Genomic DNA, 115,343 nt, shown 5'->3' with positions numbered 1-115,343 from the left:
CTCTCTGTAGACATGTCACAGATCGTTTTGCTCATTGTGTTATTGCTTTTAATGGGCATTGGCCGGTTCTAAACTTTAACCTGAGAACTCAACTAAACATCTTCTTATGCGCAGACTGCCGGTATACTTTTTAATAGACGTATCAGAATCCATGGTGGGCGATCAGATGCCCTATGTGGAAGAAGGCATTGCCTCCATCATCAAAGACCTCCGGTCCGATCCCTATGCGCTGGAAACAGCCTGGATATCCATCATCGTCTTTGCCGGGAAAACCAAACGCATTGTGCCGCTGACAGAGCTCACTTCTTTCTATCCGCCGCGCATGCCTGTTGGCGGCGGCACCTCCCTCGGGGAAGCGCTGGAGTTTCTCATGCACGATATCGATACCAATGTGGTCAGGAGCACCGCCGACACCAAGGGCGACTGGAAGCCGATCATCTTCCTCTTTACGGATGGTGCACCTACCGACAATCCCGAAGCGGCCATTACCAAATGGATCAATCAGTACAAAAAGAAAGCTTCCATCGTAGCCATTGCGCTCGGCGATAATACGGATACCAATCTATTGGGCAGGCTCACCAATGATGTGCTGCTCGTAAAGAACCTCGCGCCGGAGTCCTACAAATCATTCTTTAAATGGGTCACGGCCTCCATCAAGACCACCAGTATGAGCATCGCGGAAAATAACCTCGATGGCCCCCAACTGGCTAAGCTGGATGAGGCAGTCCTTACCAAAGTAGAACCCGCTGCCTCTTCAGTACCCCAGGTCATTGACAACAACTTTGCTGTCTTCCTGTCCAAATGCCAGGCTACCAAAAAACCTTACTTAATAAAATACAAACGCAATATCAAGCCCTCCAACATTGAAGGCCTTGCATTGGATACACAATTCTTCAAGCTGCAGGGCAGCTTCCCGGTAGACGAGACCTATTTCCAGTTGACCGACAATCAACCTACCAACCAAAAGATCAGTTCAGCAGAGCTGGTGGGCTTTCCGCACTGTCCCTGCTGCGGCAATCAATACGGCTTCAGCACTTGCGCCTGCGGTGGCATCATGTGTACCGGCGATGAAGAAGTAAGTACCTGTCCCTGGTGCAATACACAAGCTAAATTCGGCTTTGCATCAGGACACCAGGACATCAACCGTTCAAGAGGATAACATCAATACAACCAACCCAATAATTCTGTGGATAAAATCGTATTTCCCAATGCCAAAGAAAAAGAAGCCTACAGCTATGCTGTTGAATGGGAAAAATTTGCATTGTCTGGCATTGGCGAGCATCATTTCGAAGGGCTGGAAGCCATTGGCCTTAGCTACAACCCGGAAGAGCGCATCGTACAGGGCATTCCTTCAAAACCCGGCGACGCGGATATAACCCTGCACTATAAATACAGTGACAGTAATGGAGAACAATTACTCAGTAAACCGGTACACCTCTTTGTAAACTTTGATCCCAGGAGCTTGTGGACGGAGGAGGAACCACCTCCTGAGGCGCCTTATCAAAAGCCTCATACAGAAACGAAAAGACTGGCCGATGGTGGCAGGACCATCATTGCAGCGAGTAAGCGCGGACGCTCCCATGCCCGGGAAGCCAAATTCAGGGAGGATGATGTTGACGCCATCTACCGGGCCGATACAGGCTGGTATGTAGTAACCGTGGCTGATGGGGCGGGCTCTGCCAAATTCTCGCGCGAAGGGTCGCGTATAGCTACTGATACGGTAACAGAGCATTTGTCTTTGTCGGCCACCAGTAGCAAGCTGGATGAACTGGAAGCCCTGATTGCACAATGGGAGATCAACCCGGATGATGCTAACCGCAAAGCCATTGGTGATACACTCTATAATACATTGGGCAATGCCGTTTTCCTGGCCTACAAGAACATTGCCAAAGAGGCAGAGAGCAAACAGAATGCGGTAAAAGACTATGCCACTACCTTATTGGCCACCGTTTGCCGGCAATATGGCAACAAATGGTTCATCGGCGCTTTTTGGGTAGGGGATGGGGGAGTAGGCATCTACAAAAAAGGGGAAGCACCGAAAATACTGGGCGAAACCGATAGCGGTGAATACTCCGGGCAAACGAGGTTCCTCACCATGCAGGAGATCTTTGAAGCATCGGCCTTCTATAAACGCATACGCTTTGAACTGGTAGACGATTTCGATGCAATGGTATTAATGACCGATGGCATTACCGATGCCTGGTTCCATACCGATGCCAATCTCTTCAAAGCGGAGAAATGGGATCAGCTATTTGCTGAAATACAAAAAGAAGTAACCTTAACCAGGGACAATGAAAATGCCCATAACCAGTTATTACAATGGCTGGATTTCTGGGTAAAAGGAGAATATGACGACCGTACAATAGCAATACTCTTTTAACTATGGCAAACACCATCAAAATAAAAGCAGCCGACGGCACCGACGTGGAATTTGTCAATGACATGATCGGCCAGGGAGGCATGAAGGACGTCTACTTCAGTCCTGATAAAACCTATGTGGTAGCCTTCTTCCGGGATAAACAGGATGCGGTGGCCAGGGATCGCCTGCTCACCATTACCGGCACCTTTTATGACCGCATCTTTAAGCAGGCCGGCGGCGATTACTGGAAAGACCTCTATTGCTGGCCCACCAAAGTGGTGGAATGGAATGGCAGGCTGGGAATTGTGGCGCCTACCTACCAGAAACATTTCTTCTTCCAGACAGGTTCCCGCAACAATGACTTCCTGCAGATCAAAGGAAAGGAAAAAGAGGGGAAATGGTTCGCCAGCGCTTTTCACCAGAACAAAAACCTCGATCCTTCTGAAAAAGGGGATTGGTACAAATACTTTCTCATCTGCATCACCATCAGCCGCGGCGTAAAGCGTATGCATGCCGCCGGCCTGGCCCATTCCGATCTGTCCTATAAAAACGTTTTAATAGATCCGGTTAGCGGCCGGGCAGCCATCATTGACATTGATGGGCTGGTAGTGCCCGGTAAATTTCCACCGGATGTATTGGGCACGCCCGACTTCATTGCGCCCGAAGTACTGGCCACCAGGCACCTGCCCAAAGAAGATAAAAGCAGGAAATTCCCGGGCATTCCTACCGACAGGCATGCACTGGCCGTCATGATCTACATGTACCTGCTGCGGCGCCATCCGTTGCGTGGCGGAAAAGTACATGATGCCGATGCACAGAAAGATGAAGAACTGTCCATGGGCTCAAAAGCGCTGTTTATTGAGCATCCCACCGATACTTCCAACAGGCCCAAACTAAGCCAGGTAAAACCAAGCTACCTGCCCTGGGCCGATACGGACAAACTACCCTATACCATCACCGGACCTTACCTGAAACAACTATTTGACAGGGCCTTCATAGATGGCCTGCACAACCCCGCTATGCGGCCTACCGCCGATGAATGGGAGAATGCACTGGTGAAAACGGTTGACCTCATGCAGCCCTGCCAGAACAAGTCATGCGAAATGAAGTGGTACGTATTTGACAATACCACGGCCCCCAAATGCCCCTTTTGTGGTACGCCGTACCGTGGACAGCTACCCGTACTCAATCTATATTCCAAAAACCCCAAAGGGATGTTTAGTTTTGAGAATCACCGGCTCATGGTTTATAGCAATCAGTATATTTACCAGTGGCATATCAACAAGAACATATCGCCCAATGAGCGGCTGACAGCCGATCAGAAAAAAACGGTGGGTTACTTTGTATTTCACCAGAGCAAATGGGTGCTGGTAAACCAGGACATTCCCGGTTTAAAAGACGTGGATGCCGACCAGGAAATTCCCATTGGGCAGATGATGGAAATAAAAGATGCGCAAAAGATCCTCCTTTCCAAAGAAGAGGGCGGGAGGCTTATCATAGTTCAAATGGTCAATAATTAAAATCAGAATATATCATGAATGAAATGATCCAGGACATTCTCAACAACCCCCTTGCTGCGTTGGCGGTGGTTGGGAATCTTATTGTAATTGAGAGCTTGCTGTCGGTGGATAATGCTGCAGTACTGGCCACCATGGTCATGGACCTGCCCAAAGAGCAGAGAAGCAGGGCCCTGCGGTATGGTATCATTGGCGCCTATGTGTTCCGGGGTATCTGTTTGCTCCTGGCTGCTTACATCATCAAAATATGGTGGCTCAAACCACTGGGGGGGCTCTACCTGCTTTATCTCGTATGGGATTGGTGGAAAGGAAAGCAAACGCCGGAAAAGGAAGATGATACGCTCGATAAAAAGAGCAACTGGTTATACCGCAGTACCGTGGGCGCCCTGGGCAACTTCTGGGCTACCGTAGCGCTCGTGGAGATCATGGACCTCGCTTTCTCTATTGATAACGTATTTGCGGCGGTGGCCTTCTCCGATAACATCATCCTCATCTGGCTGGGTGTATTCATCGGTATCCTGGCCATGCGGTTCGTGGCGCAGGGCTTTGTAAAGCTCATGGAAAAATACGCTTTCCTCGAAACGGCTGCCTTTGTGGTCATTGCTATCCTGGGTATCAAGCTCATGCTTTCTTTATATGAGCACTTTCAGCCACAAACGGCAGTCAGCAAATTCCTCGGAAGCCATGCTGCCGATTGGGGCGTATCCATCCTCACCATCAGCATATTTATACTGCCCATTCTTTACACCCTGCTCTTCGGCAGCAAAAAACAGGAAGCAGACATCTAATAAAGTAATAAAAAAAGTGGAGCATCTACGGCAGATGCTCCACTTTCTTAACACATAAACTTATTGACTGATTACTTGATCTTGCTTACTACAGTTTCTTCCACATAGCTGCGGTTCCTGTTGATCTTGTACACTTCAGCCTGGCTGTTCTTCTTAGCCTTTACTTCCACGCTCAGTACATTGTCACCGATCTCTTCAATGTTCAGCATAAACTTCTTGGAAATGTTGCTGCCTTTTACCTTACCGGAATACAGTACATTACCATAATCATCACGGAAAGTAATGGTAAACTCATCGGCTTCCTTGTTGTTCAGGTTCAGTTGGAAAACCGGCTGGTTTTCGTAGTGACCGATGAATTTCAGTTCTATAGCAGAAGCAACTTTTTCTTTTTCGTTGTTGGCCAGTGTTGTGGTAGAGAAGGCCAGGGTGAATGCTACCAGGGCGATTGCCATAATTCCATAATTCCTCATAATCGTTTTCATAACGTATAATTTAAAGTTTTTAAACAGTGTTGAAAGCTTCGTATGGATGGGCAACCGGGCAGGCAATGTTGAAGAAAGAAGGAAGGAGTCGTATCTCCTGCATCGTAACACCAGGATGGTGTTTTCTTTATTTCATGATGCAAACATACAGCGGGATAATCCAGGGCAGAAATCAAATAAAAGCTCATTTCAGGATGCTAAACAGGTGTTTTGAAAAGTGAAACGCCCTGCCGGTGCGGGTTCCGGAGAAAAAGGGCCATGATGCCCAACTTGTTTTTTGGGCGAAAAAATAAAGGAAAAACGATGTTTTTTTCTATTTCCTTAACAATTCCGTCACATAAGTAAGGCTTTTTGAGGGCTGATAAGGGCTATTAACAAGTATGATTATTTTTTTTACTGCCTGGTTTTCCACCTTCAAAACAAGCCGCCCTGTCGAAAAGCAACAGAAGAGGGAAGAGGAATGTCTTAATATTGTGTAGGTGGAATTATTGTATTTACTAAGGGAAATTGTTGATCATTGTCAACAACTTGCAGACTATAAACAGGTTATCATGCGTAATTCCACGTAATATCAAATTAAATTTACCAAAAAATACAATTTTCTCTATGCTATGCTAGTTTTATGTTTATATATAGGGGAAATATGTATGTAATTGGGGGTATTTCCTTTATCCAAAAAGCCGATTAATTTTGCAAAGCGCATTTTACATATAAAAACCAATATCAATCCAAAAACCGTAATAGTTTATTTTAAAACCAATACTATGATACTAACCCCTACACTATCCAGGCAACTGCAGCCTCCTTTTTACCGGGTGTTATTAGACTGTCCTCCGATAAGCTCCTGTCAACACAGGGACTGCGCCTTGCTATATGGCGCCGGCTTATCCTTTACAGGGCAGTAACTGCAAGGCACCTTACTCTGTAATCAATAACCTAATCATTACTTGCCGGTAACACGGTAACGGTATCGTGGTTATCCCGCTTGCGGGATAGCCTGGTAATGGATTTCGATTATTGACTAAACTCTAAATCGTATGTCTGCTTCTTCAGTATCAGGTCTTAGCCCTTCATCTTTATCAAGGGGACCAAAACGTAAGAGACTTTTGTCTGTGTTGCTATGGATGCTGTTATGCATACCCGGCTTTAACACGGGCGCATTGGCATTTGCACCAGGCGCCGGTCGTCCGCCAGGCGTACCGGATATGAACCATCCTGATACGAAGCTCATTGTCACAAAAACCAACTCTATTGCCAATAGTGGTGAAGAGAACATTGTAACGGCGCACGTCGTGGATGAATTTGGTGTTCCTGTGCCGGGTGTCATTGTCTCTTTTGCCAATTCGATCTTTGGTCAAAATAAAGTAACAGATGCCAGCGGCAATGCCTCCTTCTCCTTTGCAGGTTTTGCAATTGGTCAGGCCAACGTTACGGCATCCGTAAATGGAGTGCCTTTTAAATTTGGCAATCCTGCAGTCACTTACTTTGTAGCAGGTCCTCCTGCCACCAACGTTCCCACTACTAATCTTTCTGTCATTGATGACAATGCCGTTGCCAATGGCACGGAGAAAAATATTGTTAGGGCGCGTATAACCGACGCCTACGGTAACCCCGTGGTGAATCAGCCCGTCTTATTTACCATTGCCGCCGGTACCGCCAACTTTGCCGATCCTAACCCTGTTCAAACAGATGCCAATGGTTATGCAGACATATCATTGGTGAGTTTAACGGCAGGTCAGGTAAGCATTACTGCTTCTGTTAATGGTGTCAATATTATCAATGGCAGCCCTGCTGTGGCGACCTTTGTGGCCGATGTGCCGCAAACGTCCAACCCGGCTACTGCATTAATTGTGGTAGTGCCCAGTGCAACGGCCAATGGTACAGCCACCACCAGTGTAAAAGCCCATGTGGTAGATGCCAATGGCAACCCGGTTCCCGGCGCCAGTGTGGTATTTACCATTGCCAGTGGTACAGCTTCCTTTGCCAGCTCCGCTACTGTCACTACCGATGCCAACGGCGATGCCATTGTTACGCTGAAAAGCACCGTGGCTGGTCAGGTAAGCATCACAGCTACGGTAAATGGTAATCCCATTGTGAATGGCAGCCCGGCCAAAGTGACCTTTACTGCCGGTTCCCCTTCTGTAGGCATATCGAGTACCGGATTACTCGTAGTAAATGATAATGCACTTGCTAATAATACCGCCACCAACCGTGTAAGGGCCCGCATCAGGGATGCCTACAACAACCCGGTACCGGGTGCTACTATCGTCTTCACCATCGTAAGTGGTACAGGTACCTTCATAGGCACCGGCACCGCTACGACCAATTCAAATGGCAATGCCTACATTGATATCGTAAGTACCGTAGCCGGCCAGGTAAGCATCACTGCTACGGTAAATGGTGTAGCCATCATAAATGGCAGTCCGGCCGTGGTCACCTTCGTGGCCGATGCACCCAACACAGGCAACCCTGCTACTGCATTGAGCGTGGTAACTGATAATGCAGTAGCTAACAATACGGCGCTTAACAGCGTCAAAGCACATGTGGTGGATGCCAACGGAAATCCTGTTCCCAACGCTACCATCGTATTCACCATCACCAGCGGTACGGCTACCTTCCAAAGTGCAGCTACCATCACAACAGATGCCAATGGCGATGCCATTGTTACCTTGAAAAGTACCGTGGCTGGACAGGTCAGCATCACCGCTACAGTGAATGGTACGCCCATTGTAAACGGCAGTCCGGCTGTGGTGACCTTCGTAGCCGATGCGCCCAATACAGGCAATCCTGCCACGGCGTTGATCATCGTCAGCGACTTTGCTACGGCCAATGGTACAGCTACCAATAGCGTAAAGGCCCATGTGGTAGACGCTAATGGCAATCCTGTTGAAAATGCCGTCATCATATTCACGGTAAACGGCACTGCCGACTTTGCCAGCGTTCCTGCCGGTATGACCGATGCCAATGGCGATTTCATCGTATTGCTCACCAGCACAGTGGCTGGTACTGTTGAAGTAACCGCCACCGTAAATGGTATATCTATCGTGAACGGCAGCCCGGCTGTTGTGACCTTTGTAGCCGACGCACCGCAAACAGGTAATCCTGCTACCACATTGAGTGTGGTAACTGATAACGCAGTAGCTAATAATACGGCGCTTAACAGCGTCAAAGCACATATTGTGGATGCCAACGGAAATCCCGTTCCCAATGCCACCATTGTATTCACCATCACCAGCGGTACAGCTACCTTTGCCAGCTCCGCTACCATAACCACCAATGCGAATGGCGATGCCATTGTTACACTGAAAAGCACGGTGGTTGGTCAGGTAAGCATTACAGCTACAGTAAATGGCATACCCATTGTTAACGGTAGCCCTGCTATCGTAACCTTTGTGGTAGATGTGCCTTCTACAGGAAATCCGGCCACAGCGCTCAGTGTGGTGGATGACAATGCCACAGCCGATGATGTTGATCTTAACAGCGTCAAAGCACACATTGTGGATGCCAACGGAAATCCTGTTCCCAATGCTACCGTTGTATTTACCATTGCCAGTGGAACAGCTACATTCGCTACTGCTGCTACCGTAACCACCGATGCCAACGGCGATGCCATTATTACACTGCACAGCCCCGTGGCTGGTCAGGTAAGTATAACTGCTACAGTAAATGGTAACCCCATTGTAAACGGTAGCCCGGCTGTGGTGACCTTCGTGGCCGGTGCGCCCAATACAGGTAATCCTGCTACGGCACTCATAGTAGTCATCCCCAGCGCTCCTGCCAATGGAACGGCTGTTACCAGTGTGAAAGCCCATATCGTGGATGCCAATGGAAACCCTGTTCCCAATGCAAACATCATATTTACCATAGCCAGCGGTACGGCCAATTTCGCCAGCTCCGCTACTGTTACTACCAATGCCAATGGCGATGCCATTGTTACACTGAATAGTACAGTAATAGGCAGTGTAGATATTACCGCTACAGTAAACGGTGTGGCCATTGTAAACGGAAGCCCTGCCACTGTACAATTCGTGGTAGATGTGCCGTCTGTAACCAATCCTGCCACTGCCCTCAGTGTAGTGACCGATAATGCCGTTGCCGATGGAGCAGCTACCAACAGCGTGAAAGCGCATATTGTAGATGCTTCCGGGCACCCGGTTCCCAATGCTACTATTGTATTTACCATTTCAAAAGGCACTGCCGGCTTTGTAGGCAGCGCCACAATAACCACCGATGCGAACGGTGATGCCATCATCACGCTGAACAGCACCGTAGCCGGTAAAGTAGAAATTACAGCCACCGTAAATGGAACGGCTATCATAAACGGCAGCCCGGCCATCGTAACCTTTGTGGCAGGTGTGTCGAATCCTGGTAATCCTGCTACCGCATTATCAGTAGTTGTCGACAATGCGTCGGCCAATGGTACAGCCACCAACAGTGTAAAAGCACACGTGGTAGATGCCAATGGTAATCCTGTTCCCAATGCTACCATTGAATTTACCATCGCCAGCGGTACCGCCACCTTTGTGGGTAGTACCACGGTAACCACCGATGCGAATGGTGATGCCATCATCACGCTCACCAGCACAGTGGGAGGTACAGTAGGCATTACCGCTACTGTAAATGGGGCGCCGATCGTTAATGGAAGTCCCACTACCGTTACATTCACTACCGACCCGGATGTGTCTGTACCCGATACAAGGCTCATTGTAATAACCAATGATGCCCTGGCCGATGGGGTGGAAACCAATAGCGTCAAAGCACATGTGGTGGACGCCAGTGGTACACCGCTCGCCATGAAAGAAGTGTTCTTCAGAATAGAGTCTGGTAGTGCTACTGTATTAACAGTACAGCCGGTATTGACCGATGCCAATGGCGATGCTACCATCCTCCTGGCCAGTAAAGCAGCAGGGACTGTAACAGTGACCGCCAAAGTGAGTGATAAGCCAATTGTGAATGGCAGTCCGGCCAAACTGCGCTTTGTGCCTATTGACATTTATGTGCCAAGGGTCTTTACGCCCAACAATGATGGTACCAATGACGTGGTTAAACCCATCGTAGTAGGTATCACCACCTTCCATTACTTCAACATCTACAACCGTTGGGGCAACCTGGTATTTACTACCAAAGACCCGAATGTTGGATGGGACGGACGCTTCAAGGGTATATTGCAACCGGTAGAAACATACCTGTGGATAGCGGAAGGACTTGATAAAGACAAAAAGAAGATCACCCGCAGGGGTATGGTTTCACTGGTGAGATAAAACAAAAATGGATCGAATGTTCAATAAGGTATCATCCGATATACAATTTAAAACCACGACCAAATGAAATCAATTTGGTTCTTACTAAGCGGTGTTTTATTGGCGGGCATAGCCCGGGCACAGGAAATTAACTTTTCCCGTGTACAGGACATGGCAGTCTGGTACAACCAGTCGCTCAAAACCGATAAACTCAATAGTGTAAAACTAAACTACCGCAACGTACAATACGGAGGCGTCATTGCCTACAACAGCATCAGCGCCATGGCCGATATGCCGTTGATTGCAAAATCTAAAAAAGAAGCAGCGAACACCGGCTACTTCAGCGCCAGCGCAGGAGCAGCTTCAGATAAATCAAATCAGGGTATCCTCAACAATACCCTGGGACTGTTGGGTATATCCTATGCCCTGCCCATCGGGAAAAATGAAACCTACCTGGCGGCCGGCTTCCAGGGCGTTTACTACCAGAGCAACCTCAACGTCAACGGCGGAGCGCTCTTTGGCGATCAATATGACAAATACGGACCGGTGGAGGGGATGGCCAGCAACGACCGCTATGCTTCCGGCTGGTCGTACGGCTATTTTAATCTCAATGCCGGTATCTCTGTTTTCAACAATTCAGCGTTTAATAAATGGTACCTGGGTGCATCGGTCATGCACGTGAACAAACCCTATACCGATAAGAACAAAACAAAGGAATACCGGCTTTCACAGGCCTGGGGTGTACAAGGGGGATACAGGTTTGTAACCGGACTTGATGATGATGAATGCGCCTTCTATGCGTCCATGAACTGGCAGGGGAAAGCCTACAAGCATTTCTTCAATGGCACCTGGTCCACACCCGTCAAACAATTGCCGGGTACGGCCGTAGGCCTGGGATTGGGTTACCGCTATGAAGACGCGTTGGTACCCAGCATTGAATTAAGGTATGTGAAGCTGATAGTGGGAATATCCTATGATATGAATATTTCCGATATCAGCGCATCAGGAATAAAACGTAATGGATTGGAATTAGCCCTAAGACTCGATTTTTAAAATCTTACCACCCTATGTCATAACCTCAGAAAAATCAATAACCAATGAAAAAGGTACTAATCTGTTTGGCGGGTTGCCTCCTGCTGGCCGCACAAGCTATCCTGGCACAGGAAGTTGAACGGGAATGGGACAACAGATGGTTTATATCGCCCCTCTGTAAATTCCAGGTGCAGGAATTTGGCATGCTGGAAAAAAACAGGCACGGATTTCTGAGCGATGCCAATCAACTGCCGATCATGGACAAGATCAATGCGTCCTTTGCAGCATCTGCTTATAAAAACATTGTCGGCCGTTTGTCCTTCAGCGTAGATATCGGTCTTAGTTATGGGCATGTTACCAGTAAAGACAGGTTGATCAGCACTACAGAGGCCCAAACCTACAACCTGCTCAATGCCACCCTTTACTACCATTTATTAAGTCACCGTTACCGCCTCCAGCCTTTCATCTCGGCAGGCATCACTAACCTGATCAACGACTCTTCCTATACCAGCGCGCCCATGGGCGTTGGATTAAAGTTCAATTCCAAAAAGATCATGATCATGGCGCAGGCGGCATATGGCTATTCAATCAGCAAAACTACCGCCAACTCCCTGAACTACTCTTTGGGCCTGTACCTGGGTATCAATAACAAAAAGAAGAAGAAAGCGGATAAGGACAAAGCTGCTGCCGCCGACTCTGCGAAGAAAGCGCAGGAAGACCTGGCTAAAAAGAGCGATACCACCAATAAGAACAATGGCCAGGTAGTGAACAACATTGTCATCAATGTAAACGTGGATTCCCTCCTTACTGCGAGGGCCGGTAACAATAATGGCGCCAATGGCAACCAGAATGGATGGCCCAATAACGGCAATCCCAATGGTAATCCCAATGAATGGCAGGGCCGTGAAAATGGTAAGGCAGATTATGGGGATTCCCTGGCAGGCGGACGTACAGCGCAGGCATTTGACCTCATAGACTACCAGGTAGATACCATCAATGGCAAGCCGGCGCTTAAATTCACCGTCTACTTCTACTACAAAGACTATTCACTCACCTCCAGGGCGTTTGCTACCGTGGATAAAGTGATTGCACAATTAAAACGTAACCCCGGTAAAATAGTGGAAATAAAAGGTTATACCGACAACGTAGGATCTACAGAGTACAACAACTACCTGTCTATGCGAAGAGCCCAGATGGCCTTTGATTACATGAACAGCAGGGGCGTACCGGCAGAGCGGATGATCGTAAGCTATTACGGAAAAGAATACCCGGTAGCTGAAAATACACCTGCCAATGCCTGGCTCAACCGCCGCGTAGAGCTCGTCGTACGCGATAAAGATTAAAGTTTTTAGTCGTGGATTTTCATAATAAAAGTCAAAGAGGGATCGTAACTGATCTCTCTTTTGCTTTAATTCCCACTTGCCACTCGCTATTTACCACTCGCCAAAGAACGCCACAAATAAAACACCAGGTAGCTTTCCCAGCCTTTAAACCTGAGGAACAGCTTCTCTATGCCGGCGCTGTCCTTTTTATCCTTGATCAGTCCGTGATTCAGTAATGCGTTCAGGAGGCCAACGTCTCCATAAGGAATGGCCTGTAATTGCTTCAGCGTTTTCATCAGTGCGTAATTGGCCGTCCACACGCCAATGCCCCTGATGGCGGTGAGCAGGGCTACCTGCTCTTCATATGAAGCGCATTGCTGCACCTGTTGCTTGCTGAGGGCGCCTGTTGCAAACAGTTGGGATACCAGCAGCAGGTATTCTGCCTTGCGCTCAGAGAATTGGAGAGGCCGCAGATCGGCTACCCTGGCATGTTGCAGTACGCCGGGTTGTGGAAATACATACAAGGCTTGTCCGTTCACCATCAGGCGTTCGCCGTATTGCTCTACCAGCCTGCGTTTCAGGGTATAAGCAAAATTCAGGTTGATCTGCTGCCCGATAATGCTCCAGCAGAGGGCTTCATAAAGATCATGGATGCCAATCAGGCGGAAGCCATCGAAGTCTTTTGCCATATAACCCAGTGTACGGTTTTTACGCAGCAGTGTGTAAAAAGGCGCAATATCCCGTTCCAGGTCAAACCACTCAATAATATATTGTATCAGTTCCTGCTGCAAGGCGGGGTCATGGCCTCCGTGTGTAAGGTGTAGTAACAGGTGTGCTGAATCGGCCTGCAGGGTAAAGGCAATATTCTCTCCTTTGATATTGATAGCTTTAGACAAACTGCCCGGCGCTATATGATGCAAACAGTCGTCATAATTCCGGTTCAGGAACCACAAACACTCATCAAAACTGAACAGGGCCGGCTTCGGGATCAGCAACGTCTTCATGGCTCAAATGTAAGCAACCACCAAAAACCAGCCCACCCGTTTCTTGCTTCGGCCACCGAAGCCCCGGCGAAGGTGGCGCTTAATCGGAAGCCCTGGCGCAGGCGGTCTGCTTAACTAACGATCATTCATATAAACTACATTTAACAAATAGTCTACACCACCTATAGGATTTATCCAATAATTCCCTTTATATTTGTAACTGTAAAATCGTTCTCACCAAAATGACATTTCATAACCCATACAAAAATTGTTGTTGCTGTTGTTGTCAACATGCCAGGGTTATTGGGGTGGGTGATAGCCATTGGTAACAACTGAATAGTTAATATTCAACATATTACAAGCTCCACCAACGTGTGGGGCTTTTTTATTTCCATACCGTTCGATCCAGGTTGAACAACTAACAATAATACAGAACCGATGCCATTCCTAACGTCAGAACATATTGATGAAAGATTGCTGGACAGTGTCCGACAGCTCAGCAGCAAAATAGGACACACCCCTTTATACCGGATCACCAAACTATTTGCAAAGCCCCATGTTACTATTTATGCCAAGCAGGAATGGAAACAACTTTCCGGCAGTGTAAAAGCCCGCGCCGGTTACAACATCTTTAAGGCCGCTATTGAAAAAGGACAGCTTACCCGCGCAAAGACCTTGCTGGATGCCACCAGTGGTAACACAGGTATTGCTTATGCGGCCGTAGGCAATAACCTCAACGTGCCTGTAACACTCTGCCTTCCTGAGAATGCTTCCAAAGAACGCAAGGAAATATTGCAATCACTGGGCGCCCGGATCATCTATACCTCCAAATTTGAAGGTACAGATGGTGCGCAGGCTGTCGCCAAAGAGCTGGCCCTGGCCCATCCGGATAAATACTTCTATGCCGATCAGTATAAGAATGACAACAACTGGAAAGCCCATTACTATACCACCGCACTGGAGATCATCAATGACCTGCCTGGCATTACCCACTTTGTGGCCGGACTGGGTACCAGCGGCACCTTTGTAGGTACCGGCAGGCGTTTGAGGGAACTCAATCCAGCTATTCACCTTACTTCTCTGCAACCGGATAATCCCATGCACGGTATGGAAGGCTGGAAGCACATGGAAACAGCCGTGGTGCCCACCATCTATGATACCACTGTAGCCGATGAAAACAATGAAGTAAGTACCGAAGAAGCCTATGAGATCATCAAGGCTGCCTGGAAACATGAGAACCTGCTGCTGAGCCCTTCTGCCGCAGCCAACCTCGCAGGCGCTATCAGGGTAGCAGAAAAGCTGGAAGCCGGTAACATAGTGACCGTATTTCCTGATAATGCCGATAAATACAGTGAAGTAATTAAAAAACTTGGTATTCAATGATAACTATACAACCAGTAGCAAAGGAATTAATGTTCAAAGACGCGGTACAGGCTTTTCCCGATGAATGTTGCGGGTTCCTGTTTGGAGAAGAAGACCGGGAAGGTAACCGGATTATCAGTGAAATACAGGTAGTGAACAATGCTAAGGAAGGCGATAAGCGCCGGCGGTTCCTGATAGCGCCGCTCGACTACATCAGGGCCGAGCAATATGCGGAAGACAACAAGCTGCTTCTGCTGGGAGTATATCACTCACATCCCAATCATCCGGCCATTCCTTCCGAGCATGACCGGGTAGCGGCGCAGCCTTATTTCTCTTACATCATCATCTCTGTGCTGGAAGGAAAAATTGGTCCTGTGCGTTCCTGGCGCTTAAATGATGAAGTACAGTTTGAAGAAGAGACCGTAGCAACTTTTGAAGTATCACCATTATAATATAAACAACAAATAACATCAACGATCATGGCAACAGTAATCATTCCTACACCATTACGAAAATTCACCAACAATACGGCCAGGCTGGATATCCAGGCCGATACCATTGAAAAGACCGTTAGCGAATTAACACTTAACTTTCCGGAACTGAAAAAGCACTTGCTGGATGATAAAGGACAGATCCGCACCTTTGTCAACATCTTTGTAGGCAATGATGATATCCGCGACCTGCAACAGGAGAAAACCGCTGTGAAAGCTGATACCGTTATCAGCATCGTACCTGCCATCGCCGGCGGAATAGAATAAGTAACTTTACCCTGTGACTGCCATCATGAATTATTAATCATTCAATCATGAAACAATGAGCAATCATACAAACATAACCTTCTCCAAAGAAGAACTGGCCCGTTACAACAGGCATATCATCATTCCTGAATTTGGTTTGGAAGCCCAGCAAAAACTTAAAGCCGCCAAAGTGTTGATCGTGGGTTCGGGCGGTTTGGGCAGCCCGGCATTACTATACCTCGCTGCTGCCGGTGTAGGCACTATTGGCATTGTAGACTTTGACATAGTGGATGACAGCAACCTGCAACGCCAGGTATTATTTGGCGTGGAATCGGTTGGCAAACCCAAAGTAGAAGCTGCCAAAGCCCGGTTGCAGGCGCTTAATCCGCACATCAACCTCGTGTTGTACAATACGCAGCTTACCTCGCAGAATGCACTGGATATTCTTAAAGACTACGACCTGGTAGCTGATGGAACAGATAACTTCCCCACGCGCTACCTCGTCAATGATGCGGCTGTATTATTGGGTAAGCCCAACATCTATGCCTCTATCTTCCAGTTTGAAGGACAGGTATCTGTTTTCAACTACCGTAACAAAGAAGGGGTATTAGGTCCCAATTACCGCGACCTGTATCCCACACCGCCGCCGCCGGGCCTGGTGCCCAGTTGCGCCGAAGGTGGTGTATTGGGTGTGCTGCCCGGCATCATCGGAAGCCTGCAGGCGCTGGAAGTGATCAAAGTCATCACCGGTGTAGGAGATCCGCTGGCCGGCCGTTTTTACATCTTCGATGCGCTCAACTTTGAAAGCCGCACCTTCAACATCTCCCGCCGGGACGATAACCCGCTCAATGGTAAAAATCCTACCATTACTGCCCTGATAGATTATGAGCAATTCTGCGGCATGAAAGCAGTGGAGAAACCGATCAAGGAGATCACCGCTACAGAACTGTACGACTGGCAGGTAAAGGGCGAACCATTCCAGCTCATTGATGTTCGTGAAAAGCATGAGTATGACCTGGTAAACATTGGCGCCGAACTAATACCGCTGGCTACGGTGGCGGATAACGCTGATAAATTCCGCCGCGACACAAAAGTAGTCGTGCATTGTAAAATGGGTGGCCGCAGCGCCAAAGCCATCCGGGAACTGGAAGAGAAGTTCGGGTTTACGAACCTGTACAACCTCAAGGGAGGTATACTTGGGTACATTGACGAAGTACAACCGGAGCTTACAAAGTATTAATAATCAATAGAAAATAAGGCAATAAGAGCATTTGCCGATACTTTTAAAGGCTGATTGTAATAAGACTAATGGTTGGTAAGTCTATTATAATCAGCCTTTTGTATTGGTATTGGGGGAAAGAAAATAGGTGTAAACAGGCACTGGCTAATTAGGAGTGCCTGGAGAATCCAGGGCTATCCTATTGATAATGCACACATTATTGCGGCCATATAGCATTCGCATTTTAACAGACTTGCACTGGCCAGAGCACTCCAGTGCAAGTTTACTACCATTCCAGTGCAAGTATATATGCGGAAAGCCACGTCCAGACCACCATTCGGAGGCCTTTCTACTGCAATTTTGGAAGCTTTAGCATTCAGACGCCTTATGCTTCACGGCATTGAGGAATTTCTGCCGGATCACGTTTTGCACCGGCGTATTGTTGATCTTGCTTTCCAGCCAGGAAATAATATCGAGGTACATAAAGGCCCGCGTTTCGAAGCGGTTGCGTTCATGTTGTTTCAGCTTATTCAGCAGTTTTTCAAACTCTCCCTTTAATTGCTTGGGGGAAACATGGAAGGAGCGCCTTAAAAAGCGGAAGATCTCTTCTTCCACCACGCTCAGGTTTTCCATCTTGGCCATAAAGCGGTACACGGATTTGAACAGGTATTCCAGCAGGTCGAAATTACCCAGCTCATAATGTGCTATCAGGTGCAACAGCCGTGAATAACACTGCAGGTCGGTACGCAGGTCTACCTTCCAGTTAATGATCTTATTCAGGTAATCAATGGCCTGTTCATAATGACCGCTGCCAAAATACAGGGAGGCGATCTTGTAATAGAATACCAGCACCCGGTGCCTGTCGAGGAACAGATAATATTCCTTCAGCTTCTCTTCTGTTTGTGGCACCAGGGAAAGCCCTTCACTGAATGTGCCTTCCATAAAGTGCTTATTGATCCGCGAGATCTGCAGGTACACGAACGTCTGGATGCGGTTATTGTCGTTCGAATTGGCAATATCCGACTGGGCGAATGCTTCAAACTTTGCCAATGCCTCATTGAACTTCTGGTAATTCTGCAGGTCAAAATGCGCGCTCAGCAGGTTGTGCATACCCTTAATATAGTGGGCTGTTTCCACCTCCATCATAAAAGGTTCCTTGTCAAACAGCTCTACCCATTTCTGCGTATAACGATAATACTGCAACAGGTCCTGCCGTATAAAAGCATACCAGCAGTAACTTTGGTACAGGTACAGCTTCTCATAAAAACCTTTCGGTTCTTCTGCGCCGGCAGGAAAATGTTGTTCAAAGAAATTGCGCAGGTCGGTTTCATCCTTTTCATTCCGGGCATGGCCATGCTTAATATACCAACTGTACAGCAGGAGGGAGAGGTTGGAAAGCTTACCGGTATTCACCAGTTTGGTATTCACTTCATCTACCTCATTCGTTAGCTTTTCTGCACGGTCCTGCATACTGCGGGTAATATGCAGCGCCTCTATCTTCTTCTCAAAAAACAAAGCCTGCAGTAAATAAGTGACCTGGTTATGCGTCCGCGCTGTTTCCTTCATCTTGTCCAGCACCTTCAGGCTTTGCAGGTACAAGCCTTTATTGTATAAGATCCGCGCATAGTCCATCTGCTCATGCAACTGGATATCTATATTACTTTCATCCTTGATCAGGCGAAGGCTGGATAAGATCTGTCTGTACAAATGGGCTTTAATATTGGAGAGCTGCTGCTTCTTAATACCTTCATTCTTCCTCAGCAGCAGGGCCTCGTCATATTCATCCATCTTATCCAATGCATCAAAAAGCTGTACCACCTTCAACTCTTCGCTGGAAGAATTGCGTTGTACATACAGCTTGAAATTCCTTTTTTCCGACTTTTCCAGGGAATGGATAAGCTGAAAAAGTGCATCAGTTGAGCGATTGGGCATCGTATTTAATAATCGTTAAACCTGTTGATATTCAAATAATTACGTATTGATCTTTAGGGGTTAAGCAGTGTAAATTACTTACAATTTTGATTTCACTTACTCAATTAACAGAGATAATTTCGGTACAGCAGGTTGTTTAACCGGTTTCTCAGCAAGCAACACAAAATAAACAGCCTGCTCCTTTATCTTATTACCCTTCTTAAAATTTATTATGCCAGGACAAAAGGTCTATATTTTTGATACTACTTTGCGCGATGGGGAACAAGTTCCCGGATGTAAGTTAAATACAGCGGAAAAAATTGAAATAGCTCTGGCCCTCGAAGCATTGGGTGTTGACATCATTGAGGCTGGTTTTCCCATCTCTTCACCTGGCGATTTTCAAAGTGTACATGAGATCGGTAAAGTCATCAAAAATGCAGTCATCTGCGGTCTTAGCCGTGCTGTTCAAAAGGACATTGAAGTAGCTGCAGAAGCCCTCCAAAGCGCCAAAAGAAGGCGTATCCACACGGGTATTGGTACTTCTGACTATCATATTAAGTCTAAATTTAATTCTACCCGGGAAGACATCCTGCAAAGAGCAGCCCAATGTGTGAAATGGGCGCGCAACTTCACCGATGATGTGGAATTCTATGCAGAAGATGCCGGCCGTACAGAAAATGAATACCTGGCCAGGGTAGTGGAGGCGGTCATCGCTGCCGGCGCTACTACTGTAAATATCCCGGATACTACCGGTTATTGCCTGCCACACCAGTATGGCGAAAAGATCGCCTATCTGGTCAACAATGTACCAAATATTGATAAGGCAGTTATTTCCTGCCATTGCCACAATGACCTGGGCCTGGCTACCGCCAACTCCATTGCCGGCGTGATCAGCGGAGCCCGCCAGATCGAATGTACCATCAATGGGCTGGGCGAAAGGGCCGGCAACACTTCCCTCGAAGAAGTAGTGATGGTCATCAAACAACACAGTACACTGGGTTACTACACCAATATCAACGCCAAACAACTGAACCCGCTGAGCCGCCTGGTTTCCGATACCATGCGTATGCCGGTTCAACCCAATAAAGCGATTGTAGGCGCCAATGCTTTCTCCCACTCCTCCGGTATTCACCAGGATGGGTTCCTGAAAGATGCGCAGACCTACGAGATCATCAATCCGGAAGAAGTAGGCGCAGATGGCAGTAAGATCGTGCTGACAGCCCGCAGCGGCCGCAGCGCCCTGGCCCATCGTTTCCAGAAACTGGGATTCATGTATACCCGGAATGATATAGATGTATTGTATGATCAGTTCCTCAAAGTAGCCGATAGGAAAAAAGAGGTGGAAGATGAGGACTTAAAAGGTCTTGCCAGTCAATACCAGGCAAAGGCCGCCGTAGCATAGTGAGCAGTATTTTCTCATAATCATGTAGTTTTTGTTTACGGCGTGGCGCTTCTGCGCCACGCTTTCATTCACGAGGAAAAGAGCACAAAAAGAAAATGGGAAAGACATTATTTGATAAGATCTGGGAAAAGCACGTCGTCAGGCAAATTGAAGGCGGCCCTGCTGTGTTGTACATTGATAAACATTTTATTCATGAGGTAACCAGTCCCCAGGCTTTTAAGGGATTGGAGAAAAGAGGCCTGAAAGTATTCCGTCCCCAGCAAGTAGTAGCTACTGCCGATCACAATGTACCTACCCTCAATCAGCACCTGCCTATCAAAGATGATCTCTCCCGCAACCAGGTGCAGCAACTCATCGAGAACTGTAAAAGACACGATATCGAATTATATGGCCTTGGACACCCGTTCCAGGGCATTGTGCATGTAATAGGGCCTGAACTGGGAGTTACCCAACCGGGTATGACCATTGTGTGTGGCGATAGCCATACCTCCACGCACGGCGCTTTCGGGACCATTGCTTTTGGTATTGGTACCAGCGAAGTGGAAATGGTCATGGCTACCCAGTGTTTAATGCAGAGCAAGCCAAAGCTCATGCGCATCAATGTAGAAGGGGAATTAAACAAAGGAGTGGTGTCGAAAGACATCATTTTGTTTATAATAGCACAGATATCGGCCAGCGGCGCCACCGGTTACTTTGTGGAATTTGCAGGTTCTGCTATCCGCAGCCTTAGCATGGAAGCCCGCATGACCATCTGCAACATGAGCATTGAAATGGGCGCCCGTGGTGGTATGATCGCTCCGGATGACATCACTTTCGATTACATCAAAGGCCGCTTATTCGCCCCAGGTAGTAGCCAGTGGGAAAGAAAGCTCAATGCCTGGAAAGAATTGTATTCCGATGCAGAGGCAGTATTCGATAAAGAGATCCACATCAACGCGGCTGATATTGAACCCATGATCACCTATGGCACCAATCCTGGTATGGGCATGGGTGTTACAGGACATATACCTGCCGAAAATGAGATTGATGAGAAAGAGAAGCTCTCTTTCCTGAAATCACTCAACTACATGGGCCTTCAGCCGGGCAGCGGCATCAAAGGTAAAAAAGTAGACTATGTTTTCATTGGTAGCTGCACCAACAGCCGCATTGAAGACCTTCGACTGGTAGCTTCTTTTGTGAAGGGCAGGAAAAAAGCCGATGATGTACAGGTATGGATTGTACCAGGATCCCGCCAGGTGGAAAAGCAGGCGATTGCCGAAGGCATTGATAAAGTATTTGAAGAGGCCGGCTTCCAGTTGCGCCAGCCCGGTTGTTCTGCCTGCCTGGCCATGAATGAAGACAAGATACCGGCCGGTAAATATTGTATCTCTACTTCCAACAGGAACTTTGAAGGAAGGCAGGGACCCAATGCCCGGACCTTTTTAGCCAGCCCTTTGACCGCTGCGGTAGCAGCCATCACAGGAGAAGTAGCAGACGTAAGAGAGTATTTATAATTAATGATTCAATGAGCAAGGCAATCAATATAATAAAGAGTACGGTTGTTCCGGTCAATATCGAAAACATCGATACCGATCAGATCATTCCTGCCCGTTTCCTCAAGGCTACCAGCCGGGATGGATTTGGTAAGAACCTGTTTCGTGACTGGCGTTTTAATAATGATGATGAAAATCAGCCCAAAGCTGATTTTGTAATGAATAACCCTGTTTACAAAGGGAAGATCCTGGTGGCTGCCCGCAACTTCGGATGCGGTTCTTCCAGGGAGCATGCTGCCTGGGCCATTAAGGATGCCGGATTTGATGTAGTGGTAAGCAGTTTCTTTGCCGATATCTTCCGCAATAACTCGTTAAATAACTTCTTACTACCGGTACAGGTAAGCGAAGCGTTCCTGCAGGAAATATTCAAGGCGGTAGAGAATGACCCTGCTACTGAAATAGAAGTGAGCCTGGAACAACAGACTATCACCATCAAGGCTACCGGTGCACAATCAACATTTGAAATCAACAGTTACAAAAAGACTTGTCTGCTCAACGGGTATGATGATATTGATTACCTGCTGAGCATGCGCAACGAAATAGAGGCCTTTGAAACGGCCCGTCCGTAAACGTTTATCCCAACCCGAAAACAAAAAACTACATGGAAAAAAATATTGTTGTAATTGAAGGCGATGGCATCGGCCCGGAAGTAACCCGGCAGTCGGTCAAGGTGCTGAATGCCATTGCTGACCAGTTCGGTCATACCTTTCATTACCGGCATTGTCTGATGGGTGCCGATGCCATTGATAAAACCGGCAACCCATTACCCGATGAAACCATTGAAGCCTGCCTCAACAGCGATGCGATCCTGTTTGGCGCTATTGGTCATCCTAAATACGACAATGATCCTTCTGCCAAAGTACGCCCCGAGCAAGGGTTACTCAAGCTGCGCAAGTCATTACAATTGTTTGCCAACATACGACCCGTAACCACGTATCCGTCTTTGCATCATCTTTCCCCCTTGAAAACAAAGAACATTGAAGGGGTCGATTTTGTGATCTTCCGTGAACTCACGGGGGGTATTTACTTCGGTAAAAAAGAGATTAATGAGGAGAGCACCCGGGCCTCTGACGATTGTGTGTACACCCGCGAAGAAATTGAGCGGGTGTCACACCTTGCCTTCCGTTATGCGCAACAGCGCAGGAAGAAGCTCACGTTGGTAGACAAGGCCAATGTGCTCGAAACCTCCCGGTTATGGCGTAAAGTAGTGCAGGAGATCGCTGGTCAGTATAAGGATGTAACTGTCGACTTTTTGTTTGTAGACAATGCGGCCATGCAGATCATCCAGAACCCCAAACAGTTTGATGTAGTGTTGACAGAGAACATGTTTGGTGATATCATCAGTGATGAGGCCAGTGTTATCAGCGGATCGCTGGGCTTATTGCCTTCTGCTTCCATGGGTAAAGGTGCCGCCCTGTTTGAACCCATCCATGGTTCTTATCCGCAGGCGGCCGGTAAAGACATTGCCAACCCATTGGGCTCTATCCTTTCTGCTGCTATGTTGCTGGACCACATTGGTTTGCCGAAAGAAGCAGCCCTGGTACGGGAAGCCGTGGAGTGGACTTTGCAGAATGGTTTTGTTACAAAAGATATTGACTCGATCAATTTCTATTTCACTTCCACCATTGGTGAACTGATCTGTGATTATGTAGCCAATCGCATACCGGATGGAGTGAACAAGGCTAATATAGAGTTGAGGAAGTCAACGATTATATAGAAGTCTGAGGTCGGAAGTCTGAAATACAGGTTCTTCTGACCTCAGACTTCCGACTTCGGTCTTCCAAAATAAAGTTGCTTGCTGTAGTTCTTTTTTTGAAACAGGGGGTGTATATTCGCAGTGCATCATTCCTTCTATGTTGAAAAGCGGAACAAATAATGTCCTTTCTGTGATTACTGCAATAATTATTGTGGTGGTGGTCATTATTATTCCTGCATCAAACGGAGGTGGTGTTTAACGTATAATTAAAACAGTTAAAAATACAAAGCGACCCGCCTCCAAAGAGGCGGGTTTCTTTTTTGTTTCACCCGCTGTAAAGCTTTAAAAACTTGCGAATTATGGCATCGTATTACAACGAGAACACCATTGTTTACCACAATGGAAAATATGTGAAAGCCACGGAGGCTAAGGTAGACCTGTATGGTCAGACAATGCATTATGGTCTGGGCGTATTTGAAGGCATTCGTTCCTATAAAACAGTGGATGGCCATACCAGGATCTTTAAAGCGGTGGAGCATTATGATCGCTTAAAGAATTCTGCCGAAGCAATGAATATGCCTTACGACTGGCATGCGGTAGACCTGATTGATGCTACCTATGAAGTGTTACGTCAAAATAACCTGCAGGATGCGTATATCCGTCCGCTGGTATATGGACCTGCCAATATGAGCTTCAACCTCAATACCGAATCCAACATTGTGATTGAGGTGTGGGAGATGGGGAAATTCTTAGGCGATAAGCTGTTGCGGGTATTGAGCTCTCCGTTTCAGCGTCCCAATCCTGCCGGTTTTAAAATAGAAGCCAAGGCCTGCGGTCATTATGTGAACTCTATCCTGGCCAGCCAGGATGCCAAGGCCAAAGGATATGATGAAGCCTTGCTGACCGATATGAATGGCTTTATCGCAGAAGGTCCGGGCGCCAACATGTTCTTCGAAAAAGATGGTGTGCTCTATACGCCCTCCTTGGGCAATATATTACCGGGCATCACCAGGGCTACGGTCATTGAATTGTGTGCTGAATTGAATATAAATGTGGCAGAAGGGCAATTCACCATTGAGCAGTTGAAGCAGGCTGATGCTGCTTTCTTCTGTGGCACGGCTGCTGAGGTGATTGGCTGGGAATCATTGGATGAAACAAAATTCCCGCTCGATTGGAATAAGAGCCTGGGTAGGGTACTGCAACAGGCTTATAAAGACCGGGTAACTGAACAACCGCTGGCGCCGGAAAGACTCAATGGAGCCAATAAAGGGTTGAAGAGTAAAGAAGCCATAGCAGAAAGATCATAAGCATAAACAATAACTATAGTTCATCAAGGATCAGTATGAAAGAATTAAACAAATATTCAAAGACGATTACGCAGGATGTAACGCAGCCTGCTGCCCAGGCCATGCTGTATGGTATTGGTTTAACAGAGGATGACCTGAAAAAAGCACAGGTAGGTGTCGTGAGCATGGGGTATGATGGCAACACCTGCAACATGCACCTGAATGACCTGGCCAAAGTAGTAAAGCAGGGTGTATGGGACAATGAGCTGGTAGGACTGATCTTTAATACCATTGGTGTAAGTGATGGTATCAGCAACGGGACCGAAGGTATGCGTTACTCCCTGGTGAGCCGCGATATCATCGCCGATTCTATTGAAGCCGTATGCGGCGCACAATATTACGATGGCGTCATTGCATTGCCTGGTTGTGATAAGAACATGCCCGGCTCTGTTATTGCCATGGGACGTTTAAACCGCCCGGCCATCATGGTATACGGTGGTACTATTGCTCCCGGTCACTACAAAGGCCAGGACCTGAATATTGTTTCTTCTTTTGAAGCGCTGGGCCAAAAAATTGCCGGCACTTTGTCTGAGGAAGACTTCAAAGGCATTGTACGTAATTCCTGTCCCGGTGCAGGCGCCTGCGGCGGTATGTACACGGCCAATACCATGGCTTCTGCTATTGAAGCATTGGGTATGAGCCTGCCGTACTCTTCTTCCAATCCTGCTCTGAGCGAGGACAAACAAAAAGAATGTCTGGAAGCAGGCAAGGCCATCCGCCTGCTGCTGGAAAAAGATATCAAGCCCCGCGACATCATGACGCGCAAGGCTTTTGAGAATGCCATCACAGTGATCATGATCCTGGGTGGAAGCACCAATGCTGTACTGCACCTCATCGCCATGGCCAAGAGCGTGGATGTTCCTCTTACGCAAGATGATTTCCAGGCCATCAGCAATAAGATACCGGTACTGGCCGATTTCAAACCCAGCGGTAAATACCTCATGCAGGACCTGCACCAATATGGCGGCGTGCCTGCTGTGATGAAATACTTATTGAAGAAAGGATTGCTGCATGGTGATTGTCTTACCGTAACCGGTAAAACACTGGCTGAGAACTTAGCCGATGCACCCGATCTGGATTTCAATCAACAGAAGATCATCCTTCCCCTCGAAACGCCTATCAAAGCAACAGGGCATTTACAAATACTCTATGGTAACCTGGCCGAGAAAGGTAGTGTAGCCAAGATCAGCGGTAAGGAAGGAGAAAGATTTGAAGGCCCGGCCCGTGTATTTGATGGTGAGTTTGAGCTCATCAATGGTATCAATACCGGTAAGATCAAGGCCGGTGATGTCGTAGTTATCCGTAACGTAGGGCCGAAAGGTGCTCCCGGTATGCCTGAGATGCTGAAACCTACCTCTGCCATCATAGGCGCTGGTTTGGGTAAAAGCATTGCACTCATCACCGATGGCCGTTTCAGCGGTGGTACCCACGGCTTCGTGGTAGGTCATATTACCCCTGAGGCGTATGAAGGTGGATTGATCGCCCTGGTACAGGACAATGATATCATTGAGCTGGATGCCACCAAAAATACCATTGTGCTGAAAGTAGCTGATCAGGTGATTGCCGAACGCAGGGCTAAGTGGAAACAACCTGCCCTGAAAGCCACCAAGGGCCTCCTGTACAAATACGCCCGGAGCGTAAAGGATGCCTCTGAGGGTTGTGTAACTGACGAGAATTAATTAATGAATATTGAGCATTGAACATTCATAAGAACCGAACCTTAAAAGAAATTATATGAGCAGTACAATCGAAATGGCGCCCAAAAAGAACCAGCCACAAAGCAAGACTACCAATATCAGTGGGTCTGTTGCTGTGTTGGAAGCCTTTATTGCGGAAGGTGTGGACACCATCTTTGGTTATCCCGGCGGCGCTATCATGCCTATCTATGATGCCTTGTATGATTACCAGCAAAAACTGAAACATATACTGGTCCGTCATGAGCAGGGTGGTATCCATGCTGCACAGGGATATGCCCGTACCTCCGGCCGTACAGGGGTAGTCTTTGCTACCAGCGGCCCTGGTGCTACTAACCTGGTGACAGGACTGGCAGACGCCATGATTGATAGTACGCCACTGGTTTGTATCACCGGTCAGGTATTTGCACACCTGCTGGGTACCGATGCCTTCCAGGAAACCGATGTGATCAACATTACCACACCGGTTACCAAATGGAATTACCAGGTAACAGATGCTACTGAAATTCCCGCCGTACTGGCCAAAGCCTTTTACATTGCCAACAGCGGCAGGCCCGGCCCGGTATTGATTGATATTACCAAGAATGCACAGTTGCAAAAGTTTGACTATGCAGGCTATGAAAAGTGCAACCATATCCGCAGCTATCGTCCCAAGCCCATCGTACGTAAAGAGTATGTAGAGCAGGCTGCCAAACTCATCAATGAAGCCGAGAAGCCATTCGTGATCTTTGGACAGGGCGTAATCCTGGGTAAAGCAGAAACGGAATTCAAAAAGTTCCTGGAGAAATCCGGTATTCCTGCTGCCTGGACCATCATGGGTGAGAGCGCTATCCCTACTGACCATCCGCTGGCGGTAGGTATGCTGGGCATGCATGGTAATTATGGTCCCAACGTATTGACCAACGAATGCGATGTACTTATTGCCATCGGTATGCGTTTCGATGACCGTGTTACCGGCAGGCTGGATAAATATGCCAAGCAGGCCAAAGTCATTCACCTGGATATTGACCCCTCGGAGATTGATAAAAACGTTAAATCTACTGTACCGGTATGGGGCGATTGTAAAGAAACATTGCCCTTGCTCACGGAACTGATAGCGCCCAAAGTATATCCCCAGTGGCTGCAGAAATTCCGTGAATTCCAGCAACAGGAAGAAGAAACCTGTATCAATCCTGAACTGAACCCTACGTCGGAACAACTGACCATGGGAGAGGTGATCAAAATACTGAATGAATTAACTGGTGGAGATGCGGTGATCGTTACAGACGTAGGTCAGCACCAGATGGTGGCCTGCCGTTATGCTAAGTTCAACCAGTCCAAGAGCAATGTTACTTCTGGTGGTCTGGGTACCATGGGCTTTGCTTTACCCGCTGCTATCGGCGCCAAGTTTGGAGCACCCGACAGAACGGTAGTTGCGATCATCGGTGATGGCGGATTCCAGATGACCCTGCAGGAGTTGGGCACCATCATGCAAAGTGAAGTAAATGTAAAAATACTCATCCTCAACAACCAGTTCCTGGGTATGGTGCGCCAGTGGCAGCAACTCTTCCACGACAAGCGTTACTCCTTTGTGGATATTGCCAGCCCCGATTTTGTACAGGTAGCTAAAGGTTATCGTATTGAAGGCAACAGTATTTCCCAAAGGGATAAACTGAAAGCCGGCTTACAGCAAATGCTGGAGCACAAAGGAGCCTACCTGCTGGAAGTAATGGTAGGAAAGGAAAACAACGTATTCCCCATGGTGCCGCAGGGATGCAGTGTAGCAGAGATCAGGTTGAAATAACAATAACATTATCCGTATAAAAATAGCGATATGTCAAAGCAGGAGTTTACAGTAACGGTATACACAGAGAACCAGATCGGTTTACTGAACCGTATTGCCATCATGTTCTCACGCCGTAAGATCAACATTGAAAGCCTCAATACCTCACCCAGTGAAGTGGAAGGTATTCACCGCTTTACCATTGTGATCAATGAAACAGAGGATGTGGTGAGAAAGCTGGCCCGCCAGATCGAAAAGCAGGTAGAGGTACTGAAAGCCTACTACAATACCAATGAAGAGATCGTTTGGCAAGAGTTGGCCATGTACAAAGTGCCTACCGATGAGATCGCCGAAAAGGTAAAAGTGGAAAGGTTATTGCGTGAGTATGGCGCCCGGGCGGTAGTGATCCGTAAAGACTATACCGTCTTTGAAACCACTGGTCAGCGTGAAGAAACCGATAAACTGATTGCCGTACTGGAGCCTTACGGACTGATAGAGTTCGTACGTAGCGCCCGTGTGGCCATCATTAAAGCCAGCAGCGGTTTCCATGAAAAGCTGAAGGAGTTTGAACAAACAGAGCCAAGCGAAGAGGTGATAGAAAATGAATTCCTGGATAAGCAGGATGAAGTGTTCACCATGTAATTCGGAAACAATCATCATTATAAAGTCGTTTGTTGGGTCGCCCAACCAGAAACAAAAAACTAAAAACCATAAACATTAAAAGATGGCAAAGTTAAATTTCGGCGGTGTGGAAGAAAACGTAGTAACCCGTGAAGAGTTCCCACTGGCCAAAGCGCAAGCTGTATTGAAAAATGAAGTAGTGGCAGTAATTGGCTACGGTGTACAAGGTCCCGGCCAGGCGCTGAACCAAAAAGATAATGGCATCAACGTAATCGTTGGGCAACGTAAGAATTCCAAGACATGGGATAAAGCGGTGCGTGATGGATTTGTGCCCGGCGAAACATTGTTTGAAATAGAAGAGGCTTTGCAACGTGGCACCATCATCTGCTACCTGCTGAGTGATGCTGCCCAGATCCAACTGTGGCCTACTGTACAAAAGCACCTTACACCCGGCAAAGCCCTGTACTTCTCTCATGGCTTTGGTATCACCTTCAATGAGCAGACAGGCATCGTTCCTCCCAAGGATGTAGACGTATTCCTGGTAGCTCCCAAAGGTTCCGGTACTTCTCTGCGTCGCATGTTCCTGCAGGGCCGTGGCCTCAACAGTAGCTATGCTATCTTCCAGGATGCTACCGGTAAAGCCAAAGAAAGGGTTGTTGCCCTGGGTATTGCTGTAGGTAGCGGTTACCTGTTTGAAACTGATTTCAAGAAAGAAGTATACTCCGACCTTACCGGTGAAAGGGGTACCCTCATGGGGGCAATCCAGGGTATCTTCGCTGCTCAATACGAAGTACTGCGTAAGAAAGGCCATACGCCTTCTGAAGCATTCAACGAAACAGTGGAAGAGTTGACACAATCCCTCATGCCGCTGGTAGCAGAAAATGGTATGGACTGGATGTATGCCAACTGTTCTACTACTGCACAGCGTGGTGCGCTGGATTGGTGGAAGAAGTTCCGCGACGCTACTTTGCCTGTATTCACTGAACTGTATGAAAGTGTGGCTGCCGGTAAAGAAAGCCAGCGTTCTATTGATTCCAACAGTCAGCCCGACTACCGTGAAAAGCTGGAAGTGGAACTGAAAGAACTGCGCGACAGTGAAATGTGGCAAGCTGGTAAAACAGTAAGAAGCCTGCGTCCTGAAAACCAGGCTGCACAACCTGCCAAGAAAGCTGCCGGAGTAGCTTAATTAATCATACTGCAAGACATCAAAGGCGCAAAGTTCATCTGTTTCTCTTTGCGCCTTTGTGTCTCTGCATACTACAAAACAATATGAGCTTACCTGCGTCCCATACTACAGAACTTGAATTTCATAAAGCGGCCCTACGGTTAAAGAAAGTGGTGACCAAAACACCCCTGATACTTAACCAGTCCCTTTCCCGTAAATACGGCTGTAATGTGTACCTGAAGCGGGAGGACCTGCAGGTAGTACGCTCCTATAAGCTGCGCGGCGCTTACAACATGATGAGCAGCCTGCCGGCAGAACAACTCCAGAAGGGAGTGGTATGCGCCAGTGCAGGCAATCATGCACAGGGCTTTGCTTTCTCCTGTAAAAAATTAGGGGTGAAGGGGGTGGTATTCATGCCCATCATTACACCCAACCAGAAGGTGAAGCAAACCCGGATGTTTGGCGAAGATTACATTGAAGTAGTATTGGTAGGCGATACTTTTGATGATTGTGCCATTGCTGCCAAAGCGTACACGGAAAAGCAGGGCATGACCTTTATTCCTCCTTTTGATGATCTCCGCATCATTGAAGGGCAGGGTACGGTAGCTGTAGAGATACTGGAAGAACTGTCTGACATTGATTATGTATTTGTTCCTGTAGGTGGCGGCGGACTCAGTGCCGGTGTCGGTTCCTATTTTAAAACCTATTCACCCCGCACCAAGATCATAGGACTGGAGCCGGAAGGCGCTCCTTCTATGAAAAGAGCATTGGAAGCAGGACAGCCGGTAACATTGGAAAACATAGAACGGTTTGTGGATGGCGCCGCCGTGAAGCGGGTAGGGGACCTCACATTCGCTATCTGTAAAGAAGTGCTGGACGATATGCACCTCGTGCCGGAAGGCAAGATCTGTTCCACCATCCTGAAACTATACAATGAAGACGCCATTGTGGTAGAGCCTGCCGGCGCCTTATCTATTGCCGCCCTGGATGATTATGCCGGTGCCATCAAAGGAAAGAACATCGTATGCATTGTAAGTGGCAGCAACAATGACATTGACCGTATGCAGGAGATCAAAGAGCGCAGTCTGCAATACGAAGGATTGAAACATTACTTCCTGGTGCGTTTTGCACAACGCCCCGGAGCGCTCAAAGAGTTTGTGAACCATGTACTGGGACCAAACGATGATATTACCCGCTTTGAATACATGCAAAAGCACAACAAAGAAACCGGTCCTGCGCTGGTAGGCGTAGAATTACAATCCCGGGAAGATTATGAAGTGCTGCTCCGCAATATGAATAAGTACCATATCAACTACACGGAGCTGAATAAGAATGATAACCTGTTTGGGTACCTGGTATAGTACAAAAGTTAGTGGTGAAAGGCTAGTAGCTAGTAGGAAATGCCAATAGCCAGCAAGCTACACCCAAGGCCCACTCGCCACTTCCCATTTACCACTCGCCTTTTATTGCTGTTGTTGCTGCTGCATCATCTCCATATGCTGGCGCCAGGAGTTCTTAGGTTCCCCATTGGTGGGCGCCACAGGTTGTGGTGTAAGTACAGTAGCCGCATCATTTTGTGTAACACCATCCTCATAAGCCACAGAGACGCCTACATCCAGGCGGTGATTGGCTGTTCCTTTATAAGTCCCTTTTACAGGTGAGCAATCCATAAAGCTTCTGCCTACTGCCAGTCGTACGTGCAGCTCATTGGCGATACAGTTATTGGTAGGATCAAAGCCCAGCCATCCATAAAAAGGAATATAGGCCTCCACCCAGGCATGGGTAGCACCTTCACCCCGCATGCCATTGCGGTTGGGACACACATAGCCACTTACATAACGCGCGGGGATATCAATCATGCGCAGCATAGCCAGCAGGATGTGTGCGAAGTCCTGGCAAACGCCCGCCTTCAATTGCCATATTTCATCGAGGGTGGTTTCTACCGTCGTCACACCTTTTATGTATTGGAAATTGGTATACACATAATCATTCAGCAAATTGGCTGCTTTCAATACCGTCACCTGCCTGCTTTCAGCAGCATTGGCAATAGCCTGCACTGCTGATAAGGCATTGAACTTTTCCTGCTTCAGGAAATCAATATAGGGAATATCATAAGCCAGGGAAAGCAGGTTATTCCATTGGTCTTCTTTGGCGGCCGTTTCTACAGGAAGTGTTCTTTTATGGGTCACCACTTCCATCCGCGCATCGATGACCAGCTCCTTATGGGAAGCTGTATACATAAAGGAGCCTACCTTATTGCCATAATAATCATGGTACAGGTCTAGGACCGGTTCACCGGTAATCATCAGATCGTGTTTCAGTACATCCTGGTACACATCTTCAAGCGGGAATAACATAATCTGGTTAGCACTATCCACAACAGGCACCTCATAGCTATACCTGGTAACGTGGTGAATTTTAAATCTTGGCATGAATTACAATCCGTTTTCTGGTTGTTCTAAGGTCAAAAGTAACTTTATTCTTCTTTTCTGTCATCAGGTATAAGCAAAGTAATGTTGGCTAAGTGCTTTACCTATAGCATATAGTTCATTCTTGACGCCGGTCAGGAATTCATGCAGTCCCTGCTGCATAATGCTTTCCGGCGTGGAATAACGTACCCGGCTTTTCACTTTACCGATCATAAAATCAATACTATTATAGGCGGTAGTGGTCTGTTCGCTTTTCAGGCGTTCAAAGTACCGGCTTACCTGGTCTATAGAATACATCACAGAACGGGGGAAATGGTCATTTAGTACAATCTGCTCCACTACCCGGCGCGCTTCAAAACCACCAGAATAATTCCGCAGGTACAGTTCATAGCCGGAAATGGACAACAACAAATACCGCCAGTAGGTAGTATCGGTAATATTGGAGAAATCAAACTTGCTGTCACTGAACTTTACATCCAGGATATCAGCGCTTTGTATAGCCCGTTCCAGGAAGCGGCCAATATTCATAAAGGAGTACCCTTCACCGCGGGCCATAGTAATATCGGAGGTGCCATAAAACAGCAATCCCTGCTTGATCAGGATATCCAATGCTGTAATAGGGTCTTCCTTGTACAGCCATTCCAGTAACTGTTCATCGCGCACGGTATGGTAAAAATCATTGAGGCATTGCCACAGTTCTTTGGTAATATGGTCCTGTACACTGCGGGCATTTTCCCTGGCCTGCGTAACAATATTCAATACTGAATTGGGATTCTCTTTATCGGAAACCATGTATTGCAACACCGTTCTGCCCTGGCAGGCAATAATGGCTGCTTCCTCTTCCGGTAAATAGGTAAAGATCTTCAGTACCGGTTGCCAGGAGAAATATTGCAGGTCGTCCTGCGATAAGGCATAGTTCGTTTTCAACATCCGCAAAATGCCGTCTGTGCGTTCCATATACCGGTTCATCCAGAATAAGCTATCGGCTACTCTACTAAGCATGTATAATAATTAGCTGTTAGGTTTTAGGTATTAGCAATACTCACTCTTACACTGTCAGCACCCAGGTGTCTTTACTGCCGCCGCCCTGTGAAGAGTTTACGACCAGCGAGCCCTCGCGCAAGGCCACCCTTGTTAATCCGCCGGGTACAATGCGGATGCCATTGGGGCCGCATAATGCATAGGGCCGCAGGTCTACCCGCCGGGGCTGTAGCTTTCCGTTCATATAACAGGGTGCGGAAGATAAACTGATCGTAGGTTGTGCAATGAACTGCCGGGGATCTTTCAGGATAGCTGCCTGGTAATCGCTGATCTCCTTATCCGATGCGGTGTGCCCCATCAGCATACCATAACCACCGCTCTCATTCGTTTTCTTGATCACCATCGTGTTCATATTCTTAAACACGTATTCGCGCTCTTCCACATTGCCCAACTGGTAGGTGGGCACATTTTTAAGAATGGGCTCTTCATTCAGGTAATAACGGATCATGGCGGGTACATAGGAGTAAATGGCTTTATCATCGGCCACACCATTGCCCACTGCATTTACAATGGCTACATTGCCTTTACGGTAAGCGCTCATAATACCGGATACGCCAAGCGCGCTGGAGGCATTAAACACCAGCGGATCAAGGAAGTCATCATCCACACGGCGATAGATCACATCTACCTGCTGCAGGCCTCCGGTGGTTTTCATATATACCCGGTGGTTGTCTACTACCAGGTCCCTGCCTTCTACCAGTTCTATGCCCATCATACGGGCCAGCGTGGTATGTTCAAAATAAGCAGAATTATAAATACCCGGCGAGAGCAATACGACAGTAGGATTATTATTTTGCCGCGGAGCCATTGATACCAGGTTCTTGTGCAGGATATTGGGATATTCCATCACGCTGCGTACATTCATCAGTGGCAACAGATCGGGGAAGATACGCTTGGTGATCTCCCTGTTCTCCAGCATATAGCTTACGCCGCTGGGCGTGCGCAGGTTATCTTCCAGTACATAGAAAGTACCATCATTATCCCGGATGAGGTCAATACCTGCAATATGTACATAGATATCATAAGGCACCGGGAAGCGCACCATTTCCCGGAGGAAGTGAGGGCAACTGTAAATGATGGATAAGGGCACCAGTCCGTCTTTGATGATGAACTGCTCATGGTATACATCTTTCAGGAAGAGGTTAAGGGCCTTGAGCCGTTGCTGAATACCTTTCTCAATATAGTTCCATTCTGTAGCTGTAATAATGCGGGGGATAATATCGAAAGGGAAGATCTTTTCAATGCCTTCCCCACTATTATATACCGTGAAGGTGATGCCCTGGGTCATGAACAGCCTTTTAGCCTGTTCTTCTTTTTTCCCTAACTCTTCTACGCTGAGGTGCTGCAGGAAGTCCACCACGCCGCTGTATTGATGGCGTACAGCGCCGGTATCATACATTTCGTCCCAGGTATTCTTGTCGGGGCAATAGCCATTCAACAGCTCGTTTGTTAGCATAGCAGGGGGCTTTGGTTAAGAATGGCAAGAAGATCGTAGTTATAACGTTGACTTAATTCAAATATAAGGAAAACCAGTTACACACCACATGATCATGTGATTTCAGGGTTTTGTGGCATTTTTTTAACAACGTTCCTCCTTACTTCGGTGTCATAAAGCCACAATAAAAAGTATAGCCATGAAAGTAACAGCAACAACCTTTATCCCGGCCGGGTACCGGTCAATCGTGTATAGGCGCTTATTGAAGCGTGCTTCCTTATTACCCCTGCTCATTATAGGCAGCGCTATCACTGTAATGATTTCCTGCAAAAAAGACAAACATGATCCGGCGCCTCCGCCGGCAGAAAAAGTATTGCAGGTAAATTTCGGTGCGTCATCCATTGCCTGGGACCTGGTAGATTCCGGATTCGTAGTGTTTAAAAGGGAAGGGGCAACGAGCCAGGTCTTCAAGCGGTTTGAAAAAAAGACCCATGCCTTGAGTTTTTCCATGGATGATCTTTCAGCAGGTAACTGGACTGCTGAAATGTACATCTTTACCCGGTATAATCAATCTGCCGGACGTCGTTACCGGCAGGATAAAGCTTTCATTGTGCCAACAGGTGGGGCCAAACAAGGGATAACCCTCCCTGCTCCTACAGGCGCTGTTACTGATAGCTGGAAGCCCTATGCGTTTTTCCGGCATGAGGGAACAGGTGTATCCATAGCGGTAGCATTGGACAATAAAGATCCGCATTTTGATATACAGGTACGGGATGCCCAATGGGACCTGTTCTACATAGAGCGGTATGCTAATCAACGTTTACAGGGCGGGGCCAATGCGAAGGTGGCCGAGCAGATATGGATGTGTGACAATGGAGATGATTGCTATACCTCCGATAGATTCATTAACGACAATACTTCTTTTCTCCCCTTTACGCAGGAAGTTGGCAACAAGGAATGGAATAACGGGCTTATCATCATCGTATTAAATGATGGTCAGGGTGGGGCTATACAGTTCTCCCACGTCTATAATAAATAACAATCCGGCTGCCCGGTATGCTCCCGATCCTGCAGGTGGGAGCATTTTTATTGACTAATTGTGGAAAAAGCAGGCAAAAAGGCTAAAAAAGGGCTTGTCTGGCGGTCCGGAGGAGAGATTTTATGGCTAAGTACATAAAATAGAAAAATAATTATATATTATGTGAAATGGCGATTTGGTCAACGTTGTTGATGAGAGTGGCAAAATAATTCACATTAGAATTGGCATCATTTAAATAGGGGCGGGCATTTTTGTCCCAAAACACAAATATTTAAGATTTGGATAACATTTTCTTAATAGGCTGACGCCTGTTAGTGTGGAAAATAATTGTATGTATCTACGGTTTTTACTCCTTTTTATTGTATTTTTAAAGCGTTGCTTGCTGCCATATTGAAAATTCCTATGGAAATCGTGGGTTTTATTGAAAATTTTCAAAACAAAGCTTCTTTTCATGGCAAGCAATCAGGGTAATCAGGGTCTTTATCATCCCTCTTTTGAACGCGATGCATGTGGGATAGGTTTCGTGGCAAACATCAAAGGGCACAAATCACATCAACACATCTCCGACGCGCTTACTGTATTGGAAAACATGGAACACCGTGGCGCCTGTGGTTGCGAAAGCAATACAGGTGACGGCGCTGGCATTATGATCCAGACGCCACACGAATTCTTCTTTGATGAGTGTATTAAGCTGGGTGTGCCGCTGCCTCCCTTCGGGCGTTATGGCGTAGGCGTTATCTTCTTCCCCCGTGAAATACGTTTACGTGAAGAATGCCGTGATATCTTCAACCGCACGGCTGAAAAGCTGGGCCTGGAGATCCTGGTATACCGTAAGGTGCCGGTAAATCCCGATGGTATCGGTGCTACTGCTTTAAGTGTGGAGCCTGAAATGGAACAGGTATTCATTGCCTGCCCCGACCATATTACCAATCCCGATGACTTTGAACGTAAATTATTTGTGCTGCGCAACTACGCCAGCCACACGATCAATAATACGGTGAAAAAGGACGCGATAGGTTTTTACATCGCTTCCATGTCGTATAAAACAGTCGTATATAAGGGACAGCTCACCAGTATGCAGGTGCGTCCTTATTTCCCCGATCTTAGCAACAAGCGCGTGGTGAGCGCTTTTGGCCTGGTGCATTCCCGCTTTGCCACCAACACTTTCCCTTCCTGGAAACTGGCGCAGCCTTTCCGCTTTATCGCGCATAATGGTGAGATCAATACCCTGCAGGGTAACCTGAACTGGCTCAAGACCAGTGAACCGGGTTTTGCTTCTCCTTATTTTACCAAGGAAGAGATGGAGATGTTGCTGCCCATTGTTACAGAAGGTCAGTCAGACTCCGCCTGCCTTGACAATGTAATAGAACTGCTGGCGCTTACCGGCCGGTCATTGCCGCATGTAATGATGATGCTCATACCCGAAGCCTGGGATGGCAATGAAGATATGGACCCTGTGAAGAAGGCCTTCTATGAATTCCACGCCTCCATGATGGAGCCCTGGGATGGTCCGGCCTCTATTTCCTTCACAGATGGAAAGATCATTGGCGCTACATTGGACAGGAATGGCTTACGTCCTTCCCGTTACTGTGTTACGACCGACGACCGGGTAATTATGGCTTCAGAAACCGGCGTATTACCGATACATCCCACTTTAATTAAAGAGAAAGGACGCCTGCAGCCGGGTAAGATGTTTGTAGTGGATATGGAACAGGGACGCATCATCAGCGATGGCGAACTGAAACGTACAATCTGCTCACAAAAGCCCTACGCAGAGTGGCTGAATAAATATAAGATCAGGCTGAATGAATTGCCTGAACCAAGGGTTATGTTTACCCACCTGGAACATGAGCAGGTGTTTAAATACCAAAAAGCATTCGGTTATTCCACCGAAGACCTCGATACCCTGATCGCGCCCATGGCCCTCGATGGCAAAGAGCCTATCGGTTCTATGGGTACCGATACGCCGCTGGCTGTGTTGAGCGATCAGCCGCAACACCTCAGCAGTTACTTCAAGCAACTGTTTGCACAGGTAACCAATCCGCCCATTGATCCCATCCGTGAGCGTATGGTGATGTCGCTGGCCACCTTCGTAGGTAACAATGGTAGCTTGCTGGAAGAAGATCCGCTGAGCTGTCATACCGTGGCGCTGAAGCACCCGGTATTGACCAATCATGAGCTGGAAAGCATCCGCAGTATTGATACCGGTATCTTCCAGGCCAAAACCCTGCAGTGTTATTTCAGGGCCGATGGTAAGCCAGGTTCCATGAAAGCTGCGCTGGACCGTATCTGCCGTTATGCGGTGGATGCAGCCAATGATGGTTTTGAAGTGTTGATCCTGCAGGACAGGGCGATTGATTCCGAACACGCTCCTATTCCTTCGCTGCTGGCTACTGCTGCTGTACACCACCACCTGATCCGTAAAGGATTGCGTGGCCAGGTAGGCATTGTGGTAGAAGCGGGCGACGTGTGGGAAGTGCATCATTTTGCCTGTCTGCTGGCCTTCGGTGCTACAGCCATCAACCCTTACCTCGCTTTATCATCCATCCGTGATATGAAGCTGACCGGTAAGCTGGAAACCTCACTGGATGTAGATTACCTGAAGAAGAACTATATCAAGGCGGTGAATGAAGGCCTGCTGAAAGTATTCTCCAAAATGGGTATCTCTACCCTGCAATCTTACCAGGGTGCGCAGATCCTGGAGATCATTGGTCTTAATAAAGATGTAGTAGATAAATATTTCACCGGCGCTACTTCCCGTATTGAGGGCATGGGCCTGGATGAAATTGCCAAAGAAACACTGGCCAAGCACCGGTTTGCCTTTGCGCGTAAAGATGTGCCGGTAAACCGCCTGCCTGTAGGCGGTGTTTATCAATGGAAACGGAAAGGAGAATTCCACCTGTTCAATCCGCAAACCATCCACCTGTTGCAATACTCAACACGGATGGGCGATTACAATACTTTTAAGAAGTACACCAAGCTGGTAAATGACCAGGGTGAAAAAGCCTGCACGCTCAGAAGCTTGTTCCGCTTCAAACGCAACAGGCCCGCTATCTCTATTGATGAAGTAGAATCTGCAGAAAATATCTATAAAAGATTTGCTACCGGCGCTATGTCCTTCGGATCTATCTCCTGGGAAGCGCATACTACACTGGCCATTGCGATGAACCGCCTCGGTGGTAAGAGCAATACCGGTGAAGGTGGGGAAGATGAAAGAAGGTATGAGTTGATGGAGAACGGCGATTCCATGCGCAGTGCTATCAAACAGGTAGCTTCTGCCCGCTTCGGGGTTACCAGCCATTACCTCACAGAGGCAGATGAGCTGCAGATCAAAATGGCGCAGGGCGCCAAGCCGGGTGAAGGCGGACAATTACCAGGGCATAAAGTAGATGACTGGATTGGTAAAACAAGGCACTCTACGCCTGGTGTAGGTTTGATCTCTCCGCCGCCACACCACGATATTTATTCTATTGAAGACCTTGCCCAGTTAATATTCGACCTGAAAAATGCTAACCGTGCTGCACGTATCAACGTAAAGCTGGTATCAAAAGCAGGGGTGGGTACTATCGCTGCCGGTGTGGCTAAAGCCAAAGCCGATGTGGTGTTGATTTCCGGATTTGATGGCGGTACAGGCGCCTCCCCGATCAGCTCTATTAAACATGCCGGTTTGCCCTGGGAGTTAGGATTGGCCGAAGCGCATCAGACACTGGTGAAGAATAAACTGCGCAGCCGTATCGTCCTGCAGGCCGATGGCCAGATGAAGACGGGAAAAGATATTGCCATTGCAACACTGCTGGGTGCAGAAGAGTGGGGCGTAGCTACAGCGGCGCTGGTAGTGGAAGGTTGTATCATGATGCGTAAGTGTCACCTCAATACCTGCCCGGTAGGGGTGGCTACACAGGATCCTGATCTGCGCAAACGCTTCTCCGGTAATGCAGACCATGTAGTGAATTTCTTCAAGTACATTACCCAGGAGCTGCGTGAGATCATGGCCGAGCTGGGCTTCCGTTCTGTGAACGAAATGATCGGTCAGGTAGATACGCTCGAAATGCGCGATGATATCACCCACTGGAAGTATAGCAAACTGGACCTTTCCCCCATATTGTATAAAGAGCCTTCTTCCCTGTACACCGGACTGTACAAACAGGAAGAACAAGATCATGGACTGGCTACTGTACTTGACTGGCAACTGCTGGAAGCGGCCAGGCCTGCACTGGAAAAACAGGAGCGTGTAGCTGCTTCATTTGCAGTGAAGAATACAGACCGGACGTTGGGAACCATCCTTTCCAACGAGATCACCAAGAAATACAAGGCAGCCGGTTTACCGGATGATACGATCCACTTTAACCTGACGGGGACTGCCGGACAAAGTTTTGGTGCTTTCAATACCCGCGGCGTAACGCTGGAACTGGAAGGTGATGCCAATGACTATTTTGGTAAAGGATTAAGCGGCGCCAAACTGGTAATATATCCGCCCAAACAGGCTTCTTATGTTCCTGAGGAAAATATCATTATCGGTAATACAGCGTTCTATGGCGCTACCTCCGGTGAGGCCTATATCCGTGGTAAGGCCGGCGAGCGTTTCTGCGTACGGAATTCCGGCGCTACAGTAGTAGTAGAAGGCACCGGTGATCACGGTTGTGAATACATGACAGGTGGTGTAGCTATAATACTCGGAGAAACAGGCCGCAACTTTGCAGCCGGCATGAGTGGCGGTATTGCCTATGTGTATGATGTGAAAGCACAGTTTGCCGACCGTTGCAATAAGGAGATGGTAGACCTTGATCCTGTAGATGCAGAAGATGCCAAACTGCTGCAGGATATGATCATGAAGCATTACGCTTATACCGGCAGCTCCGTAGCCAAGTTTGTACTGGATGATTTTGAGAACCAGTTGAAGAACTTTGTGAAAGTATTCCCGGCCGATTATAAGAAAGTGTTGCAGGCAAAGAAAGTACCTGTACAGGTGAGCAAATAATAACTAAGACTAACAACTATAAACGATAAAATACAATGGGTAAGCCATCGGGTTTTTTAGAGTTTACGAGAGAGTTGCCCGGTAAGTTGCCGGTGCAGGACAGGGTTAAAAACTACAATGAGTTTGTAGAGCGTTTCAGTGAAGAAAAGCTGAATCAGCAGAGCGCCCGCTGTATGAACTGTGGTGTTCCCTTTTGCCACAGCGGTTGTCCGTTAGGCAACGTCATTCCTGAGTTCAATGATGCGATATACCGCAAGAGCTGGGAGGAAGCCTATGACATCCTTACTTCTACCAATAACTTCCCGGAATTTACCGGACGTATTTGCCCCGCGCCTTGCGAAAGCGCCTGTGTGCTGGGTATCAATCAGCCCCCGGTAGCTATTGAGGAAATAGAAAAACATATTATAGAGATCGCTTTCGATAAGGGATTTGTAAAACCCCGCAAACCGAATATGCGTAGTGGCAAGAAGGTAGCGGTAGTAGGATCCGGTCCTGCCGGGCTGGCTGCGGCTGCCCAGCTTAACTATGCCGGTCACACCGTAACCGTGTTTGAAAGGGATGATGCGCCGGGCGGTTTGTTGCGTTATGGCATTCCTGATTTCAAGCTGGAGAAATGGGTGATTGACCGTCGCATTGCGCTGATGGAAGAAGAAGGCGTAACCTTTAAGTGCAATGCCAATGTAGGGGTGAATGTAAGTATCAATGACCTGTTGAGAGAGTTCCATGCCATCGTATTATCTGGTGGTTCTACGGTACCCCGGGACCTGCCGGTGCCGGGCAGGGAATTGAAGGGTGTTCATTTTGCCATGACCTTCCTGAAGCAGCAGAACAAGCGCAATGCAGGTAAAGACCCGCTGGCCAATGCTGCCATAGAAAGCAATATTTATTCCGAAGATATTTTCGCTACCGGTAAGAATGTAGTAGTAATCGGTGGTGGCGATACCGGTAGTGACTGTGTAGGTACTTCCAACCGTCATGGCGCTTTATCGGTAACACAATTTGAATTGCTGCCCAAGCCACCGGAAGGCAGAACAACTTTTATGCCCTGGCCTACCTATCCCATGACCCTGAAGGTGTCTTCTTCTCATGAAGAAGGGGCGCAACGTCACTGGGCTATTGCTACCAAAGCGTTTGTGGGCGATGAAAAGGGGAATCTGAAAGCACTGAAAGTAGTAGACCTGGAATGGAAGATCACGGAAGATGGCCGTCCGGCGCAGTTTGTGGAAGTAGCTGGCAGTGAGCGGGAACTTCCCTGCGAACTGGCTTTGCTGGCCATGGGATTTGTGCATCCGCAACATGCGGGCATGATCAATGAGCTGGGCGTGGAGCTGGATGAGCGTGGTAATGTACGGGCCACTGATAAGGCCTATCAGACTAATATTCAGAAGGTTTTCGCTGCGGGCGATGTACGCCGCGGACAGAGCCTGGTAGTATGGGCTATCAGCGAAGGTCGTGAATGCGCCCGGAAAGTGGATGAATTCCTGAGTGGCGGCGTTTCACTGCTGGAGAGCAGGGACCAGAATATCATTATGGCCGTTTAACAAAACATCATAGAGTGCTGAAAAAAAGCCATTCACCGGGAGGTGGGTGGCTTTTGTGTTATATATACACGTTAGAGTGCACAAACACGCATGCGGGGAATTTTTCATTGATAAAAGCATCATTTAGGCTATGATTATGCAGGAAAAATGATTTTAGCTACCATGTTGAAAAAATTATTTTTTAGAAGCTATCGAAAAAGGATAGCTTTTTCTATTTCGATATTTGAAATTCTCTATAATACAGGTAGGATAATTGTTTCAACGTATAGAAACTTATTAAAAACATAACATTATAATTATTATCATATGTGTTGTGTGATCAATAACAGGCAAAAAAATGCTAATTTACATTCAGAATAACACATTCAACTCATTCTTAATTTAACAACTAAAATCAACTGGTATGAAAAAAATCACCTTTAAGGAGGTGGCGCCATTCCTCGTATTGGCGGCCGTAGCAGTCATCGCGATCTTCATCCCTGCTCTTCCCGATTATGTAGACACTAAAGGAACTTACAACAGCGCCGACATCACCTGGGTGTTGGTAGCATCTGCCCTGGTGTTTTTAATGACCCCCGGACTTGCCTTCTTCTATGGTGGTATGGTACACCGCAAAAACGTTATCTCCACCATGATCAAGAGTGTGGCCGCAGCCGGCGTGGTGAGTGTACTGTGGATAGTGGTAGGCTTCAGCCTTGCTTTTGGAACATCTGAGGGAGGATGGATTGGAAATCCTTCTACACACCTGTTCTTCAAGGGAGTAGCCTCCGGCGAACCCTGGGGAACCATTCCACGATCTTTGTTTGCTGTATTTCAGTTAATGTTTGCCATCATTACCCCCGGTCTGGTAGTGGGCGCCGTTGCTGAACGCATCCGCTTTACTTCTTATATACTGTTCATTGCGCTGTTCAGCCTGCTGGTATATTGCCCGCTGGCACACTGGACCTGGCATGCTGATGGCTTCCTGTTCAAAATGGGAGTACTTGACTTTGCCGGCGGTACAGTGGTACACATTTCTGCCGGTTGCGCCGCCCTCGCTGGTGTACTGGTATTGAAACGCCGTAAAGTGCACATGGAGCATAAAGAAATTCCCCCTGCCAACATCCCTTATGTATTGATTGGTACTGGTTTGCTGTGGTTTGGCTGGTTTGGCTTCAACGCAGGTTCTGCCCTGGGTGCTAATAGCCTGGCCGTTTCTGCCTTCTTTACCACCAATACAGCCGCCGCTGCTGCTGGTCTGGCCTGGATGTTCTTCGATGTATTAAGGGGCAAAAAACCATCTGTACTGGGCTTCTGTATCGGTGCTGTGGTAGGTCTGGTGGCCATTACACCAGGCGCCGGTTTTGTAGCTATTCCTCAAAGTATCACCATTGGTGTGATCGCTGCCCTGGTATCCAACATCGTTGTGTACTACAAGCAGAAATCAAAGCTGGACGATACCCTCGACGTATTCCCCTGCCATGGTGTAGGTGGTATGGTAGGTATGCTGCTGACAGGCGTATTTGCTACCAAAGCGGTGAATGGTCTGGGTGCTGATGGCTTATGGTTGGGTAATGCAGGCTTCCTGTGGATTCAATTCAAAGGCATGATCATCTCTGTAGTATTCAGCTTTACCATGTCTTTCATCATCTTCAAATTCATCAACTTCATATTACCGCTGCGCGTAACTTCTGAAGAAGAAGAACTGGGTCTTGACGCTACACAACACAACGAAAAATACCTGCAAGGCACATTACTGGTGCATGATAATGGTAAAATGGAAGATAAACTTGTGGAGAGCGGACATTAAGAAAAAGGTACAGCCTCTAAATAAGCTTCTGACACAAGCTCATTCCGCCGTACCCTTTCCTTTTAACACTTAAAATCTTTAACAATGTTAAGAAAAATCTCTGTATTGGCCATAAGCGTGGCCTGCTCTACGTGTGCTTTCTCGCAAGACTCAACAAAAAAATCCAATTTCGTAATCTCCGGTTCCGCTGATGTATACTACAGGTATAATTTCGCCAATCCAACCATAAAGGACGAAACGGATCCCAGTTTTAATTATTTTAATAATCCGACCAGTTTCACCAAAACACACAACACGTTTGCCCTGGGTATGGCTTCCATTAAAGTGGAACATTCCATCGGAAAAGTAGGTATGGTAGCTGATCTCGGTTTTGGCAAAAGGGCAGAAGAGTTCTCTTACAATGATCAAAATACTCAACTGGCTGTAAAGCAATTGTATGTAACCTATGCGCCTACCGATAAGATCAAGTTTACCCTCGGTAGCTTTGGTACCCACGTGGGATATGAGCTGGTAGATGCCTACCTGAACAGGAACTATAGCATGAGCTATATGTTCTCTTACGGCCCCTTCTTCCACACCGGTTTAAAAGCCGATATCAACCTGGGCGGTTCCACTGCTTTGATGGTGGGCGTTACCAACCCTACTGACTTCAAAAGCGCCAGTGCTGAGCCGAAAATGTTCATCGGCCAGTTGTCTACTGCTTCCAAAGACGGATCTGTGAAAGGATTCCTGAACTTCCAGGGCGGTAAGTTTACCGATGTAGACCGCTTAACTCAGTTGGACGTAGTAGGTACATTTGGTATTTCCTCTCAATTCAATATTGGTGTGAATGGTACCTGGCAGTCCCGCAGCTCCAAAGGCCTGGACGACAAATGGGGTGATTCAGAAAGCTGGTACGGCGCAGCCCTGTACCTGAACTATGATCCTATTACCTGGCTCGGTTTGACACTACGTGGCGAATACCTGAATGATGATAAGGAAGTACTGGGTTTAAATACCACTATTTTCGCGCCCACTTTATCAGCCAATTTTAAGATTGATAACCTGACCATTATCCCTGAGTTCAGGTTTGATAATGCCAGCGATAATATGTTCCTGAAGCATGACCTGACGCCTACCAAATCAACCGGTAGCTTCATCCTGGCAGCAACGTATCATTTCTAAGGCCTCTTTTACAGTCACATAGGAGTTTAGTGTTGTTTTGTTAAGAATGAGAGGCACCGGGCGACCGGTGTCTCGTTTTTAAAAACACACTTACTTAATACAAAAAGGCGCAATGGATTTCCACTGCGCCTTTTGCTTATTAGACCTGACAGGTTTCGTTTGCGTCGCAGACGAAACCTGTCAGGTCTTTGTATGTGAATTATGCTGAATTGCGGCCTGCATTGATAATGCCGAATGAACAACGGATCACCAGCTTCTCGAAGATCTCCTTATGCGCTGCAGGCGCCTGTTGCTCTTCCAACTGGCGGATGCGCGTCATGGCATATTGCTGGATCGTGGTGAGCGGCAATACGATCCTTTCCCGCATTTGAATAGATAATTGCTCTACCGGGTAGTCGAACATCAACTCATTTTTCCCGGAAAGCTGGAAGATGTACTTCTTGGTGAGCTCGTACTCCTGGAAGATCATATTCCAGATCTCTCCATAGCGGGCATCATTTGACAGGTATTCCGTAAGCGGGAAAAAGCATTTCTTCATCGCCATCTCACAATTGTCAATGAGGGTTTTGAAGAACTGGGAGTTTTTATAAAGCTGTTTAACGGCGGAAAGCTTTCCTTTCTTGTCCAATGCCTGCAGGGCCGTACCCACGCCATAATAACCTGTTACATTCTGTTTTAACTGGCTCCAGGCCCCTACAAAGGGAATGGCGCGCAGGTCTTTCAGGGATAATTTGGATGAGCTGCCGCGTTTGGCAGGGCGGCTGCCGATATTGGTTTCGCTGTAAAACTTGAGTGGACTGATATGGGCCAGGTAATTCAGGAAATCCGGATGGTTTTTAAGCGTGGTATAAGCGGTCAGGCTTTCATCGGCCAGTTCTTTCAACAATTGTTCATCCTGCTCCTGCAAGGTCTTTTCCCGGGCCGAGAAAACATAGTTGGAAATACCCGCATTCAACAACTGTTCAATATTGAATTGGGCCGAATCCACCGTGCCAAAATTGGAACTGACGGTTTGCCCCTGTATGGTGAGTTGTATTTCCTTATTGGAAATGTTATTACCCATAGAGGCGTAGAACTTGTGTGTTTTACCACCGCCACGGGCAGGGGGACCGCCACGGCCATCAAAGAATACGACATCAATGCCATAATTCCTGGATATGCTGGTGAGCTCTTCTTTGGCTTTATAAATGCTCCAGTTGGCCATCATGTAGCCGCCATCCTTGGTGCCATCCGAAAAACCCAGCATAATAGTCTGGCGTTTATTGCGACGTTGCAGGTGCTGGCGGTAGGTTTCATTCTTATACAATGATTCCATAATGCCTGCTGCACCCTTCAGGTCGTCAATGGTCTCAAACAGGGGAACAATATCAATATCCAGGGCATCTTTTGTCCAGCCGTTCAATAAGAACAGGCCAAATACCTCCATAATATTCAGGGCGCTGTTGCACTGACTGATGATATAGCGGTTCGATCCTTCCGGACCATTGTATTCCTGAATGTTTTTGATGGTTGTAATGCTTTGCAGGGTGTCTTTAATAACACCTTCTTCATACAGATCAGCCCTGGCAGTGCCGCTGACGCTGGTCAGTACTTTGATTTTTTCCTGCTCAGACAGGGAACTATAATTTTCAGGCAGTAACTTTTCTTTGGCGGCCACTGCTTCCAGCACAGTATTGTGTACGGAGCTGTCCTGCCGTACATCCAGCGAGGCGAAGTGCAGACCAAATACCTGTATCTTATTGATCAGGTTCTCTACCAGGTGCTGGAACAGGCCATTGTGTTGGTAGGTGAGTATTTCCCGGATCTTGTACAGCTCGTCAAGGATACCTTGTTTGGTAAGGGCCGTACGCTGACCGGGAATGAAGATGTTATTGTAAAGCTGTTTCTCCAGTTCAGCCAATATCGTGTCTATTCCTTTGAATGTCAGGCGGCGTTTCAGGCGGCGTACATCCAGGTAATAGCATTTGATAATGCTACCGCGCAGCAGATCGGCCACTTTAAGGGTGGTATCGGACGTAACGAAGGGGTTGCCGTCCCTGTCGCCTCCGGGCCAGAAACCCATGGTGATGACGGGGTTGTTATCCGGTACTACCTGGGGAAACTGGTTTTTCAGGAAGCTGACAATACGGCCGGCCGCAGGGTAAAATACATTTTCCAGGTACCATACCAGGCTGATGGCCTCGTCATAAGGCGTTGGCTTCTGCTTCTTGAAAAAAGGCGTTTTGCCCAATTGCTGCAGGAAGGTATTGATCTGGCTGGCATTGTTATCGGCCAGGGCCCTGGCAAGGTCGTTAATGATGCCCAGCACAGAGCCGGGATAGAACTGGGTAGGGTGGGCGGTGAGCACCATCCGTATGGAGAAATCCTTTAACTTTTCGGCCAGTTTATCCTGTGCGCTCTCCTGGATGACTTCTGATTCAAGGTATTTTAAAGTACCAATGCCATTCATGTCCTGTACTTCCCGGAAGGAAGCATCTTCCAGTGCATCGAACAATACCACCTGCCTTTCCACATATTGTATAAACCGGAACAGGAGGTCGCACCTGTCCTGGTCTTTCTGGTAGGCGGTATGTTTTTCAAAAAACTCCTCAATGATCTGGCTGGGGCTTAGCTTGTGCTTATACCCCTCTTCACAATTATTTAATAATAATGATAACAGGATACCTGTTTTCTCAATGCGGTGAAAAGGGAGCGATGTAAAGAGACTATTATATAGCTGGAACTTGATACCAACGAAATTCTTGAATTGCTGCAGTCCTCTTGTAGACTGGTGATCCATAGACAAATGTATTTAAGCAATAATCAATGATGTATATATAACAAGCAGCAACACAAATTGGGGGATGAAAGTACGATGAAAAATTAAGAAGACAAAAACAGCCTCCTTACTCTATATGATCAATAGACAATTTTTTAGAAACTAACACTTGTTATCAATTCCCTGATGTATATTTGGTCATCTTTTAATAGTGGCACAGCAGCAACAACATATCATTTCTTACACTTCTACGGTAGCTACCACAGCTACAACAACGTCCACTATTATCACAACCCGCTAAGGGTTGTACATTTCCATATTACCATTTGGGCTTTTAGCTGATCATACCTGGAAAAGGTATATCTTTTTACATCAAATCTTCATCAACTAATCATACACGATATGCAGGTCTTAAAGTTCGGCGGTACCTCTGTAGCAAATGCCGAGAATATCAATAAAGTAGTAGCTATTGTACAACAGGTCATACAACGTGGTAAAACGGTAGTGGTAGTATCGGCCTTTGGTGGCGTTACAGACAGTTTATTAAAGGCCGGCACACTCGCTGCTACTGCCGATGAATCCTATAAAGAAGTACTGGCTACCATAGAACTCCGGCATATTGAAGCGGTAAAGGTATTGGTGCCTGTAGCCAAACAAAGCAGCATATTAAGCTGGGTAAAACAGCGTTGCAATGAAATAGAAGATATCTGCAATGGTGTTTTCCTGCTGGGTGAGTTATCCGACCGTACCCGCGACCGTATTGTAAGCTTCGGAGAGCTGATCTCTTCGCAGATCGTAGCGGCCCGTTTAAAAGCTGCCGGTACTGATGCGGTATGGAAAGATTCGAGGGAGCTGATCATTACCGATTCCAATCATGGTTATGCGGCTGTTGATTTTGGTGTAACGGATGGTAATATACGTAGCTACTTCAGTACTGCGGCCGAGAACCTTTTTGTGCTGCCTGGCTTTGTGGCTTCCAATGCGGCAGGGCTTACTACTACCTTGGGACGGGGTGGTTCGGATTATACCGCTGCTATCCTGGCCGGCGCCCTGGATGCTAAAGTACTGGAGATCTGGACTGATGTGAGTGGTATGATGACAGCCGATCCCCGGTTGGTGCCCAATGCCAAAGTATTGCCGCATATCTCTTACCAGGAGGCTATGGAGCTGTCGCATTTCGGTGCCAAGGTGATCTATCCCCCTACCATTCAGCCCGTAATGAACAAGAGTATACCGGTATGGATCAAAAATACCTTTGAGCCGCAGGCGCATGGCACTGTTATTGAAAATGAAGTATCTAAAAGGAATGGTAATAATATCCGGGGCATTACCAGCATTAATAAAATAGCTTTACTGAGTCTTGAGGGACCTGGCATGGTAGGTATACCCGGCTTTTCCAAAAGACTGTTTGAGGCATTGGCCGGTGAACAGATCAATGTAATCCTGATCACCCAGGGCTCTTCTGAACATTCCATTTGTGTGGGCATTGATGAAGCGATGGCGGTTGATGCCAAAGCAGTGGTAGATAAAGCCTTTGCCTGGGAAATAGAGACTGGCAAGGTAGATCCCCTGGTAGTGGAAGGCGGATTGTCAATCGTAGCACTCGTAGGTGATAACATGAAAAGCCATCCGGGCGTAAGCGGTAAAATGTTTGGGGCTATTGGTCGGAACGGGGTCAACATACGGGCCATTGCGCAGGGTTCTTCTGAGAGGAATATCTCGGCTGTGATCGCTGCTGTTGACGTGAAGAAGGCGATTAACGTATTGCATGAAGAATTCTTTGAAACTACCTATAAGCAGGTAAACCTCTTTATTGCCGGAGCCGGTAATGTGGGTAGTAAACTGTTGTCCCAATTACAGCAACAGCAATCCTGGTTGCAGGAGCAACTGCGGTTGCAGGTACGGGTAATTGGTATTGGCAATAGCCGGAAGATGGTATTTAATGATGAGGGTATTAACCTCAAAAACTGGAAGCAGGAACTGGAGGGGGGAGAGGCCATGAACCTGGATCGCTTTATAGCGATCACCCGTTCCAAGAATTTGCGTAACTCTGTATTTGCCGATGTGACTGCCAATGACCAGGTAGCAACAACTTATGAACGGTTACTGGAAAAGAGTATATCCGTGGTGGCCTGTAATAAAGTGGCCTGCTCTTCGGCCTACGCATATTATAAAAGGCTGAAAGACCTGGCCCGGGAGTACAATGCTTACTTCCTGTTTGAGACCAATGTAGGGGCCGGCCTGCCGGTAATTGGTACCCTGAACGACCTGTTGCGCAGCGGCGATACCGTAAACCGCATTGAAGCGGTATTAAGCGGTACCCTCAACTTTGTATTCAATAATTATAATGGAGAGAAAAGCTTTGCGGAGGTGGTGAAGCAGGCGCAGGATGAAGGGTATACAGAACCTGATCCGCGGCTGGACCTGAGCGGTACCGATGTGATGCGTAAGATCATGATCCTGGCCCGGGAAAGCGGTGAAAGACTGGAGATGGAAGATATTACCAACAGCAGCTTTATGCCGGCTTCCTGCATGACAGGTAGTGTGGCCGACTTTTATGCCGAGATGGGTAAACAGGAAGCACATTTTGCAGCTATTTATGCAGAAGCAAAGAAAGCAGGTAAGAAGCTGAAGTTTGTAGCGAAATATGAGCATGGTAAAGCGGCAGTTGGTTTGCAGCATATTGATCCGCAGCATGATTTTTATCACCTGTACGGTAAGGATAATGTGGTATTGTTCTATACCAACCGGTATGTGGAACAACCGCTGGTAGTAAAGGGAGCAGGGGCAGGAGCGGAGGTGACAGCATCAGGCGTGTTTGCTGATATTATTAGAGCAGCACACTAAGACAAGCATATAAAATACAGAATTCAGAATAATGAAAGAAGAAGCAGAAAAAAAAATAGCCTCCCCTTTAGGGGCCGGGAGCAGGGGCGTAAAAGTTTTTGCTCCGGCTACTGTGGCCAACCTCGTATGCGGATTTGATGTATTGGGCATGGCTCTGCACCGTCCGCAGGACCTCATGTCGGTAAGCCTGCGGGATGAGCCGGGTATTGTTATACAGCATAGTGATGGTTATCAATTGCCGGTAGAACCGGAAAAGAATGTGGCAGGCGCCGCCCTGCTGGCCATGCTGGAGGAAGTGAACAACCCGCCGGGTTTTGATATAACGATTGATAAACGCATTAAGCCGGGCAGCGGACTGGGTTCCAGCGCCGCCAGCTCGGCCGGTGTGGTAGTGGCCGCCAATCACTTACTGGGGAATATTTTTTCCAATGAAGACCTGGTGCGCTTTGCCATGAATGGGGAGAAGGTAGCCAGTGGGGTGAAGCATGCCGATAATATTGCCCCGGCCATTTATGGAGGTATTACGCTTATCCGTTCCATCTTTCCGCTGGATATCGTACAGCTCACTGCCCCGCCTTTATATGTTACCGTGGTGCATCCGCAAATTGAAGTAAGAACAGCCGATGCGCGGCAGATATTGCGTAAGGAAGTGCAACTGAAGAATGCCATCAAGCAATGGGGCAATATAGCCGGACTGGTAGCAGGGTTTATGAAGAATGATTATGGACTTATTGGCCGTTCACTGGAAGATGTGATCATTGAACCCGTGCGCAGTATCCTGATACCCGGTTTTGATGAGGTGAAGAAATACAGTAAGGAAGCAGGTGCATTGGGTGGCGGCATTTCCGGTTCAGGGCCTTCTATCTTCATGCTGAGCCGTGAAGAAAGTACTGCTCAACAGGTAGAGTATGTGATGACGGAAGTGTATGTGAAGCTGGGCATCGAGTTCAAAACTTATGTTACCACCATCAGTTACGATGGCGTGAAGGTTGTAGCGGATGAGGAGTAGCAATAATCAATAATTAATAATCAGTAATTATCAGTGGTTGTATGCGGTATTATAGTTTAAACAAACAATCTCCGGATGTTGATTTTAAAGAAGCTACCATCAGGGGGCAGGCGCCCGATAAAGGATTGTATTTCCCGGAGACGATTCCGGTAATGGAGAAGGCTTTTTATGATCATATAGAGCAGTATTCCAATGAAGAGATCGCCTTCCGGATGATCAGGCCCTATGTAGCAGGAACAATGCCCGATAGTGAACTGGAAAGGATCGTAGCAGAAACAATCAACTTCCCGATACCGCTGGTGCAGGTCCAGGATGATATCTATTCACTGGAATTGTTTCATGGCCCCACGCTGGCTTTTAAAGATGTAGGGGCACGGTTCATGAGCCGTTGCCTCGGTTATTTTGCACAGGAGCGTAAAGAAAAAGTGATCGTACTGGTAGCTACTTCAGGCGATACGGGCGGCGCCGTGGCCCACGGCTTTTATGAGGTGCCGGGCGTGGAGGTGGTCATCCTGTATCCTTCCGGTAAAGTAAGTTCGGTGCAGGAGAAGCAGCTCACTACGCTGGGAAAGAATATCCATGCGCTGGAAGTGAAGGGTAGTTTTGATGATTGCCAGCAACTGGTAAAGCAGGCGTTTATGGACCCTTCGCTCACCAGTAAGCTATTCCTTACTTCTGCCAACTCTATCAATGTGGCCCGGTGGCTGCCGCAACAATTCTATTATGCGCTGGCTTATAAACAATGGAGCGATAAAAGTAATCCGCCTGTGATCTGTGTACCCAGCGGTAACTTTGGTAATATCTGCGCAGGTCTGCTGGCACATCGTGCAGGATTGCCGGTACAACATTTTATTGCCGCCTGCAATGCCAATGATGTGGTGACGCATTACCTGGAGGCCGGGGAGTACCAGCCTAAAAAAGCGGTGCCTACTTTATCCAATGCGATGGACGTAGGTAATCCCAGCAATTTTGTGCGGGTATTGGAACTATTTCACCAGGAGTTTGGCGCACTGAAAAATGTATTGAGCAGTTACAGCATTACCGACGAAGAAACAAAAGCCACTATTAAGACGGTATTTGATAAATACCACTACCTGCCCGACCCACATGGTGCGGTAGGCTACCTGGCCCTGCAAAGGTACCTGGCACAGCATCCCGGTGAAAAAGGTATGTTCCTTGAAACAGCCCACCCGGTTAAATTCTATGATGTGGTAGAGCCGGTGACAGGGGAGGCTATACCCTTGCCACAGGCGGTACAGGCCATGATGGTGCTGAACAAGCAAAGCCACCTGATGGAACCGGAATATGAAGCACTGCAGCAGTTCCTGAAAAATACGTTTTGATTGTCTAAGGGTGGGTCGCCTTTCAAAGGCGGCTCACCCTTAAGTTATAACAACAAGGCCCTCCACTTTGCGGGAGGGCCTTTGCTTTTCATGCAAATACAACAACAAAAAACAGACGAACAAAATCTTTATATTATTCCAGCCAGTTCAAGGCTCTTTTTCTTCAGTTTGCGGATCTCCACATCTTCTATAATAGCTTCTGGAGAAAGGATGAGGGAAGTATTATTTTCTTTCCACCAGCTATTATCGCGCAGCTCCTTAAATGGCAATACACCTACCAGGTACTTACGGTCTGTTTCTGCATGCCACTCTTCAATCCATTCAAACCGCTCTTTGGGAATATACTTCCAGTCGTCGAAGCTCACATATACACGTACATAGAAATCAGTAGTCAGCTCCTGGGGAACGTGGTGATATAATTTTTTATACTCGTATTTGTACTGATAGCGCAATGCAGAGAGATCGCTCAATACAGCGGAGGCAGTGGGGAAGCTGCCGGCGCCTTTGCCATAGAAGAACTGTTTATCAGCAAAGCCACTTTCGATCACTACGCCATTGTATTCATTTTTCACAAAGGCCAGGTGGTCATCATGCTTGATGAACTGGGGCAGTACAAAAGCGGCTACCTTGCCATTCTGCAGCTTCTTGGCCTGGGCTACCAGTTTAATATCAAAATGTTTTTCTGCTGCTACAGTAGCATCGCTGCCCTGTATATTCTGGATGCCATTGAATACAATATTATCGGTGGTTTCCACAATGCCATAGGCATGGGTAAGCAGGAAGGTCCATTTGTTGGCGGCATCATAACCTTCCACATCGAGGGAAGGGTCTGTTTCAGCAAAGCCCAGTTGCTGTGCCAGCAATACAGCTTGCTGATAGCCCAGCTTATCCTCAAACATCTTGGTGAGGATGAAGTTGGTAGACCCGTTTACGATGGCCTTGATGGAATGCAGCAGGTCGTTGTCATAATACTCTTCGAGGTTACGTATGACGGGGATGGAAGCGCAGGCGGCAGCTTCATACAGGACAGAGCGACCTGTTTTTTGCTGCAGGCCCAGTATTTCCGGCAAATGCTCAGCGATCATCTTTTTACTGGCGCTTACCACATCTTTACCGTTCTTCAGGGCTGTAGATACGATCTCAAAGGCAGGCTCCGATTCATTGATCACTTCTACGATCACATTGATCTCGGGGTCATTGAGCAGTACATCCTTGTCAGTGGTAAATAATTCTGCCGGAGCTTCTCTTTTCTTGCCGGGGTTCTTGATACACACTTTTTTAATCGTGGCTTTCAGGGAAGGGGTCTGCTGCAACACTTTATACAAGCCTTCTCCCACTACTCCAAATCCGAATAAGCCAATTGTTAACTGTTTGTGAGCTTCCATGTTCTATTTGCGATTTTTTTGTTCCTGAACTGTTAATTGTTGTTGTCGTTGTTGTTATTGCACCGGCAATCGCCTGTTGTTCTCTTTACATGCTTACTGACCATTCATCTTCAATGATCTGCCAGTCGTTGAACTTCTCCTGGCCACCCCTTGACTTCCAGTCTGAATCAATCGTGAGCTTGGAACTGATGCCGCCACGCGGGTTGCAGATCATTACCAGCCTCAGCCTTTCGGGATCGTATACCTTTAACAGATCATCATAAATAATGTTTATCAGGCGCTCGTAGGATACGACGATATTCCGCAACTGGAAAACGTAATGTTTGAATGATTTCAGTTCTATGATCTTGCTTTTGGGGTAAAAAGTGAGGTAAATAACGGCAAAGTCAGGCTGCTCCCTTACTCCCAGGAAGGTAAACTCAGGTATTTTGATCTTGATCTCATACGCCTGGTTGGTGGGGTTGGGGATAGCGATTAAAAGACTGCTGTCTATGTCTTTATACGTCTTTACCAGTTCTTTTATGGTATCCGTGGCCATGTTGATGTTAATAATTATTGAGTGGTTAATGAATTATGCCAATACTGTTTCCAATGCCTGTGGGCTGTGTTGGTGTAATGCATCCAGGGCTGTTTGCAGGTCCTGGATCAGGTCTTCTGCTTCTTCCAGGCCAATGCTCAGGCGGATAAGGCTGTCTGATACACCTGCCGCCTGGCGCTTTTCGGCCGGAATGGATTTATGCGTCATAGTGGCGGGATGGCTGACGAGGCTTTTGATGCCGCCCAGGCTTTCTGCCAGTTTGAACAGTTGGGTAGAAGTAGCAAAAGCGCCGGCTGCTTCGATCGTATCTTTCTTCAGGCTGAAGGAAACAATACCGCCAAAGCCTTTGGATTGCTTTTTGGCTATCTCATGGTTGGGATGCGTTTTTAAACCGGGATAGTATACTTTATCTACTGCGGGATGTTTTTCCAGGAATTCCGCCACTTCCTGTGCAGTGGCGCAGTGCTGACGGAGGCGCAGGTGCAGGGTTTCAATACCGCGTATCACCAGCCAGCTATCAAAAGGAGCAAGGATAGCGCCACAGGCATTCTGGATAAATTTGATCTTTTCACCCAGTGCTTTGTCTTTGGTTACTACTGCTCCGGCTATCAGGTCACTATGGCCGCCCAGGTACTTGGTGGCAGAATGCACTACAATATCAGCTCCCAGCAAAAGAGGCTTTTGTAAGGCGGGTGAAGCAAAAGTATTATCCACGCAAAGTAAACAGTTATTGGCTTTTGCTATTTTGGCAATGGCTTCAATATCGGAGATCTTCAGGGTAGGGTTGGTGGGTGTTTCCAGCCAGATGAGCTTTGTTTTGGGCGTGATGGCATGGAATACTTTTTCGGGATCGGAAGTGTCTACGAAATTGATCTTAATGCCGAATTGCTGGTATACCTGGGTGAATAACCGGTAGGCGCCACCATAAATATCATCTACGGCTACTATTTCATCGCCGGCCTGGAGGAGTTTGGCAATGGCGTCAATGGCGGCCAGTCCGCTACTGAAAGCAAGACCCACTTCACCGCCTTCCAGTTTGGCCAGGATGCTTTCGAGGGTGGCGCGGGTAGGGTTGCCGCTGCGGGCATAATCATACCCTTTGTTTACACCGGGCGCTTCCTGCACAAAAGTGGAGGTTTGATAAATAGGTACGGATACGGCGCCGGTTAACGGATCTACAGGAATGCTGTGAATGAGTTGTGTTGTCGCTTGCATGATAAACAGTTTTTTTGTTCTGTTCCGCTTTCAGCGGAATCCGGAACGATGTTAAATGTTGTGATTATACAGTGTTCTGCGACAGCACTTATCAAGAGTAGTTATTCTTCGGAAGAGTTCGTTGCTTTTATTGCCCTGCCCTTATTGCCTCTCCCTTTAGGGAGAGGGGCAAAAAACAAAAAAGCTCTTCCGATGAGTCAGAAGAGCTTTTCAAATATGTTGTTACAGTATTATAGAAGCTATTGATCTGACTTATCTGTCCCACTTGCGTGGGCTGGACGTGGCACCTTATCGCGCTGGTTAGCGTGACAGGTTGTCAAGGCTTCATCGGGCCATTTCCCTCAGCCTTTCTTGATAAGAGATGTATAAAGAACTGGTGCAAAGATATCACCGGAAAGTAAATTTCCAAATTTTCTTACAAAAAAAGAAGGCTGCCCCTGAGGGACAGCCTTTTATAGATCTGATTGTTGCTGTAAAAGTGCTTAGAAACGGTAGCCTACAGATACGCCAAAACCGGTGTTCTTGGTTTTGAAATCATCTTTGTCCGCTCCTACCACTTCGGGGCTGATATTGGTGAGGCCCAGTTGGGCATTGAGTTGAAAAGACAGTTTGTTGTTGAACTCATAACCTGCCAGGAGATTAGCGCCAAAATCGAAACGCCTAACAGTATAAAAATACATTCCTACTTGGTTTGCTGGTAATTCGCTCTCAAATTCAAGGTCAACATCTCCATCATCTGATTTAACCTTGCCGCCTATTGCATATCCGGCATAGGGACCAAATCCCAATAACAACTTACCGGTTCCCAGTACAGGTTTATACAGGAAATTTACGGGCAATTCGAGATAGGAGATATTTGTTTTTGTATCATCGTCATCATCCCAATTGGCTCCTTTGGTAGAGAACAATAAACCTGGCTGAATATAAAATTCATCCGCGATAGGGATTTCCGCGTTTACACCAATATGAAAGCCTGTCTTTAATTTAAAATCCAGATCATTCCCTAAAAACTCGCCATTCAGGTTTTGAAAGTTAATACCCGCACGCACGCCAAAGGTAGTACCACCAACAGTGGTTTTTGTACTTTGTGCCTGTAAAATAAAGGTTCCTAATAAACATGCAGCGGTAAAGGCAAATACTTTCGTTTTCATTTGCTATTGATTTTGATTTATGGTGAACTTTTCTTTGAAGTGGTTTAGGTGTGTCGGGGTGGTTAATTTTGTGCTTCTTTCTGTGCGTCCTGTTTCATCTTTTCGTTCGCTGTGATCAAAAAGTTCACACGACGGTTTTGTGCACGGCCATCATCGGTGTCATTGGTGGCTACAGGTGCTGATTCGCCATATCCTTTGGTGGTGATACGGGAAGAGCTGACGCCGCGGTTACGCAAATAGGTGGCTACTGCGCTGGCCCTTCTTTGAGAAAGCCCCTGGTTATAGGAGTCAGAACCCTTGCTGTCTGTGTGGCCCTGTACTTCAATATTGGTATCAGGATACTCTTTTAATACAGATACCAGTTTGTCCAGGTTACCTTCAGCAGAAGACGACAGGTCGGACCGGTCATAGCCAAATAAAATCTTTTCGCTGAATTCTACTACAATACCTTCCCCTACACGTTCTACTTTGGCACCGGGAACTCTATTCTCAATTTCCTTGGCCTGTTTGTCCATTTTCTTCCCTATAAGTGCGCCGCCAACGCCACCAACGGTAGCGCCTATAATGGCTCCCAGGGCTGTATTACCGGCTGCCTTACCGATTACGCCGCCAACTACTGCTCCGCCGGCAGTACCAATAACAGCGCCTTTCTGGGTTTTGTTCATGCTTTTGCAACCGCCTAACAAGATAGAGGCTGCCACGATTGCTGTGAGGGTGTTTTGAAGTGGTTTCATAAATAGTTTTTTGTTGAATAAATCCAAGTCACCCCTTTCAAACTTTATACCACATTGCCAAAATCTGACATATCTGCCTGAAAATGAGAAAGAAAATCCTCATTCCGGTGCCCAACCTTTCAGTCTGGCATTTGTTCTTATCTTTGACCCTTCCCAAAAAATCATATGGCGAAAGTTAAAAAGGCAGTGCCGGCAGAGAACGGACAAACCGGCAGTAACGCATCGCACGATGCGATAGAAGTGTTTGGAGCGCGGGTACATAATCTCAAGAACATTGATATTAGTATTCCAAAAAATAAACTGGTGGTCATTACGGGTATTAGTGGCAGTGGTAAATCATCACTGGCCTTTGATACCATCTATGCCGAAGGTCAGCGCAGGTATATGGAAAGCTTCGGCGCTTATGCCCGGCAGTTTATTGGCGATATGGAACGGCCTGAAGTGGATAAGATCACCGGCCTGTCGCCCGTTATCTCTATCGAGCAGAAGACCACCAATAAAAACCCCCGTTCCACGGTAGGCACCATTACAGAGGTGTACGACTTTATGCGGTTATTGTATGCCCGCATTGGCGAGGCATATAGTTATAATACCGGTAAAAAGATGGTGAAGTTCAGCGAAGAGGAGATCGTGGACAATGTATACAAGAAGTTTAAAGGTAAAAAGATCACCGTACTGGCGCCGTTGATACGCGGACGTAAAGGGCATTACCGGGAGCTGTTTGAAGACATACGCAAGAAAGGTTACCTCAAGGCACGTATCGACGGCGAGATTAAAGACCTGGCGCCCAAGATGCAGGTAGACAGGTATAAGATCCATGATATTGAAGTGGTGATTGACCGCCTGCCGGTTACCGATGATATGCGGGTACGTTTAAGTCAAAGCGTGCAAAAGGCATTGCAGGTAGGTAAGGACCTCATGTTTTTGTCGGTGGAAGGGGTAAGCGGAAAAGAGGCAGCTCTGGTACAGTATTCCAAACTGCTGATGTGCGAAGACAGCGGCATCAGCTACGAAGAGCCCTCACCCAATACTTTTTCTTTTAACAGTCCTTATGGCGCCTGCCCCGTGTGCAAAGGTTTGGGCAATGTGTACCAGATCAGCATGGAAGCTATTATGCCTGATAAGAACCTCACTATTAATGAAGGGGCTATTGCTCCCTTGGGTGCTGAACGGGATGCCCATGTGTTTAAACAGGTGCAGCAACTGGCTAAAAAGAATAAGTTCAGCCTGGATATGCCAGTGAAGGACCTGCCCAAAAAGGCGTTGAACCTGGTATTGTATGGCGCTGAAACTGCGCCGGAGGAAGAAGAGCAGTTTGATTTTGATGAAACTACTACAGGAGGTCCTTTATACCAGACGGAATATGAGGGCGTGATCCCACAATTGAAACGCTGGTTTGCCGGTGGTAATACAGATGCCCTGCGCGACTGGGTAGAACAGTTCATGGAACTGCGGGTATGTAATTCCTGTAATGGCGCCCGCTTAAAGAAGGAAAGCCTTTGGTTTAAGGTAGATGAAAAGAATATTGCAGAACTGAGTGAGCTGAACCTCGATAAGCTGATGGCCTGGTTTACTGGTATTGAGAACCGGCTGAGCAATAAACAAAATGCCATTGCCAAAGATGTGTTGAAAGAGATCAGGGAGCGTCTGCAGTTTTTACTGGATGTTGGGCTGAATTACCTCACTATGAACCGTACTTCCCGCACCCTGAGTGGGGGAGAGTCGCAGCGTATCAGGCTGGCTACACAGATCGGTTCGCAATTGCAGGGTATTACCTATATATTGGACGAACCGAGTATCGGATTGCACCAACGCGATAATATGCGGCTGATAGAAGCGCTGAAAAACCTGCGCAATATTGGCAATAGCGTACTCGTGGTAGAGCATGATAAAGACATTATGCTGGCAGCCGATCACCTCGTGGACATAGGCCCCAAAGCTGGCTATCATGGCGGCAGGATAGTAGCCCAGGGCGATCCGGCAGCATTGTTGAAACTGGATACTCTTACTTCCTCTTATATCAATGGTCACCGGGCTATTGCTGTTCCCAAAGAACGGCGTAAGGGCAATGGTAAATTCCTGGAGATAAAAGGCGCCAAAGGTAATAACCTGAAGAATGTAGATACTAAGTTCCCGCTGGGTAAGTTCATCGTGGTAACTGGTGTCAGTGGCAGTGGAAAGTCAACCCTTATCAATGAAACCCTTTATCCTATCCTGAGCAAGCATGCCTATAACTCCAAAATGAACCCGCTGGAGTATAAGAGCATCAAGGGATTGGAGCATGTAGATAAAGTGATAGAGATAGACCAGAGCCCTATTGGCCGTACGCCGCGCAGTAACCCCGCTACCTATTGCGGCTTCTTTACTGATATACGCACCCTGTTTGCTTCTGTACCCGAAGCAAAGATCAGGGGATACAATGCAGGCCGTTTTTCTTTCAATGTGAAAAGTGGCCGTTGTGATGTTTGTGAAGGCGGTGGTATGCGCGTGATAGAAATGAACTTCCTGCCCGATGTATATGTGCATTGTGAAAAATGCCAGGGCAGGCGGTACAACCGGGAAACTCTGGAGATACGTTATAAAGGAAAGTCTATCAGTGATGTACTGGATATGACGGTAGAGGATGCTGTGGAGTTTTTTCAGAATGTTCCTTACATCTACCGTAAGATTAAAGTGCTGGAAGAAGTAGGACTGGGATACATTACGCTGGGCCAGTCGGCTGTAACACTCAGTGGCGGTGAAGCGCAGCGTGTGAAACTGGCTACCGAGTTGGGTAAGAAGGATACCGGTAAAACCTTTTATATTCTTGATGAGCCTACTACCGGTTTACACTTTGAAGATATCCAGCACCTGCTGGATGTATTGTACAAGCTGGTAGACAGGGGTAATACGGTATTGGTGATTGAGCACAATATGGATGTTATCAAGGTGGCCGATCATGTGATAGACCTGGGGCCTGAAGGAGGCGATGGCGGCGGCAGGATACTGTTTGAAGGAACGCCGGAAGACCTGTTGAAGGTGAAAGAAAGTCACACCGCAAAATTTCTAAAAGAAGAACTTAAATAATTTGAAGATTTGATGATGGAGCAGACTACCAAAAAGAGAGTAATTATTGACATGGATGAAGTGATTGCTGATCCGATGGGGGATATGATCACGTGGTATGAGCAGCAATACGGAAGAAAAGTGGATTATAGCAAGATGATAGGTTCATGGGTGAAAGGCTTCCCGGAGGAACACCATACCCTGATACGGGACCGTCTCAGATCGCCCGGCTTCTTCCGGCACCTGCCGGTGATGAAGGACAGTGTGGAAGTATTGCGTGAAATGAATGAGCGGTATGAGATCTTCATTGTGTCGGCTGCTATGGAATTCCCCAATTCCCTGAAAGATAAATACGAGTGGCTGCAGGACCATTTCCCTTTCTTTAGCTGGCGGCAGATCACCCTCTGCGGCGATAAGCGGCTTGTTTACGGCGATTATATGATAGATGACCATGCGTTCAACCTGGTGCATTTTCCAGGCAAAAAATACCTCTATTCCACGCCTCATAACCTCCGCGAAACGGAGTATGAAAGGTTAGGTAGTTGGGAAGAAGCAGGAAAGATTTTTCTTGGATAAAAACAGATAGCCGGCCATTATTCATAGCCGGCTACCGGAGGATACTGGGATAAACCAGAGTTCGTTTAAGCTGCTCCCAATAAGCGGGCGCAGGGAGTGATCAATAAAATCTTTTTTATCAGGGTACTTAGAACGATAGGGAACGGATCAGGTTTTTGACTCAACCGGATATTTGGATTTTACTAATTTCCCTGCTGCTTATTGGTTATAAATTAAGGGTAGCAAGAGAATAGTGATTATTTACCGCACAATTACCTGGCCGTTTTCCAGCCGCTCATCATCACTGAATACTTCATACAGGTAATTGCCTTTTCCCATATTATTAAGTACAGTTGTTTCTTTATTGCGAATATTCGCCTGTTTTACCAGCTTGCCTTCCAGGTTGAATAAGAACAGTTGATATACCCTGCCTTCTTCTCCGCTGGCGTTGAAGAATAGCACCTGGTGGTTGGCATTGGGATATAACCTGATCTTATGTTTCTTGGTGTTCACCTGCTTTTGCACCAGGATGGTGTCGGCAGGTTGCCCGGAAGACGAAACCGGAAGCCCCGGCATGGCAAAGGAAGAGGTTGACCATGTAAGCATGCCAATGACCAGCAGGGGCATGGCATGTCCATGTAGTTTTCTCCAGGGTATAGTTGTTTGCATAGAGTGACCTTTCGTTAAAAAGGCTTTGTTTTGAAAAGGGTACGGATTAAACAAATACGATCTGACGGGGCTTGGTTAGAACCTGATCGGGCAACGGGTTGAGTTACCCCAACGGTCGTTGCTGGTTATACGCCAACCCAGTTTGAGATTAACAGTATAATATGCGTCATTATTCGTTGCTGTACCGCGCTTATCGCCCGTGCCGAAACGGGTAGATGTATTGAGACCGCTCTTATTAGCCATCATAGAAGCCAACGCTGCCTGTGCTGGTGGCATATTGTTGTTATAAAAAGCATTCTCATCAATATAAGTAGTACTTACATCATCAATATAATCGGTAAAGGTTTTGCGGTGGATTACTTCAAGAGCTACATGGAAGGTCTCGGTCAGGAAGTATTTTACACCCACACCCATGGGAATATTCAGTTGGGTTAATTTATAAGGCTTCCTGTCAGGATATTGGGAGAAACCCTGACCTTCTGTATGCAGGGGTTGGAGGTCTACCCATTGGCCATTATCAGGACGGGTACCCTGAGGTTTGAATTTGAAAACACCTACACCAACTATGCCATAAGGGCGCAGTTTTAACCAGGTATCTTCAGGATCATTTTCCAGGAGTACAGTAGGATATACTTCTGCCAGCACCAGGAATTCAGTTAATTTAGAACGGAAGTTGGAGTTGCGGATCTTACGCGCTTCTTCCAGGCCTCCCTTGCCTTTAATGTCGGCATCATCGGCTTGCAGTTTACCAAAATTGAGCGCTAAGCGGAATGATAAATAGGGTTTTACAGCGTATGCGCCCCAAAGGCCGAACGACAGCGTCGTTGTATTGAAGGTATTGTCTTTGAGGAAGGTAGTACCCCTGCCCGGATTACCTCCAATGTCACCCAGGAAGTTACTGGGACCTAATGTGATGCCCGCTTCCCAATAAGTGCTTTTGTCGCCATACTGGCTAAATGAGGTTAAATGAGCAGTCAGGATAATGAGTGTTAAGGCTAAACACTTCTGCACGGCAGCGTGTAGATGCTGTTTCATGGAATATCAGATTTAGTTTTTCAGATGGTCTGTAGATCCGGCGACTAAAGTAATAGCCACTGAATTTTCCTACAAGAAAACGCAGAAATATTTCTTTTTGTGTGTACTGTGGAAAAAATAAAACAACACTAGGGGTTTTACTATAGCATTATCTGGGAAATTCTGTTAGTAACATTTCGATATGTTCAATACCGTCTTCTAAATATATTTCGCTGGACTGTTGAAAACCAAAGGATTCATAGAATTTTTTGAGGTACAACTGGGCGCCGATGCGAATAGGAGTATTACCAAAAATAGTATAGGTGGTTTCAATAGATTTTTTCATCAACAGCCGGCCTGCTCCTGATTTTCTCATTTTGGGAGAAGTGACTACCCGCCCAATGGATACTTCTTCAAACGAAATGCCGGCGGGCACCAGCCGGGTATAAGCTGCGAGCAGGCCATCATGCCAGCCCATCAGGTGCCGGGAAGCCTGGTCTTTATTATCTATATCCTGGAAAACACAATTTTGTTCTACAACAAATACTTCACTACGCAATTGCAGTATGGCATAGAGTTCACGGGGGGTAAGCTCATCAAAGGACTTGCAGGTCCAGTTGATAGTGGTAGTAGTAGTTCTCATGATAATGATCCCAAAGGTAATACAGTCTGCCCTGACAGCAAGCGGGGATGAGCCAATGGGCCGTTTGGATGTATAGATCCCGTCTTTATTGAGTTTTTCTTTAATACCCGTATTTCTCTCCCCACAAGCCTTTTAAAAACCGGCGTAGTTCTTCTTCCCGTGCATTCCTGCCCGGATCATAAAATTTGCTGCCGGCAAGTTCAGCAGGAAGGTATTCCTGTGCGGAGAAGTTCTTTTCGTAGCTGTGCGCATATTGATAATCCTTGCCGTAACCCATGTTCTTCATGAGTTTGGTAGGCGCATTGCGTATATGCAGTGGCACCGGCAGGTCGCCATGCTGGCGCACGGCCGCCAATGCTGCGTCAATGGCCATATAAGAAGCATTGCTCTTGGCAGAAGCTGCGAGGTATACGGCACACTGTGATAAAATAATCCTTGATTCCGGATAACCGATTTTATTCACGGCATCGAAAGTGGCATTGGCCATAACGAGGGCAGTAGGATTGGCATTGCCGATGTCTTCACTGGCCAGTATCACCAGTCGGCGTGCAATAAACTTTACATCTTCCCCGCCTTCTATCATACGCGCCAGCCAATACACTGCAGCATTGGGATCACTGCCCCGTACCGATTTAATAAAAGCGGAAATAATATCATAATGCTGTTCACCTTTTTTATCGTACAGGGCTATACGTTGTTGGGCGATGCTCATCACCTGCTCGTCAGTAATAAGGATAGCTTCTCCCCCTCCACCGGAGAGCTTGTCCCGACTCGTCGGGAGGGCCGGGGGGAGGCTATCCACCACGAGCTCAAATAAATTCAGCAACTTCCGCGCATCTCCGCCGGAAATATTGATCAGGGCTTCTGTTTCCTGCAGCTCAATCTTCTTTTGGGAAAGTACTTCATCTCTTTCCATAGCCAGCCGCAGCAGCCTGATGAGATCTTTTTCTTCCAGCGACTTTAGTACGTATACCTGGCAACGGCTGAGTAAGGCACTGTTCACTTCAAAAGAAGGGTTCTCTGTAGTAGCGCCTATCAGCGTAACAATGCCTTTTTCCACAGCGCCCAGCAGGGCATCCTGTTGCCCTTTGTTGAAGCGATGTATCTCGTCAATAAAAAGAATCCCCTTTTGTATCTGCCTGGCGGTATCAATGGCCTCGCGTACATCCTTTACGCCGGAACTAATGGCGCTGAGGGTGAAGAAAGGAGCCTGTAAAGTATGGGCTATAATATTGGCAATAGTGGTTTTACCAGTGCCGGGCGGTCCCCACAGGATCATGGAGGGAACCTTTCCCTGCTCAATAGCGGTGCGTAAAATACTTCCTTTGCCGGCAAGATGATCTTGTCCCACCAGGTCGTCCAATGTTTCCGGACGCATTCTCTCAGCCAATGGCGGCAATGTGTTTTTCATGCCGACAAGGTAAGGAAAAACAAAAACCGGGCAATAGCCTTACGGCACGTGCTGCCGGATGAATTTTTCTATTTTGTTGAAAGAGTCGTCCAGATTGGGGCCTTCCCAGCTATGACCTTCGTTGGCGTAATAAATGTATTCGTTATACACGCCTGCCTCCTTCAGTTTGTCGATGAGCCGGGTAGCCTGGGCAGGTGGCACCAGGTCATCTTTACCGCCCTGCAGTAAGAGGGTGTGGGCCGATTGGGGTGTTACAAAATGAATAGGACTGCATGACTCGTATAAGGCGGCATTTTGGGCAGGCGTGGCGCCTACAATAGTAGCCAGTAAAGCCGGCACGCCCTGTTGACCGGGATGATCATACAGGTAGGTAAGGTCTGTAGGACCAAAAAAGGAAACAATGGCTTTGGGAGTAGCTTCATTGGCATATTTATATCCTTGCAATAAGGCCAGGTGCCCACCGGCGCTGGCCCCCAGCAGTACAAATGTTTTTGAGAATTTATATGCTGCAGATTTATTCAGGAGAAAGCTTACTGCGGCCTTTACATCCTGCTCCTGTGCGGGAAATTTATTTTGTCCGTTGAAGGTAAAAAGCCGGTAATTGATATTGGCAAAGACATACCCCGGCAGGCGGCGTTGCAATTCATTGATGTAAATGTCAAAATCAGCTTTGTCTCCATCGGCCCAGGCGCCTCCATGGATCAGCACCATCAGTTTGGTAGTACTGGCATTGGCGTTGGAAGGGAGGTAAAGGTCCATCACTTGTTTAGCGTCGGTACCATAAGCTACGTTGACTTTTTTCTCGTAGGTGGCAGTATTGTCCTTTTCCTTTTGGCACGCAAAGAGGACTACGGTAAGGGTTACCAGTAATAGGGGTTTTCGCATACTCAAAAATACGTTGTGCCGGCCATTGGCCCTGCAACTATTTAGTAAATGAAAGATTAAATTCCCTGTGCAGGGTCACTATCCAGGAATCTGTTTAACGAGGCTTCATGATTACGGCGGATGGCCCTGCGCAAAGACACCTGGATCACAATAATATAGAGACCGGTGAGGCCAATGACAGTGAAGGCTGAGAGGGTTAAGTATATCATTAAACCATCCCGGAAAGTATAATTTTCCCTGGGCAAAGTTTCACTGAATCCGGCTATCGTTAATAATACAACAGCTATAACTACCACCAATGAAAGAATAAACAGGAGCATAGAAAAGCGATGTAGCTTTTTCCCGAAAAGTTTGTCAGGGTAAAATTTTTCCAACAGATAAATATTGACACTGCTGTTGGCCAGGAGAATAGATGGACAAAGAATTAATATTAATACGCCTAAAATATCTTCAGTGGAATTGAACTTGATCCTTGCGGTAAAAATTGTGTACAGCGCCAATACTCCAATAGCCAACGTACAGGTCATGTGAAGATAACTGACTATCCTGAATATTTTCCATTTAAGAGGCAGCATAAGCAGGGTGTTAATAAGGGTTATTGAGGGTCTTGCTGATCAAATTAACCGTATGACATTCAGCACAGGGAAAGTCCATTCATACGACAATATAGAAAAAACCGGGAAATTATGCACCGTGAAGTGCCTGCATATAGGTAAAGTTGCAATATTTTTTACGGGTTACCTTTTTTTGTTATAACAACTGTAAATAACGGTGTTAGGCACACAGCCTTCTATTCTTTTATAATAGCAGCAATCATATCTTGTTATCATTTGTCAACATTCGTAAGCAGGTACTTTCATTAATGGACATTATTTTATATTCTTGTCCTTGATTCCGTACAAAATTCAAACCCTATGCATCCTAACTGTACCTATGATCTTAAAACTATGAACGCCTATTTTGCTGCCTGGCTCAGGCATTGCATTCCTTTATGCTCCCTGATATTTGCGGGAATACTGTTTTCCCAATCTGCTATATCACAGTGTACACCACCTTCCATGACATTTAAGAACCCTACGCTGATCAGTGGCACTGGCGGTAGTGTTGGCGCTGTATACCGGTTTACTGATGTAATTCCCGGTGTCGACGCTACCATACAGGTAATGGCCCTGGTTGGAGGCGCCGGTCTTAACCAGATGGACAATACTTCACAAGGATATTATGATGCCTGGCAGCCTTATGTAACGGCAGGCGGCAATGCCACCTCCTACCTCGACTGGAAGATCACTTTCAAGAGAGGCGGCACCATGATAGACTCCCTATTACCTTGTCTGGCTATTACGGCCGTAGATATTGATGGTGATAACAGCCGTTTGCGGGAATTCATTGTAGCCTCCACACCGGGGGCTTATGCCGTAGATCCCTTTACCTATCTCACTGTTGGTTTTGATGGTGTGAATTCAACTGCTACCGGACAGGTATATACTGTTCCCAGCATTGATACTGCTGAAACACAGTATATGTTCCAGATGAACTTTAATAATGTAAGTACGATCTATTACCGGAATGGTTCTATTTCTACCAAACCTACTATTGACGTACGTCATACCTGTATTTACTTCAAGTCCTTTTTTGATACAGAGGTCCTCCTGCCGTTGCGGATTGTTTCATTCACGGCAAAGAATGCCCATACAGGCATCACCCTGGATTGGACAGTGGCCGATGAGAAGGATGTATTACATTATACTGTGCAAAAAAGCAAGGATGGAACCAGTTGGGGAGACATCGGAAAAGTGAATGCGCAACAGGGTGTACTTAAGTACAGTTTTGTTGATCCAACCGAAAGCACTGGTAAAATATACTACAGGTTGAAGCAAACCGCTACCTACGGAGATGAATCTTTATCGCGCATGATTGGCATTAACAATGCGGGCGGCTCACTGAAGGTGACGATCCCCACCGTGGTTGCCAACAATAATATGGCGATAGAGCTGGAAGCTTCTCAAAAAGAAGTATATCACTTTGCTGTGTATAATAGCCAGGGCAGTGTTGTAAGGCAGCGTTCTTATTCAGTGCAGGCGGGTATCAATAACCTGCAGTTGGACGTGCCGGCCCAAAGCCCTTCCGGTATTTACATGGTAGCTGTGCGTAATACACAGGGTGTGGTTGTTAGCCGTACACGTATATTGGTACAATAAACGCTGCTGCCGGCAATCGATTGGTAATCAGTTTGCCGGCAAATTGGCTAAATATTTTTCTGTAGCGGCAATACTATAAAGCCATTGCTGAAACGGGTTTTAATTTTTTGACAGGTGTAATAGACGTAAACTTGTGTTACGATCCGTCAAAAAATTCAACCCTATGGACTCCAACTGTACCCCTGCCGGCAACATAGTCCGTTATAGTTGCCGTTGCTTTCCGGCCTACCGTTATATGCCATTGCTTGTGGCCATGCTATTGTCTCTTGCCGCACTGCCTCAATGTGTTTCTCCTTCCATGATCTTTAAGACACCATCGCTGATCAGTGGTACCGGTGGTACTGTGGGCGCTATCTACAAATTTAGCAATGTAGCTACCGGTATTGATGCTACTATTGAGATTGTGAACCTGATGAATGGCGCGGGACTTAACCAGATGGACAATACCTCACAGGGTTATTATAATGCCTGGCAGCCTTATGTAACCGCCGGTGCCAATGATACCTCCTACCTCGACTGGAAGATCACTTTTAAGAAAGCCGGTACACTGGCAGATACTATATTACCCTGCCTGTCTATTACAGCCGTGGACATTGATGGCGATGGCAACAGGTTGAAAGAGTTTATTAAAGCCTCCACGCCTGGCGCCTATGCCGTAGATCCGAATACTTCGCTGAATGTGAGCTTTGATGGCACCAATTCTGTGGCTATTGGTGGCGTAGCTACGGTACCCAGTATTGATACTTCTGAAAAGAAGTACATGTTCCAGATGGATTTCAAGAACGTAAGCACCATTTTATACCGCAACGGCTCTATATCCACCAAGTCTACCACGGATGTGCGGCATACCTGTATTTATTTCCAATCTTTTTTTAAGAACGGACTGGTCATTTTACAGGAGCAGGAAAGGAGTAATACTATTCCCCGCAATGATGAGCAACTGGCAGTGAACTGTCCGGGCATATCTGGCAGGCATATACCAGTGGCGCTAACGTCGCCTGCTGCCGGTATCTACCGTTTTTCCGTATATCATTTACAGGGGCAGGAGTTGTGCCGGCGTTCTTATGCAGCCCATGCAGGCGCCAACCGGTTGCAACTGGAACTGCCGGGCAACAGTGCTGCAGGCATCTACATATTGGCAGTAAGTAACCAGCAGGGCGCAATGGTATACCGGAAGCGGCTATTGGTGCGATAATAGAAGCTGTTTAACCCTGCCTGTTTTTTTTACCTTCGAATTCGAGGGATTTAAAATGAGGATTATGAAGTTGCTCCCAAATTCCCAGGAATTCTTAAAAAATTATTTATACTTGTGTGCTATTTGGTCAGCAGCAAGCCGGAGGAAAATAAAAAGCTATAGAGCTCTTATAGAGGAGTTATAGAGCTCCTATAGAGCACATATAGAAAGGGTAATCCGGAGACAATCCCGGGTATATCCGGGAAATATCCACAGCATATATACTGCAGACCCCAGGCCAACCAGTGCATCGGGTTAAGAGATACAGCGCATAGCCAGACAATAATACACCCATACTACCACAAGCAGGTGTCTATAGGCAGCCTAAAAACTAAAAAGACGACACCCTTCGGCATCGCCTTTTCACGCAAAAAAATTTCATCTCAGGAAGCTCGTTAACCTGGGTGGCTTTTCCCGGATGAGCTGGATTTTAAATGGTTCTCTTTCAAAGGAATGGATCTTGATGTGGTTTCAGGACGTATTGGATCTTGGTTTTTTACGGCTATCTCAAAAAATGAGATTGGTTTTCAAAGGATGGATCGCCTTTATTGGGTTAGGTATGGGTTACTACTTTAATCAGACTCCAAAGGAAAAGAAAGTTGACTGACATTGGATTTTAGCTGGTTTCATAGAATATTAGAATTCTTTCTGGACGGTTATTTTAAGGACATTGGACGGTCTGAGGTTGCTAATCCTCGTCAATCAACTTCTATAACAAAAGTAATTGTGGATAACTATGTGGACAAGAGCATATTTGCTTCATTTTAACATTTCAGTTTTTACTAACCGCATCGTAACCATCCCATGAGATATTAGGAAAAGACCCTGTATTTCATCGTATTTGTCCGAATTAAAAATAGTTTCGACTATATTATTAATTAGTATAATTTCGTACTTGTCCTATAGTATTTCTCGTGAAAAATTCGCATTTTGTTCGCTGAATTGAGCCGTACTCCTTATATTTAAAATACATCCCGAATGAAAAACATCGATAAGGTAATCAAAGTAGCGATTGCAGACGACCATGCCCTGTTCCGGGCAGGGGTCAAAACCTCCCTTTCTTCCAAAAGGGACGTGGAATTGATTGCCGAGGCTGATAATGGTATGCAACTCCTGAATCTCCTCAAACACATCGAACCCGATGTTATTTTACTCGATATCCAGATGCCCATTATGGATGGTATCCAAACCCTTCCTGAGATCAGGAAAGTGCGTCCCGAAGCCAAGGTCATCATCCTTTCCATGCACAATGACCACTCCATGATCAGCAAGCTCATGGAAATTGGCGCTAATTCCTACCTCACCAAGAATTCCGATTCCGAAACTATTTACCAGGCCATCAAAACCTGTTATGAACAGGAATTCTTCTTTAATGAGCTCACCAATAAAGCCCTGCTGACCGGCCTGCGTACCAAACGCACCGACCTGGCCAATCCGCAGGAAGTCAACCTGTCTGATAAAGAAACCCGTGTGCTGAAGCTCATGTGCGAGGAAAAGACCACCAAAGAAATTGCCGACATCGTAGAGATCAGTCCCCGTACGGTGGAAGCTATCCGGGACAAGCTCAAGACCAAGACCGGCGCCAAGTCTATGGCCGGACTGGTCATGTATGCGGTGAAGAATGGTATCATAGATCAACCCCAATAATCAATGATTATTAATTAATAATTATTGATTATTAGGGACGTAGCTGGCCAGTCAGCCACTAAGGGTTAATAGCTTCTCCCTTCATGAGTAATTTCATTCATTTTAATGGCAAAATAATTCCAGCGGAAAATCCACTTGTTTCCGCTGGGAGCCGCGGACTGCGCTATGGTGATGGCCTTTTTGAGACCATGCGCGTAATCAATGGCCGCATTGCCTTGCATTACCTGCATTTTGAACGGTTGTTCAATGGGCTGGCTGTATTACAGTTCCAGTGTCCGGCCTCCTTTACACCGGCTTACCTGGCGGAAGCCGTGCTGGCCCTTTGTCGCAAAACGAACATCGAAAAGGGAGCCCGGGTACGGTTGAATGTAGTACGGGGCAACGGCGGCCTGTTCGACCCCGACAATCATATTCCCAACGTTATTATAGAAGCCACGCCGCTGGAAGCGCCGGCTGGCATACAGGAGCAGGGCCTTGTTATTGATATCTACAACACTGTACGCAAGCATTATGATGTACTGGCCAATATCAAGTCCAACAACTACCTGCCCTATGTCCTGGCTGCCCTTCATGCCAATAATAACCGGCTCCATGAATGCCTCCTGTTGAATACAGCAGGACGGATTTGTGATGCCACCATTGCCAATGTCTTCTGGGTAAAGGATGGGCGTATCTATACCCCGCCGTTGTCGGAAGGAGGGATAGGAGGGGTGATGCGCCGCTACCTGATAGAAAATGTGGCGAAGCAGCATGCTATCCGGGAAGAACCACTCACTCCCGAAATGCTGGAGCAGGCAGATGAAGTCTTTCTAACCAACGCCATCATGGGCATCAAATGGGTAGGCCGGTACAGGGATAAAGAATACAGCAACCAAATGGCCACGCTGCTCTATAATGAGTATGTAAAAAAGTTGTGGGAATAGATAAGTGAGTAGTGAGTTGTCAGTGGTGAATGCCTGAGCGTTTATCCTTCCAGGAATATTGCCTGTTTAGATAATGAAGTTGAATGTACTCGGCTATAAATATCGAGGAACTGTTGTACGGCCGCTTTGCCATCAGCGCCCAGATCGATGGAGTAATTGTTTACATACAGGTCAATATGCTGGCGCATTACACCTTCGCTCATTTCCTGTGAGTGTTGCTTTACATAATCTGTTATCAGCGGATAATTAGAGAAAGCATATTCCACACTGGCGCGGATCAGTGTATTCACCTGCTGTTGTAAGGCTGCATCGTATGTTCGTTTCATCACAATGCCACCCAGCGGGATGGGACTGCCCGTTTGTGTTTCCCAGTATTCGCCCAGGTCCATCAGTTTTACAAGGCCTTTATCCTGGTAGGTAAAACGGTTTTCGTGGATGATCACACCGGCATCTACCGTTTCATGGATCACCGCATCTTCTATCTGGGAAAATAAAGTAAACTTTTTATGGCCGGCTTCCGGGAATGCCAGCGAGAACAGCATGTGGGCCGTAGTATGTTCGCCCGGTATGGCAATCGTACTGTCTTTCACCTTATCGGCCGAAATACCGCCTGCATGGGTAATGAGCAAAGGGCCTACGCCTTTGCCCAGTGCGCCGCCGGCCGGCAATACAATATACTTGTTCAGCACCAGGGGCAATACGCCATAGCTGATCTTCGTAATGTCCAGCTTACCCTGCAGCGCCCATTCATTCAGCGTTTGTACATCTTCCAGCACCACTTCCACTGCTATATCGCCGGTATCAATCTTCTTATTCACCAGTGCGTCAAAAATGAAAGTATCATTCGGACAGGGTGAAAAACCCAGTGTAAGTTTCATAACGTCTTAAAAATATTTATCAGTTGTTCATTCAGGGCAGTGATGGCTTCTTTTATCTTCCACTTTGTTTTATCCCTTTCGCCCACATAATTTGAAATGGCCCTCACCTGCAGGAAAGGAATATGTTCCTGTAATGCCACATAATGAAAAGCGGCGCCTTCCATTGATTCAACAGCTACCGCATACTTTTGTTGTAACTGGGCAATCCTTTCTGCCTTTGTGGTGATCTCATTGATCGTACTTCCCGGTACAAAGGGCAATCCGGTTGCTTTCCATCTGTGCGTGTCCGGGTTGTTCAGCCATTTGCTGGTATAGGGCGGTTGATCGGCTCCCAGGAAACCCATATCCACCATATCTTTAAACACATGACCTTCTTCCACGCCCAGGTCGCCGGTAATTTCCCGTTCCACCAAAACAACCTTACCGGGAGCAAGAGAAGGGGAGAAGCTGCCGCCGATGCCTGCCTGCAGCATCAAAGCCGGGCGTCTTTGTTGCAGGTGGCTGGTGAGCCGGTAGGTGGTATGCATCATACCCACACCTGTTATCAGCACTTCTGTTGTATGCCCCTGAACAACATTCCCATGTTGTTGTAAAAAATCTATAACCGGCTGTATTTCAAAGGTTGTAGCTGCAGTTAACAGGATATGCATGCTGCAAATATCCTGAAATCCACATCATATATTACCTTTGCGCCTGATTTTGTGAAAAGCCCGGGTGCCACTGGCCCCGGGATTATTATTCCCGTGCATCCTGAATTGTTAATGACCTATGGTGTACCTCACCCGTGTTGAACATTTTAATGCAGCCCATAAGCTGTATAACCCTGCGTGGAGCAAAGAGCAGAATGAGACCGTTTTTGGCAAATGCGCCAATGAGCATTGGCATGGTCATAACTATGAGCTGTTGGTGACCATTAAGGGAAAGCCCAATCCCGATACTGGCTTTTTATTTGATGTGAAGCAACTGAGCAAGCTCATTGAGAAGTATATACTCGATAAACTGGACCATAAGAACCTGAACCTGGATGTGGATTTTATGCAGGGGCAAATGTGTTCTACCGAGAACCTTGCCGTGGCCATCTGGCAGCAGTTGCAACCCCACTTGCCGGCTGAGGTACAGTTGCATTGTATCAAGCTCTATGAAACGCCCAGGATCTTTGTGGAGTATTATGGAGAATAAGCGTGAACAAATCCGGGTACAGCCTGTTGTACCCCTTTTAGTAGTTACTTTAGTATTTTGAAATATGAATAAGCGAGTAGCGGTTTTCCGGAAAGAGCATTTTAATGCAGCTCATCGTCTTTTCAATCCTGCCTGGGATATGGCTAAGAATGATGAGGTGTTTGGCAAATGCAACAACCCCAACTTTCATGGGCATAACTATGACGTGGTGGTTAAACTGGTGGGTGAGCCCGATCCCATTACCGGTTATGTGATGGACCTCAAGATACTCAGCGATCTGATTAAGGAGGAAGTACTGGAAAAGCTGGACCATAAGAACCTGAACCTGGATACACCCTTCTTTAAGACCATTAATCCTACTGCCGAAAACATCTGCATCGTGATCTATGAAATATTGAGGCCTAAGATTGATGCGAAATTTGATCTGCAGGTACGCCTGTATGAAACAGAAAGGAATTTTGTGGAATACCCGGCTTAATTACGGGATTTCGAAATATAATAGCTATGGCATATAGAAAATCGGAAGAATACGATGAACAGGTAACTTCAGGCCTGATTGACAGCTATCGTAGTGCCTTATCCTTACTGGGTGAAGATCCTCAGCGCGAAGGGTTGATTAAAACACCGGAACGTATGGCCAAGGCCATGCAGTTCATGACGCAGGGGTATGGCATTGATGCGCATGCGATCCTCAACTCGGCCAAGTTCCATGAGAGTGTGAGCGAAATGATCCTTGTCAAGGACATTGAACTGTACAGTATGTGTGAGCATCACATGCTGCCCTTTTATGGTAAAGCGCATGTGGCTTATATTCCCAATGGATATATTACCGGCTTAAGTAAACTGGCCCGTGTGGTAGATGTATATGCCCGCCGCCTGCAGGTGCAGGAGCGGTTGACCACCCAGATACGGGATGCCATTAGAGAAACACTGCAGCCGCTGGGGGTGGCGGTGGTCATTGAAGCATCTCACCTCTGTATGATGATGCGTGGTGTACAAAAACAAAACTCTGTTACTACCACCTCAGCCTTCTGGGGCGAATTTGAAAAGAATGAAACCCGCAGTGAGTTTATGAAACTCATTTCTTCAGACCTGCATTAGTATAGTAGCATTGTTAAAACCTGGCTTGAATATTAACTCAAATATTCAGGATCAGGAACAATAAAGCTGGTTTTGGTTAGTTAAAGTCTTTGTGTCATTTTTGTTCGTCTAAACCTCTTTAGCTATTATGATGCATGCTTACGTATTTCCTGGCCAGGGTTCACAGTTTCCGGGAATGGGAAAAGACCTTTACCGCCTTAGTGTATTTGCAAAAAAGTTATTTGAGCAGGCCAATGAAATCTTAGGATTCCGTATCTCGGATGTCATGTTTGAGGGTACGGAAGAGCAACTCAAACAAACCAAAGTTACGCAGCCGGCCGTTTTTCTTCATTCAGTGATTGCTTTTAAAGGGATTGATGCCGGCCGTCCGGATATGATGGCAGGCCATTCATTGGGCGAGTTCTCGGCATTGGTAGCCAGTGGCGCCTTAAGCTTTGAAGATGGCTTAAAACTGGTAAGCATCCGGGCCCAGGCTATGCAAAAAGCATGCGAGCTGACGCCTTCCACCATGGCAGCCGTATTGGCGCTGGACGATGCGAAAGTAGAAGAAGTATGCGCCGCCATACAGGCAGAAACCGGCGAAGTGGTAGTACCGGCGAATTATAACTGCCCCGGGCAACTGGTGATCAGCGGATCAGTGAAAGGAATTGAGGTAGCTGTTGAACGTATGAAAGCCGCCGGCGCTAAAAGGGCGCTCGTATTACCGGTAAGCGGTGCGTTCCATTCCCCGCTGATGGAGCCTGCAAAAGAAGAACTCAGAGCAGCGATAGACAATACGACTTTTTACAGCCCCACCTGCCCTATTTACCAGAATGTAGCAGCCAAAGCGGTCATTAATAAGGAAGAGATCAAAAAGAACCTGATAGAGCAGTTGACCGGCGCTGTACGGTGGACCCAAAGCGTTCAGGCCATGATTGCCGACGGCGCTTACCGTTTTTCTGAAGTAGGGCCCGGCAAGGTGCTCCAGGGGCTTATTAATAAGATAGATAAGAAAGTGGAAACCGAAGGGGTTGATTAACAAACCTTAATCGGGGTAAAAGCGGTTTTTCGTGAAAACCCGGGTGCTTTTCCTGCAACGAAATGGGCCGATAATTGGTCAATAAGGAAAATCCCGGATCATGAAACCGCTTTTACTATTTACATTACTGGCCCTTGTTATTGCCTGTAAAAAAGACGGGAAAGAGGTGAATTATTTTGCTGATACTAACTCTTCCCGCGGGATATGGGTGGAAAAAAGCCTGCGGCTGGATACCCTCGACTTTGATTCCGGGCCTAAATTAGAGGCCAGTTATGCCAACAGCTCTTCTGTGGTGTTTAAGTCAAAAGCATACATTGATATAGCAGTAAATCCTGATTACCTCATTAACCACAGCGCTATATACAGTTATTATTTTGCGGATAACAGCATCAATGCCATTTACATGAGGTCTATGCTGAGTTCTTCTTCCGTTTATACCAAATATAGTTTCGTCGTAAATGCCGACCGCAAGAGCTTTACCATTCAGCGTTTCTACGGGCGTAATGCATTGCCCGACCTTATTGAGTTTGAGCGGATACAATAATCCCTGTTATAAATTGATGGTGCAATTCAACCATTCGTCATCAATCACCGCATTATACTTCTTATAGAAATTAATAGCCGGTTCATTCCAGTCGAGCACCTGCCATACCATGCCACTGTAATTATTGTCTTTTGCTTCCTGCAGCACCCGCTCAAATAATAGCTTACCCATGCCTTTTCCGCGCATAGCCTCGCTCACCAGCAGGTCTTCCAGGTAAATACGCTGTCCTTTCCAGGTGGAATAACGGATATAGTATAAAGCAAAGCCCTGGACCTGGCCGTCTTCTTCTGCCACAAAGGCCCACCATACCGGGTTGGGGCCAAAACCGCTTTCTACGAAATGCTCCATCGTCACGGTTACCTGGTCCGGCGCTTTTTCAAACACGGCCAGTTCCTCTACCAGTTCCATCAAACGTGGGCAATCTTCTTTGACTGCTTTCCTTATACTGATGCTCATACAATAATAAATAATTAACTGAAGGTCGTTTCTGGCTAGTAGTAAGTGGCTAGTGGCAAGTGTTCGCTGCCAGTGTTTTCCCACTAGCCACTCGCTACTTCCCACTTGCTTTTCACTTCAATGCCTGATCCATATCCGCAATAATATCCTGGATATTTTCCATGCCAACACTAATCCGTATCAGCCCGTCAGTAATGCCATATTGTTCCCGTTGCGCTTTGGGTACACTGTAATGTGTCATCGAAGCAGGATGGCACATCAGCGTATCGCAGGTGCCCAATGATACCGTGCGGGTACACATTTTCAGGCTGTTCATCATATCAATGCCTGCCTGGATACCTCCCTTCAGCTCAATGCTCAGCATAGCGCCGGGATGACGCATCTGTTTGGAAGAAATATAATAATCAGGATGGCTGGGCAGGCCGGTATAATTTACTTTGGCTACAGCCGCATGACCTTCGAGGAAGCCGGCTACTTCCATAGCATTGTGGCAATGGCGCTCCATACGTACTTCCAGTGTTTTCATGCCATTGATAAGCAGGAAGGCATCGAAAGGATTGCTGTTGCCGCCCAGCAGCTTGTGTACTTTATAGGCCCAGGCATTCATAAACTCCACATCACGTCCCAGTACGATGCCACCAATGGAAGTGCCATGGCCATTCAGGAACTTGGTGGTAGAATGGATCACAAAGTCAACGCCAAACCGGAAAGGTTGCTGCAGGTAAGGCGTGGCAAACGTATTATCGCAGGCAACGATCTTACCATATTGTTTGCCCAGCTTTGTCAGCGCTTCAATATCCACGCATTGCAGGGTAGGATTGGCCGGCGTTTCCAGGTACACCATCTTAATGGCAGGGTCTGCTTTCAGGGCTGCTGCTGCTTTATCCAGATCGCGCAGGTCGGCAATCACCACGCTGATGCCAAATTCAGGCAACAGCTTATCCATAAACTCCTGCGATCCTCCATACAGGGAATAGTGGGAAAGGATCTTATCACCTGTCTTCAGGGTGCTCATGAACAGGGTATTGACAGCAGCCATGCCGGATGCCTGCAGATAACCCTTTACAGTGATGGGACGGCCGCCGGCATCTGTAATGCCAAAGCTTTCCATGGCAGCGATCTTATCGGCTGCTTCTTCCATCGTAGGATTGCCCCAGCGGGAATAAATATATCCGTCTTCCTTTCCGCTGAAGCGACGCATGCCTTGTTCTGCAGAATCGTATACAAAAGTAGAAGTAGCGTAAATGGGGGTAAGGTGCGCATATCGCGGGTCCTGCTCATGACCACCATGAATGGCCAGCGAGCTGAAACCGGTCAGCGGAAAGTTTTGATCTGCCATAATAAAATAATGTAAAGAAAATTAATAAGCCCATTTTACGAGCGTAGCGCCCCAGGTGAAGCCGCCTCCGAAAGCTGCCAATACCAGGTTATCGCCTTTCTTCAATTGCTTTTCCCAATCCCATAAACAGAGGGGGATGGTAGCAGCGGTCGTATTGCCATAACGTTGTATGTTCAGCATTACCTTATCATGGGAAAGGCCCATACGGTCGGCTGTAGCATCAATAATACGTTTATTGGCCTGGTGCGGCACCAGCCAGGCAATATCATTACCGGTAAGTTGATTACGCTCCAGCAGCTCAGCGCTTACGTCGGCCATGCCCTTTACGGCAAACTTGAATACCGCCTGACCTTCCTGGTAAGCATAGTGCTCATTATTGGCTACTGTTTCCTGGGAGGCCGGGCGTAAGGAGCCGCCGCCTTTCATGTGCAGGTAATTACCGCCCGAGCCATCACTCCGCAGGATGCTATCCTGCACGCCATAGCCGTCTGTGCCGGGTTCCAGTAATACGGCGCCTGCGCCATCACCAAAAATGATACAGGTAGCGCGGTCATTATAATTAATAATAGCGCTCATCTTATCGGCGCCTACTACCACTACCTTCTTATAGCGTCCGCTTTCCACCAGGGAGGCCCCGGTAGTGAGGGAATAGAGGAAGCCGGAGCAGGCAGCTAGCAAGTCAAATCCCCAGGCGTTTTTAGCGCCTAGTTTATGGCAGGCCAGGTTGGCGGTGGAGGGAAACATCATATCGGGCGTTACTGTGCCTACGATCAGCGCATCAATCTCGGAAGGGTCAATGCCTCTCTTTTCACATAATTGCCTAACCGCCGGTACTACCATATCGGAAGTGGCCAGGCCTTCTCCTTTCAGTATCCTTCTTTCGCTAATGCCGGTACGTGTACGGATCCATTCATCATTGGTATCTACCATCTTTTCCAGGTCGAAATTCGTCAGCCTGTCTTCGGGAACATAGCCACCCACTGCGGTGATGGCAGCCGTTATTTTTTGACTCATGCTACTATAAATCGCTTTAGATATTGAAAAAGAACATTAAAGAGTGGGCAAAATTAGGGAAAAGTCGGAAGTCCGGGGCAGAACTCTGACTACCTGTACCCAACGTTAAGTCAAATAAACGATTGTGTTATGTAAAAATTACTTTTAACAAGCGCGTAACTAAAAACAGTAAACCAAGGGCGGGAAACTATAATTTCCCTTATTTTCGCAACCATGATCGCGTTTATACGGGGCAATTTCGTGTATAAAACACCGGCTGTAGTACATGTGGAAGCCAATGGCGTAGGATATGAGTTACACATTAGTTTGAACACCTATTCCGCCATACAGGAACTCGAAAAGGGTTTATTATACACTTTCCTCCATATCCGCGAAGATGCGCACATATTATATGGCTTTTCGGAGGTAGCAGAAAAAGAGCTGTTCCTCATGCTCATCAGCGTATCCGGTGTGGGTGCAGCAACCGCCCGTATGATGTTGTCTTCGTTGAAGCCCGATGAAATTGTGCGTGCCATTGCCAATGGTAATACCAGGCAACTGGAAAGTATCAAAGGCATTGGAAAAAAATCTGCCGAACGTATTGTGCTGGAATTGAGGGATAAAATAAGCAAAACCACCCTGGATGCAAATATTTCCCCCTTGAAAAACAATACGTTGGAACAAGATGCGTTAAATGCTCTGATGGCGCTGGGGATACCCCGGGCCGCTGGTGAACAAGCTGTTCAAAAAGTACTAAAAGCTCAGCCGGACCTCGCCGTAGTAGAAGATATTATCAAGAAAGCTTTAAAAACACTCTAAGCCTATCGCAAACGGAATTCTACCTTACTAATTCTTGGAGAAAAAAGATTGGTCCGCACATTCAACCACATTACACTTACAGCCTTTCTTAGCGCTGCAATGATGATTGTATGCTGTTTAACAGCTACAGCGCAGCAAGCGCCTGCTCAGGCACCTGCACCACGTATCGGTATCGATACGCTCAAATTTCCTATTCATGACCGTCGTGGCGACCGTTACTCAAGTCCCCGGAGGTCTTCCCTTGACCTGAGAGATCCTGTAAACATAACAGACTCAGTTGTATACGATCCTAAAACAAAGCAATACTACATCATAGAGAAAGTAGGCGGTTTCTATTACCGTAAGCCTACCTACCTCACCTTCGATGAATTCATGGCACTGCAGGCCCGCAAAATGGAGGTGGACTACTTTAAACAACGGTCCAATATCCTCAGCAGCCTGAACAAAAAACTGTTACAGCCTAAAATGTCCGTTACGGACAACCTGTTCAACCGCATCTTCGGCAACGGCAAAGTAGAGATCAGACCACAGGGTGAAGTGAACATCATTGCCGGCTATCAGGGGCAGAACATCAAGAACCCCGCATTGCCGGAAAGAGCGCGTCGTAACGGGGGCCTTGACTTTGACATGAATGCCAACCTGAGCGTTATCGGTAACATTGGCGATAAGCTGAAATTACCGATCAACTATAATACCCTCGCCAATTTTGACTTTGATAATCAACTCAAACTGGACTATACCGGTACAGATGATGAGATCATTAAACGCATTGAAGCAGGTAACATCGCTTTCTCTTCAAAAGGCTCCCTCATACCCGGCGCCCAGCAGTTATTTGGTATCAAAACCCAGTTACAGTTCGGGAAACTCTTTGTAACAGGGGTATTGGCCAACCAGCGCTCCCAAAGGCAGTCCATGGGATTGAAGGGTGGGTCCTCCAGTATGTCTTTTGAATTCAAAGCCAATGATTATGAAGAGAACCGGCACTTCCTCATGGCCCACTACTTCAAGGACAACTTTAACAAGGCCATGTCCAACCTGCCGGTGGTGAATTCTCAGGTACAGATCCTGCGGGTCGAAGTATGGGTTACCAACCGCAACGGTTCTACCACTGAAACAAGGGATATTGTGGGGCTAATGGACCTGGGCGAGCCCAATCCTTTTAACCAGACATTGGGCCCGGGTACCGTTTTCCCGCCCAATGGTATGCCGGACAATAGAGTGAATGGACTGTACAGCCGGCTGGCCAATGATCCCGTTAGCCGGGGCCCTTCTGCAGTAACCGGTAAACTGACCTCTATGGGTTTGCGGGCGGTGCAGGATTTTGAGAAAACATTTGCCCGGAAACTCAGTCCTGCTGATTTCTATTTCAACCCGCAGGTAGGGTTTTTGTCGTTAAGCCAGCCCCTGCAGCCCGATGAAGTGTTGGGTGTTGCCTTTCAATACAGCTACAATGGAAAGATCTACCAGGTGGGTGAATTCTCCCAGGATGTGCCGCCCGATACTACGGCCGCTGTATCCGGTACCCAGAAAGTGCTCTTCCTTAAATTGCTGAAAGCTACTTCCCAGCGTACCAACCTGCCTTTGTGGGAACTGATGATGAAAAACGTCTATTCTCTGAAAGCGCCCGATGGCAGCTACCTGTCCAGCATCCAGCCCGGCGATTTCAAACTCAACGTACTATATGAAGAGCCCAGCCTCGGTAAAAAACGTTTCCTGCCCGAAGGCGATAAACCCGGTGTACCACTGATCACTGTCCTGAACCTTGACCGGCTCAATGCCCGGAATGACCCATTACCCGACGGGGTGTTTGACTATATTGAAGGATTTACTGTGATCTCCCAGCAGGCCAGGATCATCTTCCCCTTCCTGGAGCCTTTTGGCCGAGACCTGGCCGACCAGGCTTTTGCTTCCAGTCCGCAGAACTTACGGGACAAATATGTGTACTACCCGCTATACGATACCATCAAGGAAATTGCCAAAACCTACGCCAACCTCGACCGGTACATCATCAGTGGTTCGGCCAAAGGCAATTCCAGTTCGGAGATCGAGTTGGGCGCCTTCAATGTGCCGCAGGGCTCGGTCAGCGTAACAGCAGGCGGACAGGTATTGCGGGAGAATATAGATTATGAAGTGGATTATAACCTGGGCAGGGTGAAGATCATTAACCAGGCCATCCTCAACTCGGGCCTGCCGGTAAATGTACAGTTTGAGAACAATGCCGGGTTTGGTATACAGCAGCGAAGTTTCATGGGGCTACGGCTCGACTATATGGCCAAAAATACCGCCCGGGAATCTCTGCAGATCGGGGCCACCATGGTGCGGCTGGCAGAGCGGCCTTTCTATACAAAAACAGGCTATAGCGAAGACCCAATCAAGAATACGATGTACGGAGTAGATTTCAATTACCGTACTGAAGCGCCACGCCTCACCCGCTGGCTGGATAAACTGCCTTTCTATAATACCACGGAGATGAGTACCATCACCGCCTATGGCGAGGCCGCTTACCTGAAACCCGGTCACCCCAAACAGATCGGTAAAGGAAGCAGCGGGCTTATCTTTATAGACGACTTTGAAGGCGCCCGCAATGCTATTGACCTCCGTTTCCCGTTGACCAACTGGGGTATCTCTTCCACGCCATCCAGCGATGGTACCGGCCTGTTTCCGGAAGCCGAGTACCGCGACTCATTACCTTATGGGTATAACCGTGCTAAAATTGCCTGGTACAATATAGAACCGGTATTGCAGGACAGAAGAGCGGCCAACAATCCTGTTAAGTCGTATGAAGACTTCACTGATCCGCGTATCCGTTCGGTGAACGTAACGCAGATCTTTCGCAACCGTACACCCGAATTTGGCCAGGCGCAATTGATTACTTTCGATATGGCCTATTATCCACAGGACAGAGGTCCTTATAACTTTGACGCTGTGAATGTGGATGCAGACGGTAAGCTGCTCAACCCCGAAAAGAGGTGGGGTGGTATTATGCGGGGTATTGACCAGGTGGATTTTGAAACCGGCAACGTAGAATTTATTGAGTTCTGGTTGCAGGACCCCTACCTGAAAAACCCTTCCAGCAGTGGTGGTCAATTGTATTTTAACCTGGGTAATATATCTGAAGATGTACTGAAAGATGGCAAGCGCTTCTTTGAAAACGGTATCAGCGGTGCAGTGACCAAAGCATTGGAAGACTCCGCCACCAGGTGGGGTAAAGTGCCCGCCAATCCCATCCAGGTAACACAGGCGTTCAGTAATGATCCTGCAGACAGGCCTTTGCAGGATGCCGGTTTTGATGGGCTGGATGATATAGCAGAGCGCAGAAAATTCCAGGCTTACCTTAACCAGCTCGCAGCTAACTTTGGCAGTACCTCTCCCATTTACACCCAGGCTTTTCAGGACCCGGCCAGTGATAATTTCACCAACTACCGCGATGGCGTTTATGATGCTTCCAGGGCAGGTATCCTGGGTCGTTATAAACAGATCAACAGCCCGCAGGGCAACTCTCCGGTGGCCAGCTCGGGCTCAGAATTTGTGAGCGCCTTTACCTTATATCCCGACCAGGAAGAATTCAACCGGGATAATACCCTCAATGAACTCGAAGAATATTTTGAGTATAAAGTAGAATTGAAAAAAAGCGAATTCCAGGTGGGCCGTAATTTCATTACTGATAGTGTTGGTGTTCCTGCTTCCGGTGGTAACATGCCCGAAACCTGGTACCTCTTCCGCATTCCTATTGCAGAGTACCAGGCCAAGATTGGTAATATCCCCGACTTCAAATCGGTCCGTTTTATCCGGATGTACCTGACCGGCTTTACTGATTCAGTGGTATTGCGTTTTGCCAAACTGGAACTGGTGCGCAACCAATGGAGGCGTTTCAATTATGAATTGGATACCACCGGTCAGTATGTTACCATCCCTGCCAATTCACCCACTTCTTTCAATCAACTGGCTGTTAATATTGAGGAGAACTACTCACGCGAACCTGTACCGTACAGAACACCGCCCGGGGTAGTTCGTCAGCAACAGCTCAGCAACAACAACGTAAACCTCCTGCTGAATGAACAATCATTGAGCCTGCAGGTATGCGGACTGCCCATCAAGGAAACCCGTGGTGTGTTCAAAACCATGAACCTCGACCTGCGTCAATATGGCCGCTTACAAATGTATATGCATGCGGAGTCGGTCAACTTCAGCAATGATATCAAGGATAATGAACTATATGGTGTGATCAGGCTGGGTAATGATCTTATCAACAACTTTTATGAGATCCGTATACCCTTAAAGATCACGCCATGGAATACCAGTTCGGAAGACCTGATATGGCCGGCGCAGAATGAACTGAACCTGGCATTGGACAGGCTTACTAAACTAAAGGTCACCCGCAACAACAGCGGTAACAATGCCACCTATTTCAGAGAAACGGATGCCGATGGTAAAGAATATGCCATCCTTGGTAATCCCAACCTGGGCGAAGTGCGTGTATTCTTTACAGGTGTGGAGAATCGCCACCGTGAGCAGGCCTGTACCGAAGTGTGGATCAATGAGCTTCGCCTCAGTGAGCTGAATGAAAAAGGCGCCTGGGCTGCATTGGGCCGTATTGACTTTAAACTGGCCGACCTGGGTACCCTGTACATTTCAGGCAACTACCACAGTACCGGCTTTGGCACCATAGAACAACGGGTGAATGAACGCTCCCGGGAAGATTTTACACAGTTTGATGTAGCTACCCAACTGGAGCTGGGCAAACTGTTGCCCCAGAAAGCCGGCATCTCCATTCCTTTCTATGCCAGCTATTCCAAAAGCGTGAGCACGCCGGAATATGATCCTTATGACCTCGATATTAAATTAAAGGATAAAATAAAAGCCGCTCCCGGCAACCAGAAAGACTCTATCCGTGAGGATGCAGTAGATGTGAAGACCATCAAGTCGGTCAACTTCACCAATGTGAAGAAGAACAACATCAGTGGTAAAAAGCAGCATATCTGGAGTATTGAGAACATTGATGTCAGTTACTCTTACTATAAGGAAGAACAACACAATCCCCTGATAGAAAAAAATGAGCTTACCCGTCACCGGGCCGGCCTGGGGTATAACTATTCCTCTTCTCCCAAATACTGGGAGCCAGCTAAAAGGCTTATCAAGTCAAAGTCTCCCTGGCTCGCATTTATCAAGGATTTTAACCTTAACCCGTTGCCGTCATTGCTGGGCTTCAGGGCCGATGTCAACCGCCAGTTCGGCGCTTACCGTCCGCGCAATGTGGGTGAGCCAAAGGGTTCCCTGCCCGAGACCTATGATAAGTATTTCACCTTCGACCGTATTTATAATCTTCGTTGGGACCTTACCAGGTCATTCAACGTGGATTTCCAGGCTACCAATAAGGCATGGATTGATGAAGACAGTGGCCGCCTGGACAAGGCGGAACGCAAGCGTATGTGGGATAACCTGTGGAAGGGTGGCCGTACCATTTCTTATACGCAAACGGCAAACTTCTCTTATACATTACCCACCAGCAAAATCCCCTTGCTGGACTGGACGACCATCAGGGCCAATTATGTGGCTTCGTTTGATTGGATAGGCGCCTCCCTCATTGCCCGTAACCTGGGTAATACCATTTCCAATACCCAGCAAAAGGGCCTGAATGCAGAGTTCGACTTTACACGTTTATACAGTAAGTCGAGGTTGTTGCGGGCATTTGATGAGGAAGGGGCTCCGGCTGCGCCGCAACAGCCGCCTGTGCCCAATGCCAATAAACAAGATACCACGGGCAAAAAGAAGCGCGTGAAAAGAGACCGCAGTCAACCCCTGCAATTAAGCAGCGGCGTAAAGTTTGCCGGCCGCTTCCTCACTATGCTGAAGCGTATGAACGTTCAGTATTCGGAGAATGCCAGCGCTACTATTTATGGATATACCGACAGTACCCGCGCATTGGGTATGAACTTCAAATCCATGGCGCCGGGCCTGGGCTTTATCTTCGGTAAGCAGCCCGATACAAACTTCATCAATACCATGGCGAAGAAAGGATGGCTTACCGCCGATTCTTTATTCAACTTCCAGAACAGGCAGGATTACACGCAGAAGATAACGATCAATGCCCAACTCATGCCTATCCGTGACCTGACCATTGATCTCAACCTCGATAAAACATTCGGTAAAACATACCAGGAACTGTATAAAGACACTACCGGGCTGGGCACCAACTTTGCCCGCCTGGCGCCTTATACGGCCGGTAGTTTCAGTGTGAGCTATATCTCATTCCAGACCCTGTTCACACCGGTGAAGCCCAATGAAGTGTCTGAAACATTTAAGAAATTCGAGAGCTACCGCATTATCCTCTCTAAACGGCTGGCAGAGAAAAACCCCAACTGGCAGAACCGGCCGGACAACGAAAAATTCCAGCCGGATGGTTTCTATACGGGTTATAACCGCTATGCACAGGATGTATTATTACCGGCCTTCATTGCAGCCTATACCGGGAAAGATCCCAATAGTGTACCGCTGATCAAGCAAAGCAACCCGAATATCCGTTCCAATCCTTTCTCCGGTATCTTGCCCAAGCCCAACTGGGGGATTACCTATACAGGGTTAACCCGCATAAAGGGCATGGAAAAAATATTTACCAGCTTCACTGTTTCACACCGGTACAACAGCCAGTTAAGCATGAACAGCTTTAACTCAGCACTGCTGTACCAGGAGGAGGTTGGAGTAGCCGGTTACCCCAAGTTTATTGATTCTACTTCGGGTAACTATGTCCCCTATTTCCTTGTTCCTAACATCACGATCGGTGAGCGCTTTGAGCCGCTTATTGACTTTGATATGCAGTTCACCAACCAGTTAACTGCCCGGTTTGGATACAAAAAATCAAGACAATTAAGTTTAAGCCTGATAGATTTCCAGCTTAGTGAAAACCGCTCTACAGAATTTGAAATAGGGGCCGGTTACCGTAAGCGTGGTTTATTCTCCTTCATTAAATGGAAGGGCAAGCCACTGGATAATGATGCCAGCTTCCGGCTGGACTTCAGCATCCGTGATGATATCACTTCCAACAGCCGGTTAGATCAGGATCAGGCTTTGCCAACAGCCGGTCAGAAAGTGATCTTCATTAATCCTACTGTTGATTATGTGATCAGTAACCGGGTTAACATTAAACTGTATTTTGAACAAAGACGTGTAACACCTAAAATATCAACTTCACCACCTATTACCAACACCCGTGCAGGGGTGCAGATCCGCATATCCCTCGCACAGTAGAATGCTGGTTGCTGGTTATTAGTTACTGGTTGCTTACTCCCGGCCAATTGCTGGCATTTAAGCTTACTCAGTGACTTGAACCTGAATTACCAGCACCAAGTGACCAGCAACCAGGTACCCCAAGCATGAGATTTGCATAGGGATTTTTTGTCCTGCAGAAGGACTAATCATGATAAATAAATACCTATTCATCAAAAAACTCATGTATGAAAAAATTAATCGTTGCTGGTTTATTACTGATTGGTGCCACTGGTTTTGCTCAGACCTTCCAGTTGGGAATAAAGGCCGGTGTTAACATCAGTAACTTTACCGGGGGGGAATTTGAGAACCTTGATAAAAAAGCATTGGTAGGTTTTCATGGAGGTGGTTTTGTGAGCTTCTTTTTTGGCGAACACCTCGCTTTACAACCGGAAGTATTATTCTCTTCTCAGGGTGCTAAAATAAAAGAAGCAGGCGATGAGAAAAACTGGAAGATATCTTACATCAACGTGCCGGTATTATTGAAATATCGTTTTACGGGTGGCTTTTTCCTCGAAGCAGGACCGCAGATAGGCTTTAAGGTAAGTGAAGACATAGAGGACATGCCGATAGAAGACTTTGCTAAAAGCACCGACCTGTCTATTGCCGGCGGACTTGGCTGGCATAGCTCCTCAGGATTAGGTATCGGAGCCCGTTATACAGCCGGGATTTCCAAGGTAGGTGATTTTGATGCGGGAGATATTGACCCTGATTTTAAGAACGGCGTTATACAGATCAGCCTGTTCTATACCTTGTTCAACAATAAGAAATAAGATGAAATTTAAAAGGGTGGGTCGCCTTCCAAAGGCGGCTCACCCTTTCTTTAATAAACGAGTAGATATATTCAATAAGCTTCGGTTTGTATGGATAATACTTATTTGGTGCTTTTACTCTGTTGCTGATCGCCGGGACCGGTTTTCTTCAGCAGCATTACATAGCCGCATAGTTTCTTCTTCTTCTTATTTACCTGCACCGGTTTGATCATGTGGTACTCGGTGAACTGGGGAACATAGTTGTAGCTGATGATATTGCCATCAACATCTCCCCACAGGTTCCTTTTATAGATCACCTGCTTTTCATTCCAGTCGTACATACGTACTTCATACAGTTTGGAAGTGGGATCACCGATAAAAATAAACTGGTATCCTGTACCTTGATTCATGGGCATCACAATAGGCATCTCATACTCACTCTCCATGATCATAGAGGCTTCCCGCAATAAGGTAAACCCCTGGGCGGAATACACCTGCTTCAGGCTGTCTACCGTTTGCTGATAAGGATTACCATCACAGCTTTGCTGCTTAATAACATCTTGCGCCAATAAAGAATTGGTGAAAAAAAGGAGTAAGACGGGCAATGTGGTCTTGCACAGGAACTTAACCATAACGGACGGTTTTTTTAGGGATGTGGATTATGATACCATTCAAAAATAATCAAATCATCCAGAAATCACAATGCTCCCTGTATTATTTCCCGTGCAGCTATAGGTTTCTCCTTAATCCCTTCAATTACTGTTCCTTATATAGATAAAAAGAACTAGCCTGCGCTGTACAGGTCATCTCCAGGTCATTGATACAAACATGTGGCGGCAGGGTAGCGGTATAATACACCACCTCGGCTACATCCCCGGCAGCCAGCGGCTCATACCCTTCATATACTTTCCGCGCCTGTTCCTCATCGCCTTTGAAGCGTACTGTGGAAAATTCCGTATCTGCAGCACCCGGATGTATGGCCGTCACCTTGATCCGGTGGCGCAGCAGATCAATACGCATAGCCTGAGAAACAGCATCCACCGCATGTTTTGTAGCGCAATAAGTGTTCCCTTTTTCATAAACCTCTTTACCCGCCGTAGAGCCAATATTGATAATATGTCCTTTTCTGCGTTCTATCATGCTGGGAATCACAGCCTTGGTTACATACAGCAATCCTTTTACATTCGTATCTATCATGGTATCCCAGTCATCCAGGGAGGCATCATCAAAATAATCCCTCCCCAATGCCAGCCCGGCATTATTGATCAATACATCGATGGCTTTCCAGGAAGCCGGCAACTGTTCAATGGCCTCAAAAGTGGCTTTGCGGCTGCGCACATCAAAGCAGAGTGTTGTTACTTCAATACCGTAAGTGCTTGTTAATGTGTTTTTTAATTCCTGTAAACGGTCGGCCCGGCGGCCGGTGATAATGAGGTTATAATGATTGGCGGCAAATTTAATGGCCAGTGCCTTGCCGAAACCCGACGTAGCGCCGGTGATCAGTGCTATAGTAGACATACATGTTTCTTTAGGGCTGCAAGATAAGCCCGGACTACCTTAAAAGTACCGCCGTACCTTTCTTCACCACTGTTTTGCCGGTATAATCCTTACCCCGCACTTCCCATACATACATACCGGAATCCTGGGGCTTGCCACCCAGCTTGCCATCCCATCCCTTGCCATGTTGGGTGGTTTGGAATACCAACTGTCCCCAGCGGTTGAAGACCCTGAAATACTCCATCTGGGTAATGCCCACCGGTATGGGGCGCAGTACATTATTCTGGTGCCCATCGGGCCTGAAGGCATTGGGAACAAAGATCTCCGGATTGGTGCGGAAGACCTTAATATTGATCGTATCCAGGTCAAAGCACCCCTCTTGTGTATACACCCGCAGCTCATAGGAAAAGCTATTGCTCAAATGGGCAATCGGGTTCTTAATATTATTCCGGTTAAGATAAGTGGCGGGCAGCCATTCATAAAAATCAGCGCCTGAGCCATTCAGTTGCAGGGGCTGTCCAAGAACTACCGCCGTATCATTGCCGGCAAAAGCAAACAGCCGTGGCCTTACCGTAACTTCTATGGTATCACGTTTCGGCTTGGGACAGCCGAGATCGTCCCATACACTGAATACATACTCGGTAGTCCTGCGCGGGAAGGCCAGTGGATTCAGGATATTAGGATTGCTGAGCGTGCTGGCCGGTGTCCATTCAAACCGTGCGCCGACCATAGAAGCGTTCAGGCTGGCTGTATCTTCAAAACAGATAGTTGTATCAGCGCCAGCATTGGCAGTAGGATAAGGTACCGTTTTAATCGTAACATCATCAATTGATGAACATTTACCAATCTCAGCCAATACCGAATAAGTGGTAAACGCATCGGTAGGAGAAACATACGGTTCCTTCACCTTCGTATCACTAATGGGGCTGGGCGATGGATTGGTAGTCCAGGTAAACTTCAGCCCGTCGGTCACAGGTTGTAGTTGTATAGTATCCGTAAGACAAATCGTAATAGGGTTTCCCAATTCAAGCGTAACAACCGGTACCACCCGCACCCGCACGCTATCTTCACTTACGCACCCATTTTCATCCAACTGTACATGGTAGGTAGTGGTGGTTTTGGGAAATACCAATGGATCGGGTGTATTGGTACGTAGTATTTCCACCAGCGGCGACCAACTGAATACACCATTGCCCGAAGCATGTAATTGCAGTGTATCCTGTACCAGCGCATTGCTACAGATAAGCGTGTCTTTAAAGGCCAGGGTAATAGGCGGTTTATCACGCACATCGGCATCCTTCGTAATGGTATCTATACATCCTTTATTGCTCTCTACGATCAACTGTACCGGTTTAAGCCCTATAGTACTGTATTGCCAGGAAGCCGGATTGGCATGAGAAGTATCTGCCAGCGTCGTTTCATCACCAAAATTCCAGCGCCATTTATTGGCAAAGCCATAGCGGGAAGTGGTACGGTCAATAAACGTTATGGGTTTTAACAAGCAGGTGCCTATTACATCGAAATTGGGGAAGAAACCTGGATATACCTTCGCCAGAGTAGTGGTGGAGTCCACACATTGACCGGCCAGTATCACCTTCAGTTTAATCGTATAAGTGCCTGTATCGGCAAACAGGTGTTGTACCCTTCCTTCCAGGTCAGTCGTGGTATCGGGCTTCGTATTATCTCCATACTGCCAGATATAGACCGAATTGGCCGGGTTTGCCTGCTCATTCTTGAACGTCACCAGGAAATCGTCACAATAAGAATAATCAGGTTTCAGCAATGCTTTCAGGGGTATGCAATCCGATACGCGGATATGGATGTCCTTCCGGTGTACATTGATCAGTACGCCATCGCGGTATTCATAGGCGCAGGCCGTTACCACATACTGACCTTCCACACTGGGCGCTACACCCGATAATAACCCGGTAGCGGAATTGATCGTTACATTGAAGCCTAAAGGCGATGTACCATTGTACGGCGACCTGTAGGGGATGGAACTGTAAGGCGGGGGAGCAGCCGGGTTAGGCCGGGCGCAGGTAGCGCAATTTTCTGACTGCATATTGGGGCCACCACCGTTATAGGCATTGCACAATTGGTAAACGACAGAATCTTTATCATCATCAGTAGCTGAAAAATCAAACGTAAAAGGCGATCCATAGCAAATGGCTACTGCGTCATTAGGATTAAAAGTAGGGCTTGAGTTCTTATAGGAAGGACGGGTTACACCGCTTATGGTGCCCGGGACTTCACACATATAAGTAGCGCCGTAATTATTCGTCGGGTCCGGCATATTCCGGATATCTGCTATCCGGCAGCACCGTTGATAAGCGATCACATAACCGGCGGCATTAACAGGCAGGTCAATCGTTTTTACAAAGTAACGGAGGCGGTAGCATACGTCAGTAGGCGGATTGGTAATACAGGGATTGGAATTAGGGTCATAACGTATCCATTCTTCACGGGTAAGATCGACCGTGATGTTCATGATCTGCGCGTTATTCGACTTGTCGAATACGGTAAAAGGAGCTACATTCTCCAATTGACCCTGCCCGGCATTACAATCTATATAAAGCTTTAAAGTAACAATGTACCGGGACATGGTAGCGGTGGAATTGGCGCTGTCATAGCGATAATACATCTCACCACCCCTTACGTGTGCCGCAAACGATCGCTGGATAAGGCAGGATAAAAAAATAGATATGAAAAAGGCTTTCTTCATGTAATCACCTGCTTCTCATAGTGGTTTAGTTAAACAATGCATACTTCTGCCAGGAAATCCGCCAGGAACTTGTTGCTCAGCTCCTGTTCCTCCAGCATTCCCATGTGTGCGGAATGTTTCAGCAGGTGGATATATGACAGCGAAGGCAGGTAACTCTGTTGCATCAGTTGTTCCGGTGGTATACCCATATCGTGTTCACCTGCAATCAACAGCACTGGCCAGATAGATTTTTTTAATATGTCGGTCCGGTCCGGACGCACCATCATAGCCCTGTAGTATTGTACGAGCGATTCATTGGAAAAGTTGGAATACCGCTCAAGAATTTCCCTTACCACCTCCGGGTGTGCCTGCTTAAAGGAAGGGGAAAACTGGTTGGGGGTAGTTTGCTGCATAAACAGCTCTGCCCCATGCTGCAGCATGAATTCAATGCCTTTCTGCCGCAGGGCTTTTCTTTCCTCATTATCGGCCCGCGCGGTGGAATGGAACAGGCCGATGGCCTTCAGCCTTTCAGGGTACTTTTCTGCAAAGGCCAGGGTTATATACCCACCCATACTATGGCCGATCATAACAACCCGCTCATTACCCGGCAGCTCCTCTTCTATTACCTGTTTTACCGAAGCTGCCAGCCCTTCCATGCTCATATCTTCACTCATTCCCGAGCGGCCACTACCCGGCAGATCGGGTACAATAAGCCGGTATGATGCCCGCAGGGCGGCTACCTGGTGCTGCCATATCGTACCATCTTCAGCAAAGCCATGCAGCAGCACCACGGGTTTACCGGTTCCCATAACACGGTAAAAAAGCGGACGGCCGTCAATATCTATAAACTTCTCTGTTGCTGCCATAGGTATACCTGGTTTGTTGATGTGCAGAAGTGGCACCTTTGCCTGCGTCGAAAACGAAAGGTATTACTTCTTTTTACTATGCGCATAAGCCCGGACAAAGATCAGACCAAGGATAGGGGCGATGGCTGGATTTAATGCCTGGGGCAACACGAACCAGCAGGCGCCTGATAGTACAGTCAATATACAAACTACCCTGAAATAAGTTTTAACCCATTTCTTTTGCCGGGCCATTACAAATACGACAGGCAGATGTGTAGGCAATGCCCACAACAGGTTTAAATTATTACGGCACACCGTATCTATCCTGATCAGCCAAAGGGTAATCAGCAACACACCCAATAAACCCAGCAGCAAAAAAAAGGAAATATCAAATACCCGTAAAAAGGTTACCGACCAATTGGCCTTCTGAAATGATAAGATCGTAATAAAGATAAACAGGCCCATAAACAGTACAAAAGGGGTAAACCAGGCGCTGGTTGCTGCAGGCTGGGCAGGAACAGTAAGGATCGTTTGTGTGGTTCCAACCAGGGATTTATGACCTGTGCTTGCACTGTCGAATCCTTTCATCAGGTAATCGGGCAGGAACATCGCTTCCAGGTTACTTACTTTCTTATCCAGGTTGCCGCCCAGCAAAATATCAATGCCAAATTTACTCCAGGGTTGATGGCCCTTATCCAGGTAACTATGGATCAGGTCGCGGAAGCTGGGCACTTCGGCCGGTAAAATGTTTTTGAATACAACAGGGCTGTCGGTATGCTTCATCACCATATCCCGCGCGCGGGTGGTGCAGTTGTCCTGGTGAAAATAATAGTAATAGTGCCGGTTCTGTTCCTGCGCATTCTCCCGAAGGGCATTGAATATCCTGTTTTTTTCAGCACAGGATAACTGTAATACCTGTTCAATAACTCCCCGCTGCTCGCTTTGGTATTCATACACAAAATCACTGAATGGATAAGCAGACAGCGAATACAGCATTAAGCCTTGTGTAAAGTCTTTATAAAACTGTATGGGATCAGCCATATCAAACGTACCATAATTAAATACGATATCCATGCCGGTAGCTGCATCCGTAACCCGCAGGGCGGTATGACCAAAAGTGGAATACAATTCTTCGCCTGGACTGCAGGTGAGCAGGCTGATGCGCAGGTTACAGGAATCTGACTGGGAAAATGCGTTGCGCGGGATCAAAAAAGGGAGAAGGAGTAACAGTACTATCCGGGCTCGTTGCATGGGCCGTAATTTCTCCGAAAGATAGGAAAACAAGTGGCAAGGTACAAGTTACTAAAAAGAGAAGCTATGAGCTGTGAGCAACGAGCTACGAGTGCTGCCGCGAACCGGGCTCGCAGCCCGCAACTCATAGCTCGCTGCTTTTTTATCTGCTATAATTCGGTGCTTCCCGCGTAATTTCAATATCGTGTGCATGGCTCTCTTTCATACCTGCATTGGTAATGCGTACAAACTGGGCCTGCTGTAATGCTTTGATGTCTTTGGCGCCGCAATACCCCATACCGGAGCGGAGGCCACCTACATATTGGTAAACGATCTCACTTAAATGTCCTTTAAAAGCCACCCGGCCTTCAATACCTTCCGGAACAAACTTCTTCACATCATCTTCCACATCCTGGAAGTAGCGGTCGCCGCTGCCCTGGCTCATCGCACCAATGGAGCCCATACCACGGTATTGCTTAAACTTCCTGCCTTCATAAATGATTGTTTCGCCGGGGCTTTCTTCTGTACCGGCAAATACGCTGCCCATCATCACCAGGTTGGCGCCGGCAGCTAAGGCCTTCACCATATCGCCGGTATAACGGATACCTCCATCTGCAATGAGGGGGATGCCTTTCTTATGCAGTACAGACGCCGCTTCCATGATCGCAGTGATCTGGGGAACGCCGGCGCCGGCTACGATGCGGGTAGTACAGATCGAGCCAGGCCCGATACCTACTTTTACAGCATCTGCACCTGCTTCGGCCAATGCTTTGGCGCCTGCGGCGGTGCCTATATTTCCGGCTATTACTTGTAACTTTTTGAAATTCTTTTTCACCGCTTTCAGCGCTTCCATTACTCCTTTGCTATGACCATGTGCACTATCGAGACATACAATATCCACACCTATCTGTTGTAATGCAGAGGCCCTGTCAAGCAGGTCGCGGGTAATGCCCAGGGCGGCGCCGGTGAGCAGGCGGCCATAAGCGTCTTTTACCGCATTGGGAAAACTTTGCAACTGGAGGATATCGCGGTAGGTGATCAGGCCAATCAGGGTGCCGTCTTTCCTGATCACTGGTAACTTCTCGATCTTATACTGGCGCAATATGTGTCCTGCCTTCTTCATATCTGTGCCTTCAGGGGCTGTGATCAGCTCTTTCGTCATCACTTCACTCACCTTGCGGGCATGGGCTGTTTCAAAGCGCAGGTCGCGGTTGGTGAGGATACCTACCAGCTTTTGGCTATTGTTTACAATGGGAATACCACCGATCTTATTCTCTTTCATCAGGCGGAGGGCGTCACCGATCGTGGCGTCCTCATGTAAAGTAATGGGGTCCAGGATCAGTCCGCTTTCACTGCGTTTTACCTTGCGCACCTGCTCGGCCTGCTTTTCAATACTCATATTCTTGTGCAGGATACCCAGTCCGCCTTCACGGGCCAGGGCAATAGCCAGGTTGGCTTCTGTTACAGTATCCATAGCAGAAGAAAGCATGGGAAGATTCAGTGTAATGTCTTTGGTAAGTTTTGTACGGATGTCTACTTCGCGGGGTAAGACTTGCGAATAAGCAGGAACCAGTAAAACGTCATCAAACGTTAAACCATCACCAAAAAACTTACTTGAAACGGGAGATTTTGTCCGGGGAGCGGTATTTCTTATTGCCATGTGCAAAGGTAGGGTAACAGGTGAATACGTTCCAAAATATTTTTTTCAGACAAGCCTGAATCCCTTGCTGGTATTGCGTTTGGGCTGGTTTTGGTGGGGAAGTTAGTAAAATGTTAACAGGTAGAAGGCCCAATCACTTGAATTATCACAATAGCTTATATAGCTTCCCCGGCAGACTTTGTATCACGCCCTGTAATTCCATATTTAAAATAGCGGCTGCTACCATGCTGCTGCTAAGTCCGCTGTGCATATTGAGCTCATCAATATGCACAGCTTCTTTTTGGCGTAAAATATGTGCCAGTGTTTCTTCCTGCGGACTTAATTCAACAAACAACTGCTGTTGTTTCCTGGCTCGCTGTCGGGCATCGGCCCATCCCATCATATCAATCAGCTCCTGTGTATCCGTCAGCAACATCGCTTTATTAGTCCTGACGAGGTAATTGCAGCCGGCGCTTTTGGAATCGGTGACCTTACCGGGAAAAGCAAACACATCTTTGTTATAACTGTTGGCCAGTTCGGCTGTGATCATGCTGCCTCCTTTAATGTCTGTTTCAATCACAACAGTAGCATCACTCATTCCGGCCACAATACGGTTGCGTGCCGGGAAATTGTGTTTATCCGGCTTCGTATCACTTCTGAATTCAGTGAGTAATCCGCCGCCCTGTTTGATCATCTCTTTGGCCAGTTGGGTATGCTGGGAAGGATACACTATATCCAGTCCATGAGCCAGTACGCCTATGGTAGGCAGGTGGTGCTTAAGTGCTGCTTTATGCGCCAGTGCATCAATACCAAAGGCAAGACCGCTTATTACCAGCACGTCTGTATCCTGCAGTTCCTTCACCAGTTTTTCTGTAATAGATTTGCCATATTCGGTATGGCTGCGCGTGCCAACAATGGCTACAATACGGGAAGCATTGAGATTGGCCTCGCCGCGGTAAAAGAGCAGGGCAGGAGCATCATAACAATGCAGCAGGCGTTGGGGATAGTCTGCATCCGTGAGGAAGAGGGGACGGATCTTATACTTCTCCATAAAATCAATCTCCTTTTCAACGCTGTCAAAATCGGTAAACTTACGAATGGCGGCTGCCCGTACGGCGCCTATGCCTTCTATCTTTTCCAGTTGGGAAATACTGGCTTTAAAAATAGCAGCGGCAGTTTCAAAATATGCCGTCAGTATTTTGGCATGTACCGGGCCGATCTGCGGCACCTGTGTCAGGGCAAGCTGGTAAACAAGATCGTTTTTCATAGCATGAACTCAGCTATGAATATATGTAAAAATATACTAATTTAGTAAAAGATATAGAAACAACTACTTGTTAGATTTATGCCAATGTTTGACCCCGCCCATCCGGGCGAATTGATACGCGAAACGATTGAAGGTCTTCGCGAAGAAACAGGTAAAAACTTCACAATTGAAGAGGTAGCCAAAGGTCTCGACACGACAAGGAAAACTTTGTCTGCCATTATCAATGGTAAGCAGAGCATTACACCGGAAATGGCTTTAAAGCTGGGCAAAGCTTTCAATACAACGCCGCAATTTTGGTTACATGCGCAGGAAAACTATGATCTGGCACAAGCAAGAAAAAAAGTGGATATGAGAGCGGTGAAAGTGTTTTGGAAACACCGTCATGCAGTTTGATTGCTGCACCCTACAAACGCCCCATTCAATCCTTCCAATCCTGGTTCAGATTAATGACTAATCACCTTCATCTCTGTGCGCCTGTTCTGCGCGCGGCCTTCTTCGGTAGCATTATCGGCTACGGGCACAGTTTCGCCAAAGCCTTTGAATGACAGGCGTTGCTGATCAATGCCTTTGCTCACCAGGTATTTCACCACAGCCTGTGCGCGATTGTTAGACAGTACGAGGTTATCTTCCGGCTTGCCTACATTATCGGTATGACCGCTGATCTGTATGCGCAGTGTAGGATTGTCGCGCAACAAAACAAACAGTTTATCCAGTTCAGTGGTAGATTCCGGCTTCAGGCTAAATTGCCTGGTGTCGAAGAAAATATTCTTCAGCACAATAGAAGCATTGGCTTCCAGTGGCTGTAATGGGATATCTATATGGTATGTGGAGTCGGGCGCTTTCTGGCTCAGGGAGAAATTATCAGAGAAGAACAGGTATCCTTTACGGTTCACATTAAAGGCATAATCTTTTCCCACTGGTAAAGTAACCAGGTAATTACCTGTTTCATCTGTTTGCACCTTGCTCATCACCTCCTGGGTGGCGAGGTCGGTCAATTCAATAGCAGAAGGCAATCCTTTGGTCGTTTTCTTGTCAAATACCTTTCCTTTCACCCAAAGCGTTCTGGCCGGACGTATATCATTCCTTAACTCAAATGTATAAATATCCAGTCCGCCCCTGCTGTCGCTGCGGTCGCTGGCGTAATAAGCCGTTTTACCGTCTGCCGCTACGATCAGGCTGCCTTCATTTTCGATCGTATTAATGGGGTAGCCCAGGTTCATCGCCTTGCCCCAGGTGTCTTTAGAGCCTTTCTTAATCACAAACAGGTCATCGCCGCCATAGCCCAGGTGACCATTGGAGGTGAAATACAAAGTCTGGTTATCGGCATGCATAAAAGGGCAGCTTTCATCTCCGGCCGTATTTACTTCGGGGCCGAGGTTCTCTGCTTCACTCCATTGTCCGTTGGGTAAATAATGGCTTACATAAATATCACTGCCGCCATAGCCGTCATTGCGTTTGCTGGCAAAATACAGGTCGCGCTTATCGGGCGATAAAGAGGGGGCCGATTCCCAGGCATCACTATTCACCCGCTTGCCCAGGTTCACGGGGGCGCTCCATCCGTCGTTAGTGAGGTAAGAAATATACAAGTCGCAGCTACCATAGCCATCAGGGAAATTACAGCCGGTGAAAATCAGCCATTGCCCGTCCTGGGAGATTGTTTGGGCGCCTTCATTGGCATCGGTATTAATATCGCCGGAAAGGGGCGTGGCTTTAGACCACCTGCCATTCACACGGGTAGTGCCAAAAAAATCTTCATTATAATGTTTTACCCGGCGGGTGATGATCAGTTCATTGCCATCAATCGTAAGGGTAGGGTAGTATTCCGAAAAAACAGAATTCACACTGTCGCCCATATTCTGGGGTTCAAACTTATAATCCAGCAACGGCTTTTGTTTGGCGTATTCAATGGCAAACTGGTAGCTTTTCCGGCGGAATTCCCCGGCTTTGACGCTCTGTTCATGCAGGTTGGGAATGGTCAGGAACTCGTTCACTGCTTCAAGGGCTTTGGCGAATTCGCCTTTGCCGGCTAAGTTGATAGAAAAGGGAAGGTTGAAATCTTTGAAATAAGCGGCATCAATCGCTTTGGCCTTTTCATAATTTTCAATGGAGCCCTGGTAATCTTTTAGTTCGCCGTACATGCCGGCAATGGAGAGATAGGCATCGAGGAAACGAGGCTCTATTTTTACAGCCTCCTTCAAGGTATTGATACCACCTTTAAAATCGTCTTCCTGGGCTTGCCTGATGCCCCTTTCATAAAGCTCCACTGCTTTCCGCTTCATTTTGGAGGGATCATATTGAGCTATGACCAATACAGGAAGAATAAGAAATGACAATATGGTACAGAAGCGTTTAATGCCCATGCTAACATTTTTGTGGTTCAGACGGCCTTTTATCCTTAGACGATATTTTCTTCCCTGAAGATAGGGCCCAATTGTTAAAAACGTAAGTAACAACAGATTATTTCAATTTCCGGGCCGGATCTGTCAGGGTACGTTGATGTACTTATGGATCTGGAGGGAGAACTCCCATTGAGGATTTTCTTTAATATATTCAATGATCAGGGGGGTCATCTCCTTCGATTTGTCCCATTCCGGCTGCAGGTACAATTTACAGGAGGGAGATACCTGGGCGGCATACTTTTCGGCCCAGGCGAAGTCGCTCTTATTGAAAATCACCACCTTCAGTTCATTGGCCAGGGGGAGGACCTCCGGCAGGGGGAACTTGAACTTTTTGGGCGATAGGCAGATCCAGTCCCATTCCCCGCTCAGGGGGGAGGAGCCGGAGGTTTCAATATTTGTCTGGAAACCAGCTTCATGGAGCGCTGCGGTGAGGGCATCCAGGTTATGCATCAGGGGTTCTCCGCCGGTGACCACGGCCATCCGGCCGGGCCAGGCAGCAGCGGCGGATACCATTTCATCAATACTTTGGAGGGGGTGTTTGGCGGCGTCCCAGCTTTCTTTCACATCACACCATACGCAGCCTACATCACATCCGCCCAGCCGGATAAAATAGGCGGCCTTGCCCTGGTAATACCCTTCTCCCTGAATGGTATAAAAGGCTTCCATCACGGGCAAACTGATCACAGCCGGTACTGCACTTACTTCCATGGGGGCAAAATTACGCCTAATTCTTCGCCAGGCAAGCCGCATAGGTATTCTTCATCAGGGCGGCAATGGTCATAGGACCTACACCGCCCGGCACGGGGGTGATATAACTGCATTTAGGAGATACGTTGGTAAAGTCCACGTCGCCTTTAATGGAATAGCCACGTTTCTTGGAGGCGTCAGCCACGCGGGTAATGCCTACATCAATTACCACCGCTCCTTCCTTCACCATGTCGGCAGTCAGGAACTCGGGTTTGCCCAGGGCAGCTACGATAATATCGGCCTGCAGGCAAAGCTCCTTCAGGTTTTTAGTTTGCGAATGACAAAGGGTAACGGTACAGTTACCGGGATTGGTATTGGCGCTCAGCAAAATGCTCATGGGGCGGCCTACAATATTGCTGCGGCCTATTACTACGGCATGTTTGCCTTTTGTTTCGACCTTATAATGCTCCAGGATCAGCATAATGCCATGCGGGGTAGCCGCCACAAAAGTGGGCAGACCCTGTACCAGCCGGCCTACGCTGATAGGATGAAAACCATCTACATCCTTGGAAGGATCAATAGTATTGATCACCTCTTCATCGGAAATATGTTTGGGCAGGGGGAGCTGTACCAGGATACCATCAATATCAGGATCATTATTCAGCGCCTCAATTTCCTTCAGTAATTTATACTCGCTGATGTTCTCATCCAGGCGTATCAGGGTGGATTTGAAGCCTATCTCTTCACAAGTCCTTACTTTGGAACCTACATACGTTTCGCTGGCGCCATTATTGCCCACCAGCACGGCCGCCAGGTGGGGTATCTTCTTGCCTTCGGTCCTTAACTGACCTACCTTTATCTTCAATTCATCCTTTGTAGCCTGTGATACAAGCTGCCCATCTAAAATTTGCATGGCGCAAAGGTAACATTGCTAATCTGTTTCCTAAATTTTTACGTTAGTTTTTCCAGTCCAAAACCAATTGCTTGAAAAACTATTGCTTGCCCGGCAACCTGAAAGCATGGTTGCTATCCTGTTACTGCTTGGCCGTATGGCCGGCCGCCGCACAATCACTTCGTTATCCCCAGGCTGCCCCTTACATAGGGCAGGGGGCTTACAGTTACCATTTTGTGGATGTTTTTTCGGCCACGGCCAATCAGGCCGCACTGGCCCGCCTGCCGCAGGCAGGCGGAGGTGTGTACGTCGAAAGAAGGTTCCTGCTGGAACAGTTGACCAGTTACAGCGCCGTCGTGGCAATGCCCACCAGTCTGGGCGGGTGGGGCTTCGCAGCCCATTACCAGGGATCGGGCGAATACAATGAATCGCAGGTCGGTCTAGCCTATGGAAAAAAGCTGGGGCAGGTAGACCTGGGCATCCAGTTCAACTATGCCATGATCCGGGCGGCAGGTTATGGAAGCGATGGAGCGGTAACGGTGGAAATAGGTACTCTCTGGCATATTACCGATCAGGTGCATATCGGTATGCACCTGTTTAACCCTTCCGGCGGAAAGTTTGGCAAGCAGGGACAGGAAAAAATGGCCTGGGTTTACAAAGCAGGAGGAGGCTATGAAATTTCTGAAAAGCTGCTGCTCAGTGCCGATATGATAAAAGCGGAAGAGAAGCCGGTGAATGTGCAGGTAGGCATGCAGTATGTGCCCGACAAAAGATTCTTTATCCGGGCCGGTATGGCTACGGCCACTACTTCGCCTTTTCTGGGAGCGGGCTGGGCCTGGAAAAACATACGGACCGATATTACAGCCAGCTATCACCCCCAACTGGGCATTACGCCCGGTCTCCTGCTCATTTTCAACGCTAAAAAGAAAGACCAGCAATGAAAGCAGCCATCATTATAAGCTTACTGCTGGCGGGCTATACAGCCGGTGCGCAGGAAAAAGAACCCTTACCCACACAGGAACAGCAACTGGAAAATCAGGCTGAAGTAACGGAAGCAGAAACAGAGGATGATACCAATTGGCAGCAGGTGGAATATTTCCGCCGCCATCCGCTGGACCTCAATAAAGCCAATGCTGCCGACCTGGAAGCACTGCCTATGTTAAATGCTTTGCAGGTGGCCAGCTTCCTGCGCCATCGTCATCTCTTTGGCAGGTTGGTGAGCCTGCATGAACTGCAAGCCATTCCGGGATGGGATGTGCATACCATCCGGCAACTGCTACCGCTGGTAGTATTGGATGCAGCAGCAAGCCCTGTTGCGCCAGCAGGTCACCGCTTTCGTGATGGCGAACATTCCCTGCTGGTAAGACTATCACAGGTATTGGAAAGAGCAAAAGGCTTTCAACCGCCGGCTGCGGCAGATAAGGCCCATTACCAGGGAAGCCCGCAACGTATCTTTTCCCGGTACCGGTATAACTATCATAACGGGTTACAATATGGCATCACGGCCGATAAAGATGCGGGCGAATCGTTTTTCAATGGATCACAGCCAGCAGGATTTGATCACTATTCCTTCCATTGCTTTGCCCGTAAACTGGGCAAAGTAAAAGCATTGGCGCTCGGAGATTTCACGGTCAACATGGGGCAGGGGCTCATTCACTGGCAAAGCCTTGCCTTTAAGAAAAGCGCTGCTGTATTACAGGTAAAGCGCCAGGGACCGGTACTGAAGCCCTACAATGCAGCAGGTGAATATTATTTTCACCGGGGTGCGGGCATTACGCTGCAACATAAGAACTGGGAAGCCACTTTATTTGGTTCCTTTCGTAAGCTGGATGCCAACCTGAAAAATGATAGCGTTACTTCCATACTCACTACCGGTTACCACCGCACCGGGGCGGAGTTGAATGACCGTCATAATCTAAGCCGTATCGCAGCGGGTGGTACTATTAAATACAGCCGTCTACAGGGGCATATTGGCATCAATACCGTGTACTATCATTTCTCCCGGCCGTTGCAATCATCTCCTGAGCCTTATGATATTTTTGCGGTGGAAGGCCGGCGCTGGAGCAATCATAGCATTGATTACAGTTTCACCCATCGCAACATGCATCTGTATGGTGAGGTGGCGATTGACCAAAATTTACACAAGGCCTTCCTGGGTGGTCTGCTCATGAGCCTGGACCCTAAGGCCGACATTGGCCTCGTGTACCGGCGCCTGGATAAAGCATACCAGGCTTTGCAGGGGAATGCTTTTACTGAAAATTATTTACCAGGTAATGAAGAGGGTTTATATGCAGGGCTTACCCTGCGGCCTGCGCCTGCCTGGCAACTGGATGCCTATGCCGATTGTTTCCGCTTTCCCTGGTTAAAATACCGGGTTAATGCGCCGGGTAACGGAGGCGATTACCTAATACAACTAATGTATAAACCCAATAAAGTGGTAGAGTGGCTATGCCGCTACCGGCATGAACATAAACGGGCTAACGGAGCAGATGCTGATATACCTTTAAAACCGGTGGTCAATGCGGTGCGGCAAAACTGGCGTACGCAGGTCATATTTCAAACATCGCGTACCATAATGTTGAAAAGCAGGGTAGAGCTGGCCTGGTACCAGGGAGGTGAGCAGGCTCGTACAGAGAAAGGTTTTTCTGCATTCACAGAAATCGCCTACGCACCGGAGCGGTCTTTCGCTGCCAATATGCGCCTGCATTTCTTTGAAACGGACGGCTATAATGCCCGGATCTATGCTTATGAACAGGATGTGCAATACTATTTCTCTATTCCTATATTCCAGGATAAAGGGCTACGGTATTATATCAACCTCCGCCAAAACATCTCCCGGATGCTCCGGCGCAAAAGAAACAGTAAAATAGATTGTCTGCTGTGGTTCCGCTGGTCGCAGTTCTTATTTCCGTCCGAAACGACTACTGGCAGCGGGTTGGATGAGCTGAATAGCAAAAGTAAATCGGAGTTTAGGGTACAGTTAATGTTTATAACCCGGTAATAAATAAAAATCAACTGTCAGGCTGTCCAAAGGGCACATTTATGGAGTGAAACTTCATATTTAATAGTTTGTTCTTTGCCGGTTGAAAATTTATTCTTTACTTCAGGGAGAGGAACAGCAACAGAGCATCCGCCAACACCAAACCTGACAGTCCATGAGAATACTTATCCTATTCATCCCCCTTTGCCTGCCCGCAAATGCCAAAAACAGGCAGAGTATCTTTCACAGATCAGTTCATCAACTTTCTTCCCCGGTTTAACGAACACCACCTTCAGACGCTGGACCACCTGCCCAAAGGGCTCACCGAAAACGGCTGGGATTGGAACAGAAACCTTTATGTATAAATGATAATAACCTTAAACCACCGCAATATGAAACTAACTATCCTTTCTTTTTTTCTGTTGATAACGATGATTGGCTTCGCACAGAAATCAGTGTATGACTACAAAGCTGGTGCTGTGGCGGGGGGCGAGATCGACTTCAATAAACTCCGGGGCAAGTTGATCGTGGTGGTCAATATAGCCTCCGGCAGCGAACGGCATACACAACTGCTTCAACTGGATACACTGTGCCGCACTTATGCTGCAAGCGGGCTCGTGGTCGTTGCTTTTCCCACCAATGATTTTAATAAAGAACCGAAGAATAATGAGGAGATCAGGACATGGGTGTCCGGCCTACATCCGGATCTGCTGGTGGCGAATAAAACATCAGTAAAAGGAGAAACAATAGCAGGTTTTTACAAGTGGTGTACCCGGAAATCAGAAAACGGCAGGATGGATATGCAGGTGAATGGAGATTATCAAAAATTCATCATCAGCAAAGAAGGAAAAATGATCGGAGCCTTTTCAGGAACAGTGAGCCCTTTGTCAGAGCCCTTTATAAAAGCAATTACTGCAAATCTTTAGGCTGAACCGTGTCGAAAGCAACATTTTTAAATATAGACCAATATAAACCCAAGCTTTATGAGTAAAGCCTTATGGTTGCTGATTTTGGCAACTTCAGTACCTGTCGCTGCATTTTGCCAGACCCCTGATCAAACCCTGGAAGTGGCTAAAATGCAGTTTATGGCAAAAGAGGTAATACCTCCTTCGCCCGAAGCTGCTGCGTTAGGTCAATATGGAAACGTACCGGTAGGGTTATTTACCGGCACGCCAACCATCAGTATTCCCCTGTACGAATTAAAGGGCAATTCAATCTCACTTCCAATTAGCATAAGTTATAACGCATCGGGATTTAAGCCCGAAGATGAAGCCACCTGGTGTGGCAGCAGTTGGTCACTCAATGCGGGTGGCGTAATAACAAGAGCTGTAAGAGGTAATCCCGATAATTCCAGTAATTACTTTGGGGTGGCTAATGTATTAAACCCTCCATCAAGCTCGGATTTTTTTGGGCAGGATACCTATTTGAAAAATATCCAGGATGGTATTATTGAAACCCAGCCTGATATTTATTACTACAATTTTGCAGGCCATTCGGGTAAGTTCCTGGTGAAACCTGATAATACCGTTTTTAAAAAAGAAAAGGACTTAAAAGCTATCACTTTTGGCAGCGGTTTTACCATTGTGGATGAACAGGGAATTACCTACGTTTTTGACGTGGATGAAACAAGCATAATGACGCCCAGTGATGATTTCGGGCAATCTTCCACCATTAGCTATACCTATCCCTCTGCCTGGTACCTGCGCTCGATGATCTCCGCTGCGGGCGATGAGGTCATCGAGTTTGAATACCATACCAACCTGTCAGGATCCATACAAAATGGGAACCGGTTAAATAATAGATCAGTGTCATATACGTATGGGGTAAAAGCGCCCAATACTTATTGCGCCTCTCCTGTGGATCAAAGCCCCATTTATACGCTTCCTCCTCCTGAAGTGCTGATACACCGGAAGTTTTTAAAGAAGATCATTTATAAAAGATCAAATATCGCTATAGCCTATGTAGATATTCTTTCCGCTACCGGGCAAAGGCAGGATACGGAAGATACTTACGCCAGAAGATTGAACCAGGTAAAAGTGTACAGCACCAACAATACAACAGACAAACTAATAAAGCAATACGATTTTACATACGGTTATTTTTTCAACAATGTTAATGTTATCAATAAAAGACGCCTGCGGTTAGAAAGTTTGCAGGAAATTTCGGTAGATGGTGTTACACCATCTCCGCCCGCTTATACGTTCACTTACGATGCCACACCAATACCAGAGCGTTTTACAGCTTCCCTCGACCATTGGGGATTCTATAATGCCGCCGGCAACACCAGCCTGGTACCCTATGTATATTTTCCCGGAGTATTAGTTGATTTCATGTATTTCCAGGCGAGAAATATTGGAGAGGGTGCAAACAGGGAAGCTGATTTTTCCGGTTCTGCTACCACCATATTAAATAAAATGACTTATCCCACAGGGGGATATACAACATTTGAATACGAACTCAACGAGGCAAAATTTGACGATGGCCTTTATCACCCGGTTGGTGGGGTAAGGGTTAAAAAAATTACCGACTACTCTTTTAACGGCGTAGCGGCCAGGGCAAAAACATATACCTATCTTTCTGATGACGGTACCGGGAGCGGCAGGTCGGGAATATTCCCTTTTTATCAAACCACTTCCAGTTACCACCATTATTTTATACCATTTCAGAGCGCGCCTTGTGAAATCAGACGGGAAAACGAGGAATATTTTCTATATACCATTACCGTTTCTGCTAACTCGATATTTAGTTTAGGATCATTCCAGGGAAGTCATCTTGGATATACCCAGGTGACTGAATCACAAACAGACCTTGTAAACAATCAAACACTTGGTAAAACGGTTTATAACTATAGTTTCAACGGCGCTTTTGCCAATGACGAAAATATAGAGAATGGCGACCTGGTGCGCCAGCGCGTTTATCGTAATGATGGGAAATTATTACAGGAAATTTCCAACACCTATAATACAACCACAGGCGATGTTTTGAACAGCGTGATGGCTAAACCACTGCAGGAACAGACCAATAAGGCATATTATTGCAGAACCTCTACAAATTGGTATTATCCATACGGGGACTGGGAAGCTCCACCAGCAGGTTGTGTGGAATTCAGAACTATGCCCACTGTACGTTATCCCGAAACCTCTTCTTTCTTCCAGCAAAATAAAAGGATGACGCAGACGATAATAAAAGTCTATGACGAGATAAGAAATGAATACCTGGTCACTACAAAAGATCTTTTCTATGACAACCCCTTGCACAATTACGCAACAAGAATTGAAGAAACAACTTCCAATGGATCTAAGCTAAAAACCGATATTAAATACGTGGTAGACTACGCTGCTGCACCAACTGCAACCACAGGTTCTATTGCTTATAATATTGACTTGATGCGACAAAAGAATATTGTTGGCCTGCCGGTAGAAAAGCTGCAATACCGCCAGGACGCCGGTGGCGGCAATACAAGATATATTAGCGGACAAATTACCGATTACATTGTGGGCAAGTCTTCAAAAATATACTTCCTGGAGGCGCAACCTCTTGTAGCCAGTGTAACACCGTCATCGATCAGCTCCAATGTATTCAATTACGACAGTCATTACAGGCTTGCAGCCACCATGAAATATGATGCAAATGAAAATTTAATAGAGCAATCCAAAACAGATGATATGCCCAAAGCATATATATGGGACTATAATAACATGTATCCGGTTGCTGAAGCAACGGGTGCCCACGACAACGAGATTGGGTATACAAGTTTTGAAACGACAGGTAAAGGAGGATTTACCTTTACCGGAAACCCGGTGGCAGATGTGAGTTCACCCACAGGCCGGCAATGTTATAACCTTGCCGGTAATTCAATTTCCGCAACAGTTGATCTGACAAAAACATATATTCTTTCTTACTGGCGTAAGAACGCCTCCGGCAGTTTTTCCGTTTCGGGTAGTACAGGCGGAAAGCAGGGCCTTACTAAAAACGGCTGGACCTATTTTGAGCATATAGTGACGGGAGCAACGACCCTGAACGTAAGTGGCAGTGGCTATATAGACGAGTTAAGGCTTTATCCAACATTGACGTTAATGGCGACCCGGACCTATGATCCGCTTATAGGTGTATTAACTGAATGTGATGTGAATAATAATATAGCTTATTACACCTACGACGGGCTGTCGAGACTTTCGAATATAAAAGACGGCGATGGAAATATGGTGAAAAGTTTCAAATACAACTACGGCCTTGGTACTGTACCCACCCAATCTGCCCAATCACTGTTTTACAATGCGGTGGCACAGGGCACCTTTACCAAAGTAGGCTGCTCTCCCGGCAGCTATGGCGAACAGGTGACCTATGTAGTACCTTATGGGAAATATGCGGCACTTAGCCCGACAGAAGCCAATAACATGGCCGCCGCCGATATCACAGCTAATGGACAGAACTACGCCAACAATACAGGACGGTGTTATTGGCTAAGCGCAGCGATAAACCAGCCGATGGTCAAGACCGACTGCCCGCCGGAGCAAGGGCCGGGTATCCCATGGACGTACACTGTATACGGAGGTAAGTATAAATCATTCATTAGTCAGGCAGATGCAAATGCACAGGCTACCGCAGAAATTAATGCGTTGCCGCCTGACTATGCCAATACCTATGGCCAATGCTCCTGTGCAGATGAGGGAAGGAGATATATCAATGGCACTTGTGAATACGGAACATCAATAACAATTGGCGGTACTTATGAGAATGGTCAGTGGTTGTGTACCTATTACTATACTTTCAGCGATGGCTATAATTCGGGCTTCTATTATAGATATCAGTCAGAACCTTGTCCGATAGCACCATGATCTGATATTCATTAACCATGTACATCTTATACTATGAGATATATTTTAATTGTTATCCTGCCTTGCCTGTTGGGTATGGAAGTAAGTCATGGCCAGGTAAGTACCGACCGGAACTATGTCCATAAGAGCGATATCAAAAAGCCGGGTATCACTAACCAGGCAATGGTGGATGCGCTAACCTCTCCGGCCGACCGGCTGCAGCAGGTCAGTTATTTCGACGGACTGGGCCGGCCCATACAGTCCGTGACTATCAAAGGAAGTCAGGGTACAAAAGATATAGTAGTACCGGTGGAGTATGATAACTACGGGCGGGAAATAAAAAAGTTCTTGCCCTACGCAGATGATGGAACCGCCTATGGGAGCTTGCGTACGGCGGCAGCCACCAGCCAGGCTTACTATTACAACGCGGCCAATACCGCTTCGGATGCGCCAAAAGACATCCATCCATATAACCAAAACCTCCTCGAGTTCTCTCCGTTTAGCCGGCCACGGGAGACGGGCGTAGCCGGTGCTACCTGGCAACCCGGCACCAGCCATGCCGTAAAAGCAATGTACCTGTTAAACACAGAGGTAGACAGTGTGCGGATATGGAATGTGACGGTCAGCAGTACTCCAGGTAACTTCAGCAGTTACGCCAGCCCGGGCGCCTACGCGGCCGGCACCTTGCACAAAACGGTAACGGTAGATGAACATGGTAAACAGGTCATCGAGTTCAAGGACAAAGAAGGCAAGCTGATCCTTAAAAAAGTACAACTTACTGCTGCTGCAGACAACGGTTCCGGTAGTGGCTACACCGGCTGGCTCTGCACTTATTATGTATACGATGACCAGAACAACCTGCGCTGCGTGATACAGCCAAGAGGAATAGAACTGATCATGGGGAATTGGGTGCTTACCAATAGTACGATACCGGCCGAGCAATGTTTCCGCTATGAATACGATGCCCGCCAACGCATGATCATGAAAAAAGTACCGGGCGCGGGAGAGGTGTATATGGTTTACGACCGCTGGGACCGGCTCATACTCACCCAGGATGCCAACCAGCGGCCGCAGAACCTCTGGATCTTTACCAAGTATGATGCACTGAACCGGCCCATCATGACCGGTTTTCATCATGACCCCACCAATACCAGCCTTTCCGCCATCATCACCCACGTAATAAACAATGAAAGCTGGCTTACCCGTTATGAAACGGTGGACCAGTCAAAACCCAGTGGTTATACCACTACCCAAACCTATCCTTATGGTACAGCGCCCAATGTGCTGACCACTACCTGGTATGATAACTACGACTGGGTAGCAGCCCGTGGCTACCAGGTCAGCGCTTCCCGGATCACCGCCTACGACAGCTACTTACTGCCCGTCAACGGCTCATTCCCTTATGCCGAAGCCGTAGCGCAATCCACCCAGGCCAATGGCCTGGTCACGGGTACATTTATACGGATTCTGGGCACACCTTACTCCATCAATACCGTCAATATCTATGACGCTAAAGGCAAACTTATTCAAACCCAAAGCAACAACATAAGTGGAGCAGGAGCCGATGTGGTGACTACGCAGTACAACTTTGTGGGCCAGCCATTGGTCGTGATCAATAAAAGCACTTTTACTAACCATATCAACGTTGTGGTCACCAAATTCGACTATGACGACCTGGGCCACCTGCTTACTACGAAAAAAACAGTCAACAGCACCATCAATGGTCAGGCGGTCAACAAACCGGAGCAGGTCATAGCGAGCCATGAATATGACGCGCTCGGGCAACTGAAAAAGAAGACCCTCTCCCCCGCCGGTGGCCCGGGCGGAGGCCCTCTTGAAACCCTTACCTACGATTATAACATTCGTGGCTGGATACTAGGCGCCAACCGCAAGTACCTGCTCGATCAAGGTACAGGTGGATATACTGACAACTACTTTGGCTTTGAACTGGGCTATGATAAAACAACTACCACTCCCGGCTCTACCAGTTTTAACAATGCCCAATACAATGGCAACATCACGGGCACCATCTGGAAAAGCAAAGGCGATGCGGTGAGGCGTAAATATGATTTTGAATACGATGTGGCTAATCGCTTTGGTAAAGCTATTTTCACGCAAAACACCGAAGCTACCGGCGGCGCCTTTAATGCCAGTGAGGCCAACTTCAGTGTGCATGGCTTTGATGCAGACAATAACTACCTGATGAAATATGATGCTAATGGCAACATACTCAGCATGGTCCGGCATGGCATTACACCCGGAAGCACCGATATAACTATAGATGCCCTGCGTTATAAATACAAGCAAGGAGGCAACAGTAACCAACTGGAGCAGGTATGGGACGACCTGAATGTCCCCGGCACCAAACTGGGAGATTTTCATTACACAACTACCAAAACAGCTACTACGGTAGACTATGTGTATGATAACAATGGTAACCTTATAACTGACAACAACAAAAACATTACCAGCATCACCTACAACCACCTGAACCTGCCCACACAGATACAAGTCAGTGGCAAAGGTAGCATTGTCTACACCTATGATGCTGCCGGCACTAAACTAAGCAAAGCCGTCAATGAAACCGGCAAGCCGGCCAAATATACTTATTACCATGCCGGCGCTGTGTATGAGAACGACACCTTGCAGTTCATCGGCCATGAAGAAGGCAGGCTGCGTTATGTAAAAAGATACTTTACCAATGGCGACAGTGCTTATCAATTCCAGTACGACTACTTCCTCAAAGACCACCTGGGTAATGTGCGCATGGTGCTTACCGAGCAAACCGATACCACACAATACCTCGCTTCGATGGAAACTGCCTATCGTACCAAAGAAGAACAGCTCTTTTACAACATAGCCCAAACAGTGGTCGCCAAAACCTCTATCGCCGGCTATCCTATAGATCCCAACCCGGTGACCAATCCGAACGACCTGGTGGCCAAAGTAAACGGCAGTGGCAATAAAGTAGGCCCGGCCATTGTGCTTAAGGTGATGAGCGGTGATAAGGTAGAGGTGGCCGTCAAGTCCTTCTACAAGAGCGGTGGCACGGCGGGAGTCAACAATGACCCCGTTACCGATATCATTACTTCACTGGCCGGCGGTATTGTTGGCGTAGCCGGCGAAAGCAAGGGAGCATTGTCGGCCTTGAACGGTGGCAGCAGCCCGCTGGTGGGTGCCTTGAACAGCTTCCGCAGTAGTAACAATCCCAATCAGCCTGTCAAACCCAAGGCCTACCTCAACTGGATACTGCTGGACGAGCAGTTGAAATATGTGGCCACTGGTAGTGGCGCCATACCAGTACAGGCAGCCGATGCGATCCATGCCCTTGCGCCCGGTACGGTCACCATCCCTAAAAACGGATTTTTGTACATTTACGTCAGCAACGAAACCCAGAATTGGGATGTATTCTTTGACAACCTGAGTATTCAGCATTATACTGGTCCCATCACCGAAGAAACTCATTATTATCCATTCGGGCTTACCATGGCAGGCATCAGTTCAAAAGCAGTGGGGAAGCTGGATAATAAGTATGAATATAACGGCAAGGAAAAACAGGAAAAAGAGTTTAGTGATGGCAGTGGGTTGGAGTGGATTGATTACGGTCATAGGATGTATGATGCTCAGTTAGGAAGATTTTTTACGCAGGACAGATTCAGCTTTAAGTATCATGCACTATCACCCTATCAATATGCAGCCAATGACCCCATCAGGATGATAGATCTCAAAGGAGATTCAGTAGACTTAAGTGATTTTTCGAAATGGTCCACTGCTTTAACAGATATAGTGGGGGATCTTCATAAATTGACCGGCCTTACTTTTTCTCTGAATAATAAAGGGAAGCTTGTGTATGAGAAAACAAAAGGTTTTCTTGGTCTTTTCAAAAAGGCGAAAGTCGATAAATCTTTTAAAAGTAGTGCTACAGCCAGGAAATTTATGAAAGATGCGGTTGATGATGAAAAGACAGTTAAGGTATTTGATGTACCAGGTTCAGGAAATAGAACAGATGCAAAAACCAGAACGAAAATTGAATTTGATGAGATTGCTGTGGGTGTCTGGGAGAGAGGCGCTTCACCTGGATTAAATCCTGAGACAGTTGGGGCTGGTATGACGCTCATTCATGAACTGCGGCATACAGTAATAGGAGGTATGCATGATGATCCTTCTGAGCCGCTCAGCTTTGATTTGGGTTCAAATGAAGAACTGGTTAATCAAATAAGGAAAGAAATGGGGCCCGATTGGGGACAACGGACTGCTTATGGGCCTGTATTGGGTTTAAGTGAGGATAAAAAAAGTATGATGTTATACGTGCCTTTTGATCAGGCCGCAAAAGAAAGCCTGCAGCAAATTAAAGTCCCAACAACAAAATTTATAAGATATAAGATAGATGATTAAATCGCTTGCATTGCTGTTAATAACCCTATTGCTGGTGGTAAAGGGGATCGGGCAGGAGCCTGAAATGAAGTATCAACAGGTTATTGGCTACTTAAAGAATAACCTGGGTGACACTTCCTTTAATGTGAGCCCGATCATCCGGCCGCTGGGGGTAGGCCTTTTTCAGGAAGGAATGGACTGCGATTCCAGTCTTCGGTCTATAGTAGATTCGTTCTTTACAGACAAGAACCACAGGCGTCAATTGTATTTTCAGCCATATAAAGTTGAAAGCATAGTAAAATATGCTGAAAATGCAGGTATTAAAGAAAGATATGTCACTTTTTCCAGGCCAGTAAGTAATTTTTTAGTTGCAGAAATGAGAAGAGGGAACATGAATTGGACCGGCTTAAATACCCCTTATTTTGGTGAGGCTTTGGTTTACCTGTTCCTGTTCAGTAGTGAAAATAAAATACTAAAAGTGTATACAAGTAAAGCTATTTACAATTAAGTGACGTGGTAGGGGGATAAATGGCCTGCTTACGTCATTACATACTCACTCCAGGGATACGCCCTAATCGTTTCATTGTATCGTCGCCGGTACTCGCATTCCCGCTCACGCCAGTCAAGCAAGTGGCGAGACAGCTTTGATATTTTACCAGGTCATTGGCTTCGCCGGAAGCCTCTTCTAAACGTGTTTGTCTCCCCCTGGACACCTTCGACCAACTCTCCGAAGGAGTCCTTTGGACAGGGTGAAGGCTTAATTTCATGGTGTTGTTTTATAGGATAATCTGTATATAACCCGTATATAACCAGTATATAAGCCGTAGATAAGCTGTCTTTATGTAAATACGGCTTATCTATAAATTATATTTATTTTATTTAT

Annotated in this window: 84 protein-coding genes and 1 riboswitch (1 of these 85 running past the window's edge); of the genes, 51 read left to right on the top strand and 33 right to left on the bottom strand. The window is 47.2% G+C overall.

Annotation, left to right across the window (positions count from 1 at the left end):
• The 5 genes in view from HB364_RS31565 to HB364_RS31545 are tightly spaced (at most 34 nt apart) and all read left to right on the top strand, a layout consistent with a single transcriptional unit that may run on beyond the window.
• Nucleotides 1-72: the 3' end of a YggT family protein gene (locus tag HB364_RS31565; RefSeq protein WP_167292446.1), read on the top strand. 192 nt of this gene lie to the left of the window's left edge; the window shows 72 of its 264 coding nt (coding positions 193-264); the start codon falls outside the window, past its left edge; its stop codon occupies nt 70-72.
• Between the two features lie 34 nt (nt 73-106).
• Nucleotides 107-1,159 (top strand): TerY-C metal binding domain-containing protein, encoded by a 1,053-nt coding sequence (locus HB364_RS31560; RefSeq protein WP_167292445.1) that lies wholly within the window; start codon nt 107-109, stop codon nt 1,157-1,159.
• Between the two features lie 27 nt (nt 1,160-1,186).
• Nucleotides 1,187-2,380: a PP2C family serine/threonine-protein phosphatase gene (locus HB364_RS31555; protein WP_167292444.1), complete on the top strand. Its 1,194-nt coding sequence runs from the start codon at nt 1,187-1,189 to the stop codon at nt 2,378-2,380.
• Nucleotides 2,381-2,382: 2 nt separating this feature from the next.
• On the top strand, nt 2,383-3,879 hold the full coding sequence (locus HB364_RS31550; RefSeq protein WP_167292443.1) for a helix-hairpin-helix domain-containing protein: 1,497 nt from the start codon (nt 2,383-2,385) through the stop codon (nt 3,877-3,879).
• A gap of 14 nt (nt 3,880-3,893) precedes the next feature.
• Complete coding sequence (locus tag HB364_RS31545; RefSeq protein WP_167292442.1) at nt 3,894-4,664, top strand: DUF475 domain-containing protein; 771 nt, start codon at nt 3,894-3,896, stop codon at nt 4,662-4,664.
• Nucleotides 4,665-4,735: 71 nt separating this feature from the next.
• Here the strand turns inward: HB364_RS31545 and HB364_RS31540 are convergent, their stop codons facing one another.
• Entirely contained in the window at nt 4,736-5,146 is a 411-nt protein-coding gene (locus tag HB364_RS31540; protein ID WP_167292441.1) for a hypothetical protein, read from the bottom strand.
• A 1,112-nt stretch (nt 5,147-6,258) separates the two neighbouring features.
• Here HB364_RS31540 and HB364_RS31535 point away from each other — a divergent pair.
• The 3 genes from HB364_RS31535 to HB364_RS31525 all read left to right on the top strand — a co-directional run bounded on the left by HB364_RS31535 (nt 6,259) and on the right by HB364_RS31525 (nt 12,761).
• On the top strand, nt 6,259-10,407 hold the full coding sequence (locus HB364_RS31535; protein WP_317170733.1) for an Ig-like domain-containing protein: 4,149 nt from the start codon (nt 6,259-6,261) through the stop codon (nt 10,405-10,407).
• A gap of 63 nt (nt 10,408-10,470) precedes the next feature.
• On the top strand, nt 10,471-11,439 hold the full coding sequence (locus HB364_RS31530; protein ID WP_167292439.1) for a PorP/SprF family type IX secretion system membrane protein: 969 nt from the start codon (nt 10,471-10,473) through the stop codon (nt 11,437-11,439).
• A 44-nt stretch (nt 11,440-11,483) separates the two neighbouring features.
• Nucleotides 11,484-12,761 carry an OmpA family protein gene (locus tag HB364_RS31525; protein ID WP_167292438.1) on the top strand — a complete coding sequence of 426 codons (1,278 nt, stop codon included), beginning with the start codon at nt 11,484-11,486 and terminating at the stop codon, nt 12,759-12,761.
• 86 nt (nt 12,762-12,847) lie between these two features.
• Here the strand turns inward: HB364_RS31525 and HB364_RS31520 are convergent, their stop codons facing one another.
• Complete coding sequence (locus HB364_RS31520; protein ID WP_167292437.1) at nt 12,848-13,744, bottom strand: DNA-3-methyladenine glycosylase family protein; 897 nt, start codon at nt 13,742-13,744, stop codon at nt 12,848-12,850.
• Between the two features lie 417 nt (nt 13,745-14,161).
• On the opposite strand from HB364_RS31520, the gene HB364_RS31515 reads away from it, so the two are divergent.
• Genes HB364_RS31515 through moeB form a run of 4 tightly spaced genes read left to right on the top strand, consistent with a single transcriptional unit; the run spans nt 14,162 to nt 17,062 of the window.
• A complete protein-coding gene (locus tag HB364_RS31515) occupies nt 14,162-15,106 on the top strand; it encodes a PLP-dependent cysteine synthase family protein (RefSeq protein WP_167292436.1) in 945 nt (314 codons plus the stop codon).
• Nucleotides 15,103-15,537, top strand: coding sequence for a Mov34/MPN/PAD-1 family protein (locus tag HB364_RS31510; protein WP_167292435.1), 435 nt, complete (start codon nt 15,103-15,105; stop codon nt 15,535-15,537). The genes HB364_RS31515 and HB364_RS31510 overlap by 4 nt, the downstream gene beginning before the upstream one ends.
• A gap of 27 nt (nt 15,538-15,564) precedes the next feature.
• Nucleotides 15,565-15,843: a MoaD/ThiS family protein gene (locus tag HB364_RS31505; protein ID WP_167292434.1), complete on the top strand. Its 279-nt coding sequence runs from the start codon at nt 15,565-15,567 to the stop codon at nt 15,841-15,843.
• Between the two features lie 55 nt (nt 15,844-15,898).
• Nucleotides 15,899-17,062 carry a molybdopterin-synthase adenylyltransferase MoeB gene (gene moeB / locus HB364_RS31500; RefSeq protein ID WP_167292433.1) on the top strand — a complete coding sequence of 388 codons (1,164 nt, stop codon included), beginning with the start codon at nt 15,899-15,901 and terminating at the stop codon, nt 17,060-17,062.
• Nucleotides 17,063-17,410: 348 nt separating this feature from the next.
• On the opposite strand, the gene HB364_RS31495 is transcribed toward moeB, so the two are convergent.
• Entirely contained in the window at nt 17,411-18,973 is a 1,563-nt protein-coding gene (locus HB364_RS31495; protein WP_167292432.1) for a hypothetical protein, read from the bottom strand.
• Between the two features lie 211 nt (nt 18,974-19,184).
• Here HB364_RS31495 and HB364_RS31490 point away from each other — a divergent pair, with 211 nt between their 5' ends.
• The 10 genes from HB364_RS31490 to ilvA all read left to right on the top strand — a co-directional run bounded on the left by HB364_RS31490 (nt 19,185) and on the right by ilvA (nt 31,531).
• Entirely contained in the window at nt 19,185-20,354 is a 1,170-nt protein-coding gene (locus HB364_RS31490) for a 2-isopropylmalate synthase (protein ID WP_167292431.1), read from the top strand.
• 95 nt (nt 20,355-20,449) lie between these two features.
• Nucleotides 20,450-21,847, top strand: a complete 1,398-nt coding sequence (leuC, locus tag HB364_RS31485) for a 3-isopropylmalate dehydratase large subunit (RefSeq protein WP_167292430.1) — start codon at nt 20,450-20,452, stop codon at nt 21,845-21,847.
• Between the two features lie 11 nt (nt 21,848-21,858).
• Complete coding sequence (gene leuD, locus HB364_RS31480; RefSeq protein WP_167292429.1) at nt 21,859-22,455, top strand: 3-isopropylmalate dehydratase small subunit; 597 nt, start codon at nt 21,859-21,861, stop codon at nt 22,453-22,455.
• Nucleotides 22,456-22,487: 32 nt separating this feature from the next.
• Nucleotides 22,488-23,603: a 3-isopropylmalate dehydrogenase gene (gene leuB / locus HB364_RS31475; protein WP_167292428.1), complete on the top strand. Its 1,116-nt coding sequence runs from the start codon at nt 22,488-22,490 to the stop codon at nt 23,601-23,603.
• 338 nt (nt 23,604-23,941) lie between these two features.
• Nucleotides 23,942-24,889 carry a branched-chain-amino-acid transaminase gene (gene ilvE / locus HB364_RS31470; protein ID WP_167292427.1) on the top strand — a complete coding sequence of 316 codons (948 nt, stop codon included), beginning with the start codon at nt 23,942-23,944 and terminating at the stop codon, nt 24,887-24,889.
• Between the two features lie 35 nt (nt 24,890-24,924).
• On the top strand, nt 24,925-26,607 hold the full coding sequence (ilvD, locus tag HB364_RS31465) for a dihydroxy-acid dehydratase (RefSeq protein WP_167292426.1): 1,683 nt from the start codon (nt 24,925-24,927) through the stop codon (nt 26,605-26,607).
• 55 nt (nt 26,608-26,662) lie between these two features.
• On the top strand, nt 26,663-28,405 hold the full coding sequence (gene ilvB / locus HB364_RS31460) for a biosynthetic-type acetolactate synthase large subunit (RefSeq protein WP_167292425.1): 1,743 nt from the start codon (nt 26,663-26,665) through the stop codon (nt 28,403-28,405).
• A 30-nt stretch (nt 28,406-28,435) separates the two neighbouring features.
• Nucleotides 28,436-29,026: an acetolactate synthase small subunit gene (ilvN, locus tag HB364_RS31455; protein ID WP_167292424.1), complete on the top strand. Its 591-nt coding sequence runs from the start codon at nt 28,436-28,438 to the stop codon at nt 29,024-29,026.
• A gap of 82 nt (nt 29,027-29,108) precedes the next feature.
• Nucleotides 29,109-30,191 (top strand): ketol-acid reductoisomerase, encoded by a 1,083-nt coding sequence (gene ilvC / locus HB364_RS31450; RefSeq protein ID WP_167292423.1) that lies wholly within the window; start codon nt 29,109-29,111, stop codon nt 30,189-30,191.
• Nucleotides 30,192-30,274: 83 nt separating this feature from the next.
• Entirely contained in the window at nt 30,275-31,531 is a 1,257-nt protein-coding gene (ilvA, locus tag HB364_RS31445; protein WP_167292422.1) for a threonine ammonia-lyase, read from the top strand.
• Nucleotides 31,532-31,633: 102 nt separating this feature from the next.
• On the opposite strand, the gene HB364_RS31440 is transcribed toward ilvA, so the two are convergent.
• The 3 genes from HB364_RS31440 to HB364_RS31430 all read right to left on the bottom strand — a co-directional run bounded on the left by HB364_RS31440 (nt 31,634) and on the right by HB364_RS31430 (nt 35,096).
• Nucleotides 31,634-32,602, bottom strand: coding sequence for a transglutaminase family protein (locus HB364_RS31440; protein ID WP_167292421.1), 969 nt, complete (start codon nt 32,600-32,602; stop codon nt 31,634-31,636).
• 63 nt (nt 32,603-32,665) lie between these two features.
• Nucleotides 32,666-33,601 carry an alpha-E domain-containing protein gene (locus HB364_RS31435; protein WP_167292420.1) on the bottom strand — a complete coding sequence of 312 codons (936 nt, stop codon included), beginning with the start codon at nt 33,599-33,601 and terminating at the stop codon, nt 32,666-32,668.
• A 46-nt stretch (nt 33,602-33,647) separates the two neighbouring features.
• Complete coding sequence (locus tag HB364_RS31430; protein ID WP_167292419.1) at nt 33,648-35,096, bottom strand: circularly permuted type 2 ATP-grasp protein; 1,449 nt, start codon at nt 35,094-35,096, stop codon at nt 33,648-33,650.
• A 178-nt stretch (nt 35,097-35,274) separates the two neighbouring features.
• Between HB364_RS31430 and HB364_RS31425 the strand changes: the two genes are divergently transcribed.
• The 5 genes from HB364_RS31425 (at nt 35,275) to HB364_RS31405 (ending at nt 45,586) form a co-directional block, all read left to right on the top strand.
• Complete coding sequence (locus HB364_RS31425; RefSeq protein ID WP_167292418.1) at nt 35,275-36,114, top strand: hypothetical protein; 840 nt, start codon at nt 35,275-35,277, stop codon at nt 36,112-36,114.
• Between the two features lie 451 nt (nt 36,115-36,565).
• Entirely contained in the window at nt 36,566-41,092 is a 4,527-nt protein-coding gene (gene gltB / locus HB364_RS31420) for a glutamate synthase large subunit (RefSeq protein WP_167292417.1), read from the top strand.
• Between the two features lie 35 nt (nt 41,093-41,127).
• The gene (locus tag HB364_RS31415; protein ID WP_167292416.1) at nt 41,128-42,633 is read left to right on the top strand and encodes a glutamate synthase subunit beta; all 1,506 of its coding nucleotides are present in this window, start codon (nt 41,128-41,130) and stop codon (nt 42,631-42,633) included.
• A gap of 403 nt (nt 42,634-43,036) precedes the next feature.
• Nucleotides 43,037-44,422: an ammonium transporter gene (locus tag HB364_RS31410; protein WP_167292415.1), complete on the top strand. Its 1,386-nt coding sequence runs from the start codon at nt 43,037-43,039 to the stop codon at nt 44,420-44,422.
• Between the two features lie 84 nt (nt 44,423-44,506).
• Complete coding sequence (locus HB364_RS31405) at nt 44,507-45,586, top strand: outer membrane beta-barrel protein (protein ID WP_167292414.1); 1,080 nt, start codon at nt 44,507-44,509, stop codon at nt 45,584-45,586.
• A 199-nt stretch (nt 45,587-45,785) separates the two neighbouring features.
• On the opposite strand, the gene HB364_RS31400 is transcribed toward HB364_RS31405, so the two are convergent.
• Nucleotides 45,786-48,365 carry a phosphoenolpyruvate carboxylase gene (locus HB364_RS31400; RefSeq protein WP_167292413.1) on the bottom strand — a complete coding sequence of 860 codons (2,580 nt, stop codon included), beginning with the start codon at nt 48,363-48,365 and terminating at the stop codon, nt 45,786-45,788.
• 381 nt (nt 48,366-48,746) lie between these two features.
• Between HB364_RS31400 and thrA the strand changes: the two genes are divergently transcribed.
• From thrA to thrC, 3 genes are read left to right on the top strand one after another with little or no spacing between them, the layout of a single operon-like run.
• Entirely contained in the window at nt 48,747-51,191 is a 2,445-nt protein-coding gene (gene thrA / locus HB364_RS31395) for a bifunctional aspartate kinase/homoserine dehydrogenase I (protein WP_167292412.1), read from the top strand.
• Nucleotides 51,192-51,222: 31 nt separating this feature from the next.
• Entirely contained in the window at nt 51,223-52,200 is a 978-nt protein-coding gene (locus HB364_RS31390) for a homoserine kinase (RefSeq protein WP_167292411.1), read from the top strand.
• A 41-nt stretch (nt 52,201-52,241) separates the two neighbouring features.
• Complete coding sequence (thrC, locus tag HB364_RS31385; RefSeq protein ID WP_167292410.1) at nt 52,242-53,543, top strand: threonine synthase; 1,302 nt, start codon at nt 52,242-52,244, stop codon at nt 53,541-53,543.
• Between the two features lie 128 nt (nt 53,544-53,671).
• On the opposite strand, the gene HB364_RS31380 is transcribed toward thrC, so the two are convergent.
• From HB364_RS31380 to HB364_RS31360, 5 genes are all read right to left on the bottom strand, one after another.
• A complete protein-coding gene (locus tag HB364_RS31380) occupies nt 53,672-54,928 on the bottom strand; it encodes a homoserine dehydrogenase (RefSeq protein ID WP_167292409.1) in 1,257 nt (418 codons plus the stop codon).
• An 85-nt stretch (nt 54,929-55,013) separates the two neighbouring features.
• Nucleotides 55,014-55,466 (bottom strand): preQ(1) synthase, encoded by a 453-nt coding sequence (queF, locus tag HB364_RS31375; protein ID WP_167292408.1) that lies wholly within the window; start codon nt 55,464-55,466, stop codon nt 55,014-55,016.
• Between the two features lie 33 nt (nt 55,467-55,499).
• A complete protein-coding gene (locus HB364_RS31370) occupies nt 55,500-56,684 on the bottom strand; it encodes a cystathionine gamma-synthase (protein WP_317170732.1) in 1,185 nt (394 codons plus the stop codon).
• 246 nt (nt 56,685-56,930) lie between these two features.
• Nucleotides 56,931-57,042: riboswitch (SAM riboswitch) on the bottom strand.
• Between the two features lie 121 nt (nt 57,043-57,163).
• Nucleotides 57,164-57,832, bottom strand: a complete 669-nt coding sequence (locus tag HB364_RS31365) for a porin family protein (RefSeq protein WP_167292406.1) — start codon at nt 57,830-57,832, stop codon at nt 57,164-57,166.
• 62 nt (nt 57,833-57,894) lie between these two features.
• Nucleotides 57,895-58,566, bottom strand: coding sequence for an OmpA family protein (locus tag HB364_RS31360; protein WP_167292405.1), 672 nt, complete (start codon nt 58,564-58,566; stop codon nt 57,895-57,897).
• A 165-nt stretch (nt 58,567-58,731) separates the two neighbouring features.
• Here HB364_RS31360 and uvrA point away from each other — a divergent pair, with 165 nt between their 5' ends.
• Nucleotides 58,732-61,632, top strand: coding sequence for an excinuclease ABC subunit UvrA (uvrA, locus tag HB364_RS31355; protein ID WP_167292404.1), 2,901 nt, complete (start codon nt 58,732-58,734; stop codon nt 61,630-61,632).
• A gap of 15 nt (nt 61,633-61,647) precedes the next feature.
• Nucleotides 61,648-62,187, top strand: coding sequence for a 5' nucleotidase, NT5C type (locus HB364_RS31350; protein WP_167292403.1), 540 nt, complete (start codon nt 61,648-61,650; stop codon nt 62,185-62,187).
• A gap of 240 nt (nt 62,188-62,427) precedes the next feature.
• On the opposite strand, the gene HB364_RS31345 is transcribed toward HB364_RS31350, so the two are convergent.
• The 6 genes from HB364_RS31345 to HB364_RS31320 all read right to left on the bottom strand — a co-directional run bounded on the left by HB364_RS31345 (nt 62,428) and on the right by HB364_RS31320 (nt 67,108).
• Nucleotides 62,428-62,835, bottom strand: a complete 408-nt coding sequence (locus HB364_RS31345) for a T9SS type A sorting domain-containing protein (protein WP_167292402.1) — start codon at nt 62,833-62,835, stop codon at nt 62,428-62,430.
• A 75-nt stretch (nt 62,836-62,910) separates the two neighbouring features.
• Nucleotides 62,911-63,870, bottom strand: coding sequence for a DUF6089 family protein (locus HB364_RS31340; RefSeq protein ID WP_167292401.1), 960 nt, complete (start codon nt 63,868-63,870; stop codon nt 62,911-62,913).
• Nucleotides 63,871-64,018: 148 nt separating this feature from the next.
• Nucleotides 64,019-64,492 carry a GNAT family N-acetyltransferase gene (locus tag HB364_RS31335; protein ID WP_167292400.1) on the bottom strand — a complete coding sequence of 158 codons (474 nt, stop codon included), beginning with the start codon at nt 64,490-64,492 and terminating at the stop codon, nt 64,019-64,021.
• A 100-nt stretch (nt 64,493-64,592) separates the two neighbouring features.
• Nucleotides 64,593-65,903 carry a replication-associated recombination protein A gene (locus HB364_RS31330; protein ID WP_167292399.1) on the bottom strand — a complete coding sequence of 437 codons (1,311 nt, stop codon included), beginning with the start codon at nt 65,901-65,903 and terminating at the stop codon, nt 64,593-64,595.
• Between the two features lie 39 nt (nt 65,904-65,942).
• Entirely contained in the window at nt 65,943-66,788 is an 846-nt protein-coding gene (locus tag HB364_RS31325) for an alpha/beta hydrolase (RefSeq protein WP_167292398.1), read from the bottom strand.
• 56 nt (nt 66,789-66,844) lie between these two features.
• A complete protein-coding gene (locus tag HB364_RS31320) occupies nt 66,845-67,108 on the bottom strand; it encodes a hypothetical protein (protein ID WP_167292397.1) in 264 nt (87 codons plus the stop codon).
• 738 nt (nt 67,109-67,846) lie between these two features.
• Between HB364_RS31320 and HB364_RS31315 the strand changes: the two genes are divergently transcribed.
• From HB364_RS31315 to HB364_RS31300, 4 genes are all read left to right on the top strand, one after another.
• Nucleotides 67,847-68,986 (top strand): T9SS type A sorting domain-containing protein, encoded by a 1,140-nt coding sequence (locus HB364_RS31315; protein WP_167292396.1) that lies wholly within the window; start codon nt 67,847-67,849, stop codon nt 68,984-68,986.
• Between the two features lie 163 nt (nt 68,987-69,149).
• On the top strand, nt 69,150-70,181 hold the full coding sequence (locus HB364_RS31310) for a DUF4300 family protein (RefSeq protein WP_167292395.1): 1,032 nt from the start codon (nt 69,150-69,152) through the stop codon (nt 70,179-70,181).
• 1,017 nt (nt 70,182-71,198) lie between these two features.
• Complete coding sequence (locus HB364_RS31305; RefSeq protein WP_167292394.1) at nt 71,199-71,867, top strand: response regulator transcription factor; 669 nt, start codon at nt 71,199-71,201, stop codon at nt 71,865-71,867.
• 83 nt (nt 71,868-71,950) lie between these two features.
• Nucleotides 71,951-72,790 (top strand): aminotransferase class IV, encoded by an 840-nt coding sequence (locus HB364_RS31300; RefSeq protein ID WP_167292393.1) that lies wholly within the window; start codon nt 71,951-71,953, stop codon nt 72,788-72,790.
• A 41-nt stretch (nt 72,791-72,831) separates the two neighbouring features.
• Here HB364_RS31300 and HB364_RS31295 read toward each other — a convergent pair whose 3' ends face one another.
• Both HB364_RS31295 and mqnB read right to left on the bottom strand, forming a co-directional pair.
• Nucleotides 72,832-73,668, bottom strand: coding sequence for a 1,4-dihydroxy-6-naphthoate synthase (locus HB364_RS31295; protein WP_167292392.1), 837 nt, complete (start codon nt 73,666-73,668; stop codon nt 72,832-72,834).
• Entirely contained in the window at nt 73,665-74,318 is a 654-nt protein-coding gene (gene mqnB / locus HB364_RS31290) for a futalosine hydrolase (RefSeq protein ID WP_167292391.1), read from the bottom strand. The genes HB364_RS31295 and mqnB overlap by 4 nt, the downstream gene beginning before the upstream one ends.
• A 118-nt stretch (nt 74,319-74,436) precedes the next feature.
• On the opposite strand from mqnB, the gene HB364_RS31285 reads away from it, so the two are divergent.
• The 5 genes from HB364_RS31285 (at nt 74,437) to HB364_RS31265 (ending at nt 77,510) form a co-directional block, all read left to right on the top strand.
• Nucleotides 74,437-74,847: a 6-pyruvoyl trahydropterin synthase family protein gene (locus HB364_RS31285; RefSeq protein WP_167292390.1), complete on the top strand. Its 411-nt coding sequence runs from the start codon at nt 74,437-74,439 to the stop codon at nt 74,845-74,847.
• A gap of 64 nt (nt 74,848-74,911) precedes the next feature.
• Nucleotides 74,912-75,325, top strand: coding sequence for a 6-pyruvoyl trahydropterin synthase family protein (locus HB364_RS31280; protein WP_167292389.1), 414 nt, complete (start codon nt 74,912-74,914; stop codon nt 75,323-75,325).
• Nucleotides 75,326-75,351: 26 nt separating this feature from the next.
• Nucleotides 75,352-75,948, top strand: a complete 597-nt coding sequence (gene folE / locus HB364_RS31275) for a GTP cyclohydrolase I FolE (RefSeq protein ID WP_167292388.1) — start codon at nt 75,352-75,354, stop codon at nt 75,946-75,948.
• A 127-nt stretch (nt 75,949-76,075) separates the two neighbouring features.
• Nucleotides 76,076-76,966, top strand: a complete 891-nt coding sequence (fabD, locus tag HB364_RS31270) for an ACP S-malonyltransferase (RefSeq protein ID WP_208420164.1) — start codon at nt 76,076-76,078, stop codon at nt 76,964-76,966.
• A gap of 100 nt (nt 76,967-77,066) precedes the next feature.
• Nucleotides 77,067-77,510 carry a hypothetical protein gene (locus tag HB364_RS31265; RefSeq protein ID WP_167292387.1) on the top strand — a complete coding sequence of 148 codons (444 nt, stop codon included), beginning with the start codon at nt 77,067-77,069 and terminating at the stop codon, nt 77,508-77,510.
• Nucleotides 77,511-77,516: 6 nt separating this feature from the next.
• Here the strand turns inward: HB364_RS31265 and HB364_RS31260 are convergent, their stop codons facing one another.
• From HB364_RS31260 to HB364_RS31250, 3 genes are all read right to left on the bottom strand, one after another.
• Nucleotides 77,517-77,966, bottom strand: coding sequence for a GNAT family N-acetyltransferase (locus HB364_RS31260; RefSeq protein ID WP_167292386.1), 450 nt, complete (start codon nt 77,964-77,966; stop codon nt 77,517-77,519).
• 112 nt (nt 77,967-78,078) lie between these two features.
• Nucleotides 78,079-79,305, bottom strand: a complete 1,227-nt coding sequence (locus tag HB364_RS31255) for a trans-sulfuration enzyme family protein (RefSeq protein WP_167292385.1) — start codon at nt 79,303-79,305, stop codon at nt 78,079-78,081.
• A gap of 21 nt (nt 79,306-79,326) precedes the next feature.
• Entirely contained in the window at nt 79,327-80,319 is a 993-nt protein-coding gene (locus HB364_RS31250) for a beta-ketoacyl-ACP synthase III (RefSeq protein WP_167292384.1), read from the bottom strand.
• A gap of 213 nt (nt 80,320-80,532) precedes the next feature.
• Between HB364_RS31250 and ruvA the strand changes: the two genes are divergently transcribed.
• The 3 genes from ruvA to HB364_RS31235 all read left to right on the top strand — a co-directional run bounded on the left by ruvA (nt 80,533) and on the right by HB364_RS31235 (nt 89,153).
• Nucleotides 80,533-81,117, top strand: a complete 585-nt coding sequence (ruvA, locus tag HB364_RS31245) for a Holliday junction branch migration protein RuvA (RefSeq protein ID WP_167292383.1) — start codon at nt 80,533-80,535, stop codon at nt 81,115-81,117.
• Between the two features lie 102 nt (nt 81,118-81,219).
• Nucleotides 81,220-88,362, top strand: a complete 7,143-nt coding sequence (sov, locus tag HB364_RS31240; protein WP_246228673.1) for a T9SS outer membrane translocon Sov/SprA — start codon at nt 81,220-81,222, stop codon at nt 88,360-88,362.
• A gap of 206 nt (nt 88,363-88,568) precedes the next feature.
• Nucleotides 88,569-89,153, top strand: a complete 585-nt coding sequence (locus HB364_RS31235; protein ID WP_167292381.1) for a porin family protein — start codon at nt 88,569-88,571, stop codon at nt 89,151-89,153.
• 101 nt (nt 89,154-89,254) lie between these two features.
• On the opposite strand, the gene HB364_RS31230 is transcribed toward HB364_RS31235, so the two are convergent.
• The 7 genes from HB364_RS31230 to dprA all read right to left on the bottom strand — a co-directional run bounded on the left by HB364_RS31230 (nt 89,255) and on the right by dprA (nt 98,311).
• On the bottom strand, nt 89,255-89,764 hold the full coding sequence (locus HB364_RS31230) for a hypothetical protein (RefSeq protein WP_167292380.1): 510 nt from the start codon (nt 89,762-89,764) through the stop codon (nt 89,255-89,257).
• 124 nt (nt 89,765-89,888) lie between these two features.
• A complete protein-coding gene (locus tag HB364_RS31225) occupies nt 89,889-90,650 on the bottom strand; it encodes an SDR family NAD(P)-dependent oxidoreductase (RefSeq protein ID WP_167292379.1) in 762 nt (253 codons plus the stop codon).
• 34 nt (nt 90,651-90,684) lie between these two features.
• Nucleotides 90,685-93,351, bottom strand: a complete 2,667-nt coding sequence (locus HB364_RS31220) for a PKD domain-containing protein (protein ID WP_167292378.1) — start codon at nt 93,349-93,351, stop codon at nt 90,685-90,687.
• A 29-nt stretch (nt 93,352-93,380) separates the two neighbouring features.
• Nucleotides 93,381-94,196 (bottom strand): alpha/beta fold hydrolase, encoded by an 816-nt coding sequence (locus tag HB364_RS31215; RefSeq protein WP_167292377.1) that lies wholly within the window; start codon nt 94,194-94,196, stop codon nt 93,381-93,383.
• A 63-nt stretch (nt 94,197-94,259) separates the two neighbouring features.
• On the bottom strand, nt 94,260-95,426 hold the full coding sequence (locus HB364_RS31210; protein ID WP_167292376.1) for an Lnb N-terminal periplasmic domain-containing protein: 1,167 nt from the start codon (nt 95,424-95,426) through the stop codon (nt 94,260-94,262).
• Nucleotides 95,427-95,568: 142 nt separating this feature from the next.
• Nucleotides 95,569-97,065 (bottom strand): IMP dehydrogenase, encoded by a 1,497-nt coding sequence (guaB, locus tag HB364_RS31205; RefSeq protein WP_167292375.1) that lies wholly within the window; start codon nt 97,063-97,065, stop codon nt 95,569-95,571.
• Nucleotides 97,066-97,210: 145 nt separating this feature from the next.
• Nucleotides 97,211-98,311 carry a DNA-processing protein DprA gene (gene dprA, locus HB364_RS31200; RefSeq protein ID WP_167292374.1) on the bottom strand — a complete coding sequence of 367 codons (1,101 nt, stop codon included), beginning with the start codon at nt 98,309-98,311 and terminating at the stop codon, nt 97,211-97,213.
• Nucleotides 98,312-98,389: 78 nt separating this feature from the next.
• On the opposite strand from dprA, the gene HB364_RS31195 reads away from it, so the two are divergent.
• Nucleotides 98,390-98,704 carry a HigA family addiction module antitoxin gene (locus HB364_RS31195; RefSeq protein ID WP_167292373.1) on the top strand — a complete coding sequence of 105 codons (315 nt, stop codon included), beginning with the start codon at nt 98,390-98,392 and terminating at the stop codon, nt 98,702-98,704.
• Nucleotides 98,705-98,754: 50 nt separating this feature from the next.
• Here the strand turns inward: HB364_RS31195 and HB364_RS31190 are convergent, their stop codons facing one another.
• From HB364_RS31190 to folD, 3 genes are all read right to left on the bottom strand, one after another.
• Nucleotides 98,755-100,671, bottom strand: a complete 1,917-nt coding sequence (locus HB364_RS31190; RefSeq protein ID WP_167292372.1) for an OmpA family protein — start codon at nt 100,669-100,671, stop codon at nt 98,755-98,757.
• A 123-nt stretch (nt 100,672-100,794) separates the two neighbouring features.
• Nucleotides 100,795-101,418: a 7-carboxy-7-deazaguanine synthase QueE gene (locus HB364_RS31185; RefSeq protein WP_246228672.1), complete on the bottom strand. Its 624-nt coding sequence runs from the start codon at nt 101,416-101,418 to the stop codon at nt 100,795-100,797.
• Between the two features lie 16 nt (nt 101,419-101,434).
• Nucleotides 101,435-102,310: a bifunctional methylenetetrahydrofolate dehydrogenase/methenyltetrahydrofolate cyclohydrolase FolD gene (folD, locus tag HB364_RS31180; RefSeq protein WP_167292371.1), complete on the bottom strand. Its 876-nt coding sequence runs from the start codon at nt 102,308-102,310 to the stop codon at nt 101,435-101,437.
• A gap of 71 nt (nt 102,311-102,381) precedes the next feature.
• On the opposite strand from folD, the gene HB364_RS31175 reads away from it, so the two are divergent.
• The 6 genes from HB364_RS31175 to HB364_RS31150 all read left to right on the top strand — a co-directional run bounded on the left by HB364_RS31175 (nt 102,382) and on the right by HB364_RS31150 (nt 114,968).
• Nucleotides 102,382-103,230: a hypothetical protein gene (locus HB364_RS31175; protein ID WP_167292370.1), complete on the top strand. Its 849-nt coding sequence runs from the start codon at nt 102,382-102,384 to the stop codon at nt 103,228-103,230.
• Nucleotides 103,227-105,290, top strand: coding sequence for a ComEA family DNA-binding protein (locus HB364_RS31170; protein ID WP_167292369.1), 2,064 nt, complete (start codon nt 103,227-103,229; stop codon nt 105,288-105,290). The genes HB364_RS31175 and HB364_RS31170 overlap by 4 nt, the downstream gene beginning before the upstream one ends.
• A 371-nt stretch (nt 105,291-105,661) precedes the next feature.
• Entirely contained in the window at nt 105,662-106,195 is a 534-nt protein-coding gene (locus HB364_RS31165) for a hypothetical protein (RefSeq protein WP_167292368.1), read from the top strand.
• Nucleotides 106,196-106,354: 159 nt separating this feature from the next.
• A complete protein-coding gene (locus HB364_RS31160) occupies nt 106,355-110,107 on the top strand; it encodes a DUF5977 domain-containing protein (RefSeq protein WP_167292367.1) in 3,753 nt (1,250 codons plus the stop codon).
• Nucleotides 110,108-110,140: 33 nt separating this feature from the next.
• Nucleotides 110,141-114,481, top strand: coding sequence for a DUF6443 domain-containing protein (locus HB364_RS31155; RefSeq protein WP_208420163.1), 4,341 nt, complete (start codon nt 110,141-110,143; stop codon nt 114,479-114,481).
• Entirely contained in the window at nt 114,474-114,968 is a 495-nt protein-coding gene (locus HB364_RS31150) for a hypothetical protein (RefSeq protein WP_167292366.1), read from the top strand. Before HB364_RS31155 ends, HB364_RS31150 begins: the two co-directional genes overlap by 8 nt.
• The last annotated feature ends 375 nt before the right edge of the window (nt 114,969-115,343 follow it).

This window comes from Paraflavitalea devenefica, assembly GCF_011759375.1.
Classification (GTDB): Bacteria; Bacteroidota; Bacteroidia; order Chitinophagales; family Chitinophagaceae; genus Paraflavitalea; species Paraflavitalea devenefica.
The sequence above is the reverse complement of the archived record's forward strand: the minus strand, read 5'-3'. Positions and strand labels throughout refer to the sequence as shown.

Excerpts from the sequence above, each read along its gene's own strand:
- HB364_RS31560 (WP_167292445.1), top strand. The coding sequence starts at position 107 with ATGCGCAGACTGCCGGTATACTTTTTAATAGACGTATCAGAATCCATG.
- HB364_RS31550 (WP_167292443.1), top strand. The coding sequence starts at position 2,383 with ATGGCAAACACCATCAAAATAAAAGCAGCCGACGGCACCGACGTGGAA.
- HB364_RS31545 (WP_167292442.1), top strand. The coding sequence starts at position 3,894 with ATGAATGAAATGATCCAGGACATTCTCAACAACCCCCTTGCTGCGTTG.
- HB364_RS31540 (WP_167292441.1), bottom strand. The coding sequence starts at position 5,146 with ATGAAAACGATTATGAGGAATTATGGAATTATGGCAATCGCCCTGGTA.
- HB364_RS31530 (WP_167292439.1), top strand. The coding sequence starts at position 10,471 with ATGAAATCAATTTGGTTCTTACTAAGCGGTGTTTTATTGGCGGGCATA.
- HB364_RS31525 (WP_167292438.1), top strand. The coding sequence starts at position 11,484 with ATGAAAAAGGTACTAATCTGTTTGGCGGGTTGCCTCCTGCTGGCCGCA.
- HB364_RS31520 (WP_167292437.1), bottom strand. The coding sequence starts at position 13,744 with ATGAAGACGTTGCTGATCCCGAAGCCGGCCCTGTTCAGTTTTGATGAG.
- HB364_RS31515 (WP_167292436.1), top strand. The coding sequence starts at position 14,162 with ATGCCATTCCTAACGTCAGAACATATTGATGAAAGATTGCTGGACAGT.
- HB364_RS31510 (WP_167292435.1), top strand. The coding sequence starts at position 15,103 with ATGATAACTATACAACCAGTAGCAAAGGAATTAATGTTCAAAGACGCG.
- HB364_RS31505 (WP_167292434.1), top strand. The coding sequence starts at position 15,565 with ATGGCAACAGTAATCATTCCTACACCATTACGAAAATTCACCAACAAT.
- moeB (WP_167292433.1), top strand. The coding sequence starts at position 15,899 with ATGAGCAATCATACAAACATAACCTTCTCCAAAGAAGAACTGGCCCGT.
- HB364_RS31495 (WP_167292432.1), bottom strand. The coding sequence starts at position 18,973 with ATGCCCAATCGCTCAACTGATGCACTTTTTCAGCTTATCCATTCCCTG.
- HB364_RS31490 (WP_167292431.1), top strand. The coding sequence starts at position 19,185 with ATGCCAGGACAAAAGGTCTATATTTTTGATACTACTTTGCGCGATGGG.
- leuC (WP_167292430.1), top strand. The coding sequence starts at position 20,450 with ATGGGAAAGACATTATTTGATAAGATCTGGGAAAAGCACGTCGTCAGG.
- leuD (WP_167292429.1), top strand. The coding sequence starts at position 21,859 with ATGAGCAAGGCAATCAATATAATAAAGAGTACGGTTGTTCCGGTCAAT.
- leuB (WP_167292428.1), top strand. The coding sequence starts at position 22,488 with ATGGAAAAAAATATTGTTGTAATTGAAGGCGATGGCATCGGCCCGGAA.
- ilvE (WP_167292427.1), top strand. The coding sequence starts at position 23,942 with ATGGCATCGTATTACAACGAGAACACCATTGTTTACCACAATGGAAAA.
- ilvD (WP_167292426.1), top strand. The coding sequence starts at position 24,925 with ATGAAAGAATTAAACAAATATTCAAAGACGATTACGCAGGATGTAACG.
- ilvB (WP_167292425.1), top strand. The coding sequence starts at position 26,663 with ATGAGCAGTACAATCGAAATGGCGCCCAAAAAGAACCAGCCACAAAGC.
- ilvN (WP_167292424.1), top strand. The coding sequence starts at position 28,436 with ATGTCAAAGCAGGAGTTTACAGTAACGGTATACACAGAGAACCAGATC.
- ilvC (WP_167292423.1), top strand. The coding sequence starts at position 29,109 with ATGGCAAAGTTAAATTTCGGCGGTGTGGAAGAAAACGTAGTAACCCGT.
- ilvA (WP_167292422.1), top strand. The coding sequence starts at position 30,275 with ATGAGCTTACCTGCGTCCCATACTACAGAACTTGAATTTCATAAAGCG.
- HB364_RS31440 (WP_167292421.1), bottom strand. The coding sequence starts at position 32,602 with ATGCCAAGATTTAAAATTCACCACGTTACCAGGTATAGCTATGAGGTG.
- HB364_RS31435 (WP_167292420.1), bottom strand. The coding sequence starts at position 33,601 with ATGCTTAGTAGAGTAGCCGATAGCTTATTCTGGATGAACCGGTATATG.
- HB364_RS31430 (WP_167292419.1), bottom strand. The coding sequence starts at position 35,096 with ATGCTAACAAACGAGCTGTTGAATGGCTATTGCCCCGACAAGAATACC.
- HB364_RS31425 (WP_167292418.1), top strand. The coding sequence starts at position 35,275 with ATGAAAGTAACAGCAACAACCTTTATCCCGGCCGGGTACCGGTCAATC.
- gltB (WP_167292417.1), top strand. The coding sequence starts at position 36,566 with ATGGCAAGCAATCAGGGTAATCAGGGTCTTTATCATCCCTCTTTTGAA.
- HB364_RS31415 (WP_167292416.1), top strand. The coding sequence starts at position 41,128 with ATGGGTAAGCCATCGGGTTTTTTAGAGTTTACGAGAGAGTTGCCCGGT.
- HB364_RS31410 (WP_167292415.1), top strand. The coding sequence starts at position 43,037 with ATGAAAAAAATCACCTTTAAGGAGGTGGCGCCATTCCTCGTATTGGCG.
- HB364_RS31405 (WP_167292414.1), top strand. The coding sequence starts at position 44,507 with ATGTTAAGAAAAATCTCTGTATTGGCCATAAGCGTGGCCTGCTCTACG.
- HB364_RS31400 (WP_167292413.1), bottom strand. The coding sequence starts at position 48,365 with ATGGATCACCAGTCTACAAGAGGACTGCAGCAATTCAAGAATTTCGTT.
- thrA (WP_167292412.1), top strand. The coding sequence starts at position 48,747 with ATGCAGGTCTTAAAGTTCGGCGGTACCTCTGTAGCAAATGCCGAGAAT.
- HB364_RS31390 (WP_167292411.1), top strand. The coding sequence starts at position 51,223 with ATGAAAGAAGAAGCAGAAAAAAAAATAGCCTCCCCTTTAGGGGCCGGG.
- thrC (WP_167292410.1), top strand. The coding sequence starts at position 52,242 with ATGCGGTATTATAGTTTAAACAAACAATCTCCGGATGTTGATTTTAAA.
- HB364_RS31380 (WP_167292409.1), bottom strand. The coding sequence starts at position 54,928 with ATGGAAGCTCACAAACAGTTAACAATTGGCTTATTCGGATTTGGAGTA.
- queF (WP_167292408.1), bottom strand. The coding sequence starts at position 55,466 with ATGGCCACGGATACCATAAAAGAACTGGTAAAGACGTATAAAGACATA.
- HB364_RS31365 (WP_167292406.1), bottom strand. The coding sequence starts at position 57,832 with ATGAAAACGAAAGTATTTGCCTTTACCGCTGCATGTTTATTAGGAACC.
- HB364_RS31360 (WP_167292405.1), bottom strand. The coding sequence starts at position 58,566 with ATGAAACCACTTCAAAACACCCTCACAGCAATCGTGGCAGCCTCTATC.
- uvrA (WP_167292404.1), top strand. The coding sequence starts at position 58,732 with ATGGCGAAAGTTAAAAAGGCAGTGCCGGCAGAGAACGGACAAACCGGC.
- HB364_RS31350 (WP_167292403.1), top strand. The coding sequence starts at position 61,648 with ATGGAGCAGACTACCAAAAAGAGAGTAATTATTGACATGGATGAAGTG.
- HB364_RS31345 (WP_167292402.1), bottom strand. The coding sequence starts at position 62,835 with ATGCAAACAACTATACCCTGGAGAAAACTACATGGACATGCCATGCCC.
- HB364_RS31340 (WP_167292401.1), bottom strand. The coding sequence starts at position 63,870 with ATGAAACAGCATCTACACGCTGCCGTGCAGAAGTGTTTAGCCTTAACA.
- HB364_RS31335 (WP_167292400.1), bottom strand. The coding sequence starts at position 64,492 with ATGAGAACTACTACTACCACTATCAACTGGACCTGCAAGTCCTTTGAT.
- HB364_RS31330 (WP_167292399.1), bottom strand. The coding sequence starts at position 65,903 with ATGAAAAACACATTGCCGCCATTGGCTGAGAGAATGCGTCCGGAAACA.
- HB364_RS31325 (WP_167292398.1), bottom strand. The coding sequence starts at position 66,788 with ATGCGAAAACCCCTATTACTGGTAACCCTTACCGTAGTCCTCTTTGCG.
- HB364_RS31320 (WP_167292397.1), bottom strand. The coding sequence starts at position 67,108 with ATGCTCCTGTTTATTCTTTCATTGGTGGTAGTTATAGCTGTTGTATTA.
- HB364_RS31315 (WP_167292396.1), top strand. The coding sequence starts at position 67,847 with ATGACATTTAAGAACCCTACGCTGATCAGTGGCACTGGCGGTAGTGTT.
- HB364_RS31310 (WP_167292395.1), top strand. The coding sequence starts at position 69,150 with ATGGACTCCAACTGTACCCCTGCCGGCAACATAGTCCGTTATAGTTGC.
- HB364_RS31305 (WP_167292394.1), top strand. The coding sequence starts at position 71,199 with ATGAAAAACATCGATAAGGTAATCAAAGTAGCGATTGCAGACGACCAT.
- HB364_RS31300 (WP_167292393.1), top strand. The coding sequence starts at position 71,951 with ATGAGTAATTTCATTCATTTTAATGGCAAAATAATTCCAGCGGAAAAT.
- HB364_RS31295 (WP_167292392.1), bottom strand. The coding sequence starts at position 73,668 with ATGAAACTTACACTGGGTTTTTCACCCTGTCCGAATGATACTTTCATT.
- mqnB (WP_167292391.1), bottom strand. The coding sequence starts at position 74,318 with ATGCATATCCTGTTAACTGCAGCTACAACCTTTGAAATACAGCCGGTT.
- HB364_RS31285 (WP_167292390.1), top strand. The coding sequence starts at position 74,437 with ATGGTGTACCTCACCCGTGTTGAACATTTTAATGCAGCCCATAAGCTG.
- HB364_RS31280 (WP_167292389.1), top strand. The coding sequence starts at position 74,912 with ATGAATAAGCGAGTAGCGGTTTTCCGGAAAGAGCATTTTAATGCAGCT.
- folE (WP_167292388.1), top strand. The coding sequence starts at position 75,352 with ATGGCATATAGAAAATCGGAAGAATACGATGAACAGGTAACTTCAGGC.
- fabD (WP_208420164.1), top strand. The coding sequence starts at position 76,076 with ATGATGCATGCTTACGTATTTCCTGGCCAGGGTTCACAGTTTCCGGGA.
- HB364_RS31265 (WP_167292387.1), top strand. The coding sequence starts at position 77,067 with ATGAAACCGCTTTTACTATTTACATTACTGGCCCTTGTTATTGCCTGT.
- HB364_RS31260 (WP_167292386.1), bottom strand. The coding sequence starts at position 77,966 with ATGAGCATCAGTATAAGGAAAGCAGTCAAAGAAGATTGCCCACGTTTG.
- HB364_RS31255 (WP_167292385.1), bottom strand. The coding sequence starts at position 79,305 with ATGGCAGATCAAAACTTTCCGCTGACCGGTTTCAGCTCGCTGGCCATT.
- HB364_RS31250 (WP_167292384.1), bottom strand. The coding sequence starts at position 80,319 with ATGAGTCAAAAAATAACGGCTGCCATCACCGCAGTGGGTGGCTATGTT.
- ruvA (WP_167292383.1), top strand. The coding sequence starts at position 80,533 with ATGATCGCGTTTATACGGGGCAATTTCGTGTATAAAACACCGGCTGTA.
- sov (WP_246228673.1), top strand. The coding sequence starts at position 81,220 with ATGATTGTATGCTGTTTAACAGCTACAGCGCAGCAAGCGCCTGCTCAG.
- HB364_RS31235 (WP_167292381.1), top strand. The coding sequence starts at position 88,569 with ATGAAAAAATTAATCGTTGCTGGTTTATTACTGATTGGTGCCACTGGT.
- HB364_RS31230 (WP_167292380.1), bottom strand. The coding sequence starts at position 89,764 with ATGGTTAAGTTCCTGTGCAAGACCACATTGCCCGTCTTACTCCTTTTT.
- HB364_RS31225 (WP_167292379.1), bottom strand. The coding sequence starts at position 90,650 with ATGTCTACTATAGCACTGATCACCGGCGCTACGTCGGGTTTCGGCAAG.
- HB364_RS31220 (WP_167292378.1), bottom strand. The coding sequence starts at position 93,351 with ATGAAGAAAGCCTTTTTCATATCTATTTTTTTATCCTGCCTTATCCAG.
- HB364_RS31215 (WP_167292377.1), bottom strand. The coding sequence starts at position 94,196 with ATGGCAGCAACAGAGAAGTTTATAGATATTGACGGCCGTCCGCTTTTT.
- HB364_RS31210 (WP_167292376.1), bottom strand. The coding sequence starts at position 95,426 with ATGCAACGAGCCCGGATAGTACTGTTACTCCTTCTCCCTTTTTTGATC.
- guaB (WP_167292375.1), bottom strand. The coding sequence starts at position 97,065 with ATGGCAATAAGAAATACCGCTCCCCGGACAAAATCTCCCGTTTCAAGT.
- dprA (WP_167292374.1), bottom strand. The coding sequence starts at position 98,311 with ATGAAAAACGATCTTGTTTACCAGCTTGCCCTGACACAGGTGCCGCAG.
- HB364_RS31195 (WP_167292373.1), top strand. The coding sequence starts at position 98,390 with ATGCCAATGTTTGACCCCGCCCATCCGGGCGAATTGATACGCGAAACG.
- HB364_RS31190 (WP_167292372.1), bottom strand. The coding sequence starts at position 100,671 with ATGGGCATTAAACGCTTCTGTACCATATTGTCATTTCTTATTCTTCCT.
- HB364_RS31185 (WP_246228672.1), bottom strand. The coding sequence starts at position 101,418 with ATGGAAGTAAGTGCAGTACCGGCTGTGATCAGTTTGCCCGTGATGGAA.
- folD (WP_167292371.1), bottom strand. The coding sequence starts at position 102,310 with ATGCAAATTTTAGATGGGCAGCTTGTATCACAGGCTACAAAGGATGAA.
- HB364_RS31170 (WP_167292369.1), top strand. The coding sequence starts at position 103,227 with ATGAAAGCAGCCATCATTATAAGCTTACTGCTGGCGGGCTATACAGCC.
- HB364_RS31165 (WP_167292368.1), top strand. The coding sequence starts at position 105,662 with ATGAAACTAACTATCCTTTCTTTTTTTCTGTTGATAACGATGATTGGC.
- HB364_RS31160 (WP_167292367.1), top strand. The coding sequence starts at position 106,355 with ATGGCAAAAGAGGTAATACCTCCTTCGCCCGAAGCTGCTGCGTTAGGT.
- HB364_RS31155 (WP_208420163.1), top strand. The coding sequence starts at position 110,141 with ATGAGATATATTTTAATTGTTATCCTGCCTTGCCTGTTGGGTATGGAA.
- HB364_RS31150 (WP_167292366.1), top strand. The coding sequence starts at position 114,474 with ATGATTAAATCGCTTGCATTGCTGTTAATAACCCTATTGCTGGTGGTA.